General features: G+C 63.0%; 109 protein-coding genes and 1 pseudogene (2 of these 110 cut by a window edge). 55 read left to right on the top strand and 55 right to left on the bottom strand.

Annotated elements, in window-relative coordinates:
* The 10 genes from AB0N72_RS09670 to AB0N72_RS09715 form a co-directional block, all read right to left on the bottom strand.
* On the bottom strand, positions 1–402 hold the start of the coding sequence (locus tag AB0N72_RS09670; RefSeq protein WP_363932392.1) for an ABC transporter ATP-binding protein. 1,269 nt of this gene lie to the left of the window's left edge; the window shows 402 of its 1,671 coding nt (coding positions 1–402); its start codon is at positions 400–402; its stop codon lies beyond the left edge, outside the window.
* 1 nt (position 403) lies between these two features.
* Positions 404–1,258: an ABC transporter permease gene (locus AB0N72_RS09675; RefSeq protein ID WP_363932393.1), complete on the bottom strand. Its 855-nt coding sequence runs from the start codon at positions 1,256–1,258 to the stop codon at positions 404–406.
* Positions 1,255–2,208: an ABC transporter permease gene (locus AB0N72_RS09680; RefSeq protein ID WP_363932395.1), complete on the bottom strand. Its 954-nt coding sequence runs from the start codon at positions 2,206–2,208 to the stop codon at positions 1,255–1,257. The genes AB0N72_RS09675 and AB0N72_RS09680 overlap by 4 nt, the downstream gene beginning before the upstream one ends.
* Positions 2,205–3,857: an ABC transporter substrate-binding protein gene (locus AB0N72_RS09685; protein ID WP_363932397.1), complete on the bottom strand. Its 1,653-nt coding sequence runs from the start codon at positions 3,855–3,857 to the stop codon at positions 2,205–2,207. Before AB0N72_RS09685 ends, AB0N72_RS09680 begins: the two co-directional genes overlap by 4 nt.
* Before the next feature lie 56 nt (positions 3,858–3,913).
* Positions 3,914–5,311 (bottom strand): FAD-linked oxidase C-terminal domain-containing protein, encoded by a 1,398-nt coding sequence (locus AB0N72_RS09690; RefSeq protein ID WP_363932398.1) that lies wholly within the window; start codon positions 5,309–5,311, stop codon positions 3,914–3,916.
* A 291-nt stretch (positions 5,312–5,602) separates the two neighbouring features.
* Positions 5,603–6,301 carry a FadR/GntR family transcriptional regulator gene (locus AB0N72_RS09695; RefSeq protein ID WP_363932401.1) on the bottom strand — a complete coding sequence of 233 codons (699 nt, stop codon included), beginning with the start codon at positions 6,299–6,301 and terminating at the stop codon, positions 5,603–5,605.
* A gap of 10 nt (positions 6,302–6,311) precedes the next feature.
* A complete protein-coding gene (locus AB0N72_RS09700) occupies positions 6,312–7,439 on the bottom strand; it encodes a mandelate racemase/muconate lactonizing enzyme family protein (RefSeq protein ID WP_363932403.1) in 1,128 nt (375 codons plus the stop codon).
* 63 nt (positions 7,440–7,502) lie between these two features.
* A complete protein-coding gene (locus AB0N72_RS09705) occupies positions 7,503–8,393 on the bottom strand; it encodes an EamA family transporter (protein ID WP_363932405.1) in 891 nt (296 codons plus the stop codon).
* Positions 8,386–8,991 carry an XRE family transcriptional regulator gene (locus tag AB0N72_RS09710; protein WP_363932408.1) on the bottom strand — a complete coding sequence of 202 codons (606 nt, stop codon included), beginning with the start codon at positions 8,989–8,991 and terminating at the stop codon, positions 8,386–8,388. The genes AB0N72_RS09705 and AB0N72_RS09710 overlap by 8 nt, the downstream gene beginning before the upstream one ends.
* Positions 8,992–9,035: 44 nt before the next feature.
* The gene (locus AB0N72_RS09715; protein WP_363932410.1) at positions 9,036–9,740 is read right to left on the bottom strand and encodes a TetR/AcrR family transcriptional regulator; all 705 of its coding nucleotides are present in this window, start codon (positions 9,738–9,740) and stop codon (positions 9,036–9,038) included.
* 106 nt (positions 9,741–9,846) lie between these two features.
* Between AB0N72_RS09715 and AB0N72_RS09720 the strand changes: the two genes are divergently transcribed.
* The 3 genes from AB0N72_RS09720 to AB0N72_RS09730 all read left to right on the top strand — a co-directional run bounded on the left by AB0N72_RS09720 (position 9,847) and on the right by AB0N72_RS09730 (position 13,694).
* Complete coding sequence (locus AB0N72_RS09720) at positions 9,847–11,220, top strand: NAD(P)/FAD-dependent oxidoreductase (protein WP_363932647.1); 1,374 nt, start codon at positions 9,847–9,849, stop codon at positions 11,218–11,220.
* Between the two features lie 81 nt (positions 11,221–11,301).
* The gene (locus AB0N72_RS09725) at positions 11,302–12,168 is read left to right on the top strand and encodes a universal stress protein (protein WP_363932413.1); all 867 of its coding nucleotides are present in this window, start codon (positions 11,302–11,304) and stop codon (positions 12,166–12,168) included.
* 23 nt (positions 12,169–12,191) lie between these two features.
* Positions 12,192–13,694, top strand: a complete 1,503-nt coding sequence (locus tag AB0N72_RS09730) for an APC family permease (RefSeq protein ID WP_363932414.1) — start codon at positions 12,192–12,194, stop codon at positions 13,692–13,694.
* Between the two features lie 55 nt (positions 13,695–13,749).
* Here AB0N72_RS09730 and AB0N72_RS09735 read toward each other — a convergent pair whose 3' ends face one another.
* On the bottom strand, positions 13,750–14,319 hold the full coding sequence (locus tag AB0N72_RS09735; protein ID WP_363932416.1) for a hypothetical protein: 570 nt from the start codon (positions 14,317–14,319) through the stop codon (positions 13,750–13,752).
* A gap of 147 nt (positions 14,320–14,466) precedes the next feature.
* Here AB0N72_RS09735 and AB0N72_RS09740 point away from each other — a divergent pair, with 147 nt between their 5' ends.
* Complete coding sequence (locus AB0N72_RS09740) at positions 14,467–14,847, top strand: VOC family protein (protein ID WP_363932417.1); 381 nt, start codon at positions 14,467–14,469, stop codon at positions 14,845–14,847.
* A gap of 55 nt (positions 14,848–14,902) precedes the next feature.
* On the opposite strand, the gene AB0N72_RS09745 is transcribed toward AB0N72_RS09740, so the two are convergent.
* A complete protein-coding gene (locus AB0N72_RS09745) occupies positions 14,903–15,352 on the bottom strand; it encodes a DUF5997 family protein (RefSeq protein ID WP_363932418.1) in 450 nt (149 codons plus the stop codon).
* A gap of 33 nt (positions 15,353–15,385) precedes the next feature.
* Here AB0N72_RS09745 and AB0N72_RS09750 point away from each other — a divergent pair, with 33 nt between their 5' ends.
* Positions 15,386–16,111, top strand: coding sequence for a LysR family transcriptional regulator substrate-binding protein (locus tag AB0N72_RS09750; RefSeq protein WP_363932420.1), 726 nt, complete (start codon positions 15,386–15,388; stop codon positions 16,109–16,111).
* Here AB0N72_RS09750 and AB0N72_RS09755 read toward each other — a convergent pair whose 3' ends face one another.
* Positions 16,112–16,810 (bottom strand): GntR family transcriptional regulator, encoded by a 699-nt coding sequence (locus AB0N72_RS09755; protein WP_363932422.1) that lies wholly within the window; start codon positions 16,808–16,810, stop codon positions 16,112–16,114.
* A gap of 109 nt (positions 16,811–16,919) precedes the next feature.
* Here AB0N72_RS09755 and AB0N72_RS09760 point away from each other — a divergent pair, with 109 nt between their 5' ends.
* Genes AB0N72_RS09760 through AB0N72_RS09775 form a run of 4 tightly spaced genes read left to right on the top strand, consistent with a single transcriptional unit; the run spans position 16,920 to position 22,497 of the window.
* Positions 16,920–17,678, top strand: a complete 759-nt coding sequence (locus tag AB0N72_RS09760) for a 5-oxoprolinase subunit PxpA (protein WP_363932424.1) — start codon at positions 16,920–16,922, stop codon at positions 17,676–17,678.
* A gap of 45 nt (positions 17,679–17,723) precedes the next feature.
* On the top strand, positions 17,724–19,073 hold the full coding sequence (locus AB0N72_RS09765; RefSeq protein WP_363932425.1) for an MFS transporter: 1,350 nt from the start codon (positions 17,724–17,726) through the stop codon (positions 19,071–19,073).
* A gap of 6 nt (positions 19,074–19,079) precedes the next feature.
* Positions 19,080–20,726, top strand: coding sequence for a 5-oxoprolinase/urea amidolyase family protein (locus AB0N72_RS09770; RefSeq protein WP_363932427.1), 1,647 nt, complete (start codon positions 19,080–19,082; stop codon positions 20,724–20,726).
* Between the two features lie 7 nt (positions 20,727–20,733).
* On the top strand, positions 20,734–22,497 hold the full coding sequence (locus AB0N72_RS09775; RefSeq protein ID WP_363932428.1) for a biotin carboxylase N-terminal domain-containing protein: 1,764 nt from the start codon (positions 20,734–20,736) through the stop codon (positions 22,495–22,497).
* Positions 22,498–22,546: 49 nt separating this feature from the next.
* On the opposite strand, the gene AB0N72_RS09780 is transcribed toward AB0N72_RS09775, so the two are convergent.
* On the bottom strand, positions 22,547–23,794 hold the full coding sequence (locus AB0N72_RS09780; RefSeq protein ID WP_363932431.1) for a D-arabinono-1,4-lactone oxidase: 1,248 nt from the start codon (positions 23,792–23,794) through the stop codon (positions 22,547–22,549).
* Between the two features lie 128 nt (positions 23,795–23,922).
* On the opposite strand from AB0N72_RS09780, the gene AB0N72_RS09785 reads away from it, so the two are divergent.
* Positions 23,923–24,933 (top strand): LacI family DNA-binding transcriptional regulator, encoded by a 1,011-nt coding sequence (locus AB0N72_RS09785; RefSeq protein WP_363932433.1) that lies wholly within the window; start codon positions 23,923–23,925, stop codon positions 24,931–24,933.
* A 201-nt stretch (positions 24,934–25,134) separates the two neighbouring features.
* Here the strand turns inward: AB0N72_RS09785 and AB0N72_RS09790 are convergent, their stop codons facing one another.
* From AB0N72_RS09790 to AB0N72_RS09805, 4 genes are all read right to left on the bottom strand, one after another.
* Positions 25,135–25,728, bottom strand: a complete 594-nt coding sequence (locus AB0N72_RS09790) for a hypothetical protein (protein WP_363932436.1) — start codon at positions 25,726–25,728, stop codon at positions 25,135–25,137.
* 264 nt (positions 25,729–25,992) lie between these two features.
* A complete protein-coding gene (locus AB0N72_RS09795; protein WP_363932438.1) occupies positions 25,993–26,979 on the bottom strand; it encodes a bile acid:sodium symporter family protein in 987 nt (328 codons plus the stop codon).
* Between the two features lie 97 nt (positions 26,980–27,076).
* Positions 27,077–28,573, bottom strand: coding sequence for a SulP family inorganic anion transporter (locus tag AB0N72_RS09800; protein ID WP_363932649.1), 1,497 nt, complete (start codon positions 28,571–28,573; stop codon positions 27,077–27,079).
* Between the two features lie 24 nt (positions 28,574–28,597).
* Positions 28,598–29,704 (bottom strand): RelA/SpoT domain-containing protein, encoded by a 1,107-nt coding sequence (locus tag AB0N72_RS09805; protein ID WP_363932440.1) that lies wholly within the window; start codon positions 29,702–29,704, stop codon positions 28,598–28,600.
* Positions 29,705–29,813: 109 nt separating this feature from the next.
* Here AB0N72_RS09805 and AB0N72_RS09810 point away from each other — a divergent pair, with 109 nt between their 5' ends.
* Both AB0N72_RS09810 and AB0N72_RS09815 read left to right on the top strand, forming a co-directional pair.
* The gene (locus AB0N72_RS09810; protein WP_363932441.1) at positions 29,814–30,635 is read left to right on the top strand and encodes an alpha/beta hydrolase; all 822 of its coding nucleotides are present in this window, start codon (positions 29,814–29,816) and stop codon (positions 30,633–30,635) included.
* 40 nt (positions 30,636–30,675) lie between these two features.
* The gene (locus AB0N72_RS09815) at positions 30,676–31,611 is read left to right on the top strand and encodes a carbohydrate kinase (RefSeq protein ID WP_363932443.1); all 936 of its coding nucleotides are present in this window, start codon (positions 30,676–30,678) and stop codon (positions 31,609–31,611) included.
* A gap of 3 nt (positions 31,612–31,614) precedes the next feature.
* Here AB0N72_RS09815 and AB0N72_RS09820 read toward each other — a convergent pair whose 3' ends face one another.
* Positions 31,615–32,676 carry a glutathione S-transferase family protein gene (locus tag AB0N72_RS09820; RefSeq protein ID WP_363932446.1) on the bottom strand — a complete coding sequence of 354 codons (1,062 nt, stop codon included), beginning with the start codon at positions 32,674–32,676 and terminating at the stop codon, positions 31,615–31,617.
* Positions 32,677–32,760: 84 nt separating this feature from the next.
* On the opposite strand from AB0N72_RS09820, the gene AB0N72_RS09825 reads away from it, so the two are divergent.
* Positions 32,761–33,570, top strand: a complete 810-nt coding sequence (locus tag AB0N72_RS09825; RefSeq protein WP_363932448.1) for an HAD family hydrolase — start codon at positions 32,761–32,763, stop codon at positions 33,568–33,570.
* A gap of 82 nt (positions 33,571–33,652) precedes the next feature.
* On the opposite strand, the gene AB0N72_RS09830 is transcribed toward AB0N72_RS09825, so the two are convergent.
* The gene (locus AB0N72_RS09830) at positions 33,653–34,510 is read right to left on the bottom strand and encodes an NAD-dependent epimerase/dehydratase family protein (protein WP_363932451.1); all 858 of its coding nucleotides are present in this window, start codon (positions 34,508–34,510) and stop codon (positions 33,653–33,655) included.
* Between the two features lie 135 nt (positions 34,511–34,645).
* Here AB0N72_RS09830 and AB0N72_RS09835 point away from each other — a divergent pair, with 135 nt between their 5' ends.
* Together AB0N72_RS09835 and AB0N72_RS09840 are read left to right on the top strand one after the other, a co-directional pair.
* Positions 34,646–34,915 (top strand): hypothetical protein, encoded by a 270-nt coding sequence (locus tag AB0N72_RS09835; protein ID WP_363932454.1) that lies wholly within the window; start codon positions 34,646–34,648, stop codon positions 34,913–34,915.
* Between the two features lie 13 nt (positions 34,916–34,928).
* Positions 34,929–35,726 carry a glycerophosphodiester phosphodiesterase gene (locus AB0N72_RS09840; RefSeq protein ID WP_363932456.1) on the top strand — a complete coding sequence of 266 codons (798 nt, stop codon included), beginning with the start codon at positions 34,929–34,931 and terminating at the stop codon, positions 35,724–35,726.
* A 61-nt stretch (positions 35,727–35,787) separates the two neighbouring features.
* Here AB0N72_RS09840 and AB0N72_RS09845 read toward each other — a convergent pair whose 3' ends face one another.
* A complete protein-coding gene (locus AB0N72_RS09845; protein WP_363932651.1) occupies positions 35,788–37,551 on the bottom strand; it encodes a sugar-binding domain-containing protein in 1,764 nt (587 codons plus the stop codon).
* Positions 37,552–37,765: 214 nt separating this feature from the next.
* Here AB0N72_RS09845 and AB0N72_RS09850 point away from each other — a divergent pair, with 214 nt between their 5' ends.
* A complete protein-coding gene (locus AB0N72_RS09850) occupies positions 37,766–38,728 on the top strand; it encodes a D-2-hydroxyacid dehydrogenase family protein (protein WP_363932458.1) in 963 nt (320 codons plus the stop codon).
* Positions 38,729–38,834: 106 nt separating this feature from the next.
* Positions 38,835–39,977, top strand: coding sequence for a glycerate kinase (locus AB0N72_RS09855; protein ID WP_363932460.1), 1,143 nt, complete (start codon positions 38,835–38,837; stop codon positions 39,975–39,977).
* 12 nt (positions 39,978–39,989) lie between these two features.
* On the opposite strand, the gene AB0N72_RS09860 is transcribed toward AB0N72_RS09855, so the two are convergent.
* Complete coding sequence (locus tag AB0N72_RS09860) at positions 39,990–40,238, bottom strand: DUF2630 family protein (protein ID WP_363932463.1); 249 nt, start codon at positions 40,236–40,238, stop codon at positions 39,990–39,992.
* Between the two features lie 86 nt (positions 40,239–40,324).
* On the opposite strand from AB0N72_RS09860, the gene AB0N72_RS09865 reads away from it, so the two are divergent.
* Positions 40,325–40,768 carry a YdeI/OmpD-associated family protein gene (locus AB0N72_RS09865; RefSeq protein WP_363932465.1) on the top strand — a complete coding sequence of 148 codons (444 nt, stop codon included), beginning with the start codon at positions 40,325–40,327 and terminating at the stop codon, positions 40,766–40,768.
* Between the two features lie 4 nt (positions 40,769–40,772).
* On the opposite strand, the gene AB0N72_RS09870 is transcribed toward AB0N72_RS09865, so the two are convergent.
* The 5 genes from AB0N72_RS09870 to AB0N72_RS09890 form a co-directional block, all read right to left on the bottom strand.
* Positions 40,773–41,510, bottom strand: a complete 738-nt coding sequence (locus tag AB0N72_RS09870; protein WP_363932653.1) for an MBL fold metallo-hydrolase — start codon at positions 41,508–41,510, stop codon at positions 40,773–40,775.
* A gap of 426 nt (positions 41,511–41,936) precedes the next feature.
* On the bottom strand, positions 41,937–42,488 hold the full coding sequence (locus AB0N72_RS09875) for a dihydrofolate reductase family protein (RefSeq protein ID WP_363932466.1): 552 nt from the start codon (positions 42,486–42,488) through the stop codon (positions 41,937–41,939).
* An 11-nt stretch (positions 42,489–42,499) separates the two neighbouring features.
* Entirely contained in the window at positions 42,500–42,823 is a 324-nt protein-coding gene (locus AB0N72_RS09880) for a hypothetical protein (RefSeq protein WP_363932469.1), read from the bottom strand.
* 336 nt (positions 42,824–43,159) lie between these two features.
* The gene (locus tag AB0N72_RS09885; protein WP_363932656.1) at positions 43,160–43,411 is read right to left on the bottom strand and encodes a hypothetical protein; all 252 of its coding nucleotides are present in this window, start codon (positions 43,409–43,411) and stop codon (positions 43,160–43,162) included.
* Between the two features lie 24 nt (positions 43,412–43,435).
* Positions 43,436–43,690 carry a hypothetical protein gene (locus AB0N72_RS09890; protein WP_363932470.1) on the bottom strand — a complete coding sequence of 85 codons (255 nt, stop codon included), beginning with the start codon at positions 43,688–43,690 and terminating at the stop codon, positions 43,436–43,438.
* 878 nt (positions 43,691–44,568) lie between these two features.
* Between AB0N72_RS09890 and AB0N72_RS09895 the strand changes: the two genes are divergently transcribed.
* Positions 44,569–47,400 carry a hypothetical protein gene (locus AB0N72_RS09895; RefSeq protein WP_363932472.1) on the top strand — a complete coding sequence of 944 codons (2,832 nt, stop codon included), beginning with the start codon at positions 44,569–44,571 and terminating at the stop codon, positions 47,398–47,400.
* Positions 47,397–53,573, top strand: coding sequence for an RHS repeat-associated core domain-containing protein (locus AB0N72_RS09900; protein ID WP_363932474.1), 6,177 nt, complete (start codon positions 47,397–47,399; stop codon positions 53,571–53,573). Before AB0N72_RS09895 ends, AB0N72_RS09900 begins: the two co-directional genes overlap by 4 nt.
* A gap of 128 nt (positions 53,574–53,701) precedes the next feature.
* On the opposite strand, the gene AB0N72_RS09905 is transcribed toward AB0N72_RS09900, so the two are convergent.
* The 6 genes from AB0N72_RS09905 to AB0N72_RS09930 all read right to left on the bottom strand — a co-directional run bounded on the left by AB0N72_RS09905 (position 53,702) and on the right by AB0N72_RS09930 (position 57,260).
* A complete protein-coding gene (locus AB0N72_RS09905; protein WP_363932476.1) occupies positions 53,702–53,995 on the bottom strand; it encodes a hypothetical protein in 294 nt (97 codons plus the stop codon).
* A 66-nt stretch (positions 53,996–54,061) separates the two neighbouring features.
* Positions 54,062–54,457 carry a hypothetical protein gene (locus tag AB0N72_RS09910; RefSeq protein WP_363932477.1) on the bottom strand — a complete coding sequence of 132 codons (396 nt, stop codon included), beginning with the start codon at positions 54,455–54,457 and terminating at the stop codon, positions 54,062–54,064.
* Positions 54,458–54,602: 145 nt separating this feature from the next.
* The gene (locus tag AB0N72_RS09915) at positions 54,603–54,938 is read right to left on the bottom strand and encodes a hypothetical protein (protein WP_363932478.1); all 336 of its coding nucleotides are present in this window, start codon (positions 54,936–54,938) and stop codon (positions 54,603–54,605) included.
* 164 nt (positions 54,939–55,102) lie between these two features.
* Positions 55,103–55,570 carry a hypothetical protein gene (locus AB0N72_RS09920; protein ID WP_363932479.1) on the bottom strand — a complete coding sequence of 156 codons (468 nt, stop codon included), beginning with the start codon at positions 55,568–55,570 and terminating at the stop codon, positions 55,103–55,105.
* 5 nt (positions 55,571–55,575) lie between these two features.
* Positions 55,576–56,484, bottom strand: coding sequence for a nucleotide-binding protein (locus AB0N72_RS09925; RefSeq protein WP_364081259.1), 909 nt, complete (start codon positions 56,482–56,484; stop codon positions 55,576–55,578).
* A gap of 245 nt (positions 56,485–56,729) precedes the next feature.
* Positions 56,730–57,260: a hypothetical protein gene (locus AB0N72_RS09930; RefSeq protein WP_363932483.1), complete on the bottom strand. Its 531-nt coding sequence runs from the start codon at positions 57,258–57,260 to the stop codon at positions 56,730–56,732.
* A gap of 209 nt (positions 57,261–57,469) precedes the next feature.
* Here AB0N72_RS09930 and AB0N72_RS09935 point away from each other — a divergent pair, with 209 nt between their 5' ends.
* The 7 genes and pseudogenes from AB0N72_RS09935 (at position 57,470) to AB0N72_RS09965 (ending at position 62,778) form a co-directional block, all read left to right on the top strand.
* Positions 57,470–58,420 carry a pentapeptide repeat-containing protein gene (locus tag AB0N72_RS09935; protein ID WP_363932486.1) on the top strand — a complete coding sequence of 317 codons (951 nt, stop codon included), beginning with the start codon at positions 57,470–57,472 and terminating at the stop codon, positions 58,418–58,420.
* A 208-nt stretch (positions 58,421–58,628) separates the two neighbouring features.
* Positions 58,629–59,045: a hypothetical protein gene (locus AB0N72_RS09940; RefSeq protein WP_363932488.1), complete on the top strand. Its 417-nt coding sequence runs from the start codon at positions 58,629–58,631 to the stop codon at positions 59,043–59,045.
* A 194-nt stretch (positions 59,046–59,239) separates the two neighbouring features.
* The gene (locus tag AB0N72_RS09945) at positions 59,240–59,836 is read left to right on the top strand and encodes a recombinase family protein (RefSeq protein WP_363932490.1); all 597 of its coding nucleotides are present in this window, start codon (positions 59,240–59,242) and stop codon (positions 59,834–59,836) included.
* Between the two features lie 7 nt (positions 59,837–59,843).
* Positions 59,844–60,026, top strand: a pseudogene (locus AB0N72_RS09950) (helix-turn-helix domain-containing protein); the annotation flags it as partial.
* A 132-nt stretch (positions 60,027–60,158) separates the two neighbouring features.
* Positions 60,159–61,226 (top strand): Mu transposase C-terminal domain-containing protein, encoded by a 1,068-nt coding sequence (locus tag AB0N72_RS09955; protein WP_363932659.1) that lies wholly within the window; start codon positions 60,159–60,161, stop codon positions 61,224–61,226.
* 2 nt (positions 61,227–61,228) lie between these two features.
* Positions 61,229–62,038 carry an AAA family ATPase gene (locus AB0N72_RS09960; RefSeq protein WP_363932492.1) on the top strand — a complete coding sequence of 270 codons (810 nt, stop codon included), beginning with the start codon at positions 61,229–61,231 and terminating at the stop codon, positions 62,036–62,038.
* A 161-nt stretch (positions 62,039–62,199) separates the two neighbouring features.
* Positions 62,200–62,778 (top strand): recombinase family protein, encoded by a 579-nt coding sequence (locus AB0N72_RS09965; RefSeq protein WP_363932495.1) that lies wholly within the window; start codon positions 62,200–62,202, stop codon positions 62,776–62,778.
* Between the two features lie 292 nt (positions 62,779–63,070).
* Here the strand turns inward: AB0N72_RS09965 and AB0N72_RS09970 are convergent, their stop codons facing one another.
* The gene (locus tag AB0N72_RS09970) at positions 63,071–63,922 is read right to left on the bottom strand and encodes a hypothetical protein (RefSeq protein WP_363932496.1); all 852 of its coding nucleotides are present in this window, start codon (positions 63,920–63,922) and stop codon (positions 63,071–63,073) included.
* Positions 63,923–64,164: 242 nt separating this feature from the next.
* Between AB0N72_RS09970 and AB0N72_RS09975 the strand changes: the two genes are divergently transcribed.
* Positions 64,165–64,524, top strand: coding sequence for a hypothetical protein (locus AB0N72_RS09975; protein ID WP_363932498.1), 360 nt, complete (start codon positions 64,165–64,167; stop codon positions 64,522–64,524).
* A gap of 6 nt (positions 64,525–64,530) precedes the next feature.
* On the opposite strand, the gene AB0N72_RS09980 is transcribed toward AB0N72_RS09975, so the two are convergent.
* From AB0N72_RS09980 to AB0N72_RS09990, 3 genes are all read right to left on the bottom strand, one after another.
* Positions 64,531–64,812 (bottom strand): helix-turn-helix transcriptional regulator, encoded by a 282-nt coding sequence (locus AB0N72_RS09980; protein ID WP_363932499.1) that lies wholly within the window; start codon positions 64,810–64,812, stop codon positions 64,531–64,533.
* Positions 64,813–64,899: 87 nt separating this feature from the next.
* Positions 64,900–65,832 (bottom strand): restriction endonuclease, encoded by a 933-nt coding sequence (locus AB0N72_RS09985; protein ID WP_363932502.1) that lies wholly within the window; start codon positions 65,830–65,832, stop codon positions 64,900–64,902.
* A 102-nt stretch (positions 65,833–65,934) separates the two neighbouring features.
* Complete coding sequence (locus tag AB0N72_RS09990) at positions 65,935–66,507, bottom strand: hypothetical protein (protein WP_363932505.1); 573 nt, start codon at positions 66,505–66,507, stop codon at positions 65,935–65,937.
* Positions 66,508–67,156: 649 nt separating this feature from the next.
* Between AB0N72_RS09990 and AB0N72_RS09995 the strand changes: the two genes are divergently transcribed.
* The 5 genes from AB0N72_RS09995 (at position 67,157) to AB0N72_RS10015 (ending at position 69,745) form a co-directional block, all read left to right on the top strand.
* Positions 67,157–67,783 (top strand): hypothetical protein, encoded by a 627-nt coding sequence (locus AB0N72_RS09995; RefSeq protein WP_363932507.1) that lies wholly within the window; start codon positions 67,157–67,159, stop codon positions 67,781–67,783.
* A gap of 40 nt (positions 67,784–67,823) precedes the next feature.
* On the top strand, positions 67,824–68,381 hold the full coding sequence (locus AB0N72_RS10000) for an RNA 2'-phosphotransferase (RefSeq protein ID WP_363932508.1): 558 nt from the start codon (positions 67,824–67,826) through the stop codon (positions 68,379–68,381).
* Positions 68,374–68,778 carry a hypothetical protein gene (locus AB0N72_RS10005; protein ID WP_363932509.1) on the top strand — a complete coding sequence of 135 codons (405 nt, stop codon included), beginning with the start codon at positions 68,374–68,376 and terminating at the stop codon, positions 68,776–68,778. Before AB0N72_RS10000 ends, AB0N72_RS10005 begins: the two co-directional genes overlap by 8 nt.
* 165 nt (positions 68,779–68,943) lie before the next feature.
* Entirely contained in the window at positions 68,944–69,183 is a 240-nt protein-coding gene (locus tag AB0N72_RS10010; protein ID WP_363932512.1) for a hypothetical protein, read from the top strand.
* 70 nt (positions 69,184–69,253) lie between these two features.
* Positions 69,254–69,745 (top strand): NUDIX hydrolase, encoded by a 492-nt coding sequence (locus tag AB0N72_RS10015; protein ID WP_363932514.1) that lies wholly within the window; start codon positions 69,254–69,256, stop codon positions 69,743–69,745.
* A 100-nt stretch (positions 69,746–69,845) separates the two neighbouring features.
* Here AB0N72_RS10015 and AB0N72_RS10020 read toward each other — a convergent pair whose 3' ends face one another.
* The 5 genes from AB0N72_RS10020 to AB0N72_RS10040 form a co-directional block, all read right to left on the bottom strand.
* On the bottom strand, positions 69,846–70,412 hold the full coding sequence (locus AB0N72_RS10020) for a type 1 glutamine amidotransferase domain-containing protein (protein ID WP_281451263.1): 567 nt from the start codon (positions 70,410–70,412) through the stop codon (positions 69,846–69,848).
* A gap of 147 nt (positions 70,413–70,559) precedes the next feature.
* A complete protein-coding gene (locus tag AB0N72_RS10025) occupies positions 70,560–73,016 on the bottom strand; it encodes a M50 family metallopeptidase (RefSeq protein ID WP_363932516.1) in 2,457 nt (818 codons plus the stop codon).
* 6 nt (positions 73,017–73,022) lie between these two features.
* Positions 73,023–73,721 (bottom strand): peptidoglycan-binding protein, encoded by a 699-nt coding sequence (locus AB0N72_RS10030; protein WP_363932518.1) that lies wholly within the window; start codon positions 73,719–73,721, stop codon positions 73,023–73,025.
* A 164-nt stretch (positions 73,722–73,885) separates the two neighbouring features.
* Positions 73,886–75,238 (bottom strand): solute carrier family 23 protein, encoded by a 1,353-nt coding sequence (locus AB0N72_RS10035; RefSeq protein ID WP_363932521.1) that lies wholly within the window; start codon positions 75,236–75,238, stop codon positions 73,886–73,888.
* Positions 75,239–75,320: 82 nt separating this feature from the next.
* Positions 75,321–77,795 carry an OpgC domain-containing protein gene (locus AB0N72_RS10040; protein ID WP_363932524.1) on the bottom strand — a complete coding sequence of 825 codons (2,475 nt, stop codon included), beginning with the start codon at positions 77,793–77,795 and terminating at the stop codon, positions 75,321–75,323.
* Positions 77,796–78,001: 206 nt separating this feature from the next.
* Between AB0N72_RS10040 and AB0N72_RS10045 the strand changes: the two genes are divergently transcribed.
* On the top strand, positions 78,002–78,607 hold the full coding sequence (locus AB0N72_RS10045) for a malonic semialdehyde reductase (protein WP_363932525.1): 606 nt from the start codon (positions 78,002–78,004) through the stop codon (positions 78,605–78,607).
* A gap of 108 nt (positions 78,608–78,715) precedes the next feature.
* Complete coding sequence (locus AB0N72_RS10050; protein WP_363932527.1) at positions 78,716–79,216, top strand: 2'-5' RNA ligase family protein; 501 nt, start codon at positions 78,716–78,718, stop codon at positions 79,214–79,216.
* A 64-nt stretch (positions 79,217–79,280) separates the two neighbouring features.
* Here AB0N72_RS10050 and pgm read toward each other — a convergent pair whose 3' ends face one another.
* Positions 79,281–80,942, bottom strand: coding sequence for a phosphoglucomutase (alpha-D-glucose-1,6-bisphosphate-dependent) (gene pgm, locus AB0N72_RS10055; RefSeq protein WP_363932529.1), 1,662 nt, complete (start codon positions 80,940–80,942; stop codon positions 79,281–79,283).
* 243 nt (positions 80,943–81,185) lie between these two features.
* Here pgm and AB0N72_RS10060 point away from each other — a divergent pair, with 243 nt between their 5' ends.
* Positions 81,186–81,821 (top strand): DUF4190 domain-containing protein, encoded by a 636-nt coding sequence (locus AB0N72_RS10060; RefSeq protein WP_363932531.1) that lies wholly within the window; start codon positions 81,186–81,188, stop codon positions 81,819–81,821.
* 172 nt (positions 81,822–81,993) lie between these two features.
* Here the strand turns inward: AB0N72_RS10060 and AB0N72_RS10065 are convergent, their stop codons facing one another.
* Genes AB0N72_RS10065 through AB0N72_RS10075 form a run of 3 tightly spaced genes read right to left on the bottom strand, consistent with a single transcriptional unit; the run spans position 81,994 to position 85,719 of the window.
* On the bottom strand, positions 81,994–83,493 hold the full coding sequence (locus AB0N72_RS10065; RefSeq protein ID WP_363932533.1) for a peptide MFS transporter: 1,500 nt from the start codon (positions 83,491–83,493) through the stop codon (positions 81,994–81,996).
* A 41-nt stretch (positions 83,494–83,534) separates the two neighbouring features.
* Positions 83,535–84,983, bottom strand: coding sequence for an amidase (locus tag AB0N72_RS10070; protein WP_363932536.1), 1,449 nt, complete (start codon positions 84,981–84,983; stop codon positions 83,535–83,537).
* Positions 84,976–85,719 carry a peptidase E gene (locus tag AB0N72_RS10075; RefSeq protein WP_363932538.1) on the bottom strand — a complete coding sequence of 248 codons (744 nt, stop codon included), beginning with the start codon at positions 85,717–85,719 and terminating at the stop codon, positions 84,976–84,978. The genes AB0N72_RS10070 and AB0N72_RS10075 overlap by 8 nt, the downstream gene beginning before the upstream one ends.
* A 153-nt stretch (positions 85,720–85,872) precedes the next feature.
* Between AB0N72_RS10075 and AB0N72_RS10080 the strand changes: the two genes are divergently transcribed.
* The 3 genes from AB0N72_RS10080 (at position 85,873) to AB0N72_RS10090 (ending at position 87,504) form a co-directional block, all read left to right on the top strand.
* A complete protein-coding gene (locus AB0N72_RS10080) occupies positions 85,873–86,199 on the top strand; it encodes a rhodanese-like domain-containing protein (protein WP_363932540.1) in 327 nt (108 codons plus the stop codon).
* A 35-nt stretch (positions 86,200–86,234) separates the two neighbouring features.
* The gene (pheA, locus tag AB0N72_RS10085) at positions 86,235–87,164 is read left to right on the top strand and encodes a prephenate dehydratase (RefSeq protein WP_363932541.1); all 930 of its coding nucleotides are present in this window, start codon (positions 86,235–86,237) and stop codon (positions 87,162–87,164) included.
* Positions 87,165–87,273: 109 nt separating this feature from the next.
* Positions 87,274–87,504 carry a hypothetical protein gene (locus tag AB0N72_RS10090; RefSeq protein WP_363932543.1) on the top strand — a complete coding sequence of 77 codons (231 nt, stop codon included), beginning with the start codon at positions 87,274–87,276 and terminating at the stop codon, positions 87,502–87,504.
* Here AB0N72_RS10090 and AB0N72_RS10095 read toward each other — a convergent pair.
* Positions 87,501–88,562: a diacylglycerol kinase family protein gene (locus AB0N72_RS10095; RefSeq protein ID WP_363932546.1), complete on the bottom strand. Its 1,062-nt coding sequence runs from the start codon at positions 88,560–88,562 to the stop codon at positions 87,501–87,503. The genes AB0N72_RS10090 and AB0N72_RS10095 overlap by 4 nt on opposite strands.
* A gap of 32 nt (positions 88,563–88,594) precedes the next feature.
* On the opposite strand from AB0N72_RS10095, the gene serS reads away from it, so the two are divergent.
* Entirely contained in the window at positions 88,595–89,875 is a 1,281-nt protein-coding gene (gene serS, locus AB0N72_RS10100) for a serine--tRNA ligase (RefSeq protein WP_363932549.1), read from the top strand.
* Between the two features lie 66 nt (positions 89,876–89,941).
* Here serS and AB0N72_RS10105 read toward each other — a convergent pair whose 3' ends face one another.
* A complete protein-coding gene (locus AB0N72_RS10105) occupies positions 89,942–90,688 on the bottom strand; it encodes a class I SAM-dependent methyltransferase (protein ID WP_363932550.1) in 747 nt (248 codons plus the stop codon).
* Between the two features lie 178 nt (positions 90,689–90,866).
* Here AB0N72_RS10105 and helR point away from each other — a divergent pair, with 178 nt between their 5' ends.
* Together helR and AB0N72_RS10115 are read left to right on the top strand one after the other, a co-directional pair.
* A complete protein-coding gene (helR, locus tag AB0N72_RS10110) occupies positions 90,867–93,050 on the top strand; it encodes an RNA polymerase recycling motor ATPase HelR (protein WP_363932552.1) in 2,184 nt (727 codons plus the stop codon).
* Positions 93,051–93,124: 74 nt separating this feature from the next.
* Complete coding sequence (locus AB0N72_RS10115; protein ID WP_363932554.1) at positions 93,125–93,970, top strand: HAD family hydrolase; 846 nt, start codon at positions 93,125–93,127, stop codon at positions 93,968–93,970.
* 40 nt (positions 93,971–94,010) lie between these two features.
* On the opposite strand, the gene AB0N72_RS10120 is transcribed toward AB0N72_RS10115, so the two are convergent.
* Positions 94,011–94,751, bottom strand: coding sequence for a GAF and ANTAR domain-containing protein (locus tag AB0N72_RS10120; RefSeq protein ID WP_363932555.1), 741 nt, complete (start codon positions 94,749–94,751; stop codon positions 94,011–94,013).
* Between the two features lie 141 nt (positions 94,752–94,892).
* Between AB0N72_RS10120 and AB0N72_RS10125 the strand changes: the two genes are divergently transcribed.
* Positions 94,893–95,663, top strand: coding sequence for a sigma-70 family RNA polymerase sigma factor (locus tag AB0N72_RS10125; protein ID WP_363932558.1), 771 nt, complete (start codon positions 94,893–94,895; stop codon positions 95,661–95,663).
* Positions 95,664–95,685: 22 nt separating this feature from the next.
* Here AB0N72_RS10125 and AB0N72_RS10130 read toward each other — a convergent pair whose 3' ends face one another.
* The gene (locus AB0N72_RS10130; RefSeq protein WP_363932561.1) at positions 95,686–96,648 is read right to left on the bottom strand and encodes a glycosyltransferase family 9 protein; all 963 of its coding nucleotides are present in this window, start codon (positions 96,646–96,648) and stop codon (positions 95,686–95,688) included.
* Between the two features lie 86 nt (positions 96,649–96,734).
* Here AB0N72_RS10130 and AB0N72_RS10135 point away from each other — a divergent pair, with 86 nt between their 5' ends.
* Genes AB0N72_RS10135 through AB0N72_RS10165 form a run of 7 tightly spaced genes read left to right on the top strand, consistent with a single transcriptional unit; the run spans position 96,735 to position 103,490 of the window.
* Positions 96,735–97,286 carry an HAD family hydrolase gene (locus tag AB0N72_RS10135; protein WP_363932563.1) on the top strand — a complete coding sequence of 184 codons (552 nt, stop codon included), beginning with the start codon at positions 96,735–96,737 and terminating at the stop codon, positions 97,284–97,286.
* Entirely contained in the window at positions 97,283–98,371 is a 1,089-nt protein-coding gene (locus AB0N72_RS10140) for a glycosyltransferase family 9 protein (protein WP_363932566.1), read from the top strand. The genes AB0N72_RS10135 and AB0N72_RS10140 overlap by 4 nt, the downstream gene beginning before the upstream one ends.
* Positions 98,368–99,420: a glycosyltransferase gene (locus AB0N72_RS10145; protein ID WP_363932568.1), complete on the top strand. Its 1,053-nt coding sequence runs from the start codon at positions 98,368–98,370 to the stop codon at positions 99,418–99,420. The genes AB0N72_RS10140 and AB0N72_RS10145 overlap by 4 nt, the downstream gene beginning before the upstream one ends.
* On the top strand, positions 99,417–100,685 hold the full coding sequence (locus AB0N72_RS10150; protein ID WP_363932570.1) for a glycosyltransferase: 1,269 nt from the start codon (positions 99,417–99,419) through the stop codon (positions 100,683–100,685). Before AB0N72_RS10145 ends, AB0N72_RS10150 begins: the two co-directional genes overlap by 4 nt.
* Positions 100,686–100,708: 23 nt before the next feature.
* Positions 100,709–101,341, top strand: coding sequence for an SIS domain-containing protein (locus tag AB0N72_RS10155; protein ID WP_363932661.1), 633 nt, complete (start codon positions 100,709–100,711; stop codon positions 101,339–101,341).
* The gene (locus tag AB0N72_RS10160; protein ID WP_363932572.1) at positions 101,338–102,765 is read left to right on the top strand and encodes a PfkB family carbohydrate kinase; all 1,428 of its coding nucleotides are present in this window, start codon (positions 101,338–101,340) and stop codon (positions 102,763–102,765) included. The genes AB0N72_RS10155 and AB0N72_RS10160 overlap by 4 nt, the downstream gene beginning before the upstream one ends.
* 29 nt (positions 102,766–102,794) lie before the next feature.
* The gene (locus tag AB0N72_RS10165; RefSeq protein ID WP_363932575.1) at positions 102,795–103,490 is read left to right on the top strand and encodes an SDR family oxidoreductase; all 696 of its coding nucleotides are present in this window, start codon (positions 102,795–102,797) and stop codon (positions 103,488–103,490) included.
* Here the strand turns inward: AB0N72_RS10165 and AB0N72_RS10170 are convergent.
* Positions 103,459–104,631, bottom strand: a complete 1,173-nt coding sequence (locus AB0N72_RS10170) for a glycosyltransferase family 9 protein (RefSeq protein WP_363932578.1) — start codon at positions 104,629–104,631, stop codon at positions 103,459–103,461. The genes AB0N72_RS10165 and AB0N72_RS10170 overlap by 32 nt on opposite strands.
* Before the next feature lie 91 nt (positions 104,632–104,722).
* Between AB0N72_RS10170 and rfaE2 the strand changes: the two genes are divergently transcribed.
* Together rfaE2 and AB0N72_RS10180 are read left to right on the top strand one after the other, a co-directional pair.
* On the top strand, positions 104,723–106,264 hold the full coding sequence (rfaE2, locus tag AB0N72_RS10175; RefSeq protein WP_363932580.1) for a D-glycero-beta-D-manno-heptose 1-phosphate adenylyltransferase: 1,542 nt from the start codon (positions 104,723–104,725) through the stop codon (positions 106,262–106,264).
* Positions 106,265–106,275: 11 nt separating this feature from the next.
* The gene (locus AB0N72_RS10180; RefSeq protein ID WP_363932581.1) at positions 106,276–107,310 is read left to right on the top strand and encodes an NAD-dependent epimerase/dehydratase family protein; all 1,035 of its coding nucleotides are present in this window, start codon (positions 106,276–106,278) and stop codon (positions 107,308–107,310) included.
* A gap of 8 nt (positions 107,311–107,318) precedes the next feature.
* Here AB0N72_RS10180 and AB0N72_RS10185 read toward each other — a convergent pair whose 3' ends face one another.
* Complete coding sequence (locus AB0N72_RS10185) at positions 107,319–108,401, bottom strand: aromatic acid exporter family protein (protein WP_363932582.1); 1,083 nt, start codon at positions 108,399–108,401, stop codon at positions 107,319–107,321.
* Positions 108,402–108,584: 183 nt separating this feature from the next.
* On the opposite strand from AB0N72_RS10185, the gene AB0N72_RS10190 reads away from it, so the two are divergent.
* From AB0N72_RS10190 to AB0N72_RS10200, 3 genes are read left to right on the top strand one after another with little or no spacing between them, the layout of a single operon-like run.
* Complete coding sequence (locus AB0N72_RS10190; RefSeq protein ID WP_363932585.1) at positions 108,585–109,574, top strand: hypothetical protein; 990 nt, start codon at positions 108,585–108,587, stop codon at positions 109,572–109,574.
* A complete protein-coding gene (locus AB0N72_RS10195; protein WP_363932587.1) occupies positions 109,571–110,002 on the top strand; it encodes a phage holin family protein in 432 nt (143 codons plus the stop codon). The genes AB0N72_RS10190 and AB0N72_RS10195 overlap by 4 nt, the downstream gene beginning before the upstream one ends.
* Positions 109,999–110,595: a DUF3618 domain-containing protein gene (locus AB0N72_RS10200; protein WP_363932588.1), complete on the top strand. Its 597-nt coding sequence runs from the start codon at positions 109,999–110,001 to the stop codon at positions 110,593–110,595. Before AB0N72_RS10195 ends, AB0N72_RS10200 begins: the two co-directional genes overlap by 4 nt.
* A 100-nt stretch (positions 110,596–110,695) precedes the next feature.
* Here the strand turns inward: AB0N72_RS10200 and AB0N72_RS10205 are convergent, their stop codons facing one another.
* The 3 genes from AB0N72_RS10205 to AB0N72_RS10215 all read right to left on the bottom strand — a co-directional run.
* Positions 110,696–111,295, bottom strand: a complete 600-nt coding sequence (locus AB0N72_RS10205; RefSeq protein ID WP_363932589.1) for a hypothetical protein — start codon at positions 111,293–111,295, stop codon at positions 110,696–110,698.
* A gap of 105 nt (positions 111,296–111,400) precedes the next feature.
* Positions 111,401–112,036: a hypothetical protein gene (locus AB0N72_RS10210; protein WP_363932591.1), complete on the bottom strand. Its 636-nt coding sequence runs from the start codon at positions 112,034–112,036 to the stop codon at positions 111,401–111,403.
* On the bottom strand, positions 112,023–112,066 hold the 3' portion of the coding sequence (locus tag AB0N72_RS10215; protein WP_363932593.1) for a hypothetical protein. It continues 592 nt past the right edge of the window; the window shows 44 of its 636 coding nt (coding positions 593–636); its start codon lies beyond the right edge, outside the window; the stop codon is at positions 112,023–112,025. Before AB0N72_RS10215 ends, AB0N72_RS10210 begins: the two co-directional genes overlap by 14 nt.

Raw genomic sequence — 112,066 nt, forward strand, 5'->3', positions numbered from 1 at the left:
CACCTGCTCCAGCACCTGGAGGATTTTGCGGCGTCGCACATCGGGATCTGCCTCCCCGAGCAGCGCGGCCGCCTCGTGCGCCTGGGCGCCAATGGTCCGGACCGGATTGAGCGCCGATGCCGGGTCCTGCGGGATAAATCCGAGTTCCCGGCCCCTGTACGGCCGGAACTGCTTTTCCGGCAGGGACTGGAGATCCTTGCCGTTCAGCTCCACTGTGCCGGTGGTGGTTGAACCGTGGGGGAGCAGCCGGAGAACGGCTTTCGCGATGGTCGACTTGCCCGAACCGGACTCGCCGATCAGCGCGAGGCTCTCGCCTTTGGCGAGTGAAAACGACACATCATGGACGACGGCGGCACGATCGTACGCGATCGACAAACCTTGCACTGTTAATAGGGAGCTCATGTCACTTCGCCTTTCGCAGCCAGCGGCTGATGCGGTTGACGGACAAGACAGTTATGACGATGACCAGAGCCGGCGCGTAGACGAGCCACGGTGCCGTGACGTAGGTCTTGCCGGAGGCCACCAGCAAGCCCCAGTCGGAGGCAGGGGGCGGATCGCCGTAGCCGAGGAAGGCCAGTGATGCGATGACCAGGATGGACGTGCCGAATTGGAGCACGGCCAGGACAAGCACAGAGCGGTACGCGTTGGGGAGGATATGTCCCAGCAAAGCGTGGAGGCGGTTGCCGCCTTCCAGATAGGACGTTTCGACGTACGTGGCACCGCGGACGCGCATCACCTCGGCACGCATCAGCCGGGCAAAAACGGCGACGGCGGACACACCGGTTGCAATGGCGGCGTTGATGGTCTGGAAACCCAAGGAGCTGACGATGACCACCGCCAGGAGGAAGCCGGGAATGGCCAGAAGAACATCGACGAAGCGGCCCAGGATGGAATCGGTCCAGCCGCCGCGGAAACCAGCGGCCAGTCCGATGACGCTGCCCACCAGCAGGCCAATCAGGACGGCCACCAAGGCACTCGTCACCGAGGAAGCCGTGCCGTAGACGACGCGCGCGTACTGGTCCCGGCCAAGGTAGTCGGTCCCGAACCAGTGTGCTGCGCTGGGAGCGGCCAGCTTGCTCGCGGTATCGCCGGTAACCGGACTGTAGTGGGTGAAGATGCCAGGAGCGAGGGACCAGAGGATCACGAGGAGAACCACCGCGAACGACAGGATCACCGTGACGGGCGGAAGGCCGTCCGTCAGTTTCCGCTGGGTGGGTTCCGACTGGTTCAGCTGAGGATCGCTGAGGAGGGTGGTCATGCGCTTACCTTCTCCCGGAGTTTGACGCGCGGATCCAGCAAGGGTGAGGCAAGGTCCGCCAGGAGGTTGACCGCCACGAACACCACGGCTGAAAGGGATACGACCGCTTGAAGCACCGGTTGGTCCTCACCCGTCACCGCCTTCTGCACAACGGTTCCGATGCCGTCCCGGCCGAAGATGGTTTCCGTGATGACCGAGCCACCCAGGAGTTCACCTACGATCAGGGCCACCATCGCGACGGACGGAAGAGCCGACGGTTTAACCAGGTGCTTCGCGAAAAGGCTGGCTTCTGTCAGTCCACGGGAGCGGGCCACCACGGCGTACTCCTGCCGGGATTCGTGATCCAGGCTGGCGATCAGCACCTCGGCCAGGGGCGCCGAGACGGGGATTGCCAGGGTGATGGCGGCGAAGAGCGTAGCCACCGGACTGTTGGGGTCCGTGGTGGTGAACGAGTGGAGCCGGAAAGCGAAGAACTCGATCAGGATGAGGCCGATCACGAAGTTCGGCACGGACAGGAAGAACGACGGGATGGAGCGGACAATTGCCGCCCACTTCCCTGGAAGATACTGGGCACCGTAGGCGATGGCGACGGCGAAAACCACCGAAATCACCAGGGCGCTCGTTGCCAGAGTGAGGGTGGAGGGCAGGGCATCCCCGACGATCTGCGTCACAGGCAGGTTGGACTGCAGCGAAAACCCGAGTTCACCTGTCAGGAACCGGCCAAGCGACAGGAGGAGCTGGACCGCCACCGGTTGATCGAGCCCATAGAAGGCCACGATCCGCTGGATGTCCTCCTCGCTGAGTCCGTGCTGGGGGTCGCGGAGCGTGTTGGTGATGGCGTCACCGGGAAGCACGCTGATGACCAGGAACGTCAGGACATAGGCGAGGAGGACAACGATGACTGCCTGACCCACCCGGGTAAGGGCAAAGCGCTTGTAATCGCCGGTCACTGTGAAATCCAGGCGGTGTAGAAGTTCGCGTAAGCCAGGCCGTTGTACTGGACGTCCTTGATCTTCGGGCTGATCAGGTACAGGCGCTGGACGAGCTGGTTAAGAGGGACGAAGTAGCCCTGGTCCAGGACGTACTTCTGCAGTTCGTCAGCAACCTTCTCACGGGAAGCCCTGTCCGAGGCGGTGGCGATCGCCGTCGAGAGGTCGTTCAGCTTCTGGTCGGAGGTTCCGACGCTGAACCAGTCCTCGCCCTTGTTCTGGCTCGTCAGGACACCGGCGACGGTTCCGACGTCGACGAAGCTGCGCGAGGTCTGGAACAGCGGCGGCTTGCTGGCCTGGATGGCTGCGTACCCGGCAACGTCCACCACCTTGAGGTTGACCTTGATGCCCACCTTCTTAAGCTGCTGGGCGATGAGCTCGTCTTCGGCCTTGGTGGAGGGAACGTACGGGTTTGGTGTGAGCGTGAACTCGAGGGTCTTGCCGTCCTTGGTGCGGTAGCCATCCGAACCCTTGGTCCAGCCAGCGTCGTCCAGGACCTTGTTGGCCTTCTCGGGATCGAATTTGAAGGAGTCGCTGAACTCGCCGGCTTCGGGGACGTTGCCTTGGATGAACGTGGTGGCTGCGTTCCAGTCGTCGGTGTAGACGGTCTTGCGGATCTCTTCGCGGTCGATGCCGTGCTGGATGGCCTGGCGGACCGCGAGCTCGTTGGTGGGGAAGGCCGTGGTGTTTACCTGGAAACCGTCAACGAAGCCCAGATAGCGGGGGGTCCCTACAGTGAAGCCCTGGGCCTTGAGCGACTCGATCTCCTGCGGCTCAACGTTGAAGGCGACATCCGCCTGGCCGGAAACCACTGTGGATGTCCGCACCGAGGTGTCCTTGATGACCTTGTACGTGATGGTGTCCAAGCGGGCCGGACCAGTGTGGCCGAGCGCGGCCGGACCCCAGTTGTAGTCTTTGCGCTTTTCCAGAACGTAGCTGTCGCCCTGCTTCCAGGACTTGACCACGAAAGGACCGCTGCCGATTTCCTGGCTCAGGTCCGCCTGGGCTTCGACCGGCAACGCCAGGGTCTTCGGCGAGAGCAGGATGCAGCCGTGGTAGGCCAGCGTGGCAATGAAGCCGAGGGCCGGAGAGGAGAAGCTGACCTTGACCGTCTTGGGGTCGGTGGCTTCGGCGGAGGCGAAGTTAGTGGACGGGAACAATCCGACCTTGCTGATGCCGCGGGCGGAGTCACCCTTGGCCCAGGCGTTCAGGTTGGCAACCACGGCCGCAGCGTCCAGCGGGCTTCCGTCGGAGAAGGTCACGCCCTCCTTCAGGTGCAGGACAAAGTCTTTTGCCCCGTTGAGTTCTTCCCACTTCTCGGCGACCCAGGGGCTGAGTTCACCCTTTTCGTTGACGTACACCAGCTTGTCCGTAATTTGGCCCCAGAGGTTGCCCTCGTAGCTGGAGATGGCGGTCTTGCTGGGGACCCAGCCGGTGTCGTAGCCCTGGATCAGGAAGGTGATGTTGCCACCCTCCACCGGGGAACCGCCGTTGGCGCCCGTGCTGGCGGTAGGCCCGCCGCAGGCCGTGATCAATGCGGAGGTGGACAGGGCGCCGAGGCCTGCAAGGAAGGCGCGCCTGCGGAATTCAGGGGTGGTGAAGGTGTTCATGGGTTCTCCTGGGATGCGTTGGGGATGGCCGTTGGGGGCCGGGTTTTGCTGGTTGCCTAGATGGCCTTGCCGGGGTTCAGCAGGTGCTGGGGGTCGATCGCGGCCTTGATGGCGTGCTGCAGTTCGCGGCTGCGCTGGGACAGTTCCAGGGCGGCCCATTCTTTCTTGATGGTGCCCACGCCGTGTTCACCGGTGACCGTTCCGCCAAGCGAAAGCGCTACCTTCACGAGTTCAGTGGCTGCCTCCTGCAGGGCGGCAGGAGGGTGCGGGCCGTCGTCGGGCGTCCTGTCCAAGGTGATGAGGGGATGAAGGTTCCCGTCCCCTGCGTGCGACACCGCCGAAATGTCGACGCCGTAGCGGGCTTCCAGCGCGGGGAACGCAGCGTAGACCTTGCCGAGCTGGGACTTCGGGACGGCGATGTCCTCGCCGATGTACCACTTGTCCTGCGGGAGGCCGCGGCCGCTGCGGCGCAGTTCCCAAAGCCGCACGCCGTCGTCGTCCGCTTCCACGGTGACCCGCCCACCGACGGCACTGAGGGCCGTGGCCAAGGCAGCGGCCTGATCGCCGATGCCGAAGCCGTCCAGTTCGATCAGGATCAGTGCGGCGCCGCGGTCACGGAGCGCCGTTCCGGAGTGGGCGTCGATGTTCTGCAGGCTCGGGGTATCGAAAAACTCGACGGCGGCCGGGCGTACGGGTGAGAGCGTGATGGCTGCAAGGCCCTCCGTTCCCTGGGCCGTGCTGTCGAAGAAGGCGCTGACGGTCTTGCGGGCGACGGGGATGGGGCGGAGTCTTACTGTCGCGCTCACGACGACGCCGAGGATGCCTTCCGAGCCGACGAACAGCGATGTCAGGTCCAAACCGGTGACGCCTTTGATGGAGCGGTGACCCACGGTGATGAGGCTTCCGTCGGCGAGCACGACGTCGAGGGACAGGATCGATTCCCGGGTCACCCCGTACTTGGCGCACCTGAGTCCGCCAGCGTTGGTGGCGATATTTCCGCCGATTGATGAAATGTCGAAACTTGCCGGATCCGGTGCATAGAAAAGACCGTAGGGTTCGAGGTGTTTATTGAGTTCGGCATTGATGACGCCCGGTTCAACTACGGCGACTTCGTCCAGCGGAGAAATTTCGACAATCCGGTTAAGCCTTTCCGTGGAAATGACCACTTGGTTTACCGTGGCAGTCGCCCCTCCCGAGAGGCCGCTGCCGGCACCGCGGGGGACCACCGTAATGCCCAGTTCCGCTGCGAGCTTCACGGCCTCCTGGACTTCGGTTGTCGTCGCGGGAAGAACGACGGCGGGACCTTCCGTTTGCGTTGCGGAGAGGGCTTTGGCGGTGGCCGCGTCGTGGCTGTAGCGGGTGGTCCTCGGGCTGGGGGCGATGGCCTCGATGCTGTCTGGCAGCTGCTCAAGATAGGCGTGGATGGTTGATGCTTCGGTTTGCTGTGTTGTCATGCCGGAGTGCTTTCTGTCCGGGTGCATGACAAGACAGGAATCCCTGCAACGAAGCACCCAAAGGCTTTTGATGGATATCCCGGTTGATGAAAATAACTGGGTCCTCAAAAGTTAGCGGTCCTCGGAATTCGGATGCCAGTTTCGTGAAACTTCAATCAATAGTTCTCAATGGGGCGACGTGGGGATTCCAATTCCGTTAAACAGCGTCGCCAGAGGGCGAAATGTTTCCTCGCGGGAACACGTAAAACGTCATGTGACAATCCCTTACCTAGTTGGGACGGCACCCAAGGGTCAGCCGCGCGCGGAAGCCGCGAACCGCCGTCGTGAGTTGTTGAGGTGGAGGCGCATGGCTGCCGCGGCAGCTACGGGGTCGCCCTCGGCGATTGCTGCGTAGATGGAGGAATGCTCGTGAATCACCTGGTCGAAGCGTTCAGGGGTTTCCTGGTCATCCCCGGTGACGAGGCGGGGGCGTGGCATGGTGATCATGGTCTGGCCGAGGGCGGAAATGCAGTCCGTATAGAAGGGATTGCCGGAGGCCGCAGCAACAGCCCTGTGGAATTCGAAGTCGGCCTTCATGGAATGTGCCGGATGCGCGACGTTCGCGGTGAACTGCTCCAACGCGCCGTGGACGGCTTTGAGTTGCCTCTCGCTGTGGTTTTTGGCCGCAAGTGCCGCTGCTTCGACTTCGACGCCGATCCGGAAGTCGAGCATTTGCAGCCGTTCCTCCATGCTGGACACCGGCCGGGTTCCGGGCGCCGTGGTAGGGCCCTCCGCCGGCGGGGTCAGCGCAAAACTGCCCCGCCCGCGTTCTGTTTCCACAAGGCCTTCGGCCTGCAAGCGGGTCAGTGCGGAACGGACTACGGTCCGGCTCACGCCGTATTCGCCGATAAGTGTGTTTTCGCTGGGAAGCTTCTCACCCGGTTGGATGACGCCGTCGACGATGCGGTTGCGGAGGTCGGCGGCGAGATCCGCGGTCAGGTTTCGGCTCATGAGTTCCAGATTACGCGCCGAACTCCACGGATTCGGTGGTCCACGCACGTGCCTGATCACTCAGGGTCACACCGAGTCCGGGGCGGTCCGGGACGATCATGCGGCCGTTCTTGGTCTCCAAACGCTCCTCGAACAGTGGGTCCAGCCAGTCGAAGTGCTCCACCCACGGTTCGCGGGGATAGGCCGCAGCCAAGTGCAGGTGGATTTCCATGGCGAAGTGCGGGGCCAGGCCCAGGCCCCGTTCATCTGCCAACGCGGCCAGCCTCAGGAACTGGGTGATACCGCCGACGCGCGGGGCGTCCGGCTGGATGATGTCGCAGCTGTTGGCGTTGATGAGGCCCTTGTGTTCCGCCACGGACGCAAGCATCTCGCCGGTTGCGATGGGCGTGTCCAGGACCTGGGCCAAGTGGGCGTGGCCCTCGAAGTCGTAGGCGTCCAGCGGCTCTTCGATCCAGATGAGGTTGAATTCCTCCAATTGGCGGCCCATCCGCAGCGCTGCTGCGCGGTCCCATTGCTGGTTGGCGTCCACCATGAGCGGAACGTCCCAGCCGATGTACTCGCGGACTCCGGCCACCCGGCGGAGATCCTCCTTGGAATCGGGGAGCCCCACCTTGATCTTGATTCCGCCGATGCCTTCTTCAAGGGATTGCGTGGCGCGCGCCTTGACCTCCTCAAGAGTGGCGCTGAGGAAGCCGCCGGAGGTGTTGTAGGTCTGGACGGAATCGCGGTACGCCCCCAGGAGCTTCGCCAGGGGGAGGCCTGCGCGTTTGGCTTTGAGGTCGTACAGCGCGATGTCGACGGCGGCAAGGGCTTGAGTGGCCACGCCGGAACGGCCCACTGAAGCGCCGGCCCACAGAAGTTTGGTGTAGATCTTGCCGATGTCGTTGGGGTCCTCGCCGATGATGCCCTCCGCCACTTCCTTGGCGTGGGCGTACTGGGCAGGCCCGCCCGCGCGCTTGGAGTAGCTGAAGCCGATGCCGCTGTGGCCTTGTTCCGTAGTGATCTCGGCGAACAGGAAGACCACCTCGGTCATGGGTTTCTGCCGGCCGGTGAACACTTTGGCGTCACTGATGGGCACGGCGAGTGGCAGGCGCGCCGTGGACAGTTTGACGTGGCGGATGAGGTCGACGGTGCTCACAGGGTCTCCTAAGGGGGCAGGGCATCATTGCCTAACACTTAGGATACAAGCTCTACACTTGTGTTACAAGATGGTCGCTGGCGCAGCGGGCTCGGGAACCCTTTTCCCGCCCTGTTGGGCGGCGGTCCCGGCGATGACAACCAGCGCAATCCCAACAAGCTGCAGGATCGTGGGTTGCTGGGCGAGCACCAGCAGGCCAATCAGGATGCCGAATGCCGGTTCGATCGACAGCAACGTGCCGAACGCCGTATGCGTCATTCGACGCAGGGCCAGCATCTCCAAGCCGAATGCGATCACAGGAGTGATCAGTGCAATGCCTGCCGCCGCGGGGAGTACCCACCACTCAAGGTCACTGCCCAAAACCTGCGGCAACCCGAACGGGAGCGTGGCCAGGGCTGCGACCGGGATCGTCAAGGACAGCCCACTGATGCCGGAGAAGCGGTCCCCGATGTGCTGGGTCAGAACGTTGTAGAGACCCCAGCAGGTGCCTGCTGCAAGAGCGAATCCCACCCCGGCGAGGTCGATGCTGCCGCTCCAGGGCTCCGTCAGAAGCACAACGCCGATGAACGCCAGGAGTGGCCAGACCAGCGCCTTCCGGCGATGGCTCATCACGCCGGCCACGGTGAGGGGGCCCAGGAATTCAATGGCGACGGCGGTCCCCAACGGGATGCGTTCGACGGCGGCGAGGAAGAAGGTGGTCATGAAGCCGGTCACTACTCCCAGGGCGATCAACGCCGGCAGGTCGCGGCGGCGCAGGGAGCGGATGGCGGGCCGGCTGATCAGCCAGAGGAACACCACGCCGAAGCACATGCGCAACCAGGCTGTGCCTGCTGCACCTACTTCTCCGATCACTGAAACGGAAAGGGCATTGGAGAGTTGCACGGCCAACATCGCAGCGACGGCCATCGACCACGGCGGCATCCCGCCGAGGGTCCTGCTTGTGGTCTCAGGCATTTGAAGTCTCCGTTCGATGGGTAATGCCTACTCCCGGTTCAAACACGGCAAGGGAGAACCGGGCAGGCTGCCCGCCCGGGTTGGCATAGGAGTGGGCAACGTCGCTGCGGAATGTCAGGGCATCGCCGGTGCTCAGCTCGTAGCGGTTGGCCTCGACCTCCACCGTGATGGAGCCTTCCTGTACCTGGAGCAATTCGCGGGTACCGGAGCTGTGCGCCTCACTTTCGTGCAGCTCGCCGGGCGCCAGCGTCCAGTCCCAAAGCTCGACGACGTCGGGAGACTCGGTGCCAGCGACCAGCACGCCCCGGCCACCCAAGGGGCCGCTCCAGAGCACAGCACCCTCTCCGCTGCGAGTGAGTTTGGCTGTGCGGGGCGTGGGTGGTTCCACCAGCGCTGGCAGGCCGACGCCGAGCGCATCGCTCAGTTTGAGAAGCGTTCCAACGCTGGGGTTTACACCGCCCTGCTCGACATTGACGAGCATTCGGCGGCTCACGCCCGCGAGTTCGGCCAGCTGGTCCAGTGTCCAGCCCCTGCCCTTGCGCTCCTGTTTTACGCGCTCACCAATGGCGCGCGCCAACGCCTCCGCACTATCTTCCATAAGTGCATCATAGTGCACTTATTTGGCATGGTTGTTCCGGATGGCTAGCGCCGCAGCGCCCCGAACCCCGTAATCAACGCCTCAAGCCCCAGGCTGAAGGCAATATCGGTAGGCCGCTCATGCCCTTCAAGGGCCAGCCGGTCCACGGCCGCGGTGAAGTTGGGTACCTGATCGGCGAGGTTGCCGGCGTCGAAAATGTCCTCGGGTGCGGTGACGTCGTAGGCGGCGCCGAACACAAAGGCTTCAAGGGCCACGATCGCGGAAATGATCCGTTCTTCCGGGAAGCCGGCTTCCCGGAATCCTGCGGTCACGGCCTCGTACATGGCCAGAGTCTTCGGGGCGTTGGCTACGGGGAGCACCGCAATGATGGGAATCAACGGGGTGTGCTCGGAGAATACGTCACGGTAGGACCATGCCCAGCGGCGCACGGCAGCATCCCACGGTTCTGCCCCAAACGCCGAAACGTCCACCATTGCGGCGAGATGGTCCATGAGCAGTACCAGTACGTCGTCTTTCGATGACACGTGGTTGTACAGGGCAGATGGAGCTACCCCCAGCGTGCGGGCCAACGCCGCCATGGTGAGCCCGTCGTAACCCTTGTTGCTGATCAAGGTGAGGGCCGCCGTCGTGATGCCGTGCTGGTCCAGGACCGCCGCCGTGGGTCGGCCGACGCGCCGCCGGGAGGTCGCGGATGGGACGGGGGTGGGTGCGGGCATCGGAAGCCTTTCTGCTGCCTGTGTCCCCAGCATTATTCCACCGGGTCTTCACAGTCGCGCAGTCAACCGCTACTATGGAGATAAATGAATGGCATTCATTTATTGGTCAGCCACCAAGGACGGCCACGGAGAGGACATCATGCAGAATCTTGATCGCGACGTTGTGATCGTCGGTGCCGGACCGTCAGGGTTGACGGCGGCACGCGAATTGAAGAAGGCCGGACTCAGCGTCGCAGTGCTCGAAGCGCGCGACCGCGTGGGCGGCCGCACATGGACCGACACCATCGACGGTGCCATGCTGGAGATCGGCGGCCAGTGGGTTTCACCGGACCAGACGGCCCTCATGGAACTGCTGGACGAGCTCGGCCTGAAAATGTACCCGCGCTACCGCGATGGCGAGTCCGTCTACATCGGCGCAGACGGCAAGCGCACCCAGTACACCGGCGACACCTTCCCGGTAAACGAGACCACCAAGGCCGAGATGGACAAGCTCGTGGCAATCCTGGACGAACTTGCCGCGGAAATTGGCCCCACCGAGCCGTGGGCACACCCCAAGGCACGCGAGCTGGACACCATCTCCTTCCACCACTGGCTCCGCCAGAACTCCAATGATGAGGAAGCCTGCAACAACATCGGGCTCTTCATCGCCGGCGGCATGCTCACCAAGCCCGCCCACGCATTCTCCGCACTGCAGGCAGTCCTGATGGCCGCTTCCGCAGGGTCCTTCACCCACCTGACGGATGAGGACTTCATCCTGGACAAGCGCGTTATCGGCGGAATGCAGCAGGTTTCCCTGCTGCAGGCAGCAGAGTTGGGTGCCGACGTCGTGCTCAACAGCCCGGTCCGCACCATCAACTGGGACGAGAACAACGTCACCGTTGTCTCTGACGGGGCAACAGTCAACGCCCGCTACGTGATCATGGCCGTGCCGCCGAACCTCTACTCACGCGTCTCGTTCAACCCGCCGCTGCCCCGCCGCCAGCACCAGATGCACCAGCACCAATCTTTGGGCCTGGTCATCAAGGTCCACGCCGTTTACGAGACCCCGTTCTGGCGCGAAGACGGACTGTCCGGCACGGGCTTCAGTGCAGGCGCGCTGGTCCAGGAGGTCTACGACAACACCAACCACGGCGACACCCGGGGCACCCTGGTGGGCTTCGTCTCCGACGAAAAGGCCGACGCCGTGTTCGAGCTCAGCGCCGAAGACCGCAAGAAGGCAATCCTCGAGTCCATCGCCGGTTTCCTCGGCGAAAAGGCCCTCACCCCGGAGGTCTACTACGAGTCCGACTGGGGCTCCGAGGAATGGACCCGCGGCGCCTACGCCTCGAGCTACGACCTCGGCGGCCTGCACCGGTACGGCAAGGACCAGCACGCCAACGTGGGCCCGATCTACTGGTCCTCCTCGGACCTCGCCGCCGAAGGCTACCAGCACGTCGATGGCGCGGTCCGCATGGGCCAGGCCACCGCGGCACGGATCGTCGAAGCCAACAAGCTGGCATCAGTAGCGGTCTAATCACTGTGGAAACCACACCGGCAGGCCGGGGGAGCACCATTCCCCGGCCTGCCGGCTGCACTGTTTAAGAAAGGGACCACCATGCGCTACGTAGTTGGTTACACCGCCAACGCGAGGGGGCACGACGCCGTTCACCTTGCCGTCGCAATGGCCCGGAACCAGGACGTCAGCCTGGATCTCGTCCTGGTGATCCCTGAGGACTCCCCGTTCAACGCGGTGTACCCGCCTGAGGCCGGTTACACCGACATCCTCAACGAACAAGCCCAGCGCTGGCTGGATGAGGGCCTCGCTTTGGTCCCGTCCGACGTCACCGCCCGCGCACACATCCGCCGCGGTGACTCCGAGGCCCAAACCTTGATCGACGCCGCTGTGGAGATGGACGCCGCAGCCCTGGTCATCGGAGCCACGAACGGTGGCCTGTTCAAGCGGTTCACCATCGGCTCGGTGGCGGGCTCTTTGCTGCACTCCTCGCCGGTGCCGGTGGCTCTTGCTCCACACGGCTACCAGCGGAAGGACGCCATCACCCGGCTCAGTTGCGGCTTCGGCACACGCCCCGGCGCTGATGAACTGCTCGACGTCGCCGTCGAGTCCGCGCGCGACCGGCACCTGCCGCTTCGGCTCGTTTCGCTGTTGGCGCTCGACGGCGGTAACTCGCTGACGGTTGCCGACGCCGCCTGGATGCATGCCGCCGACCGTCTTGCCGCCGTCGGAAACTCATCCCCGGACGCGCCGTTGTCCGAACCGGAAATCGTCGTGGCGCAGGGGCGGACCATCGAAGAGGCCGTGGAGAGGCTCGACTGGGAAGACGGTGAAATCCTGCTGATTGGCTCAAGCCGCCTGGCCCAGCACCGGGCCACGTTCCTTGGCAGCACCGCCAACCGGATCCTGCGGGCCCTGCCCGTTCCCATGATCGTGGTCCCCCGCGATTACACGCGTCAAAGCTCCTAGCAATCGCCTGAGAGGCAATACCCATGTCAACTGCACCAAAGACGGTCCAGTCGAAAGAATCAACCCTGAGTGAAAAGGGACTGAAGGCCGGATCGGTGGGCCTCATCGGCGCCGTCGTCATTGGCGTTTCCTGCATCGCTCCCGCCTACACCCTGACCGCGGCCCTGGGGCCCACCGTCTCCGAAGTGGGCGTGCATCTTCCGGCCATCTTCCTGGTGGGCTTCATCCCCATGTTGCTGGTGGCGCTCGGCTACCGCGAACTCAACAACGCAATGCCCGACGCCGGAACCTCCTTCACGTGGGCGACCCGCGCCTTTGGTCCGTGGATCGGTTGGATGGGTGGTTGGGGTTTGATTGCCGCCACGATCATCGTGTTGTCCAACCTGGCGGCGGTGGCGGTGGACTTTTTCTACCTGATGCTCGGCCAGATTTTCAGCAATCCATCGCTTGCTGACCTCAGTAAGATCCTGCCGCTGAACATCGCTACCACGCTGGTGTTCATCGCGTGCGCATGCTGGATTTCTTACCGCGGCATGGAAACCACCAAGGGCGTGCAGTACGTGCTGGTGGCCTTCCAGTTGTTGGTTCTGGGCTGGTTCGCGGTCTCAGCATTCGCGCATGTTGCCAACGGCACGGCTTTCGACGCCACCGCCATTTCACCCGACTGGTTCAACCCGTTCGCCGTCGATTCGTTCTCCTCTTTTGCCGCGGGTGTGTCGCTCTCGATCTTCATTTACTGGGGTTGGGACGTCACCCTGACCATGAACGAGGAAACGAAGAATCCCGAGAAGACCCCTGGCCGCGCCGCAACCATCACCGTGCTGGTCATCGTGATCATCTACATGACGGTTGCTCTGGCTACCTTGTCATTTGCAGGCGTTGGCAAGACTGGATTGGGTGCAGGCAACCCGGAAAACCAGTCCAGTATCTTCGCAGTTTTGGCCGGGCCGGTGATGGGCCCGTTCGCGATCCTCATGTCCTTGGCCATCCTGAGCAGCTCCGCGGCGTCCTTGCAGTCGACCTTCGTCTCACCCGCCCGGACCATGCTGGCCATGGGCCACTACCGCGCCATTTCCCCGCGGTTCGGACGGATCAGCCCCACGTTCAAGTCGCCGAGCTTCGCCACCATCGCCGCGGCCATTGCGGCAGCCGCTTTCTACGTCATCACGCGCACGGTCTCCGAGAACGCGCTGTGGGACACCATCACTGCCCTTGGCATGATGATCTGCTTCTACTACGGCATCACTGCGCTGGCCTGTGTTTGGTTCTTCCGCGCCTCAGCGTTCAGTGGTGTCCGGGCCTTCTTCTTCAAGTTCCTGGCGCCCCTGCTCGGTGGCGTGATCCTGCTGGTGATGTTCGTGAAGACGGCCATGGACTCGATGGATCCCGAGTATGGTTCAGGCTCGTCCGTGGGCGGGGTTGGACTGGTGTTCGTGCTGGGAATGGGTGTGATCCTGCTGGGCGTGGTGATGATGCTGGTGATGTACCGTCTGCGGCCCGAGTTCTTCAAGGGCAAGGTCCTGTAGCTCTCTGCCTGCCGAGATGGCACTTAATGACAATGTTGCTCGCCGGGATTGTCATCTAATGCCATGTCGGTGAAGCAATTGCGGGCGTCGGTACACCCGCTGCCCGCTCCGCTGCCGTGAGGGCTTCCGCAAGATGCTCGACGGCGGCCCGATAGTCAGTCCCGGCCGTCACCTTGCAGTACTCGGCCTCCCGCATGGCCCGGGTGAGCGCGGCCGTTTCCTGCGCCCGCACATCAGTCATGGCTGGGAAGTCGATGGCGCGGCCGGGATCCAGTTCGTAGCGGCTCCATTGGGCCAGGATGCTTTGGTGGCGGGCGGCATCGGCCGCAAACCCTGCCCGACGGCGGGGCTCAGCTGCGTGGGCACGTTCCACCTTGCGGGCGGCCGCCAAGGTTGCTGCCGCCGTCGTTCCTGCCAAAAAGGCCATCATCAAGCCGGCGGGCGGCCACTGCACAGCGGGAACCAGAACGGCGGGCACTATGACCACCAGCCCCGCAAACAGGTCCCAAAAAAGCCCGTCGGGCTCCGGGCCGCGTCCATGGGTCAGTTTTCGGTGCAGGACGTATGTTGTTGCGGCGGTTGCGAGAACCAAGGCAACGCCCCACAGGAGCATCATGGCGGGCATCGGACCACCTCCAGGCGATTTCGCTGCTTTCAATTCAGTATGCGCCGGGGAATGCATGGACGCGAGGGGTCTTCGTGTCTGTTGTTCCAGCGGGCTCAGGGCCCGGTGGAACACTTCCTGTCGCACCCGGGCCGTAGCCTAATCACTATGAGACTGAAAATGTGCAGCATCCACGTCAAGGACCCCGCAGCAGCTCACGCGTTCTATACGGAGACGCTGGGATTCGAGACCCTGATGGCCATGCCTGAGTACAACCTTTTCATCATCAAGGACCCCGGTGCGGACAACAATTCAACCGGTTTGCTCCTGGAACCCAGCGACAATCCGATCGGTGCCAATTACATGAATGCCGTCTATGAGGCCGGCATGCCCGCGGTTGTCCTGGGTGTTCCGGACGTTCAGGCTGAGTACCAGCGTTTGCTGGCCGCCGGCGTGACGTTCAAGGGCGAGCCGGCCGAGGACCCGTCGGGAGTCAGCGCAGTATTTGACGACGGTTGCGGAAACTACGTTCAGCTGCACCAGGACTGACGCACTTAAATAGCTGTGGCCGGGACCCAGGGTCCCGGCCACAGCTCAATGAAAGCTACGCGTGATCGCGCTTGGAAGTCTTCGGCGCATCGCGCTTCGCGGCGGCGTTGTCCCGGGCTTCCTTGGTGGCGGCCTTCCTGGCAGCCTCTTCCTTCACGCGCTGCGCCTCGGAGCGGACGGCAGCGTGGGTGGCGCGCTCGGTGACCAGCCACTGCGGGGGAGACTGCAGCAGTTCGGTGATCTCCGCCGTCGTGAGTGCTTCCTCGACGCCGCCGCGGGCCAAACCGCTGATGGAGATGTTGAGTTTCTGTGCCACGACGGGGCGCGGGTGCGGGCCGTTGCGGCGCAGTTCGGCGAGCCACTCCGGCGGGTTGGCCTGGAGTTCGGCGAATTCTTCGCGGGAGATGGACGAATCCTGGAACTCCTGGGGTGTCGCGGGCAGGTAGATGCCGAGTTTCTTGGCAACTGTTGCCGGCTTCATGGACTGGGAGTTCGAGGACGTCATGCTTCAAGGGTATCTGGCCGGTACTGTGAGTGTGTGCCAGACGCAGAAGATTCCGCCGAAACAACCGAACCCCTAGCCGGTCTCCGCTTCGCCTATGTTGCAGGCGTGACGCCGGGAAAATGGATCCGGCGGTGGGAAGAGCGCATGCCCAACTTCCCCTTGCACTCGTTCATGTCCGACGACGACGCGCAGCTTTCGGTGCTGCGCGACGGTTCCGCCGACCTCAGCTTTGTCCGGTTGCCCGTGGACCGCGAAGGCTTGAACGTCATTCCTCTGTACGAAGAGCAACCCGTGGTGGTTGCCCCCAAGGGCCACGAAATCTCCGTGTTCGAGGAAGTGGCACTGGAGGACCTGGCCGAGGAGAACTTCCTAGACGTAGAGGAAATGGGCGGCCCGGACATGGCCCTCCAAGTGGTCGCTTCCGGCGCCGGACTGGTGATCATGCCGATGTCGGTCGCCAGGCATCTGAACGCCAAGGACACTGTCATGCGGCGTTTGACCGGTGCTCCCACGACGCAGATTGGTTTGGCTTGGCTCGTGGGAACTGATTCCCCGGTGATCGAGGAATTTATTGGGATCGTACGCGGCAGGACGGCACAGAGCTCACGTCAGCCGTCCGCCCAGCAGGAGAAGCCCAAGAAAGCGCCGAAACCCGATCGCCGTGGTGGCGGCCCCAAGAAACCTGCCGTGGCGCAGCGCTATGCACCGAATCCGGACAAGGGACGGGGCAAGGGGTCCCGCAAGAAGGGCAAGCGCTGATTACTCGCCGTGGATTGCGGCCTGCTGCTGCTCTGAACGGTTGAGGTAGGCGAGGAGAAGGTCTCCGGCGCGTTCCAGCTGGCCCGCTTCCAGGGCTGAGCAGATTTGCTCGTTTTCCTCGAGCCAGTCGCTGTAGAAGTGCGCGTTCAGGGTGGCTTTGTGGAAGTAGAGCCGCATCTCAGCCAGGATCTGGGCCATGATCGTGTTCAGCCGGTTGCTTTCGGCCAGGGCCACAATAGCGCCGTGGAAATGCTGGTTGGCGCTCCCGAGTCCTTCATTGTCATCGGCGGCCGCCGCTCGCTTTCCCTCGTCGACGGCGGCCCTGACGGCGGCTATGCGTTCGGGCGAACCGCCGGCGCGGATGGAGCTGACCTCGATGGCGCGTCGGACAGTGTAGACGTCGTGGATGTCGCCGGCTTCCAAAGTGGCTACGAAGACACCTTTGTTGGGCTGGCGGAGGAGCAGGCGTTCAGCGGCGAGCTCTGCGAAGGCTTCGCGGACGGTGTTCCTGGAGACTCCCAAATCCTCGGCGATGGTGGCCTCGGTGAGCTTGGCCCCGGGAACCAGGAAGCCTTCAGCCAGTTGGTAGCGCAGTTCCTCAGCTACGCGCTCGGCCACGGAGGGAACCCTGAGCCGCATACGGGCGCGTGCGCCGTCGAGGCCAGCGTGTTCGCTTGATTCCTGATCTGCACCGGCCATGCATCCAAAATTACACGATCGCCCAAAATTAGGATCGCTGGATTGTTGAACAATCCAGCAGATTGGTGCATGCTGGATGTAACGCGCATCACGAGGCAGGGATCACATCATGGCAATCATCGACCTGAACAGCGACGTCGGCGAGTCCTTCGGCCGCTGGACACTTGGCGACGACGCTGCCATGTTTGAGTCCGTCTCCAGTGCCAACGTTGCTTGTGGATTCCACGCCGGCGACCCCAGCGTCATCCGAAGCACTTGCGCGAAGGCGGCCAAGGCCGGCGTCGTTATTGGTGCGCATGTCGGCTACCGCGACCTCGCGGGATTCGGCCGTCGCTTCATGGATATCGATCCCGTGGAGTTGGCGGACGACGTCGTTTACCAGATCGGTGCACTCCAGGCGCTGGCTGCTGTCTCTGGCGCCCGCGTCCAGTACGTGAAACCCCATGGCGGCCTCTACAACGCGATCGTCAAGCACACCGCACAGGCTCGCGCCGTGGTGGACGCCGTGAAGTCGGTTGACCCCAACCTTCCGATCCTCGGCCTGCCTGGCTCTGAAGTCCTGCGTCTGGCTGAGGAAGCAGGCCTTCGAGGCGTGTCCGAAGCCTTCGCAGACCGTGCCTATAACCCGGACGGAACGCTCGTGTCCCGTTCGCAGCCGGGGGCCGTCCTGCACGATCCCGCCGAGGTAGCTGAACATGTTCTGCGGATGGCCACCGAGCGATCCATCAAGGCAATAGACGGCTCCTCCCTCAATATCCGCGCAGAAAGCATCTGCGTGCACGGTGACTCACCCGGAGCTGTTGCAATGGCTACCGCAGTGAAGTCCGCACTGGGCGAGGCCGGCGTTACTGTCGGCTCGTTCCTCTAGCCCACCCGCGCTCCCGCACCATCCCTCATCCCCCCGGAGGACATCATGACCAGCACCAACAATGCAGCCAAGGCAGTGACAAGGAAGCCACCGCCAGGCGCGCTCAAGGCCTACGTCGCGAGCCTGACCGGCACCTCGCTGGAGTACTACGACTTCGCGATCTACTCGGTGGCATCGGCCCTCGTGTTCCCGAAGATCTTCTTCCCGGGCAACGACGAATTCGTCGCCCTCTTGCTCTCATTCTCGGCTTTCGCTGTCGGCTACCTGGCCCGCCCGATCGGTGGCGTCATCTTCGGCCGCCTCGGCGACAAGATCGGCCGCAAGTATGTCCTCGTTTTCACCCTGGTCCTCATCGGTGTGGCCACTGTGCTCATCGGAGCGTTGCCTGACTACTCCGTCATCGGCGTCGCGGCGCCCACCATCCTCGTCCTCCTGAGGCTCGCCCAAGGCATCGGCGTGGGTGGCGAGTGGGGTGGAGCGGTCCTGCTCTCCAGCGAATTCGGCGATCCCAACAAGCGTGGATTCTGGTCCTCCGCAGCGCAGATCGGCCCGCCGGCAGGTAACCTCATGGCGAACGGCGTCCTTGCCATACTGGCCGCATCGCTAAGCAACGAAGCATTCCTCTCCTGGGGATGGCGCGTAGCCTTCCTTGCCTCCGCACTCCTTGTGGTCTTCGGCCTGATCATCCGCCTCAAGCTCGAAGAAACGCCCGTCTTCAAGGCCATCCAGGCCCAAGGCGACCGCCCCAAGGCACCCATCAAGGAAGTCTTCACCCAGCAACCCAAGGCCCTGGTGGCAGCAGCCCTGTCCCGTGTTTGCCCCGATATCCTCTACGCGCTCTTCACGGTTTTCGTCGCCGTGTACGCCACCAAGGAACTGGGCATGACCACCGGCAACGTGCTGTCCGCCATTTTGATCGGCTCAGCCTTCCAGCTCTTCCTGATCCCGTTGGCCGGCGCGCTGACGGACCGCTTCAACCGTCGTTGGGTCTATGGCATTGCTGCCGCGGCGACTGCAGCCTTCATTCCGCTGTTCTTCATGATGATCCAGGGAAAGTCCGTCCTGATGCTGACCATTGGCACAGTCATCGGCCTGGCCCTGCACGCCTTCATGTACGGGCCGCAGGCAGCATTTATCACTGAGCAGTTCCCGGCGAGACTCCGTTATGCGGGCAGCTCGCTGGCGTACACGCTGGCGGGTGTGATCGGTGGAGCCGTAGCGCCGATCATCTTCACAGCGCTTTACGGTGCCGCGAACCACGGTTGGTACCTGATTGCTGTTTACATCCTGGTGGCAGCCGTCGTCACGATCGTCGGCATGCTGCTGGGTCGCGATCCGCAGCCCGAAGAGGAAGAGCGCCTGCTTCAGGCGGCGCACTCCCAGCCGGCGGCGTAGCAAACCATGGAAACCGCTATGCAAACCACCACTGCCAAAAGGGTCCGTTCCGTCAGGCCCGTGGGTACCCGTGCCGTCCTGGCCGAGTTGGATGGACTGCAGGACGTGCTCGCCTTGCAGGACATGTTGTACAGGTCCCCCTTGCCGGGGCAGGTGGACGTCCTTGCTGCGGCGGAGACTGTGATGGTGGTGGGTGAGTCTGCCGCGGCAACCCGCGCCATCGGAGCCCGGCTCATGGAGCTGGAACTTACGGCCCCGGTGGTCACTGACTCCGGCTTGGTGGTCATCGACACCGTTTACGACGGCGATGACCTCGCCGACGTCGCGGAGCTGACCGGACTCAGCGTCGAGGGCGTTGTCGCCGCGCACACGGGCCAGACCTGGACCGTTGCTTTCGCGGGCTTCGCGCCTGGCTTTGGTTACATGGTGGGTGAAAACGAGGTCCTCACGGTTCCCCGTCGATCGTCGCCGCGGACGGCAGTTCCCGCCGGGTCCGTTGCCTTGGGCGGTCAGTACTCCGCTGTCTACCCGCGCCGTTCCCCGGGCGGTTGGCAGTTGATCGGCAGGACAGGGGCACGGATGTGGGATCTGGATCGTCCCCAGCCGGCGCTTGTGAGGCCCGGGGACCGGGTGCAGTACCGGGCGGTGCGGGAGGTGGTCACGTCAGCGGCCCACAACTCCGAGGCCGAGTCAGACCACCACACGGGCCCTGGCCTGCGCATCCTTACCCCCGGAGCCCAGAGCCTCATCCAGGATCTCGGCCGGCGCGGATACGGCCCGCTTGGTGTCTCGGCTGCGGGCGCCTTGGACCGGGCTTCGCTGCGCCGGGCCAATCGCCTGGTGGGCAATGCCGCCTCAGCCGCAGCCATCGAGTCTGTCGGCGGTGGGCTGACAGTGGAAGCCGTCGGCGACCAAGTCCTTGCCGTCACAGGTGCGCCCACCAGCCTGAGTATCCAGTCGCCGTCGCGGGTTGAATCCGACGACGACGGCGTCGGCCAGCCGGGTGCCCAGCGGAACGTCTCCATGGCCGAGCCGTTCGCACTGCTCGACGGCGAAGTCCTCACCTTGGGAGCTCCCGAGTCGGGCTTCCGGAACTATGTGGCAATCCGCGGCGGAGTGGACGTGCCCGAGGTTCTTGGAAGCCGGTCGTCTGACACCATGTCCGGTATTGGGCCGGCGCCGCTGGTTGTCGGCCAAGAGATTGCCGCCGGCGACGCAACTGAATCAACCGCCGTCGGCAGTCCTGAGCTGCAACCTGAATTTCCCGGTGAAGGCGTCACGGTGCTCGATGTCGTCCCCGGCCCACGCGCCGATTGGTTCGACCAGGCTGCCCTCGACGCACTGACAGGCCAGGACTGGCTCGTCACGCCGCAGTCGAACCGGGTAGGGATGCGGTTGGACGGGACTCCGCTGAAGCGAACCCGCGAAGGTGAGCTTCCCAGTGAGGGGACCATGGCCGGGGCCCTCCAGATCCCGCCCGCCGGCCTGCCCGTCCTGTTCCTCGCCGACCATCCCATCACAGGTGGATACCCGGTGATCGGCGTGGTGCGCGACGAACAACTGGACTTGGCCGCCCAGGTCCCCATCGGCGGCCGGATCCGTTTCCGTCTTGTCTCCGAAACCCCAGACTTCACCACCACCCCAGAAAAGTGAGAATTTGATGCGCAAGGTCCTGATCGCGAACCGCGGCGAAATCGCCGTCCGAGTCGCCCGAGCCTGCGATGACGCCGGCATCTCATCAGTTGCCGTCTACGCCGACATTGACGCCGATGCCATGCACGTTGGAGCGGCCGACGAAGCCTACAGTCTGGATGGAAACAGCCCCGCTGATACGTACCTGAACATCGGGAAGCTCTTGGACGTAGCCGCCCGCTCCGGTGCTGATGCCGTTCACCCGGGGTATGGATTCCTCTCCGAGAACGCGGACTTCGCCCAGGCAATTCTCGACGCCGGACTTGAGTGGATCGGTCCCTCGCCGGAGTCGATCCGCCAGTTGGGCAACAAGATCACCGCCCGTGAGATTGCGGTGCGGGCGGGAGCTCCCCTGGTGGCTGGCAGCGACGGGCCCGTATCCTCGGCTGCGGAAGCACGGGCATTTGCCGAAGAACACGGGCTGCCGATGGCCATCAAGGCCGCGTTCGGCGGGGGTGGACGCGGGCTCAAAGTGGTCCGGGAACTGGCGGAAGTGGAGGAAGCCTTTGACTCGGCCGTCCGCGAAGCGGTAGCCGCCTTCGGCCGGGGTGAGTGCTTCGTTGAGCAGTATTTGGACCGGCCGCGCCACGTGGAAGCCCAGATCGTCGCAGACAAACACGGCAATGTCGTCGTGGTGGGGACCCGTGACTGCTCGCTTCAGCGGCGTCACCAAAAGCTCGTGGAAGAGGCGCCGGCACCGTTCCTCAGCGATACGCAGAGGCAAAAGATCTACGACGGCTCCAAGGCAATTATTCGCGAAGCCGGATATTACGGCGCAGGGACGGTGGAATTCCTGGTTTCAGCAGACGGAGCGGTGGCTTTCCTCGAGGTCAACACGCGTCTTCAGGTGGAGCATCCCATCACCGAGGAAACCGCCGGCATTGATCTGGTTCAGGAGCAGTTCCGCGTCGCCGCAGGTTTGCCGCTGAGCGTCACCGAGGACCCCATTGCGAACGGGCATTCCTTCGAGTTCAGAATTAATGCCGAAGATGTGGGCCGTGGATTCCTGCCCTCACCGGGCACAGTTGGGCTTTTTGAAGTGCCTACGGGGCCGGGGGTCCGTGTGGACACCGGAGTGCGGGCAGGATCGAGCGTTCCGCCACAGTTCGACTCCCTGCTGGCCAAGCTGATCGTCTCGGGAGCGGACCGCCAGCAAGCCTTGCGCCGTGCACGGAGAGCCCTGGACGAGTTCAACATCACCGGCCTCGCTACGGTTCTGCCCTTCCACCGTGCAGTCCTTCAAGCGGACGACTTCACCTCAGAGGCGGGACTCCGTGTCCACACGCGTTGGATCGAGACCGACTTCGCGGACCAGATTCCTGTGGACCCCGATTACAGCGCGGTGGCTCCGGGCGGAGAACGCCGGACCATCACCGTGGACGTGGATGGCAAGCGGCTTGCCGTGGGTTTGCCTGCGGATCTGTTGGATGGCTGGGCGCGCTCGGGACAGGGACTTCCGGCAGTTGCGGGATTGGCCGGTACGCCGGGTTCTGCACCCGGTTCCGGTGATTCACTTGCCGAATCCGCCCTCGTCTCCAGCATGGCCGGCACAGTGGTGAAGTGGCTGGTGGAACCCGGAGCAACCGTGGCCGCCGGTGACCCGTTGGTTGTCCTCGAGGCCATGAAAATGGAAACCCAGGTACCGGCGCACCGTACCGGCACTTTGTCGGAGGTGCTTTCGGGTCCGGGCGGCGTGGTCACCGCAGGGGCTGTGCTGGCCCACATCGAGTAGGACGTTGCCAGCCCGCTGCCAAGTCGCCGCGCAGCGGGCATCCCGCGAACTAGGAAGCCACGCTCACACCCAGCACGCTGTCCAGCAGGGCGTTGCGGAACTTGCCCGTTGGATCATTGGCCTGAACCAGGTCCTTGAAATCCTCGAACCGCTGGTACAGGGCAGGGAAGTCATATTGGCTCGGTGTGAAGAGCTTGCCCCAGTGCGGGCGCGCTCCAAACGGCCTCAGCGCTTCCTCGAGTTCGGGGAGCACTGCTTCCACCTCGGACTGAAGCGGCTTCCACGTGAAGTGCAGGGCCACGCTTTGCTGCTGGTAGAACGGGCTCAGCCAGAAGTCGTCGGCAGCGATCGTACGTATTTCCGAGATGAACATCAGCGGGGCCAGCTTCTCCGCGAGGCCACGGACGGCTTGCAATGCAGTGGGTGCTTGATCCAGGGGCAGCAGGAACTCGCTCTGCAGTTCTTCACCGTTGCTCGGTGTGAATTCGTGGCGGAAGTGCGGCAACCGGTCCAGCCACTTGCCAGCGACGTCCAGCTGCTCGGTGCAGTTCTCAGCCGACATGTCCGGCAGCGGATGCAGCGCGGTGGTCGCCGGAGTTGTGCCGAAAAGGTCAGGCAACGGAGCCTCGGTATCGAGGGCCTTGAGCCAGACCTGAGGGATGGACTCTCCCGTGTAGTTCGTGAAGAAGCTGACGCTGTAGGCGCTCGATGCGATGGCCTGGAAGTTCTCCAGAGCACCTTCCCACGACAGGTTGGTGAGCACCCGCTGGCGGACCTCATAGCTCGGCCTGACCGCAAGCTCCAGTCCAGTCACGATGCCAAGGGCTCCCACGCCCACCACGCTGGCGAGGAATTCGTCGTCGTCAGCCGTAAGGGTGACCAGCTCGCCTGAGGCGCGCACAAGGTCCACACCCACGACGGCGGCGGCCAGGGAGGGGTTGTTGACTCCACTGCCGTGCGTGCCGGTTTGGATGGCACCTGCCACTGAAATGTGCGGGAGGGATGCGAGGTTGTGGATGGCGTAGCCCTGCTCCTCCAGGGCGCGGCCCAAGGCCCCATAGCTGATGCCGCCGCTGACCTTCACGGTGCCCTTGTCCTTGTTGAGGACAATTTCCTGGGGGAGGGCATCCAGAAGAATGTGGGTGCCTTGGGTGTCCGCAACAGTGTTGAAGGAATGGCGGGAGCCAAGAGCCTTGACCTGCGTCGCGTTGGCCACGAGCTCACATAGCTCTTCCACCGAGGTGGGCCGCTGGACATCCGCGGACGAGTATTCGAGGTTTCCTGCCCAGTTCTTCATTGAGTAAATCTTCCCTTTTTGATACGTGCCGGCTTCCGCAATTGTTAACGTTCACAACTATTGAGTCAAGGGGAGTCCACGCCGGTGAAGATAGAGTGCAGGAAATCGCCGTCTGTCAGGAGTCGCCCGTGAGCAAGGGGTCCAAGCCCACCATTCGCGATGTCGCAACGGCCGCTGGGGTGTCACTGACCACTGTCTCGTACGTTCTTTCCGGACGTCACGGCGGTACCACCCGGATCAGCCAGCCCACCCAGGACCGGGTGCTGTCAGCTGTGAAGGAGTTGGGCTACGTACCCAACCAGGCTGCGCGTGGGATGCGGCGCGGTAAAACTGACGTGGTCGCCGTCGCGATTGGGAACCTTGAGTGGCCGTGGGACCGGGCGCTGGCCACAGCGGCGGCCAATATCCTTCCTGACCACGGCTACCAGCCAGTGATCCTCTTGGGTGAGGACTGGCGGAAGTTTACGTTGTCCGGTGGTGCCGACGGGGTCATTATTGGCTATTTCCCCGAGGCAAAAACGCAGGATGAAACTGTCACCGAACTGGCTCGGCGCGGCGTGGCCCAAGTGGTGATTTCCGAAACCATGATTCCCGCCGGCTTTGATGTCCTTGCTCCCCAGACCGAGGCCGGGCTGGCCGACGGCATGGCGTTGCTCACGGCGTCGCACCGAAGGATCGCGTGCATTCGCAGGACCGATCCGGGCGGCCGGCCGAAGAACCGCTTCGCCGCCTACGTCCGTGGGCTTGAAAAGGCGGGGATTACGCTCGACGAGTCCGTGGTGCGGACGTCGCACCATCGCCCCGCGGCGGCGTACCAGGCGGCGCTTGAACTGATGCGGTTGCCGGACCGCCCCACGGCCATCCTCTGCACCGATGACATGGAAGCCCTGCAGGCCGTACGAGCTGCGTTCCGGTTAGGGCTCCGAGTGCCCGAGGACATCGAGATCGTTGGAGTCGGCAACTCCACCGAGGGACAGGAGTACGATCCCACCCTGACTACTGTGGGACCCGAGCCAATTTTCGAGCAAGTGGTCGGGATGCTGCTCGACCGCCTGACGGGAACTGCACCGGCCGACGGCGTCCGGGTCGCCTCGCCGTGGAAGCTGCATCAGCGCGGGACGACTGCGGCGCGCCACTGAGTTGGTTGCACGGAGGATTTCGGATAGGCGATCCGGACGGTGACAGAAAGGTTTCCTTTACAAAGGAGGGCGGGCTCGACGCTACCGCCCACGCGCATCCAGCCTGATGGACGGAACTGACCATCAGTTTGAGCGGGAGGTCCCTGGCGGGTGAGATGTATCTGTCGGACTTCAGCGGTGGGAGTCGGCCCACCCCTAGGGCTAGCGGCCTCTGGTGTGGGCGAACAGTTGGCGCAGGGTGAAGAAGCAACCCAGGGCGCTGAACAGCAATGCAAGCAGGAAATCGACCGCGTACTCGTTGACCAGGTCCCGGTTGGTGGAAAGGTTGTATAGGAGCAGGTCCCAAGTTCCGGCGTCGGCCAGCATCGTTAGCGGAGAACCGCCGCCAAGGAATTTTGCTGCGTCCAGCAGCATGCCGGCCCAGAAGGAAAGCAGGACGGTCCCGAGCGTTATGGCTGCGACCACCCACGCGCCGCGGCGGCTGATTTTTGCACCGGTCCCCAAGACATACAGACGGGCCGCCGCAGTAGCGGCGATGAAGGCAACAATGGATGCCATCCAGCCCATGTTCCACAGCACCAGCCATGCGGCAGCGCCAAGGGGAACAACTGCCAGCGCGAAGAGTGCACCACGGAGCACATTTTCACGGGCTGCATGGACCGGTACTGCGGCTTGGAACTGGCTGGCCGGGGGAGCCCATGCCCCGGGTGACCGCAGCCCGAACTGGGGTTCGGCTGGAGCGCCGGCCTCACGTTCCCCGGCCTGTGATGCATCGGATTCTGCGCGCTCTGGCATGGTTCCCCCACTATGTGTGATGTACAAATCCCGCCTAGTATCACACGGCTCGACCAAGGTCCTGGCACGAATGACGAAGCGGGTGCAGCTCGCCTCGTCATTGCCTTTTAGGAACTTTTCAGGTCGCAGGCGTTGGGCATGTTCATGCTGACGCCAAATATTTGAGCCACAGGTAATTTCCCCCGACAGTTTGTGCCTGATCCTCAGGTGAGGCCTACACTCCCGTACGCCCAGCATGCCAGCGAGCTGAAGGCGAGCCGATAGCTAGTCCTTCAGAGGCTTCCGCGCCAGCCAGGCTGCAACGATCGCGCCGGAAACGTTGTGCCACAGCGAGAAAACGGCGGACGGCAATGCGGCCAGCGCACCGAAATGCGCAGTGGCCAGGGTCGCTGCGAGTCCGGAGTTTTGCATGCCCACCTCGAACGCCAGGGCCCGGCGGGCCTTGTCATCCAAGCGGCCGAGCTTGCCGGCCAGGTAGCCGAGGCCCAGACCGAAGCCGTTGTGGAGGACAACTGCCAGGAACACGATGCCTCCAGCGGCCACGATCTTGCTTGCGCTACCGGCAACCACGATGGCAACAATCAACGAAATTACGACGGCGGACGCCCAAGGAAGTGCCGGAAGCACCTTCGCGACGAGCTTCGAGAGGAACAGCCGGGCGAGAAGGCCGGCGATGACCGGCAAAAGGACAGTCTTAACGATGTCCAGCACCATGGCACCGGCGTCGATGTGGAGGAACGAACCGGCCAGGAACAGCGTGAGGGCGGGTGTCACGAGGGGCGCGATCAACGTGGAAACGGAGGCGACGGCAACAGACAGGGCAACATCGCCCTTGGCCAGGAACGCCATGACATTCGATGCCGTACCGGACGGCGCACAACCAACAAGGATCAAGCCCACTGCCAGTTCGGGCGGAAGCTGCAGCAGCACAGCGATCAGCCAACCGGCACCTGGCATGATGACGTAGTGCGCCACGATGCCCAATGCCACTGCCCAAGGCCGCCTGGCTACCGACGCGAAGTCCGGCGGCGTCAAGGTGAGGCCCATGCAGAACATGATGACGCCCAGCAGGTAAGGAACCGCCACACCCATCGGCTTGAAAAGATCGGGAATCAGGAAGCCGAGGACACCGGCAAGAACCACCAGGAGCGGGAACACCGTGACGGCGATTCGGGCGATCTTGGCCTCGGCGGCGAGGGCAGGATTTGCCGGGGCCGCGGTTTCTGACTGGGAATTGGTTGCCTCAAGCATTCACCCATGCTCACACCTGCCCCATGCGCGGAGCGACTTCGTTACATCCCGCGGAACGTATATGTCAGACGTCCGTCATCCTGGTTGGGTGGGGAGGTCAGGAGTTAAGCTTCCCGGCCAGCCGTTCCCGCATTCGCACACTTGCTTCGTTGAGACCGATGAACTCGACCTCACGCCCATGGTTACGGTACTTCTCACTCACGGAATCAAGCACGGACACTGAAGACGCATCCCAGATATGCGAACCGTGGAGGTCGATGATCACTCGATCTATGCCGTCTGAGGAATCTTTCGCATAGTCGAACTGGGTGTAGAGATCGTTGGACGAAGCAAAGAACAATTCACCATCCACTGTGTACGTGGCCACTCTTTCACCGTTCAGGTCCAGCTCGGTCCGCTCAACAGTCGCGAAGTGGGCCACCCGGCGCGCAAACAGAACCATCGCGGTCAAGACGCCGACGCCGACACCCACCGCCAGATTGTGCGTCGCCACTACAGCGGCAACAGTCAAGACCATCACGACGGTCTCGGACTTGGGCAGCCGCCCCAGAGTTGAGGGCCGGACGGAATGCCAGTCGAAAGTGATCAGCGAAACGAAGATCATCACGGCCACCAGTGCAGCCATCGGAATCATGCCCACCACATCGCCGAGCACAACCACGAGGATCAACAGGAACACACCAGCCAGGAAAGTCGAGAGCCGACTCCGCGCACCCGAGCCCTTCACATTGATCATCGTCTGGCCGATCACAGCACAACCACCCAGGCCGCCGAGGAAGCCCGTGACAATGTTTGCTGCGCCCTGGCCCCACGAAACGCGCGTCTTGTTGGAGCGGGTGTCCGTGATGTCGTCTACCAATTTGGCGGTCATGAGCGACTCCAGCAGGCCTACCAAAGCCATTGACAGGGCAAAGGGAGCGATGATCTGGAACGTCTCGAGGCTGAGGGGAACGTTGGGGAGGAAGAAGCCCGGAAGGCTGTGCGGGAGTTCGCCCTTGTCGCTTACCGTGGGGACGTCGATTCCTCCAAGCACCGTGACCAAAGTGATCAGCACAATGGCCACCAGCGGAGCGGGAATGGCTGTAGTCAGGCGTGGCAAGCCGAACACAATGACCAGGCCAACAATGACAATCAGATAGACCATCCACGGCACATTGAACAGCTCGGGCATCTGGGACATGAACACCAAAATGGCCAGGGCGTTGACGAACCCGATCATGACTGAGCGCGGGATGAAACGCATTAACCGGGTGACCCCCAGCATTGCCAGGATGATTTGGAAGACACCAGCAAGGATGATCGTGGCGATCAAGTAGTCGAGCCCATGCTCCTTCATGACAGGGGCGATCACCAGAGCCACAGCACCAGTAGCGGCGGAAATCATGGCGGGACGGCCACCTATCAGCGCCGTCACGACACCCATGGTGAAGGAAGCGAACAAGCCAATCCGCGGATCAACGCCGGCGATCACGGAGAAGGCGATGGCCTCGGGAATCAGGGCCAACGCCACCACGAGTCCTGCCAGGGACTCCGTCAGGAGGCGGCGGGGCGAGCGGAGGGTGGCCCTCAGCGACATGAGTTGCTCAGGGGTCACGGTTTGCGCGGAGGTCATGGTTCCTTAAAGTGCAGTCTGGCGGTAACGCTCAATCTGCTTAAGGCGCCGCTGGAGGCTGTCGCGCCGCGGGTGCGGAACGACGTCGGGCGCCTCAGCGGTGAGATCAATGTGTTCGGTTCCGTACTGCCACAGCAGGAGGTCGTCCAGGAGGCGGTCGGGGCCGGGGGAGTACCGGTGGTCCAGGGCTTTGCGGACCTCGGTGATCCGGTTGGCGCTGAGAAGCCCTGCAAGTTCCACGGTCTTGGTGAGGCCGTGGGCGGCAAGCAGCTCGGCAGCCCATCCCCAGTCATCGTCAACTTTACGGTCAACGTGCGGCAGGAGGGTGCGCCAGACGTCCCGGACGCGGTTGGGCGTCAGCGGCGATGCGCCCTCGCCGTCGAGGTCCCAGTAACTCCGCACTTCCTCATACCGTTCGTGAAGGTCCGCGAACGCGCTCTCCACTGTTTCCAGCATGGCTGCCGTAGCCGTGAACTGGCGGTCGAAGTGCGGCGTCCAGGCACGTGGGTCTTCGGCCTTGAACCGGATGTCGTGCTCGATCTCGCTCCAGGCGTGGGCGAACACGGTGCGGATCTGGCACTCGAAGAAGTAACTGCCGTTGGCGGGCATGTCCGGATTGAAAACGTGCTGGTACTCCTTCACCGTTTCATTCTGGATGGTGCGCAGGATGAGGTGCCGGCTGGAGTATCCGTAGGTTCCGGACTCGATTGAACCGATGTCCTTCTCGCGGTCGCCCCGGCAATCGAAGAGCTGGCGCTGCCGCTTGATGATATTGGCAACCGCGGCGTTTTCGGCCGGCAGCTTGGTGATGACGCGGATACCCACCATGTCGTTCAAGGTGCGGAAGGGGTCCGGGAACTTGAGGACACGCGGGCCGCCCGGCTCAAGGGGATCATCCGTGCGGGAGATCTTTTCACGGAACGACTCCACCGTTTTGGTCCGGCCCGTGACAAACAACGGAGTCACCTCGGCGTCATTCAACATGTCCCTCAAAGTGAGCAGGACATCGCGCGTGACCCGCTTCAGGGCAGGGCGAACGCGCTCATACAGTGCCACATTCGCGTCCACTGCATCCCGCTGGGCCTGGTCCAGGCTGTCCCAATTGCTTGCCATGTCCCCAGCTTACGGGGAGGGTGCGACACTAACCCGGCCATCCGCCGTCGGGGTGCCTCTAGCCAAACCCCGGAACCGTCACGATAGGCTCAGTACAAAGGAGGGCGCAATGTTGCGGCACAAGTACAGCTACGGCGAACACCCCAGTCAGTGGGGCGAACTCTTCATACCTGAACCGAATAACGGAAACCATCGCGGCGCATCAGCTGTCGCCGGTGGAATCGCCGTTGTTATCCACGGCGGCTACTGGCGCTCCCAGTACGGCGCAGAGCTTGGCGAGCCCCTGGCCCGGGACCTTGCAGCGCACGGCATTACTGCCTGGAATCTTGAATACCGGCGGGCCGGCAACGGCGGTGGTTGGCCCCATACTTTCGAGGACATCCTGGCGGGCATCGACCATCTGTCGCAGATAGCCCCGGACCATGACCTCCAACTCGGCAAAGTCGTGGCGCTTGGCCACTCAGCCGGCGGACACCTGGCGGTTTGGGCTGCGGGCCGGCACCGGCTCTCCGACATCGGAGCCTCTGACGCCGACCGTCAGCTCCAGCGTGCAGCGGAGGCCAACGCGGTGCACCTGACCGGCGTAGTGAGCCAGTCGGGCCTGCTGAACCTGGCAGCCGCGGAGAAACTCAATCTCAGCAACGGCGCCGTTTGCAACCTCATGGGCGGCGACTCAGCTAGATTCCCCAAACGGCATAAATACGCCGATCCCATGAGTTTGCTGCCCATCAACGTTCCCGTATATGCCGTGCACGCCACGGAAGACGAGGACGTCCCTGCGAGCCAGTCCGAGGCCTATGTTGCCGCGGCCACGGCGGCGGGAAGTTCGGCCCAGTTGCTGCGGGTTCCGGGCGATCACTTCGACCTCATCGACCCCAAGGCCGTGGCGTACAAAAAGTGCCGCGAATTGGTGCAACGGCTGCTCACGTAATTGTTGTGCCGCGGCGGTTCTCCTCTGGCAGAGTTGACCCATGCTGACAGTCATAGGCGAGGCCCTGGTAGACGTTGTCCAACGCTCCTCTGGAATTGAGGCGCACGTTGGCGGCAGTCCGCTCAATGTTGCCGTTGGACTGGCCCGGTTGGACCACCCCGTGCAGTTCATCGGGCGTTACGGCAGGGACGCCTACGGCGACTCCGTTGCTGCCCACTTGAGGTCGAGTTCCGTGATGGTCCCGCTGCCGCCGGACGAGAAGCCAACCAGCGTGGCAACCGCCCAGATCGACGACGACGGCGCCGCCACCTATGCGTTCGACCTCGCCTGGGAACTGCCTGGACTCGCCGGACGGTTGCCGCTGATGCTGCAGGGTGCCACGTTGCTGCATACGGGTTCCATTGCGACCTTCCTGGAGCCGGGCGCCGCGGAGGTTCTTGCCGCCGTCGAGCAGGCCCACCCCGGCAGCACCATCAGCTTTGACCCCAACTGCCGTCCGAGCATCATCACGGATGTTGAGTACGCGCGGGCGCAAGCCGAGCGCTTCGTGGCACTGGCCGACGTCGTGAAGGCCTCGGACGAGGACCTTGAGTGGCTGTACCCGGGCGTGGACCCGAGCGAATCCGCGCGTCGCTGGCTGTCCTTGGGCGGCGAAGAAGGTCCAGCCTTGGTAGTGGTGACGCGGGGTGCACGTGGCCCTTGGGGCATTACCCGGGCAGGGGAAACACAGGTTCAGGCTCCCTCAGTGGACGTTGTGGACACCGTGGGCGCGGGGGATTCGTTCATGGCAGGGTTGCTGTCCGCCATTGTGGATCACGGGCTGGACGGCGCACAGAACCGTGAGGAACTGCGCGCCATGCCCGCAGAAACGCTTGCTGCGATCATGGACCATGCAACCCGCGCGGCCGCCATCACGGTGTCGCGGGCAGGAGCCAATCCGCCCACCCGGGCCGAACTGAACCACGGGCCGGCGTAGCCGCTAGCCGGCCCCGTGCCCGGGTGCCACTTCCTCACCGGCCTTGACTGGTCCGGGCGGGGTGCCCTCTCCGAAGGGGCGGCCGCCCAGGGCTTCCCGGCCGTGGCGTGTGAGCCAGCCCGATAAGTCCGGGCCTGCAGGGACGATCTGCGTGGGATTAATGTCCTCGTGCACGATGTAGTAGTGCTGCTTGATCTGCACGAAATCGATGGTGTCCCCAAAGCCGGGTGTCTGGAACAGGTCCCGGGCGTAGCCCCACAGCGCCGGCATTTCGCTGAGCTTGTTGCGGTTGCACTTGAAGTGGCCGTGATAGACGGCGTCAAAGCGGGCAAGGGTGGTGAACAGCCGGACATCGGCCTCGGTGATGGAATCGCCCACGAGGTAGCGCTGCGTCGACAACCGTTCCTCCAGCCAGTCCATGGCCGTCCACAGGCGGGTGTAGGCGGCGTCGTATGCTTCCTGTGAGCCGGCGAAACCGCATCGGTAGACGCCGTTGTTGACCTCGGTGAAGACGCGCTTGTTGACCTGGTCGATTTCTTCCCGCAGGTGCTCCGGGTACAGCTGGGGCGCCCCGGGGCGGTGGAACTCCGTCCACTCCGTGGAGAAGTCCAAAGTAATTTGCGGGTAGTTGTTGGTCACTACCTGTCCACTGGGAACGTCGACGATCGCGGGGACCGTGATGCCGCGGGGGTAGTCGGGGAAGCGGCGGAAGAAGGCTTCCTGCAGCCGCTCGATGCCCAGCACAGGGTCTTTTCCGTCCGGGTCCAGATCAAAAGTCCAGGACCGGGCGTCGTGGGTGGGGCCGGGTTGTCCCAGGCTGATCACGTCTTCGAGACCCAGGAGCCGCCGAACGATCACTGAGCGGTTGGCCCAGGGGCAGGCGCGCGCGGCAATCAAGCGGTAGCGGCCTGGCTCCACGGGCCATCCACGTTCCCCGTTCGGTCCGGCAGCACCATCGCGGGTGATGCGGTCCTCGATGTAGTTGGTGTCCCGGGTGAACTCACCGCCTGTGACGTATGCTCCCCGGGTGCTGTGTTCTTCGACTTCGCTGGTCTTCTCACTCATCAACCCAGCCTATGCTCTTGGTTTCGGAAATGTGGGGGGCCGATCGGGCGCGGACGCCTGTTCGCTCCAACGTAGACTGGCATGATGCGGCTCGTAGCAAGCGATATTGACGGAACCATCCTCGGCCACGACGGAAAAATCAGCGATCGGACCATCAAGGCCTTCCAGGCGTGCCGCGACGCAGGGGTGGAACTGGTGTTCGTTACGGGCCGTCCGCCGCGGTGGCTCTACCCCCTCCAGGAGCAGCTGGGACACAGCGGAATCGTGATCTGTTCCAACGGTGCCGTGGTGTGGGACCTGGAAACTGGGAAAGCCCTGTCATCGTGCGTCCTTGAGCCCGAATCTGTCTTTGAAGCGCGTCGGATCATCAAGTCACTCAGGCCGGATGCGCTGTTCGCGGTGGAGACCCTCACGGGCTTCCAGCTGGAGCCGGGCTTCATTGAAAACGAAACCAGCGAGCTCCTTGCCGAGTTCACGCCCAAGCCGCTGGATGAGACGCTCACGGCGGATGACGCCGTCGTAAAGTTCCTGGCGATTACCCGCAAAGGTACGCCGGACGAGTTCCTCGCCGAGGTGCAGCCGGCTGTTGCCCACCTTGTCTCCACCACCCATTCGGCACCCCGGACGGCGATGCTGGAAATGTCCGTTCCGGGCATCAATAAAGCCGTGACGCTGGCCAAATACGCAGAATCGCTGGGGATTGAAGCAGCCGATGTTGTGGCGTTCGGGGACATGCCCAACGATATCGAGATGCTCCGCTGGGCCGGTCACGGTTACGCGATGGCCAGCGGACACCCGGAGGCCATCCTCGCCGCCGGCCAGCAGGCCCCGCACTTTGACGACGACGGCGTGGCCCAGGTTCTTGAGGCGAAGCTGACGGAGCAGCGGGTCTAGTTTCGGTCGAGGCGGGGAATCCAGCAGCGCACGGTATCCCGTCATTGCCGGAACTGGGCTCCGAACCGCCAAGGCGCCCACCTCATGGGTGCCGGACACCCTCGCCGGCCAGGATCGCCCGGTAGCCCTCTTTGTAGCCGGGGTAGGTGAAGACGAAGCCCGTGGACCTCAGTCGTCGGTTGGAACAGCGCTTGTCTCCCGCGCCGCCGTCGTTCGCTGGTCCTTCGGGTGGTTCCGGGAGCCGCAACTCGGCGGCGAGGAAGCGGAGCACGTCGCCATATTCTGCCGGATCGTTGTCCACGCCCAGATATACGTCCTCTGGCTGCTGTTCCATGCTGGCGAGGTGGACGATCGTGGCGGCAGCGTCGTCACGGTGGATGCGGTTGGTGTGCTTGGGCTGTGCTGGAATGGCAGCCTTGCCGGACCGCACCTGGTCGATCAGACGGGTTCGGCCCGGTCCGTAGATGCCGCCAAGCCGCAGGGAGATGGCCCGGGTGCCAGCCCCGGCCGTCCGGGCGAAGAGCAGTTCTTCGGCTTCCACCAGGACTTTTCCGCTGAACCTCGTGGGCTCGGTGGGCGTCGACTCGTCCACAACAGCTCCTCCGGAGTCCTTGTACACTGCGGTGGATGAGACGAACAGGATGCGCTTGGGCTCGATCGACTGCCGTTCCAGCGCGTCCAGCACGTTCCTGACACCATTCAGGTAGGCCGCCCTGTACGCCTCTTCGGTGGAGGCATCGGCCGCGACCGCCACCACCACAATGTCCACATCCGTGGGCAGTTCCGGCAGTTCTTCGGACAGGTCCGCGCGGATGCCCTGAATCTCCGGCGGAAGCTTTTCGGGGGAGCGGCGCAGGCCCACTACCCGGTGTCCCGCTGCCACGAAACGCAGCCCGGCTTCGGTTCCAAGGTCGCCGCAGCCGGCGATCAACACAGTCATGTCCCTAGTTTGTCAGTCCCCGGGTGTCACCGAGTTCCCAGCCTCCATACAACCAGCGTTCAACTTGCCGCCGTAGGCTTCCAGCCAAGGCCCGTTCGCACGGCTATCTGTTCGGTTGAGTATGCAGGGGGAATCATGGCTAAGCGTCGGATTAACGACTTCAATACCGCGCCTTTGCGGCGCATTGAACCCGATCACCACTGGCGCTCGCTGCGCCAAGGGGACCGCGTAAGCCTCAAGCTGACGCCCGGTTACGAATCGGCCGGTGTGGTGGACGCCGTCACCGGCGACGCCACCGCGGTTTGGGTGGAGCTCGACGGCGGTCGCGGACGGACGCTGGTCCACGTCAGCGACGGCGTGGAGATCGTTCCGCAAACGACGGCGGTGCTCCAGCAGGAGGGCTAGGCCCGTCTGTGCGATGGGCTACGCTACGGGAGTGACGCTGCCCTATTTCCTTCGCAAAGACGGTTCGGTAGGTCCCTTGGCCCTGGCTCACCGCGGTTTTTCCCGGGAGGGACTGGAGAATTCCATGGCTGCCTTCAAGGCTGCAGTGGAGCTCGGGACGGTGCATCTGGAAACCGATGTGCACACCACCGCGGATGGCGTGCTGCTGGTCTTCCACGACCCATCCCTGGACCGCGTCACCGACTCTAACGGGAAGATTTCAGAGCTGCCCGCAGCCGAAGTGGCAAAGGCCCGCATCGGTGGTGTGGAGCCGGTACCCACCTTTGATGAGCTGGTCTCGGCCCTGCCGCATGCCCGCTTGAACCTGGATGTGAAGGACTGGAACTCCGTCCCTTCCCTTGCTTCGGCGATCGAGACGCACGGGATCCACGAGCGCGTCCTGGTGACCAGTTTCTCGGACAGGCGCCGCCGTGCCGTCCTGGCAAAGTTGTCCCGGCCAGTGGCTTCCTCCGCCGGTAGCTCATTGACCGCGCTGTTCGTCCTCCTTGGCCCCGTTCTGCCGGCATCGTGGACGCGAAAGCTGCTCTCCGGCGTCGACGTTTTCCAAGTCCCTGTCCGTTACGGCCGCCTGCCGGTGGTCACCGCTGGGTTTGTTCGGCGGGCACACCGCGTGGGCCGGCAGGTGCACGTATGGACCATCAATGATTCCGCGGAGATGGAGCGTCTCCTGGACCTCGGCGTGGACGGGATCGTGTCCGACCGCCTGGACCTTCTGAAGGAAGTCCTGATCCGTCGCGGCCAATGGGTGTGACCGAGCGTCGGTGGACTACAGGCGCTCGCTCACATCCCTAGGGCTTCCCCGGGACGCTCGCTCACTTCCCGCGGGTTTCGATGGCTGCCGGGCGCGCTTGGCTGGCCCGGATCCTTTCCAGATCGAACTTGCTGCTGCGGTCGAAGTTGAAGATGCCGTTCTTCTCCTGGAAAACATCCGTTAGCTGGGTATAGCAATAGCCGAACATGTCAGGGTTTTCCAGCAGTACCGAGCAGAGTCCGTCGAAGCGGGTGTAGAACTCTTCGACGCTGCTGACCCGCTGGCCGTAGCCCCATGAGCTCTCGACGTCGGTGCCCGCCGCCTCAGCTGCCAGCCGGGCCTCGGTCTCGTTCCACCAGATTCCGCCGAATTCCGAGACGAAGTAGGGTTGGCCGGCGTAGGGCACTGAGTACTCCTCGCCGTCGGCCTTCCTGTTGATGTAGGGCTTTCCGTCCGCAAGCCCCTGCTGTTCCAGGCGGAACCGGTCCGGGTCCTGTTCGTAGGAGTGGGAGTCGTATATGTCGGTTTCCCGGATGCGGTGGGAGTAACCGGAAGCGTCAATGACAGGCCGTGTGGGATCGGCGAGCTTGGTGGCAAGGAACATGGCCTGGGTGACGTCGTCCAGCACGGTGAGGCGGTCGTGCAGGACCTGATGGGTCTCGTTGAGGGGGCACCAGCCGATGATGGATGGGTGATTGAAGTCGCGTTGGAGGACCTCCAACCATTGGGCCACGAAGCTGGCTGTGGGTTTCTGGTTGTGGCCGATGGTGCCTGCGCCTGAGACGCCCCAATCGCCGAATTCTCCCCACACCAGGTAGCCCAGGCGGTCCGCGTGATACAGGAAGCGCTCCTCAAAGACCTTCTCGTGAAGGCGCGCTCCGTTGAATCCTGCGGCCTTGGACAATTCGATGTCCTTGATCAAGGCGGCGTCGTCCGGTGATGTCATGAGGGACTCCGGCCAGTAGCCCTGATCCAGAACCAGCCGTTGGAAGACCGCCTCGCCGTTGATCCGGACAACCTTTCCGTCCAAGGCCACGGAACGTATGGCGGCATAGCTGCTGACCTGGTCCACTACTTCGCCGTCACCGTCCAGCACGCTGACTTCAAGGTCATAGAGGAACGGGTCCTCTGGCGACCACGGCCGGAGGGAGTCTGCGGGAACGGTAAGCCGGATCGACGGCGTAAGGTCCAGATCCGCTCTGGTTTCAGCCACCACCCGCACATCGTCACTGCTCAGTGCGGCAGTGACCACATGGCCGTCCCGGTTGCGGTTGATGGGAACTTCCAGCGTGATGCTCGCATCCGCCAGGTTGGGGGTCATGCGAAGGCGTTTGATGTAGACCTCGGGAACTGCCTCGATCCACACGGTCTGCCAGATGCCCGTTGTCCGCGTGTACTGGCAATGCGTGTTGTTGTACCAGGTGGCCTGCTTGCCCCGGGCTTGCATTTCATGCCGTGAATCCCGCGCCCGCACAACAATGACCGCGTCTGTTCCTGGCTCGGCAACGCCCCCAAGATCGGCCGTGAATGGCGTGAAGCCGCCCCGGTGCCGCGCGACTTCGACCCCGTTGACCCAGACGGTGGCGTCGTGGTCCACGGCCCCGAAATGAAGCAGCACGTTGTGCCCCGCCCAGTCGTCCGGGATGGTCACCGCCCGGCGGTACCAAACGGCTTCCATGAAATCCACGTGCTCAATGCCGGACAGCGCCGATTCCGGCGCGAATGGGACCAGAATCTTGCTGTTGAGTTCGCGGTTGGCGAGCCCTCGCTCCCAACCGGAGTCGCCGGCGTCGATCTCAAAACCCCATGTGCCGTTGAGGTTCATCCATTTGTCCCGGCGAAGCTGGGGGCGGGGATGTTCCGGCTTGGGGATCACTGAATCGGTCAAGGTGGCTCCTTCGGAGTGGCGGCGACGTTTCTTTTACAACGTTAGAATCTTTGCGTTCCCAATGCGAGGGCTACACGGACAGCGTCCATGAAAGAAGCTTGGCGTGAGAGGCTGGTGCTACGCGTCCAGCATGCGAGCTGAGGAGATTCCCGTGTCCGAGTACCGTTTGGCCATTCTTGACGATTACCAGCAGGTTGCCGGGGATTACGCCCCATGGGATTCACTGCTCGACGTCGGCGTAAAGGTCAGCGTTTTCAGCGCGCCTTTCGTCTCGGAGGAGCAGGCCGTGGCCGCGTTGGCGCCGTTCGACATCATCGTGGCGATGCGCGAGCGGACACGCTTTCCGCAGACTGCCCTGGATGCGTTGCCCAACCTGAAGCTGCTGGTCACAACGGGTATGGCCAACGCCGCGATCGATCTGGAGGCTGCGGCAGAACGGGGCATCGTGGTTTGCGGGACGGGCGGATCACCGGCCGCGGCGCCGGAGCTGACCTGGGCCCTGCTGCTCGCTTTCGCACGGAACCTGCCTGTGGAGGAGAACTCGCTGCGGGCTGGCGAATGGCAGGCCGGGGTCGGATTCGAACTTGAAGGCAAGACGCTGGGAATCGTGGGGCTGGGCAAAATCGGCAAGCGCATTGCCGGGTACGCCAAAGCGTTCGGGATGGACGTGCTCGCGTGGAGCCAGAACCTCACGGCCGAAGCTGCCGGGTCCGCTGGCGCCCGGCTCGTCAGCAAGGAGGAGTTGTTCAGCGAGTCGGACATCGTGACCTTGCATCTGCGGCTCTCCGAACGGACCGAAGGCATTGTTGGCTCTGAGGAACTGCGGCTCCTGGGTCCGGACGGAGTGCTGGTCAACACTGCCCGTGGCCCGTTGGTTGATGAGGCGGCCCTGATCCGGGCCTTGGAGGAGGGCTGGATCCGCGGAGCGGCCCTGGACGTCTTTGAGGACGAACCCCTGCCTGCCGGGCATGCCCTGCTCCACTCCCCGCGGACAGTCCTCACGCCCCACGTGGGTTACGTGACGCACGAGAGCTATCGGAAGTTCTACGGCGAGGCGTTCGAGGACGTGAAGGCTTGGCTCGCTGGGGACCCCGTCCGTGTCTTGAACGGTTGATCCCCGGGTCTTCGCACCCGTTTCACTCGGATCGCGCTTTCGCGCTTGAATGGCAGTGTTACAGGCTCGGGAAGCGCTTTCCCATGAAAGCTGGCAAGATGGACCCATGCGTATCCTCATCGCCCCGGACAAGTTCAAGGGATCCCTGACCGCCGCCGAAGCCGCGTCAGCCATGGCCGAAGGCGCCCTGCGCGTCTACCCCGACGCCGTGACCACCCAATTCCCCGTGGCCGACGGCGGCGAAGGCACCCTTGATGCAGCCATTGCCGCGGGCTATGAGGAGCGGAACAACGCCGTGGTTGGACCTATCCTCAAGCCCGTGGGGGCCTCCTGGGCACTTCGCAAAGACTCGTTTGGTGGTGTGACCGCCGTCATCGAAACGGCCATGGCCTCGGGTTTGGCGCACATGGAACCTACCCCGGAGAACTCGCTGCGCGCACACAGTTATGGTTGTGGGCAGCTCATCGCCGCGGCTTTGGACGCCGGCGCTACCGAGATCGTGCTCGGTGTGGGCGGCTCAGCGATGTCCGACGGCGGCAGCGGCGCCTTGCGTGCACTGGGGCTCAAGCCCCTTGATGCGGCAGGGAATGTGGTGCCGCTGGGCGGTGGTTCCCTGGCCGACGTCGCCGCTTTGGATGTTTCAGCGCTGGATCCACGGCTTTCGGCCGTGAAGTTCCGCATCGCCGTCGACGTCCAAAACCCGCTGTATGGCCCGGAAGGCGCCGCGCACGTTTTTGGTCCCCAAAAGGGCGCAGATGAGGATGCCGTTGAACAGCTCGACGCCGGCCTCCGCAACTGGGCTTCCCTGCTCCGGGAAGCAGCCGGCCGCGACGTGAACGTTCCGGGGGCTGGAGCGGCCGGCGGGTTCCCGGCGTCGTTCCTCGCCTTCACTGATGCCGCGCTGGAAGGCGGCTTCGCGCTGGTGGCGGGGCTGACGGGGCTCGCTTCGCACCTGGGTGAGGCCGATTTGGTGATCACCGGCGAAGGGTCCATGGATGAGCAGTCGCTCACTGGCAAGGCGCCCATTGCGCTGGCCGACGCCGCGAGCGTGCACGGGATTCCGGTCATCGCCGTCGCTGGACGCATCACCGTAACACCCGAAGAGCTGGCGAAGCACGGGATCGTGGCGGCCGCGCAGTTGCTGGACGTTGCGCAGCGGAAGGACGGCGTACCGGACGTGGCCGACGCCGTCGCCAACGCCGCCAAGTACTTGGCGTGGGCTACCAGCCAGGTGCTTGAGGGCGCCTGATGGCAGGCAGTTCTACTGCCTGTAGCCTTCCACCTCGCTGATGGGGCGCGCCTCGGCGTCGTCGGGGTTCTCCCCGGCCTCCTTCTTGGCGCGGCGCTGGCGCAACAGGTCCCAGCACTGGTCCAACTGGGCTTCCAAATGGGCCAGGCGCGCACGGCTGCTTTCCTCGTCCGTGCCTCCGCTCGCTGCAGAGGCGTCACGGAGGTGGTGCTCTTCTTCCACCAGTGCCTGGATTCGTTCCAGAAGATCCTGCTCGTCCATGTCTGTTCTCCTTGGGTTGGGCGTTATGTGAAACCTAGTACTACTGATGGAGTGCGTCCACTGATGGGCGACGGCATACTGGGGTCATGCACTTCACAACCACCATCGTGGGCGATGGCAACAAGGCCGGTATTGAAATCCCCTCCAGTGTTGTGGAGGCGTTGGGTGCCGGGAGGAAGCCGCCCGTGGTGGTCACCATAAATGGCCGGAGCTATCGCAGCAGCATCGCAGTCATGGGCGGGAAGTACATGGTTGGCGTCAGTGCGGCGAACCGGCAACTCACTGGCGCTGCCGCGGGTGACACGGTCGAAGTCGGCCTTGAGGTCGATAACGAGCCGCGGGTGGTGGAAGTCCCCGCCGACCTGGCTGCGGCCCTGGATGGCGAGCCTGATGCGAAGGCCTTCTACGCAACGCTCAATTACAGTGCGCAGCGGCGTTACGTTGAGCCGATTGCAGATGCCAAGACTGAAGAGACGCGCGCGCGTCGCATCGCCAAGGTTGTCACGGATCTGAAGGCCGGGAAAAAGTAGCATCTCAGGCCGGGCCGTTTGCCCTGGCGATGGCTACTGCCTCCTCGATGCCCCGGGTCCATGGCTCACCGTGCCCGGGGAGCACCAGCGTTGCCCGGGTTTTCGCGAGCTGTTTGAGCGACGCGAGATTCAGGGCGCTGTCCGCCGTCGCAGCTCCGGCAACTATTCTGGGTCCGGTCCTCTGGGTGTAGGGGTCCAGGGTAACCAGCGCATCGCCACTGAAGAGGATGCCGCGCTCGCGAAGAAAAAGCCCGCAATGGCCACTGGTGTGGCCGGGGGAGAAAATGATTTCCGGGCTCCCGGGAACCGGGAGCGCGCCCGTCCCCGGGAAGTGGCGGATCTCCTCAACCCCCTTAACGTTGAGTGCACCCGCACGGGTCATGGCGGCCATGACAGGTAGTCCTCGCGGATGGGTCAATGCGAAGATGAAGCGGGAACGCTCGTGCTTGTAGCGGTAAGGGTGCTTGGCGATATACGAGTCCTCCGCATGGACCCAGACCGGTGTTCCTAGCTCTTGGTGCAGGCGCCGGGCGAGGCCCAGGTGGTCAAAGTGCGCGTGGGTGAGGACCAGGGCGCGAATATCCTGGAGACTGTGGCCGAGGCTTTTGAGTGAGTCTTCAAGGGGCCCCCACATGGCGGGCAAACCTGAGTCCACCAGGGTGAGTCCGTCGCGGCCCTCCACGACGTAGAAGTTTACGTAAGCGTCGGAGAAGCGATGGACGCCGTCAGCCACCTCGGTCATTGCCACGGATTCTCCCCTTGCCCTTGCCGTCAGTCCAGGCTCATATCCGTACTACCATAAGCATGCTTACTAATTGTGGGCAAGGCTGGCTTGGTGGCGGGATGCTGGTGTTCGGGAAAGAATTCCAAAGAAAGTGATGTAGACCACGACACGTTCTCCTGGGTCGCGCCACTACTAAGTAGTGACAGGCTGCAGAGCGCATTTCGGATGTAGAACAGCAGCCACGGCCTATGAGGACTTGAGACCCCCCTCCTCGGCCGGTCACCGCGCAATAACCCCGGCCGCTGGTTTGTCTGTGGTCCGGAGGTGCGCTCGTCCGCTTACGCGAGCGGACAGTGTGGCCGGCCCGAAAGTAGACCCCCCCTCGGGCCGGTCACACCCCCTCGCGCCTGAGCGCGCCCCGGGTGAGTCCCGCCGTCGGGCCCTTCAGTCCTTGCGCAAGCTGTAGGTGCTGACCACGTTGCCTTTGCCGGTGGCGTACTGATCCTCCAGGACCAGCCGGTGCAGGGGATCGCCGTCCTCGAAGAGCCGTCGGCCGGTTCCGGCGATCACGGGGTGGGTCATCAGTGTCAGCTCATCCAGGATGCCCGCAAACAGAAGTTGACGGACCACCGAGATGCTGCCGCACACGGCGATTTCGCCGCCGTCGCGGTTCTTGAGATCAGTGATGAAGTCTTCCAGCGGGCCGTTGACCAGGTGCGAGTTCTCCCACTCCAGGGGCTCCGTCAGGGTCCGGGAGGCGACGAATTTCTCGACGGGATTAATGAAGGCGGCAAAATCATCGTCCTGGGTGGCGTTAGGCCAGTAACCCGCCCACTCCTGATAGCTGACGCGGCCAAGCACCACGGTATCCACGGTGTTGATCATCTTGGTTAGGCCCTTGCCCAGGTCCTCGTCGAAGCTGTCGAACTGGAACTTGAACGGATCCTGGACTACGCCATCCACGGAGTGGAACAGTCCGGCGGTTACCTTGCGCATGGGTTCTCCTTCTAGGCTGCGGCCGTAGCCAGGCGACGACGGGACGGCAGTTCGGTCACGTTGCTCGCCTCGGCGTTCAGGCGGATGGGGACTTCATAGAGCTCTGCGTAGACCTGCAGTTCACCCAGGGCGTCGGTGTCAACGGTGGCTTCGGAAAGGTCCATCTCGACGTTCAGGCCGCCACCAAGGCTCTTGGTGCGCTGCACCACCGGGTAGAGACCCTGGAGGCTCGAGGTGGTGACGCGGCCGGTTGCTGCAATCTGGATCTGTTCACCGTCAACGTCGACTCGAACAACTACGGAGAGCTTCTCGGTGGTCAATGTGTTGCCTTTCATCAGGTTGCTGCCACGCTGCAGCGTCCCCCAGCGTATGTGCCAGGTGTGACCTGCGCAACATTACAACGGCGGGGCTGGCGCTGGCGCGGTTCGGCGTCGCGGACCTGTTTAGCGGGATGAACGAGTCAAACGGCCACCAGCCGGGCCACGGTGGGCGAGGCATGGATGTGTGTTTATGAACGCGAACGCCAATGTGCCGGAAGGACGGGATTTGGTCAGTCCTCGACGCTCCTGAATGAGTGCTCAAAGCCATCTGCGCGCCATGGTGCAACCTTGGGGCTGTCCCTTGACTGAAATCGCTAAAGGGGGGAGCGTGCCACCAACAGTGTCCAAATTTCAAGGAAGTGGGACTGCAACTGCGTAGCGTTTAGGGCAGTTCACCGGGTTTTTGCTGCGGGTGGGTCTTACGGGGAATCGGGTAGATGGTTCCTCGGCCTGCGAGGAACCGTGTGAGTGTGTGGGTTGTGTCCACAGCGAGAACGGTCTGGGATGACTCCAAACAGCCGGGTGCTGAGCCTTGCCGTGGCCCGACCCGACTTTGTTCCGAAGTTCACTCAGGTTCTGCACCAGTGACATCTGGTTGGCGATGAGTCTTTTGAGTACTCCGTCTGTCTAACCGAGCGGCTTGTCGACGCTTTGGTCAGTGAGATGCGGGCGTAGGAACTTCCACCAGTCGCTTAACTCCGGGGTAGATTTCGTGGGCGTGACACCTAGTTTCGTTGGGAGTTCCTTGAAGGTCGCTTCAACGAGGGCTTGATAACTCTTGAGGCGATCTTTCCTGAAGCTTGGCATCGCTGCATCATCTTCGTCCGCGATCCACGTGTTGATTTTGTCGAAGGCGCCGGTTTGCTTTCGATCAATAAGCACGCCTAGGGCGATGTCGTGGCCACGGTGCGCATCGGGGGGGAGGGGTGCTCGCAATGACGTTGGAGATGCCGAAGTCTGCATCCCTGCCAGCAGCTCATCGGTTTGAGCCTCTGCAATCTCCGCCTGGATGGCCCTTAAATCGTTCCTTTAAGCGCGCCGACCGGAATGGTCGGCCATACCCGGTGAGGTGGTGAGCGGTGCCTTCAGGCTTTCTTCGGGAGCGCTGCCCTGCTGCCCGGGTGGGGATGGGTGCTTGGCACCAACGAGCGGCTCAAATCTCTGGAAATCACGCTGTCTCAGGTCTGAGTGGGCCTGAGGCTCCGTGCTGAACCCAGAGCTTCTCCGAACTCTCTGGCAAGACGAGAGTCCTTCGAAGTGACCATGCGCGGTTGCGGACCTATTTGACGCGGACGGAGGCAGTGAACGTCCTTTTCTGTTGGTTGTGCTAGATGTCCTTGGCAGCGTCCGCCACAGGGGAGTGGGCGCTCGAATGTTGGGGTTGGCTTGAGCACGTTGGAGAACGTGAGGGGCGCTCAGGGCACGTGAAGAAGAGCGGGCAGCGTATGTCTGTGGGAGATGGGGGTATCTCTTCCTTCTGAGGGCTTGTCCTGCCCGAGCTTTTGTTACGTCAAAATGACGCATTATCGCGTCTGGAAAATTGCCGCTTTGACTGCTTACGAAACCTTCACGGGTTGCATTCGATCGAGAAGAGGCAACGAAGGCGCATATCATAAGGCACCTTTCTGTGTGTTGACTGGATTTCTCTTGGTGAAACCCTTAGCTGCGGTTTAGTCTGCTCTTGCCAGTCGAATTTGGGGGTTTCGAGACTGCTCCATCTCCCTCTGTCGAGTTCTGTTACTCCAGAAGGAGTCCCGTTAGTGCGCAAGTCCTCTGCCCTGCTTCGCCGTGCCTGCGTGCCGGTGATTAGCTTTGGCCTTCTGACCTTGGGTTTGTCTGTTCCGGTAGCCCACGCGGACACGGAACCTCCTGCCGCCCCGGTTCAGGAGGCGAAATCTGAGTCTGCAGCTGTTACCGAGGCCGCCGAAACGTCCAAGGATGTCGTGGTGGATGCTGCCACGACCCCAACGGATATGACGGTCGCGCACCCGGATGGCACGTTGACGACCACGATGAGCACGGAACCGGTTCGCATGCAGACCAGCGCGGGCTGGTCTGACATTTCCACGGATCTGGTTCGTACGACGGTGGACGGGGTCAGTGTCCTCAAACCTGAGAACGTGCCGGTGGACATCACTGTGGGCACGGGTGGCACGGACAAGATCGCCAGCCTGAATGACAAGAACGGTCACTCCGTTACGCAGTCCTGGCCGTTCGGGACATTGCCCGAACCTGTCGTTGAGGGCAACTCCGCGACGTTCAGGCAGGTCCTGCCGGGCGTGGATTTGATCCAGCTCGCACACAAGACCGGCATCTCCCAGGTATTGAAGATCGAGTCCGCTGAGGCTGCAAAGGATCCGCGGGTTGCTCAGATGCGGATTTTCCTTGATTCGCAGAACACCGTCGTGGAACAGAACGCCGAGGGGGAGCTGACCGCTAAGGGCACTGACTCCGGGGTAGTGGAGCTGAGCAACAGCGGCGGCACATGGTGGGACTCCTCAGCGCAGGGAGCTACCGCGACGAACCCCGGCGGGCAGGGCATCGCACGACCGTTCAGTCTGAGTCTGGGTACCGAGGACGGGAAGCAGTCCCAGGTCTTCGGCATGGATGAGATCCTCGATACCGCTGACCTGACATTCCCGCTGTACGTGGACCCGGACTGGCACGCGACCAGGACCAACTACGTCTTTGTTGACTCGGCCTACCCCGGCACGTCTTACTGGAACGGTTACCTGACCAACGGCGAAGGCAACGTCGGGTACCTGCCCAACTACTGGGCACCCGATGGTGTCAGCCACCTGGCGCGTACGTATTTCCAGTTCAACACCTCCTTCCTGGTAGGCCGCGACATCCTCGCCGCACGGTTGGGCACGGTCGAGACATGGTCTTCGTCCTGCACCCCGACCAACGTCGCGTCGTGGATCACGGGTGATATCGGACCGGCGACGAACTGGAATGTGCAGCCGGGCCTGATCATGCGCACCGACATGGGTGCTGTCGCGAAGGGCTACAACGCTTCGTGCCCTGCCGGGACGGTGGGTTTTGACCTGATGGCCGCCAAATCGATCCTGTTGAACAAGTCGGTCTGGAACATCATGCTCGCCGCCGGCAACGAGTCGGATCCTTTGGGGTGGAAGAAGTTCCAGAACAGCGCCACCCTGACTGTCACGCATAACCTTCCCCCGAACACCCCCGTGATCGGCACGATCACCGGCGGCAAATGGGCTGGTACGCCGTGGGACTACGCACACGGCGCTTATTTCGTCACGCGCAACTCCCGCCCGGTTTTCCGGGTTTCCGACAGTGACCCGGACGGGGCCGAGGGTGGACCCACGTCGGTGTACATGGAGGTTTACACCGCAGCCGGCGGCCTGGTCAGTGGCAGCGGCCCGATTTCGGGAGCAGCTGCCGGTGACGTGTACGACTGGCAGATCCCGTCGAATCTTGCCAATGGAAAGTACTATCTGCAGTCCCAGTCCAAAGACTCATGGAACGCGTATTCGGGAACCATGAGGTTTGACTTCGAGGTTGATACGACCCCGCCGGCTGCCCCGGCGATTACGGAAACATCGGCGAAGTTGACCACAGGTGCTACCCACGCGGACAACGATGGTGTCATCGGTGAGACCATCTATGACTTCCACTTGCAGCTCCCGGCAGGGTCTGATCCGGCAGAAGGTTTCGTCTTCTCCATCACCTCCGGTTCGTGGGGGGCATCTTCTTATCCGCAGAGTATCCGTTGCGGGGATCCGCGCATCCAGGAATACGTGGCGGTTTGCCCGGCCGGGGGGATGAGCGCCGATATCCGGATTGCCGCGTTGGATGACACCACGGTCTTGACGGTGTGGGCTTTCGACAGTGCCGGGAACGTCAGCAGCGTCCCGCTGCACAACGCCACAGGCGTCTCCTACGCCTTTACCGTTGGGGCTGGCTCTGTCCGTCCGACGGCGTTGGCGCCTTTGACGTTGAACGGCCAAACCGCATGGGCGACGCCCCAAGACGGGTCGGCGAACACCTGTGACCAGTTCCCGTTCGGTGACAACTCGCTCTATGGGGCGCCGCAGATGCTGACCTTCCCGAACGGCACCTCGACGGCGCAAACAGCCGGTCAGGCGATTGACCCGTCCAATAGTTTCAGCGTCGCGGGCTGGTTCTGTCCCACCTCGGCCACGGGCACCACTGTGCAGGACTTGATTGTCCAGTGGGCCAGTACCGGGCCGGCGGCGGCGTTGCGGGCACGCACGGACGGGAAACCTGAGCTGGTGGCCTGGGCGAGTGTCAGTGGCACTGAGTCCGTTGTTGGGCAGGGCCTCGATTCGGGGCAGTGGGCCTATGTTTCTGCGATCTACGACGAGATCAACGCCCAGCTGCGGATCACCAAGACCACCACCGACAGCACCGGCACGTGGGTTAGGGCAGCGTCCCCGGTCTCCCATAAAACTGCTGGCCCGAGTGACCCGGTCAAACTCGGTGGCAGCTTCATCGGCAACATTTACAAACCCATGCTGACCCAGGGCGTCCTGAAACCAGGCACGTTCAGGGACGCAAACCTGTACTCCTTCACGAGCACTTCGAAAGGCCTGCTGAAGTGAAAATCTTCTCTTCGTTGACCCGCTCCAAAACACGGGCCACCATCACTGGTGTCGTTTCTGCCGCGGTCATCGCCTCCGGCGCCGGCTTCGTGTACGTCACGGCCCCGTGGGAGTCCCCGGACCACATCAACACGGTAAAACCCGTCCCTGTGAAGGAATGGGTCCCGGGCTCGGACACGGCCGGTGAGCACCAGATCGTGGATAATCCCGAAGCCAACGGAACAGGCAAAACAATCCAGGGCACCGGCACCGGTGTTGCGCCCACGGTTGATCCCTCCCTGTTCCCGGCGGACGTTTCCGGGCAGGCCGGGACACGTTCGGTGCCTGTGAAGCCTATTGCCCTGGCCCCCGCCGCTGTGCCTATGGATGCTGTTGCGGGCAACAACGACAAGGGTTCTGGTGACTTCACCGCTCTTCCCGGTGCGTCTTCCGGGTCCTGGGGGGCGGGTGGGCAGACCGGGTCATTCACGTGGAGCTACCCCTTCTCGCTGCGTGAAGCCCCCGCAGGTGCGACCCCTGCGCTGGGGATCTCCTATGACTCCTCCCGCGTTGATGGTCAGACAAGCTCCACGAACAACCAAACCTCCCCGGTAGGGGATGGGTGGGCCCTGACCGGTGGCGGCCAGATTACCCAGAAATTCGGCTCCTGCATGGACCAGGGCGTCGCGAACTCCTACGACCTGTGTGGAAACCCGGGTGGGCAGCAGTTCACTATTTCCTTCGGCAGCCGTTCGGGCGTGATCATCCGTGACGCCACCACTGGTGTGTACAAGCTGCAAAACGATGACAACACCAAACTCGAGTACCTCCCCGGCGCCGCCAACGGCACCTTCGATGGCGGGTACTGGAGACTCACCGACACCAACGGCACCCAGTACTGGTTCGGCGTGAACCGCATCCCCGGCTGGTCAGCCGGCAAGGACAATTACTCGACTGACATCGTCCCCGTCTACGGTCTCCAGGGCCAGCCCTGCTACAACAGCGCCGGATTCAGCAGTTCGGTCTGCATGCAGGCCTACGCCTGGAACCTGGACTACGTCGTGGACTTGAACGGCAACTCCCAGGGCTTCTTCTACACCCAGGACACAAATTTCTATAAATCCCAGGCCGGAACTGGGCCGCTGAGGGCGTACCACCGTGCCAGCCGCCTGGCCCGCGTTGACTACGGCATGCGTGCCGGCACTGAGCTGTCCACGCAGGCGCCGATCCATGTGAATTTCGGCTACACCGGCCGCTGCCAAGGCGTCACCGGCTGCCCCACACCCAACGGCGACGTCCCGGCGGAATTCCTCTGCGCCTCCTCCGGCACTTGCAACACCTATTCCCCAACGTTCTTTACCTTCTACCGTTTGCAAACGGTGATCAGCCAGTCCCTGTCGGTCAACCCGGCCGGTTATGGCAACACGGACTTCTGGACCTTCTTCCACGCCATGCCGGACCCGGGTGATGGCACCAAACCCGCTCTCTGGCTCGGCTCGGTGATCCACCAAGGCTCCAACGAAACTTCCTCCACGGGTGGCTGGATTACCGACCCTGCCATTGAATTCTCCGGCCAGACCTTGCACAACCGCGTCTGGGCCGTCGATGGGCTGGCACCCTTTGACCGGTACCGTCTCTCGACAATCAAAACCGCCACCGGGGCCAGTATCCAGGTCACCTACAAGGCAGCCGAGTGCTCCCAAACCAACCTCCCGGCCGCAGCGGAAACCAACGACAAACGCTGCTACCCGCAACGCTGGACCCCCACCACACCCATCGCGCAAAAACCCCGGATCGACCACTTCAACATCTACCCGGTGGAAAAGGTCGTCAGCAAGGCAGGCCCCGGCAGTGAAGGCAGCGTCGACACGGTCACCTCCTACACCTATGTCGGCACCCCGGCATGGAAGTACGCGGCACCGAAGTATGTGTCCGGCACTGCAGGGCAGAACATCACTTGGTCCTCCCTCGCCGGCTGGTCACAGGTGAAGACCACGGTAGGGACGGCAGCGTCCAACCCCACTACGGTCGCCACGTACCTGCGAGGACTGAACGGTACCCCGTCCAACACCACCGGTGGGCTCCGCACGGACTCGGTCACACTTTCGGACAACAACACGGTGATCCCGGACTCGATCTGGTTCGCCGGACGGGAAGTGGAGAAGCAAAGCTACGCCGGCGAGACCGGGGCGCTGCTGGGGACAACCATCACCGTTCCGTGGAACTCAGCACCCACCGCAACCGGAAGTGTTGCCACCGGTGCTGCTGAAGCACGCCACATTGGTACGGCGTCAGTGACAAAGAAGATCACGACGAGCAAGTCCGCATCCATGAGAGTCTCCCAGACAAGCATGGCCTATGACGCTTACGGTCGGACGATCAGGACCTCCACCCTCGGTGAAATCGGCGTTGCGGACGATGACAGCTGTGTTGTTACCGCTTATGCGGACAACCCCGGCCTGAACATTCTGTCCCTGCCGGCAACGGTGAGTACCTACGCCGGCGAATGCACCGGCACAGGGCCCAACGGCAACCTCCTCAAGGCCTCCCGGACCCTCTACGACGCCTCAACCTCGGCGATCCCCGGATCGGCTGGCTACACGGCCCCGAGCAAGGGAAACACCGCCCGTTCCGACACAGCCACCGCCGTCTCCGGCACGGCCGTAACGACCTGGGCCCAGGGCCCGACACTGACGGTCGATGCGCTCGGTCGGGTCGTCAAGTCCAGCGATACCAGCACGGGCACCGCCCGGGACACGACCACGAGCTATGCACCGGCCAGTGGTCTTGCTACTACTGTCACGGTGACGAACCCGGTGGGATGGGTTTCTACGACCACGCTCGATTCGATGCGTGGGCAGCCTTTGACCAAGACCGACCCGAACGGGAAGGTCACCTCTTACCGGTATGACAATGCAGGACGAGTGACCGGCCAGTGGGATCCCATGCGGCCGGCGGCTACCAATGGGACCCCGACCGTGGAGACCAGCTACTCCATGTCCTCAACCAACCCGTCGTGGGTGAAGACCGTCACGATCGCCGGCAACGGGGTACCTGTTACGTCCTACACCATCTATGACGGGCTCGGACGCGTCCGCCAAACCCAGGACCAGTCACCTACTGGCGCTAAAATCCTCACGGACACCTGGTACGACTCCCGCGGGGCGAAGAGCACCGTCAACAACAAGTACTTCACCTCCGGCGCCCCGGACGGGGTCCTCGTGATCCCGCAGCTCGCGGTGCCGTCGTCAACACAGTACGAATACGACGCAGCGGGCAGGTCCACCAAGGTCCGGGCCATGACCGGGGACACCCAGGAACTCTGGGCCACGCAGATCAGCTACACGGGCATGGACACCACCACGGTGACAGGCCCGGGCAGCGAGGCTGCGGTCACCACGATCGTGAACCTGGACGGCAACACCGAACAGCGGTCGCTGTTCCACGGAACGACTGCCACAGGTGCTGCTGATACCTCCACCTATATTTATGACCGCTTCGGTCAGCTGACAAGGATGGGGGACGGCACCAACCTCTGGAGCTGGACGTACGACGCCGCTGGCCGGGAGCTGAGCGCCACCGACCCTGATTCAGGCACCAGCACTACGGTCTATGACGCCTCCGGCCGGATTGCATCCGGCACGGATGCCATGGGCACCGTCACGGGGTACGTTTATGACACCTTGGACCGGACCACGGCAAAGACGGTGACGGTTTCCGGTGGGGTCGCAAAGACCTTGGAAACCCACACCTATGACCAGGAAGTCAAGGGGCAGCCGAGCAGCAGCACCAGGAACAACGGCGCCGCCTACGACCAGCCCGTCACGACCGCGTTCAGCGGCTACAACAACGCATACCAGCCATCCACGACAACGACCACCCTCCCGGCAGGGCTGACCGGGTTCGCCGGTTCCTACACCACGACCCGGTCCTACTCGACCTCGGGCAAGCTGAAGAGCGCGGCCAGCCCCGCCATCGGCGGGTTGCCGGCCGAAGAGGTCAGGTACGGTTATGACGAGCTTGAGAACCCGTCCTCGACGTGGAACACCACCGGGGACCAGTTCGGCGGCACCGCCCAGTACGACAACCTCGGGTTCCTGACCACCTTCCTGCAGTCCGACGCCTATGCCGGTGACGGTTCCAGCACCTCGAACACCACCGGTACGAACAACGTCTACTTCGGCTGGGATGCGGCAACGGGCCGGTTGAACGGCCAATGGACGACGAACAACACCCGCGGCACGATCTCGGACCTGGGCAAAACCACCTACACCTACAGCGCCTCGGGCAAGCTCACCGCACGGGAACTGACGTTCAGCAGCCGCCCGGGTGTGGCCTCGGACTACCAGTGCTACGACTACGACTACGCCTCACGCCTGGAAGCCGTGTGGACGCCCGTGTCCAAGTCCTGCGCCACGGTTCCGACCACGGCCTCGACGACGGTGGCTGGTCTGGGTGGCCCTGCAGCGTACGCGCAAACCTATGGCTACACCACTGCCGGTGACCGGTCACAGGTCAAACGCTTCGACGCCACGGGGGCGTTGGCTGTCACCGAACAGTACAACTACTCCGCGCCCGGCACCGCTGGCCCGCACCAGGTTAAGTCGATCGTCTCGACCCCCGGAACCGGGGGAGCGGCAACGACCCAGACCTTCACCTGGGACGCCGCCGGCAAGATGACAGGCCGGGCAGGCCAAACCCTGACCTACACACCCGACGACAAGCTGGCTACCACGACAGGGACCAGCACCGTGCCGGCGAACCCGAACCCGGGCGCAGCAAACGGAACCCCGGCCGGCCCCACCACCGGGGCAGGCAGCCTCGGGACCAGGTTCTACGACGGGGAAGGCAGCCTCGTCGGTATCGTCGACGGGACCGGAACCACCGTCACCCTCGGCTCTGTCACGGCGCACTCCACCCCCGGTGGCGTGAAAACAGCGACCTGCACCTACGGCTTCGCAGGTAAGACGGTCGCCCAGCGCACAGCCGCCGCAGGCGTGGTCAAGCTGTCCTTCATTATCGGGGATGCCGTCAACACGGCACAGACCATGACCCAGCCGACTGTCGGCGCCGGTCCCATTACCGCCGTTCAGCGATACACCGACCCCTACGGTCTCGCACGCAGCGCGAACCTCACCGGCACCGGCAACAACACCTACACCGCCGCCGGAGCAGGAACAGCAGGAGTCGGCTCCAACGCCGCGAACCCGAACGGGTTCAGTGCAGCCAACGGCTTCATCGCAGGACTCGATGACACCGTCAGCTCGTTGACCCACCTCGGTGCCCGCGACATGGACGCTGTCACCGGTGCGTTCACCACCCCCGACCCGGTACTGCACACAGACCAGAGCGAGGGATTCACCCCCTACTCCTACTCATGGGGCGACCCCATCAACCGCTCCGACCCCTCCGGACTCGATCCCGGCGCCGACCTCCTCTTGTGGGGTGGGTTTGCACTTGCCGCGGCTATTAGTGCGGCGCTACCGACTATCAAGTGGCCCACGTTCACGCTGCCCACAATCCGAATGCCTTGGGACCACTCGGCTGATTCCTCAGCGTCCAGTGCTCCCGCGCCAGCTCCGGCGACTGTGGGTTCCTTCGATTACTCGAACTATGGGCGCGCGGGAGGTTCCACGGTCTCCCGCCCCGCCGTCCAACCAATTGCTGGGGGAATCGGCGGAGGGTACGTGGCATCCTCCCTCGGAGGCACCAGGTTTACGACCCCGGCCCTTCGGCCAGGGGGCACCACCTTCACCTCGCCAGGGGTTCGCCAAGGCGGCCAATCCACAGGAGACACCCGGGGAGTGGACACAGGCGCAGCCCTGGCTGCGGCAAACGCCGTCATGCACGCCGCCAGCGTGGCGGCAACCCAGAAAATTGCCCTGGAAGCCCAAGGGCGAAACGCTCTCGGGCAGTTCACTACAGGCGAGTCCGCCGACACAGCACGGGGCCGGGAGACTCACAATAACTATGAGGCAGCGCTAGGCCCTGCCTACAAGTACAACAGGCAGATCCCGGGTACAAAGCTCCGTCCTGACGCCATTGACTGGACGAATAGGATAGTTAGGGAGCTCAAACCAGATACGGCGTCGACACTTGCAAAGGGGCGAACGCAGTTGGAGAAGTACAAACAGGCGTTGGAGGAATTTACGAAACTCCCCTGGACTTCTTACCTGGACGTTTACAAGAAATGACTCCGGCCGAGTTTCGCAAGCTGGTTCGAAGCATATTGGCGGAGTCAGGGTGTTCCAGACATGGTTCTAGCTGGGTGCTGATGGGACCTAGTGTCTCTTGGGTTTACACTCTGGAACTTCGTCAAGGGTCAAGGTTTTCTTTGATCTGCGGCGTTGACATACATGCACTCCGAGGGGATGAGCTTCCAAAGAGCGCGAACCAGTGCTTGATGGTTTTTGACGCTGAAGGCCTTTCCGCGGCCGTTGACGGACTTCAGGTACGCCGGGCGTTCAGCTTGGATTATCAGATGGACAATCAAACTCGCGAGCTTGAAGTTGGGCGGGTACTGGGCGCCATCTTGGAGTATTCGCGGGAAAAACTGACGATCGATGACCTTCGCGCGGGCTTTTTGGGCGGAGATCTTGTCGACGGATTTGTACACTATCGGGCTCGGGAGGTCCTCGAAGCGAGGACGGACTAAGCAGCCCCTGTCATTGCCGATGCCAGCTCAGCTTAGTTCAGCTGGCATCGGCAACCCGATTAGACCCAAAAAGCGCTCCAGGGTCTCTTCAACGAAGACATCCTCAGGCTCTTCAACCGATTCTTCTGCTATGAACGGAAGAATATCTGCCAGTGCGATGCTTCGCCCTAGGGACTTGTTGACCCATTGCTGGAAGGCTTCTGCTTCCCGGTCTATGTCCACTGGATCGCTGGCTGCGGGATCCTCGAAGTAGTCTCGAGGCTGAAACCCAAGGTAGAACCGACCATTCCCCGAGTATTTTGGATGAAAGTCGACGGCTACGAAGTCGCTGTCGTGAAGCTCAAGGACCAGCGCGGGATCAGAGCCTGCTGCGCGGTCGATGGCACCGAGGTCTGTATAGACGAACCGTCCAAAATTGCCCATGCATTCAATTTAAGTCACGGGCTGATCGACCGTCATCCGCAGGTTGCCCGTTCAACGATGCCCATGTTTGTCCTTTACGGCGAAAGGACAAACCGTATCAAGACATTCAGGCAATGGTGAACAACGGCTCATCAAAGGTCACTACTCATTCTTCGAACGAAATTTGGCTCCAGCCAGCCGCCTCGCGCCAACCATCCCTGCCAAAAGACCACGCCGTGATGAGGTCATGAGCAGCCCGGATGTCAGCGACCACGGTGCCGAAGTGCCGGTCTGGGCCACCGTCACGGAATTCCACTACAAACTCCCCAGCATCGTTGCGGATGGACTGGATATATGTCTGTCGGGTTGTGTCAGCCATGCGCTCGATAACCAGGAATTCCGCACGTCCCTGTTCGATGTCCTCGAGCAGAAAAAACAGTGCGTCCTCGGAAGGATCCTCCCATGTCTCGCGCGACCCGTTCATTGCCTTCAACAGCGCCACCGCAGCTCACCCTTCTCTTATCTCGGGTAGTGTCCCCCTCAGGAAAGTGTACGGGTATCTCGAAATCAGCAGTCACAGGCTTCCTGCGAACTCGCACCTCTCCAACGCTCGGTAGAGGATCCTTCACCGGGCGATGGATAAGCCGACCCTGCCGTGTTTCCGGACTATGCTGCGAACTGTTCACCACAGATCAAACAGAACACGCGTTCTGTGGAAGCTTCGGGGACCTTAAGTGGCTCATTGGGATGGCAGGGGGGCTCGACTATGACCATGTCGTCGGGCTCGATGAGTGGATCCGGTGTCTCGATATCCAGGCTGAAGGATGAGTTCGGCTCAAATTTCATGCCTTTGATGCCCTTGAACGCGTCCGTGAGGGCGTCCTGCATTGCCTGATCGATCGCCCCGCCGGCACTGCCGAAGCCGTACTCAAGCTGCGCCGGCGTCCACCAGGAGTCGAGACCTGCGGGTACACCGCATAGTGGACAAAAGTATTGGGTGGCCGGCTCGGCGTCGTTATCGCCCTCGGCGTGGCTGAACCACTTGAACTCCTTTTCGCAGGTCGGGCACTCGCGGCGCAGGAAGCTGTCACTGTCGAGTGGCAGGCTCACGGGAACTCGGATCTCTTCATCCATCGTCATTATCCATTCAGATCGAGGAACACGTCTTGGGTTACCTGCTCGCCGCTGTCGGTACGGGCTGTGATGGAGACGTCGAAGGCGTTGTCCTGTCGCGGACCGCCCATCATGCGCCCCGTGTTGAAGACGTCCACGGTGACAGAGCGGCCACCACCCGGGATCTTCGCGATGGGACCGACATCGGTCGAGCGCAGATCAAGGGCTGCGTTCTCAGGCACGGTCACGGCGACGTCGTAGGCGGTCTCTGTTCCTCGGTTAATCACCTGAAGCTTGTCGATACGGTTGCCGCCTTTATTGAAGTACTTGAGGTCGAAGTCGATGACCTTCCTCGCCGAAGCGCTGCTCGGCAAGCGACGCCCGAGTGGGAGACCGTCGCCTGGCGGAGGGGGCGCGGTGAAGTCGCCCGTGGTATGCCAGTCCGTACCGTTAAGGTCGACAGCGCAGCCTGCCGTTCGGAGCCGATTCGCCAGCGCCTGACGACTCTCTGGAGCATTTGAGAGTCGGATCGCGTGGCGTCCAGCAACATCACTGAACGGACGGACTTCGCCTACTTCCACAAGCACGGTTCGTCTGGCGTCCCGCCCCAGCGCCATGCCAGCTTCGAACAGCACGTTGGGGCGGGCCTGCGGTGCGGGATGTGTTTCCTGGTCGTTTTCGCCGTGACCGTAGCGGGGCAGTAAGTATGCCACCTCGTCGGGTGTCATAAGGACAACGACAGCAGTCGCATGATCGAAGGCCGCATCGAGCACCTGCCCGATGTAGGGCGAGCCCTCGCCGGTAAGTTCAACGGCAGTTGTCCACTCCATCGGTGCCAAGTTAATGCTGCGCAGGAAGTCAAACATCGACTTGCGGAGCGGCTCATTGCGTCCGTGTACGACAAAGACGGAGCGACTGTCACTCGGGCTGTTCAATGAGGTTCTCCTCGTGAGTATCCGGCTCACCCTCGGTGGGAGGAGCTTCACCACTCACGATAGACGGTGCCCCCGACAAAACGCCCGTAAGCCGGTCCCACACCGTACGCTCACGGCCGTGGAAACGACTCAAGTGGCACGGGCAGTGTTCATGTGCGTTTGCCCCGCACGATGAAAATGTACGCGAGGGTGCCCTATACGTTCAGCTGAACACCGAGGTAAGCCGAGGAAAGTTCGGTACAGGTTCATCCGTTTTGGACGCGCCCGTGAAGGTCATCTTCTTCCTTGCGCCATTGTGCGAAATGCGGCAGCCTTATGGGCTGCCGTCGTTCTTGAACTTGCCAAGCACCCAAACTGTGGAGGGCGTGTTCGATGTACGTGTGGGCAAGGTCCCACCAGTATCTGTCAAAGGGACGCATGGGCCTGCTTTCGGCCTCGGGATCCACGGCAATTGCGGCCGGGGGGCCGAAGCAGTTTGCAAGAGCCTGGCGGACACTGATGCGCAGGTGCTTGGCCCCTGGGGGCAGTGTCGGCTCCCAACGTTGGTATTCCCCTTCGAAAGCACGCATGACGTCACCAATCTCAGAAGGAGAGGGAAGTCGCGTATCTGCATGTTCGAGCAGGAGACGTACAGGTTGCAGCGCCTCAATCGCCTTATCGACAGCACGAACCTGCGCGTCCTGGGACAGTCGGCGTCGCTGATGCAGCTCACCACGGACCAGTGCAACGGTCGACAGGAGAACAGCTGCAACAGCTACCCAGAATTCCGGATCCATGGTGAGACTGTACTTGCTGGGCCTAGGGATCTGCGCGTCTAAAGGCCGATGCGTTTTGATGGTCGGCCCTTCCAGTCAAACTCTCAAACCGCTGTTGCATCAAAGGATCCTTTGATAAGAATGGCGGACCTTACTGCCGCTGTCCCAGGGCCGGTCTTCAAATATCGGACGAGGGGACGGGCAGGAATACGCTTGTTTATACAATGACTATGAAAGCATTTCAACAACGCTGGAAAACAGCAGACGGCCGCGCTTTGGCGGGGGAGGTTCTCCGGTTCCTTCATGGCACACGGAACGATATGCCTACAGGTGTTGGCGAGCACGGTGGGCGGCATGACCTGAGAGGCTTGGCACTGCCCGCGCCCGCGTTCGGGCCGGCTGTGGTCTCCGGTGGTAACACTGCGACTTTTATGTCCGGCTTGCACGAATTTCGTGAAGTTCGCTGGCAGGATCTCGACCTGAGCTACGCCGTATTATCCAGTCTTCGTTTCTTCGGCTCAGTGATCACCGGCTGTCTTTTTGACAAGGCGATTTGTGTTGACTGGCGGCTGTGGGATAGCGAAGTCACGGATAGCTCGTTTGCCAAAGCCGGGCTGCGCGACGCAGCGCTGGGGACCTGGTACGAAGGGGGTACGGGCAATGCATGGCGGAACATCAATTTTGACGGGGCAGACCTGCGGGGGTTACTAGCGTCTGGATGTTTGATGGAGCGCTGCTCCTTCAAGGGCACCAAGTTGAAAGGTGCTGAGTTTCTTCAGGCGACAATTCGGTATGGTCAGTTCACCGGCGTGCTCCAGGATGTTCTCTTTGACGGGCGGCAGATCCCGGGGCATGCCGAACCCGGTGTCTTTCTGGACACGGACTTCAGCGGTGCTACTTTCCGTGAGGTTGAGTTCCGCGGGTGCCATTTCCAGGGCGTCAAGCTGCCGGAAGGTATCGATCTCATCCCCGATTTCCCGAGGGTTGCACGGCGTGTACTTGAACTGCTGGGGAATGATGAGTCCGTGGAAGCTCGTGTGGTCAGGGCCGTGTTCGGCCTCTCATTGAAGTCACCCGGTGATGATACGTCCGTGGGGATATTCAACCGAGCCGACTATTTCAGTTGGGGCGGTGAGCCACTTGCAGACCTTGCTGAGAGACTAATCCGCCAAGCGCGTTAGGGAGCATACACCGAATGGTGCGAGCGTACGGTGCTTTGTGGCGCCTTTTCTGACCTGGCCATTTGCGGGACCGGCGCCCGTAAGCCGGTGGTGTCCGGTCGTCCAAGCCCCATTAGGGGCTCGCTATACGTGTGCTCTGTTTTGCACCCAGCGTTACAGTTGACCGGGCCACGCCATTCACCGGACATGGCAGGTAGGGAGGTCGACGTTGGGAACGTACTTTGAGCACGAAGTTCTTAGGGGCTTCTACCTGGAAGACAGCTGGGTATTGGACATCAATGCAAGCCGAGGACAGCTTGTCATCACCGCGGAGTTCGTACTGACCGAGGAACACCCCTCTTACACCCCGGCACACCCCGGAGAGCAATACTGCTACCGCAAGGGCGTGCTCGTGTTCGACGGTGTAACTGATTTGACCTGGACGGGACAGCTCAGCTCCCGGCCTTCGCGTGACCCTGGCGGGTCAGTTGACTATGGCAATATCGACTCCCTCATCATCGAGGGAGACCACTACACCGTTGAAGGGGACCTCGGTAAAATCGATCTCCACGCTGCATCAATCCGCGTGGCACTGGTATCGGACGGCACGATCCTCACTTCGCACGGCGCTGCTGCTGACCTCTAACCCGCGTTAATCGAAATGGCACAGTTTTAATGAACCGTCTTGGAAATCTACAGGTTTCCGAGACACCCGCCCGGCGTCGAAATTGTCAGTGAATCGCCGCGCCGTTTCGATCAGGTTAATGTCTTGGAAAGTCGTCTCGATGAATACCGTCTTAGCCAAGTGCTTTCACGGACTTTCTGAGGCACAATGGCCAAGTGAGGCATCTTGGGTATACGCGCGTGAGCACTTCGAGTCAGGATGCTCAGCTGCAGCTCGATGCATTGGTCGCTGCCGGAGTCCAGAAGCGCGATGTTTTCGCCGATGTCACATCCGGGAGCAAGTCCGCCACCGAGCGGCCCGGGATGAAGAAACTGCTCGCCTACGCAGAGGAAGGCGATACCGTCGTGGTGTGGCGGGTGGACCGCTTGGGTCGGTCACTGATTGATGTCCTCAACACGGTGAACCTGCTCCGGGAACGTGGGATCCATGTGCGGTCCATTTCTGATGGAATCGATCCGGCGACTTCGACGGGTCGATTGATGCTGAACATGCTGGCCACCCTTGCCGAGTACGAACGTGAGCTGATCGTTGAGCGGGTCAACGCCGGCATCCTGGCTGCAAGGCAGAAGGGCACGCGCTTCGGCAGACCAGCCTCCGATCCGATCGTCATTGCAGACAAACTCGCCGTCGTCCAAGATGCGAGGGCCAAGGGGCGCACGGCCGAGGACGCGGCGCGTCTGGTGGGCTGGAGCCGCGCGACCTTGTATCGGCATCAGCAGGCCCTAGCCGCCCGTAAGAGTACGGGCACGTAGGCGCACGGTGAACGGCGATGAACGCTGGAAGATCCTACGACTTCACGTCGAGGACCAGGTTCCACTCGCCGTTCTCGCCCGTGACACGGGGATCAGCGCCCGGACGCTCCAACGCTGGCACCAGCTTTACAAGGCTGGTGGCCTCCAGGCACTGGACCGAAATAGGCGCTCCGACACAGGCAAGCGGCACACGGACGCGGCTGCTGTGGCGGTCATCGAAAGACTTGCCCTAACGAAGCCCCGACCGAGTCTTGCCACTTTGCACCGCTTGACTGTTTCTGAAGCAGGCCAAAAGGGCTTTCACGCGCCTAGCTACGCCACAGTGCGTGAGATCGTCCAAGCGCTCGACCCGGCCCTGGTAACCCTCGCCCTCGAAGGTCCTGCCTCCTATCGAGACCAGCACGAACTCATCTTCCGTCGCCGCGCCGACCGGCCTAACCAGATCTGGCAAGCCGACCACACCGAACTCGACATCCTCATCACCGGAACGAACGGGAAGCCGGACCGGCCATGGCTAACAACCGTGATGGACGATCATTCCAGAGCCCTGTGCGGGTACATGGTGTTCACCGGCGCACCATCGGCCATGAACACGGCCCTCGCCCTCCGACAGGCCATCTGGCGAAAGAGCGACTCGACCTGGGCGATGTGCGGCATTCCCGACGTTCTGCACGTCGACCATGGCTCTGATTTCACCAGCCACCATCTTGAACGCACGGCGATCGAGCTCCGTATCCGCCTTATCTACTCAACGATTGGCCGACCCCAAGGACGTGGAAAGATTGAACGCTTCTTCGGCACCATCAACACAGAACTCCTCGCCTCACTCCCCGGGCACCTCGGCCATGGAAGCCGGAACCCCCAACCAGCCCTTGATCTTGCCGCCCTCGACCGGGCCATTGGGTCCTTCATCACCACCTACAACGAACGACCCCACCAGGAACTCGGCCGTTCTCCGAGGGACACCTGGATTGCAGACGGCTGGTTACCACGAATGCCCGACAGCCTCGAAGCCCTCGACGGGCTCCTACTCACGGTACCGAAACACCGTAAGGTCCAGCGCGACGGAATCCACTTCCAGGGCCAGCGCTACCTTGCTCCGACTCTGGCGCCCTTCGTCGGACACACGGTCACGATCCGCTATGACCCCCGAGACATCTCCGAAATCCGCGTCTACGACCACAACACCTTCATCTGCGTCGCCATTGACGAAAACCACCCCAACCTCAGGCTCAGCCTCCGCGACATCGAATCCGCCCGCAGAGCCCGCCGACGCGAGCTGCGCCGGACCATCAACGAACGCATACCCACCCACGCACCCCGCGAGGAACCACGACAAAGCACACCAACACCAACCAGACGCCGGCTTCGCACCTATGAAGAGGACTGATCATGAACAAGGACTTCATCGTTACCAAGGAGCACCGGCGGTTCACGGAATTCGCCAACGCCGTACGCAAAGAGCAAACCATCGGGATCTGCCACGGCGAGGCCGGAGTAGGCAAGACCCAGTCAGCGCGCCGCTACGCCAACTGGGACACGCTAGAGCCCTACATCACAGAATGGGGCCCGCGGGGCGACCATGACGCCAAACACTACGCCCTCGCCAACCGCTCCCGCACGGTCTTCTACACACCCGAAGTGCTACCCAGGCCCAAAGACCTTATACGCGACGTCGAGCACCTACAAATCAGGATCGGCATCTGCGCAGACGAACACCAACGCCTCACCGGAAAGGTCACCGGAGTCCACGTCGGCAACACCAACAAATGGGTCGAACTGCTGATCATCGACGAAGCCGAACGACTCACCCCGAACGTCCTCGAACAACTCAGAGACAAACACGACCGCACCAATATCGCGATCATCCTTATCGGCATGCCCGGAATTGACCAACGCTTTCGCCACTACCCCCAGCTATACAGCCGTCTTGGGTTCTCTCACCGCTACCGGCCCCTCGGACGTGAGGAACTCCTTTTCGTTCTGGACCGCCACTGGAAACGACTCGGAAAGACACTGGACCCCGAAGACTTCACCGATGCCCAAGCCATCGCAGCAATCGAACGAATAACCCGCGGCAACTTCCGACTCCTGGAGCGACTCTTCCCCCAGATCACCCGTGTCCTGAAAATCAACCAACTCGAAACCATCACAGACGACGTCATCGAAGCAGCCGCCAGCGTCCTCGTAATAGGCAACTAACGACACTTATCGATCAAAAAAGACTGCCATTTATCGGCAAACTCCACAGGGATGACGATTTCAAATCGTGGATTTCCCACACCTCACACGTCCTAACAAAGTGTCTCACTGAGGTATTCTCGGAATCATTAAAATTGGTCCTTTGATAAGACGGAGAAGTGATGGCACGCCTCGGATACGCCCGCGTCAGTTTGGCTGACCAGAACAGCGATCTGCAGGTCCGTGAACTGGAAGCGGCTGGGTGCGAACGAATCTATAAAGACCAAGGGATAAGCGGGACCAGGGTAAGCCGTCCGGAGTTGGACCGAATGCTGGACCGTCTCGGTCCAGGGGATGAAGTCGTGGTGTGGAAGCTGGACCGTTTGGGCCGTAACACTCGCCACTTACTCGAGCTCTTGGATGACTTCAAGGTGCAAGGCATCAAATTCCGTTCCCTAAGAGACGGCATCGCCACCGACCCGGCCAGCGAGGTCGGGGGAGCGATGGCCCAGGCGATGGTCACCATCATTTCCGCGTTCGCCCAGCTTGAACGAGATCAGCTTTCCGAACGCACCAAAGCCGGCATGGCGACAGCAGCTGCAAACGGAAGAAAAGCAGGACGCCGGGAAATCACGACAGACCACGAGAAGGTCAAGAGGGCCCATGAACTGAAAGCCCGCGGCCTCAAGCCGACGGACATCGGAAAGATCATCGGAGCCAGCCGGGCCACCGTCTACCGCTACCTAAGCATGGACTTCTGAGGGCCACAAAGCAGAAAAAACAGGAAGGTGAGCCACCATCGCCCGATGAGGAAGACGCCCGAGAAAGTCCTAGCGCCGGGTAACCCGGCCGAGGGGTGTTCAACAGCCATCGCTTAAGGGTTCGCCGGCCTATATGAGTTCTTGCCAGCCCCGGAAATCCCGGAGGATGACCCGCGTTAGTGGTTATTGTGCTGCATGATTGACAAGGATCGCCGAGGAGGCCACGAACGCCACGGCGGTCCCGGGCGCCATCCCTAAGGCTTGGTGGAGAATTTACTAGCCGTGAACCACATCAGTAAAAAGGCCCAAATTCGTCCTGCAGCCACTGCTGGTAGGAGGCCCTTTGGGCCTCTTGTATCTCCTCTTGTCTAACGTATTCGATTGTGAGGTCTAGATGGAGAAGGGGGAATGTCCAACCCTGGGCAACGATTTCCCCGGCCTTTGTTCGGGCAAGCTTGAATTCCTCGCGGTCGGCAGGTTCAACAACTTTGGCGTCCTTGTTGAAGAGCTCGTTCAGTATCTTGCGATTCAGGTTCCAACAAACGTCCCACCTCGATGAGTTGTCGAACCTGATGCCTTTCCAGATGTCGTCAACGACTCTGATTCCGTCAGGGGTCAGCAGCCCGGAGGTCTTCATAGCGAGGACGAGATCTGTTACCGGTTGATGAGAGCTGAGGTATTCGAGGTGTCCACCAGTCCAAGAGAACTTTCCTGGTTCCACTTCCTCATAATCGACATAGAGTGCGGTGTCGCGCTCTCGCTGAAGGTCGTTGCGGAAAATCCAGTCAGCGCCTGCGGGGCCGTCCAAGTAGTGGCTTGCCCGCATGATCTCAATGTATCGGGCCGTTTCTCCGAAATGGTCTGGGTTGCCCGAGTGAACACGGGCATAAATGCTTCGGGCTAGATGATCGTAGAAGTAACCGCAGGCCGCGTTTAGCATCTCCTGAGAGTGCGGAATCCGGGCCATGTCGAGGAGTATGAGTACTTTCGCTGCCTCCTCAGTACAGATGACATTCAAGGCGGCTGCCCCGCTGACCTCCTTGGCCCTCTCCAACCTCTCAACAGATTCAGCCAGAGCGGCAATACGCTCACCAAGGAGCACCAATCCCTCGCCTATGACGTCCAAGCGATCAGAAGCGCTCATGTTGACGATTGCTTGGAGCCTGCGGGGCTTGACCTTTATGTCGGATCGTTGGGGGCGTTTAGCGCACATGCTCACACTTTAGTTCTAGAGGCAAGGTTCAGGCTCGAGGGGCTCAGCTCAGGCTGAGTGTTCCACATCAAAGGAAGTGGAACGGCGATTTGAGTTTTTTCGAAACCGTTCCAGTGCTACATCATTGGAGTTATCTATCAGGAAATCTCGCGGCCAATGAAGGAACCCAACCAATGACCAAAACCAACCACCCAACTGATTCGGTTCTGCTCTCCGCGGATGACCACCTTTCTAGGCCCGAGGCCAACGAATATGCATTGCGCTGTCCCGAATGCAGCGAGGCCACCGGCCTGCACATCGACGGAGTTGTAGTTGAGAATGCGGGAGGCCAACGTCTCCATGTGGGCACAGACGGCGAGGACAATGGGGCTCGCTTGGACATCCAGTTGGAGAATGATGTGCCCCATGATGGGCGCCGCCACCAAGTGTCGCTGGCCGGATGGTGTGAACACTGTAGAAACCGCTTCAATCTCAAGTTCAAACAGCACAAGGGGGTCACCTACTACTCGAAAACCCTGGCGGGCCAGGTCTAAGTAGCCTTAGCGCTTCCTGGGGTCCCTGACCCAGATCAGTTTAATGAACTCGATGTCGGCATAGTCATATTCCTCCCGGATCTGTCGGGTGATACCTATTTGCCATCCCAGCGCTTCTTCTATGAGTTCCATCGAGTCATCGGGCATCCATTGTTCTCCGGACTCCAGCAGGGCCAGAGGTTCGAGGAAAATGCCGGTCTCCTTTGACAATTGAAGCTGAGACCAGCCCAGTTCTTCTCGCGCTTCGATCACAATTCGACCGACTGCTGCGATGATCTCGTCCGCCATGAGAACTCCTTGGGCCCGACAGCGCCTCTCGCACCGTAGTATCACCAGCCTGTCACACGCCTCCGACCATCAGGTGTTTGTTAGCTGTCAGAGTTGTCCAAGAATGGTCCACGCAGAGAGCTGGATGTCACCGGTCTCGGCGGCGTGCCGTTTTTTGCGTGTGATCAGTTCATCGAGAGCTAATCTGCGGTCCAGTACGGCCATAAGGTCGCCTCCGTCCATGAGGAGTACAGAGTGCCTGCCCGTCCTGGCAACAAGATCAGGGACTGACTTTTGAAACCCTGACATGGAGATAAACAGGCCCAGGGTGTTATCCAGGCGGCGGGTAACCTTGCCCGCGAACTCTGTAACATCACCTGCCGCGATGGGCTTCGCCTGCCATTTTGCCTCCAGAATGTAGTCAGTCCCTGCCAAGGTGAAAGAGCCATCGATCTGCTCTCCGTACGCTGTAAAGGGCCGGCGTGATTCGAGGTTAAAGACCTCGAACAGTTCATTGAGAATGCCCTCTAGGGCATAGCCGCGAGGTTGCGCTGACATCTTCTCCGATTCGAGGAACTTCACCTTGAGATCGTCGATCATCTGGTTAGTATGTCGACGGAAGTCGTCGATGTTCTTCTGGGTCTGGAGCCGACGCTGGAACTCTGTAATTTCTTGCTGTTCTTTGCGATATGGCTCCACCATTGGGCGGAAGACGTCTATCGCCTCGCGTGCTAGCAGGTACTTCCTGGCGCCGTCCTCCAGATGCTTCAGCGATATCGGATCTGGCATATCCGCAGCAGTAAGGATCAACTGAACCAACACATCGCGGTACTTGTGCTGGTCCTGGGCCAAGTCATGCACCAATGCTGTCGCCAAGTCCCGCTTAGACATTGTTTTGTCTTGCCATGGGTAGCGGAAGACCAGCGACCGATCGCCAGTTGCAACAACGAGGAAGTCACGGAGCTCGTTTCTGTACCAGTACGCCGTCGACAAAACACGAACCAACGGACTAATAAGGGCGGGATTCACCTGTTGGACCATCAGCCCAGTGTAGTTTCGAACTCCGGCATAGTCTGGCCATCGCCCGGCTCACTTCCAAGGAGGTGGAGTGGCCGTCACCTGTGGGACAGTGCCAACTCGTCGCTAGGGGATCTCCTGTGCGTCTTCGGGAAGCCAGGCTATCTCTCGCCGAGCTGCTTCACCAAGGACTTTCGTCATCTCCTCATATCCATCGTTGAGGTCAACCAACTTTGCGAGCGCAACCCTTTCAAGATGGTCGCCAGCCAGTCCCGCCAGCTCCTTTGTCGGATAGGTTAGAGCATTCGTCATCCCGATAAATTTGTCGACCGCGGCACAAACGTCAGGGTCGAGAATCCTGCTCGTCAGACGACGAACTTCGACCAGGTTCTGATACGAGTCCTCACTCAGTCCGTCGGGTAACAGGGTGGCTTTCCCTTTCCGAGCCTGCATGTGGTCGAAGTGAAGGGTTTTACCCGTGAAGCGAGCCATTGACTGTACCGCATCCTGTAGCGAGAGCAACGTTTCGCGCTGAATAGTATGTCGGTTGTCGTCGAGCTTGGACTTGCGCTCTGAAATCCTTAGCCCCAGTTCGCGACGTAGGGCACGCTCATCCTTGCGACGCTCATTGCGACCGGCGAGCATGTAGCCGCCTAGTGACGCGAGCAGAGTGGAAGCGGCGACGACAATCTGATTCACGAGCGTCGGGTCCAAATGCTCTCCAGTTCACGTATCTGTCCTACTAGATAACTACCGTTCACCATCATCCATCGAACGGTCGGGGAAGGTTCAACGTAGGCTTAGCCGCCTCGGTCGAAGTCGATGAAGCCGTCGCGATGGAAATTGTCTGGAGGACAATTGTAGATATGACAGCGTCCGCTAATCGGAAGAGCGAAACAACAAGCTCTCCAACGGCGTGACACACATGCCTTACCCCTGAGTGCCTGGGTGGATGGATTTAGCAGCTTCTGCCAGGACGCCATGGCGGAGCTGAAGACGTTCGTCGGGAAAGTCTGAACCATGCCGAAAGTTGTTTCCGTAAATGAGATTTGTTGCAACGTTTTGAGACTACTTATGGGACTTTCATGTTTCGCGGGACACTGCGGATTCGGATCGGTGGGGGAGCGTGTCCCAGGGGAGCCGTCCCACTTCAAAGGAAGTGGGACGGCTAAGCGTGTAGCGTTTGGGGCACCTTCACCGGGCATTTTTTCGGGGGGTCTTACAGGATTCAAGTAGCCCTGGAACGGCACGGACGCCGATGCGCGGTAGATATGACGGGTGGGGGACCGGCTCACGGGCGGACAGGTGGGCCGTCCGTGGCCCCTTGGTGATCGGGGACAATATCTCCATGTCGCAGAAAGTTGAGATGCACCGAGAGATGGCGTGGCCGTTCTCGGATGCCCGCTTCCCCGAAGGCCTGGGTGCCGTGGTCATGAAGTCCGTCCTTTCTGGTGAGCGACCCGTTCTTCAAGTCCTTCACAACCCTGACAACGGGTGGGGCTTTGCCGATGGAGTGGATGACCCGAACACTCCTGGTGGGGCAGTTGCTGCACACATCAGTCACATCACACGGCTGGACCCGACGCTTGCTGAGACGGCGAAGTTGCCGCCTGGAACGCTGGCTAACCGTTTGGAAGTCGGAGGAGAGTGGCACATTCGAAGCTTCACGTGGGAAGAGGAACCGACGTTGCCAGATTCCCAAGACAACAGCCTCGAGGGAGCAAATGGCACTGCAGCGAACTTCGAAAACCTATCACCTGGTGTTCGTGTCGTTCACAATGCTCTGGAGCTTGCGATGGAACCCGAGCTGTGGACCGTTGACCTGCGCGATGGTTCGCAGATCACAGTCCTCACCCACGGTTACAGCGTTGAGGGAAATGAAGGCGTTTTCTCCTTGCTGTTCAAAGGAGAACCACCTTTCGAGCTGGATACACTTCGGATCCCCTTAGCACTCATGCACGAAAACTACTCGTGAAGCACACCGACAACTCCTATCTGAAGAAAGAATGAGGCACATGACCGACTACCCGAAGCTCAGCCGGGCCGTATCGCATGCTTTGCGTCACGAGCCCTGGCTTTACGAACTAGAACTGGACGGGGAAGGGTGGACGCCTGTGGAGGACCTTCTTCAGGCGCTCCGGGGAGAGTCCCCGGATTGGGTGAACCTTGATGTCACCGATCTCGAGGGTATGCTCCTGTCCTCGCCTAAGCGACGCCATGAACTGGACGGGGGCCGCATTCGGGCTCTCTACGGTCACAGTGTACCGACCCGCATCCTGAAGCCACAAGAAAGTCCACCCCAAAAACTGTTTCATGGAACATCCAGGGAAAGCCTTGAAGCTATTCAGTCAGAGGGTCTGCGACCAATGGGACGCCAGTACGTCCACCTATCCGAGAACATTGAAATGGCCAAGCAGGTAGGACAACGAAAGGACACTGCCCCGGTTGTCCTTCGCATTGACAGCGCGGCCGCTCACGGAGAGAACGTCAGCTTCTACCGTGGCGGTGAGAAAGTATGGCTGGCGGACAGCGTTCCTGCCGCGTTCATATCGGTCATTCCGGAAGATGAGTGAGTTCATCCGCGGCTTTCGTGAGGTCGCAGGCGAAAAGGGAGCCAGAAGGAACTGGTCACCGGCCGGATATATCAATGCGTGGAAATCTTTCGTGGCGGGTTGCGAAGAAGGCTACCAGTGGAGCATCTACGAGTATGAGAACGAACTCGAAATCAGGGATGTGATCGCCAAGGTCCTCTCAGCCTCGGAACTGACTGCGTACCCTGAACTGGCTATTTTCGCGGATGCAATCGCCGATATTGACGGACGTTTCGCCGCGGTTCTACGCTCTGGGCCATCAGTCTTACCAGAGACCGCTTTCTGGTGGAACCGTAATTTGCCCGGACACGCCGGCCCGGATCTGGTCGCAGACGCCGAAGCGCATTACGCGGTCCATCTCCGACTGGTAGAGCCCTAGCGGCTTTCACGTGCACGAGGCGCGTTACTCCGACGCTCTGGCTCCGGGCTGTTCCACTGGAGGATCAGCTAACGTGCAGTACCTTTATCCGGCCCTCTGGCTCTTAAACTGGTCAAAAGTCGACGCAAAGAACCGCCTTGCACCCCTCGACTTACCGTCCAAGCCATGACTTATGTTGCCTATCGGCAACAGGCGCCAATTATGACGATTGAAAGTCGTCGCCAGATTGACCATAAAGAGGCAGGCGGCGGGTATGTGGAAAATTGGATCTCGGCCGAGTTCGCCTTTTCTCTTTCCGCAAATGACCCCTCCGGCCTCATTGCAGTCTGCCGCGACCATAGAGGACCTTGGCAGCAACCACGTCAATGGTTGCTGACGGATGGAAGTCCTGGATCGACGCGCTGATGAAAGAAGAAGACCTATGAATGAGGCTCACTGGGACCGGCTGGAGGCGACCAGGGCGTACGCAGGTCGCGTGAAGTTGACCGACTACCTCGTTCGCCTGCCCAGCGGCGAGTTGGGCCATTACGAAGTTGACGAGAGCATACCCTTTGCCGTGGCCGTGCTGATCGAGCAAGACGATGAAATACTTTTGACCCGTCAGTACCGCTTCCCTCTAAACGCCTGGATTTTTGACCTACCGGGAGGTGCTGGCGAGGAAGGAGAACTGCCTGAGATTGCCGCGCGCCGTGAAGTGCAGGAAGAGCTCGGACTAAGCATTGATTCCATGGTGGCCCTTCAACACTTCTTCCCAAATCCTGGACGGTCAGCCTGGCCGGTTTATTTGTTTCTCGCCAAAGTCGCCGAGGAAGGTCTGGCTGCTCTGGACGACCCTTGGGAACGGGTAGCAGGTCGGCGCGTTAAGAAGTCCCATGTCAGGGAAATGATCGCGGCGGGCGAGCTTGTTGATCCGTCTCTTCTCATAGCTTGGCAGAGCGCTACGGCGAAGGGCCTTCTCGGTATTTAGCGACAGAGCCGTCCCGCCTACCAGCAAAACGCAAGTGCCGCCGTCGTACTTCTTGTGAAAGTACGACGGCGGCACTCGCCTTTGGTGCCCCGGGGGACCGCTATGCGGTCTGGCCGGCGTGCTGGCCTTCCGAGATCTCTTCAACAACCTTGGCGTTGAAGGCGGGGAGGTCGTCCGGGTTGCGGCTGGTGACCAGGCCCTGGTCGACGACGACTTCCTCGTCCGTCCAGTTGGCGCCCGCGTTCTTCAGGTCCGTTTGGAGTGTGTGGTACGAGGTGACGTTCCGGCCCTTGATCACGCCGGCTTCGATGAGGATCCACGGCCCGTGGCAGATCGATGCCACCGGCTTGTGCTGCTCAAAGAAGGCGCGTGTGAAGTTTTGGGCATCCTTGTCGACGCGGAGGTGATCGGCGTTGACGACGCCGCCGGGAAGGACCAGTGCGTCGAAGTCCGACGCGTTGGCGTCCGCGACTGCGAGGTCGACGTCGAAGGTGTCACCCTTCTCCACGCCGTTGAAGCCCTGGAGCTTGCCCTTTTCGGGAGCGATCAGTGTGGGTTCGCCACCCGCGTCCTTCACGGCCTGCCAGGGGCTGGTGAGCTCCACCTGCTCCACGCCGTCCGTCAACAGGAATGCGACCTTCTTGCCTGTGATGTTGTGTTCTGACATTGTTCCTCCTCTTGTTCGGCTGCCTTTTGGGCGTGTGCCGCTGCTGCGAGAGTTGTTTGTCTGACCCGTTCCAGCCTAGGGAATGTCGAGTTAGTAAGCAAGCTGACTAATGACATGGGGCTCCGTGGCGAAACCCGGAACTCTTTCCTATCCGCCCGTGCCGGGGGTCGTCGTCGGACCTGCAGTCCCAGCGGGCGCAGGAGCGTAAGTCGGCGCCGGCTCCGTCACTGGACCCGCCGGCGTCGTGGGTTCCGGTGCTGGGGCACCCGCAGGAGCTGAAACCGTGGGCGCGGGGACGGCGGGGTCAGCAGGGGCCGATGCCGTGGGAACCGCGGGAGCGGGTGCCGGAGCTTGTGGCGGCTCCGACTGTGCTGGTGCAACCCCGGGTGTTGTTGTGCCATTTGGACTCGGGGTGCTGCTGGGGCTGGTTGTCGGCGCCGTGTGGGTAGCGCTGGGGTCGGCTCGGATGATCTGGACGATCTGCTCTTTATAGCCGGACAGTCGGGCTTGGATCTCGGACAACGGCACGTTTTGGAGATTCCGCCCAAATTCTGCGATCTCTTTCCATAGCGCTTCCAGCTTGGACATTCCCTCGGCGGTGAGGGGGCCGTCCAGTGTCACCACCAATTGGCTTGCCAGGGCGTAAGTGACGCAGGAGATGCAGTTGTAATTGGCAGCTGCGGACAGGTTCCGGGGCACCACCACATCGGCCTGCCCAACAATCAACACCACCTGGAAGCCTACCGCCACCGCAGCGCAGCCGCTGCAGCTTGCGAAAGCGTACGCTTCGTTCGTTGTGTCCACCGGTTGAGTTCCGTCCGCCCAGACCAGGGCGAATGCGACGTCGTACACCACCGAACCGTCGGTGGTGTTGACGGCGAGGGCTTGGTTGCCGTCGCCGTCTGGCGCTGGCGGCTTGTCGAACGGGAACACCCACGACGGCGGCGCTTGCGGCTCGCTGCCGTGTTCCGCCGCGGCGGGCGTGCTTTTCGTCCCAGGCCGGGGGATCAGTACGAGGCTCAGCTGCGGGTTGTCCCGCGTCGGAAGAGCCTGGCCCTCAGGCCATAGCGCCGTGGTCTGGCCTGGCCGCCCCTCGGTGAGGCCGGTTGCCGAAGTACTCTCCAGTACCGGCGCTGCGTCAAGCAAGGTCCCGCGTTCATAGGGTTGCACGGGAGCGTAAGTGCCGGGGGTGGGCCACCAAGCCCAGGTAATGCCCGCCAGCAAGGCCGCGATCACAGCAATCGCGACGCCCCGCTGGTGCGCCTTGCCTTGGGTTCTCTCCCACAGGCCTTTGAGGAACTGGGAGGCCATCCGCGTCAGCATGAGCAGGATGGCGAGGACCGGCAGGGCGACAGCAAGCAACGCAAGGAGTCGGCTGCCCGCGCCGGCAAGGTCGCCCGTGGCGGCAGTCTCCGTCAGCGCCCCATATTGTGCTGCCGCACTTGACCATGCGGTGCCAAGGAGTCGCGGCAACGATACAACCATCAACAACATGCTGAGCAGTAGAAGCGGGACGGTTACCAGCACCCAGACGGTGACCAATGCACGCGCCCACGGCTTGAGCGCCCGGGCCTCAGCGTTGTTGCGATGCCACGGCAGGAGGGCCAGCAGAGTGGGCTTGATGCGCTGGAAAAGGTCGGGGACACCCGTGGCGTCGGCCAGGATGTGGTAACCGTCGAACCTCAACAGCGGAAGGAGCTGACGCACCATCTGCAGAACCTGGGTGGCCACCACCAGCAGCCACCCGTCGTCGTGCGTCAGTAGCCAAACGGCCATGATAACGACGGCGGCAATCGCGTTAAAGTACAGCCCACCCAAGTCTGTCCGCAGCCGCCCCACACGGCCGAGGCGGTAGGAATCGGTGACGTCGGTGAAGAAAGCGGGCCACACCAGATACAAGCCGGCGCCCATTTTTCCGGGAATTGCCCCGCCCCGCGTCGCCGCTGCAGCATGTCCGAACTCGTGGAAACCCGCGGACAGGACTGTAATGCAGAAAACCAACAGAAGCAGGCCCGGGTTGGCAAAAGCGCTGTGCGTGGCGGAGGCGAGGCCTTTGACCATCAACACCCACCAGCACGCAGCCGCGAACGCCGTGATGACCACGGCAACGATGATGGGATTGAACAGGATGGCGAACGGAGTGGTCAGCTTCCGGGTCAGCCCCGGATCCGTCACCGTGAAGCGGAAGCGCATGCCCAGGAGCGGGTCTGCCCGCTTCACTTCCGGTTGGGATCCATCCGCCAAGCGCAACAGGCCCAAGGGCAGCAGTTGCGACCGGACCAACGCAGCCACATTCCCGGCGCTGACCTGCCTGCCGAAAGCAGGGGTCACATGACGGGCGATGTCATCCAGGCTCCGGGTGCCATCGGCAGCCTCCAGCACCAGGAACAGCAGCCGCGTCAGTTGGAGAGCCTGGCCGTCGCCACGGCGGACCAGCGAGGGCGGTTCCCGGTAACCCGAACCCTTGGCCTCGCCCAACAACTGCACGCCATCGGCCTGGACCGGAAACTCCGGGAGGCCGTCCTTGGTAGTGGAAAAGCGCTCGGGCAGCGTTGAACCAGGCGGACCGTCCGGAGTGAAGGAACCGCCGCTCGCCGTTGTCACGGTGGCCTACTGCTTCAAGTCGGACTGCTGGTCCGCGCTCGCGGTTGCTTCGCCGGTGATGTTCTGGTTGATGATCGCATCCTGCTGCGATACCGCGGTGGCGCTGCTGTCGATCGAGCCGATGTTCGCCGCGACGGCTGCGTCGATCGGGGCGGCCACATTCGCGTTGGCGGCTACTGCTCCGTTGATGGGGGCTGCGATATCCGCGTCGGCGTCCAGGTCGACGTTGACATTCAGGAGATCGCCATCCAAAGCCGCGGCGGGATCCACGGGGAGGGCGCCCACGCCCGTTGGGCTGGCGTCCGGCAATGCGCCGCCGGTGGCCGGCGCAGTGGCGCCCCCGGTTAGGCCGCCTGTTGTGCCGTCGTCGATGGTGTCATTGCCCTGGTCAATGGTGCTGTCCTGTCCGGACTCGGCCGTTGCGTCGGCGGTGATGTCCTGGTTGATGAGGGCGCCCTGATCGGACAGTGCCTGCGCTTCAGAACCGGAGGAAAGAATGTTGGCGGACGCTGCGGCATCGATAGGAGCAGCCACATTGGCGTTGGCCGCGACGGCAAGGTCGATGGGGGCGGCCGCGTCAATGGCGAGGTCCAGGTCTGCGTTCAGATCCAGCACGGATGCCACTTCCTTGTCCGGGAGGGCGGTGCCCTGCTGCTGGAGCAGTTCTTCATCGGACAGCGGGGGAAGATCGTGTTCGTTGCTCACGTTCAGGCTCCTATCCTGCACCGGCCAGCCACCCCTGATGGGTGGGCTTCACACTGGTGCGCCTCATGCGACTAGATAGTAAGCATAATGATGATTTTGTGGAAGTTATGTTTCGCCGGGCTCGCCAGCCCGGCGAGTCCACGCAGCGGGCAGGTGCCGCGTCCCTATTTCTTCTTCCCGCTCCGCTTCGCCGCAGCATTCATCGCCGACTTCACAGCTGGCGGCAGCCCCGCCGTCTCGGTTTCGGGCTCAGCGACGGTCCCGCGCCAACGGGCCAGCCCCTTCATGCCGTGGTAAATCACCAGGGCGGCAGCGGAACCAAGAGCAATGCCCGTGAACTTCAGCTCGCCAATTGTCCACGTGTAGTCCGCGATGCCGATAATCAGCGCTACAGCGGCCGTGGTCAGGTTGATCGGGTTGGAGAAATTCACCTTGTTCTGCACCCAGATCTTCACACCGAGGACGCCGATCATTCCGTACAGCATGGTTGCGGCGCCGCCCAGCACTCCCGGCGGGACGGTGGCAATCAGTTCGCCGAATTTCGGGGAGAAGCTCAGCAGGATGGCGAAGACACCCGCAACCCAGTAGGCCGCCGTCGAGTAGACCTTGGTGGCCGCCATGACGCCGATGTTTTCCGCGTACGTGGTGGTACCGGAACCGCCGCCGAATCCGGCAAGTACGGTCGCGGCGCCGTCGGCCATCAGCGCGCGGCCGGAGACGCCGTCGAGGTTTTGGCCCGTCATCGCGGCAACCGACTTCACGTGCCCCACGTTCTCAGCCACCAGCACCAGCACCACCGGCACAAACAGGCCCACAACGCCGATGTGGAATTCGGGCGTCTGGAACAGCGGCAGGCCAACCCATGCGGCGGCGTCCATCTTCTCGTAGGAAACCTCGCCCCGCATCATGGCCACGAGATAGCCCACAACAACACCCACCAGGATGCTGAGCCGCCCCAGGATGCCACGGAACAGGACCGAAACCAGGATGATTGTCACCAGCGTGACCAAGGCGGTGACGGGCGCGGCGTCGAAGTTGTTCTTCGCGGCCGGTGCCAGGTTCAAGCCAATCAGCGCAACGATCGCGCCAGTCACGATTGGCGGCATCAGGCGGTTGATCCATTCGGCGCCGAACTTCTGGACGATCGCACCAATAAGCGCCAGTACGACGCCGGCAAGCACCACGCCGCCCAAGGCGCCGGCAACGCCGTACTGCTGCTGCGACGCCAGGATCGGGGCGATGAACGCAAAACTGGAACCCAGGTAGCTGGGCACCCGGCCCTTGGTGATCACCAGGAATAGCAGGGTGCCGATCCCGGAGAAGAACAGGGTGGTGGCCGGCGGCATGCCCGTGATGATGGGGACCAGGAACGTCGCACCGAACATTGCGACAACGTGCTGCATTCCAATGCCAATGGTGAGGGGCCAGGCGAGCCGCTCGTCGGGAGCCACCACGTGGCCGGGGCGGATGGACTTGCCGTTGCCGTGGAGCTTCCATTTGGTGCCGAGCATGCTCATGGCGGGGCCTTCCTCAGAAGAGTATTGGGATTCGGTGCAACATTACCGCCAAAGTGGACCCGAAGGCCGCGCGAAAGCTGTCCTACCGTGGAACAAGCCGGAAGAGGAACTTCGTTTTCACCATGACCCAGAGGACGGCGAGCAGAGCAACATACACGGCCGTGTTCAGCCAAAGGTTCCCGTCCCGCAGGACAGGAATGTTGGCGATGGCCACGATGAAGAACACATGCATGATGAACACGTAGAGAGTGGCTTGACCCAGGGGAACGAAGAACCAGCCCACAGCCCGTGAGAGCGGCTTCCAGAACGCACTGAGGAGCGCGTACAGGGCAATCGTGATGACGAGGACATTCAGTACGCGCCCGGGACCCAGGTAAGTGCGGCCGAAGAAGGTGTCGTAGACGTACCTGAAAGTGGCGTCGGGGATGAGGGCGAGCCGCACGTCCAGTTGGTTGGTCAGGTAAGGCCCGCTCCACGAGAAGATCGCGCAGGCTGCGGCCAGGAAAACGCAGGCTCCCAGGAGAACGCGATGACGTGGATGCGCAAACCAATCGATGATCCGTTGCCGGTGGAAACCCGCTGTCAGGCCGAGCACGAACAGGACCTGCCACACGAGCAGCGGAAAGGAGTCCTCGAACTGGGAAGGAAGCAACCGGAAACGGAAGACAGACCCGGCGATGTACAGGGCGCCGCTGATGGTGAGCACCAACCACGTGAGCCCACGGGAAAGTGCTACCAGGATCAAGGGGCTGATCAACAACAAAACTACGTAAAGGCCCATGATGTTGAACTGCCATGGGCCAACCTGCAACAGGAGCAAGGCAGGGATCAGGCCCTGCGGCACCGGGAACTGCAGCAACCCCTCCATTCCGGCGTAGAGGTCGTAGGTTGTTCCTGCGGCTGAATGCCCTGCCGCGCCCGTGCCTTGATCTGTAAACGTGGTCACCGCCGCGGCGTTGATGAACGGGAGCAGGCTCAGTACGTAGACAATCAGGACCACTGCAAGGGCAGTGAAATAGAGTTTCCAGGCGCGCTTTGTAGTCCCATCCACTACGTCGCCGAGCTCCGTGGCAATGCGTGGCCCGTAGACCATGCCCAGCACCACACCGGAGAGCATCACAAAGAGCTCCGCGCCGGAGACCACGCCGATGGTCTCCTGGCTCAGCAACTGGAACACAGAGTTGATGCCAACGTGGTTGACCACTACGAAGACAATCGCCAATCCGCGGAGCATGTCGATCCGGGCGTCCCTCTTGCCGGATCCGTCGTAGGACCACCTGTTGGGTGCGGCGCGTGATGAGAGGAACCAGAGCGCCGCGACAGCCACCAGGACAGTTGCTGCAGTTGCCCATGCGGCCCAACCGCTGATGACGGTGCCCGACTTCGCCTGCGGTGCCTCGAGGCCGGGAACGTCCTTCAGTCCTTTCTCCGTGACAGGACCCACGGTCAGCCCCGAAGCGTCCAAAGAGGTGCGAAAGGGGCCGGCCAATGATGCGGCAGCGGTGGCGCGCCAATCAATGGAAACCTTGCTCTGGTCCCGTGCATCCGTGGTCTCATTCCAGACCACGGCCCGGACGGCCCCGTTCTCGGGCTGCGCCACGGAGGCGAAAACCTGGTGCCACCACGTTTGCTTGACATCAATTTCCGTGGCGCCGCCAGCCCCGGGGGAGTAGAACGCCCCCGTTTCAATCAGGAGTGGCTTGTTCCGGGCTTCAACATACGTGCCATAGAAATTGTCCGTACCAGTCCCTCCACTGGATGCGTGCAAGGAGTTATTGAACTCGCCCGCTGCGGGGAGGGTGTTCTCGGCTGCACCCGCTCCTGTCGTGTCGTGATAAACGGACAGGCCGATCCAGTCCACAACGTCATCGCCCGGGTAGTACGGGTCGAACGCGGAGTCGTCCAGGTCCCAGACGCCGTTCCGGTTGGTGTCCAGCGACGCCAGGGGCACGCCCTTGGGTGGTGTGGGAGTGGCCGCTTGGAACGGGTAGTCCTTCTCCGCCGTCGGCGACCACACCATCACCGGATCCGAAAGGCTGCTCCGAAGCGCCGCAGCCACGCGGCCGAAGGCCGCCCGGTATGCTTCGGGCTCCTGCCCCCAGCCCACCCACGGGGCGTTCATGTCCGGTGCGAAACGCACGAACACCTTCCCCCTGAAGCCGGCCGCCGCCGTCGTGATTTGACGCGCGAACGTGGCCGCGACGTCGTCGTTGATGTCCTGAAGGCCGACGCCGGGACGCACGGTCAGGAGCGCATGGGAGCCTTGCTCGGCCACTTGGGCGAAGTAGGACTTGAGGTATTGCCGGCCACCTTCGTCCAAAGGCAGGGAGACGTTCTGTCCGTAGAGTGCCGCGGGCGCACCGAGTCGCTGGGCATAATCGGCCGCCGAGTCCTTGTCCCAGTCCAGCAGCGCACCGAAGAACCGCTTGTCGGGTTCGTCGCCGGGAGCTTGCCCAGCCGAGCCCCAAGCCTGCGTTGACGGAAGGAAGAACGCGAGAAAAAGCAGGAGCAGAACTACCAGGGCCCGCTTGGGGGCCTTTAGGGGAAAGGTAGGCATCAGGCCCCTTCTGGTGTCGTCATTCCCACGGCTGCGGAGTCTTCCCCCAACGGGCGTCAGCTCACAAGCATGATGCTACCCACTTTCCCGCTGTGCCCAACGTCACGGGCCGTCATGGGAAGAGGACAGGGGAAGTTGAAGTTGCAACCATGGAAAGCAGAAGTGCCCGGCCGGCTCAGTGTCAGGGCCCAGCGAAAGGTTCACGAATGACGATCGCCCACGAAGAAGCAGTCATTGACGCCGCAGCAGTCGACGCCATTTTTGCCGAAGCCCGCACCGCCAACAGCTTCGCCGGTGAGGTCACCGACGAGCAAGCACGCGCCATCTACGAGCTCACCAAGTTCGGCCCCACCGCCTTCAACTCGCAGCCGTTGCGCGTGACCTACGTCCGCTCCGATGAGGCCCGCGCCAAGCTGGTGGACCACCTTTCCCGCGGCAACCAGGCCAAGACCGCCTCGGCTCCGCTCGTCGCCATCCTGTCCTACGACACCGACTGGCAGGGCCAGTGGGACAACTTCCTGCCTGGCTACAACGCCCCGAAGGCAATGTACGACGCGGATCCTGCCTTCGCCGCTGCGACCGGCAACAACAACGCCCACCTGCAGGCCGGCTACTTTATCCTTGCCGTGCGCTCGCTCGGTTTCGCGGCAGGCCCGATGACCGGTGCCGACTTCGCCGCGATCGACGCCGACTTCTTCCCCGCAGGGGACCAGAAGAGCTTCCTCGTGGTCAACATCGGCCAGCCCGGGCCGGACGCCTGGGGCGAAGCCAAGCCCAAGTTCGCTTACGAGGACGTTGTGCGCACCGTCTAATGCTGCCGTTCCCAGCAACGCTCCTGCACTTCGGTGCAGGAGCGTTGTGGTTTAAGCGGGTGGGATGTGAGAGAGCGTCGCTTTGCGGCCGGTGGCACACTATTGCCTATGCGGAACCTCATTTGGGTCGCCTTCACCGAGCCCGTCACGCCCGGGCTGGTTTTTCCGCGCAGCGACTGGCCGCTGCACATCACCCTGTTAAGGTTCGACGTCGGCCCGGAGGTGGGTGCCGACGTCGCCGATGTCCTTGCGGACCTCGCTGAAGCACCCATCAAGGGGGCGCTCGGAACCACACTGAGGGTGGGCGAAGAAGCTGGCTTCGGGCACATGGGATCGATCCCGGTGAGCCTGATCGAGCACGAGCCCATACTTCAGGGATTGCATGAAGAGATCGTTGAAGCCGCGAACAGCGTGGGCGGCCGGATTGCCACCCCGAACTACGTCCTGGATCATTATCGGCCGCACATCTCCCACCACGACGGCAAGCGCCCAAAGTCCGGAGACGTCGTCGTGCTTGACCGCGTGGCCCTGGTGGACATGGCTCCCGACGGCGACCACACCATCCGCCGTGTCCTAAGGCTCTGGACCCACGACGCCCAAAGCGGCTGAAGACACAGAAATGCGCTGGGGACATCCAAATTTGGGCGTCCTCAGCGCATTTGCGTGGCTGCAGCTACGCGATGACCCCGTCCACCAGCGCCTTGGCCTCCTGCTGAACCTGGGCCAGGTGGTCGGCGCCCTTGAAGGACTCGGCGTAGATCTTGTAGACGTCCTCCGTGCCGGACGGGCGGGCCGCGAACCAGGCGTTTTCGGTGACAACCTTCAGGCCACCAATCGAAGCGCCGTTGCCCGGAGCCTCGGTCAGTTTGGCGGTGATTTCCTCGCCGGCAAGGGAAGTAGCGGTGACGTCGGCCGCGGAGAGCTTGCCCAGCTTGGACTTCTGTTCCCGAGTGGCGGCGGCGTCGATGCGGGCGTAGACGGGCGCGCCGAACTGGTCCGTCAGGCCCTTGTACAGCTGTGATGGAGACTTGCCGGTCACGGCCGTGATCTCCGAAGCCAGCAGGGCCAGCAGGATGCCGTCCTTGTCAGTGGTCCAGACGCTGCCGTCGAGCTTGTTGAACGAGGCACCGGCCGATTCCTCGCCGCCAAATGCGCCCTCGCCGGAGAGCAGGCCTGGCACGAACCACTTGAAGCCCACGGGAACCTCAACCAGCTTGCGGCCAAGTCCGGCGGCCACGCGGTCGATGATCGAGGAAGAAACCAGCGTCTTCCCAACCACGGACTCCGGGTTCCAGCCGCTCCGGTTCCGGTACAGGTAGTCGATGGCGACGGCGAGGTAGTGGTTGGGATTCATGAGGCCGCCGTCGGGTGTAACAATGCCGTGGCGGTCGGCGTCGGCGTCGTTACCGGTGGCGACGTCATAAGCGGCGCCGCCGGAACCACCCGCGGACATGCGCTTGATCAAGGACGCCATGGCCGACGGCGAGGAGCAGTCCATGCGGATCTTCTCATCCCAGTCGAGGGTCATGAAGGCCCACTGCGGATCGACTGTCGGGTTCACCACGGTGAGGTTGAGCTGGTGGCGCTCGCCGATTTCGCCCCAGTAGTCCACCGAGGCGCCACCCATCGGGTCGGCGCCGATGCGGACACCGGCGTTGCGGATGGCGTCCAGGTTCAGGACGGAGGGGAGATCGTCAACGTAGCTGCTGAGGAAGTCGAACTTGCCGGTGGTGTCAGCGGCCAGGGCATCGTTCAGCGGAATGCGCTTCACGCCGCGCAGGCCGTTCTCCAACAGCTGGTTTGCGCGATCGGCGATCCAACCGGTGGCGTCCGTGTCTGCCGGGCCACCGTGGGGCGGGTTGTACTTGAAGCCACCGTCAGCGGGCGGGTTATGGCTCGGAGTAACAACGATGCCGTCAGCCTGGGGAGTTCCGGGAGCGGCTTCGCGGTTGTACTTGAGGATCGCGTGGCTAAGTGCCGGCGTGGGCGTGTAGCCGTGGCGCGCGTCAACAAGCACGGTGACGCCGTTGGCTGCCAGTACTTCCAATGCGGAGTTCTGGGCGGGTTCGCTCAGAGCGTGGGTGTCCCGGCCGATGAACAGGGGCCCGGTGATTCCTTGGCGGCCACGGTATTCAACAATTGCCTGGGTGATCGCAAGGATGTGCGGCTCGTTGAAGGAGGCCTTCAAACTGGATCCGCGGTGTCCCGACGTTCCAAACGCCACGCGCTGCGCGGGATCGCCCAAGTCCGGAGCTACGTCGAAATACGCGTCCAGCAGGGCTGTGATGTCAACAAGGTCCTGGGGAAGGGCAACTGTGCCCGCTCGGCTAGCCATGAGGTCCAGCATGCCAGACAAGGAGGTCCGCTGACACGAAATGTCCGTGATCCGGCCCCTGTGACGCCGAATGGCGGACTTCCATGCCCGATATCGCTAAAAGATTCACTTCACGTTTACCATCAGTGACCTTAGTGACGGGAGGCTGTTTGCAACGGCTGGCCGCCACAATGCGCTCTACCTTATATGCGGCCCCTGACGGCGGTAGTGTTGGGATTAAAGACCAAATTCAGGGGGATTCCCATGTCAGACCAGCCATCCAAGGACCACGAGGACAAGCCGGCAGGCTACGAGCCGCCGCAGTACGTTCCGCCGGCCCAGTTCAGCGCTCCCGAGCAGGGCGGTTCCGTCCCGCCCCCGCCGGCTTTCGGCCAGCCTACCCAGCAGCCCGAGCACGGTGCCAACGCCACCCAGCCGCTCCCGCCCTACGAGCAGGCCTCCTACGGCCAGTCGAACGCTTACAGCCAGCAGCCCACCCAGGATGCATACACTCCGGGTGACTACAGCCAGCAGCCCGCCTCGCCTTACGGCCAGCCGCCGAGCCCGTACCAGCAGCAGGCTTTCGGCCAGCAGCCGTACGGCCAGCCGCAGTCCCCGTATGGCCAGCCCGCCTACTACGCCATGCCTGCGCAGCCCAAGGGCTTGAGCATCGCGAGCATGGTGTGCGGTATTGCCATCTATGTGGGCTTCGGATTCGTTATCCTCCCGCAGATAGCGGCCGTGATTTTGGGCCACCTCGCGTTGAAGCGTGAACCCGCGGGCAAGGGCATGGCGATCGCCGGCCTGGTGATGGGCTACCTGGGGATCGCGCTGACCATAATTGTCGGCATCATCTTCATCGCAGCCATCGGCGCCTCGCGCAGCAGCTACAACTACTAAAAAACGCTCGACGACGCCCCTTGCGTCAGGTGGGATGCCCGCCTGACGCAAGGGGCGCCGTCGTTTGTTAACGCCGGCTGTGCCACCCAAATTCGCGGCGGATAGAGAAACGGACCAGCGCTGCCCGGATGTGGGCGGCGCTGGTCCGTTTGCGTGTCGCTGGGCGAAAGTCCTAGCGCACGCCGCCCATGAGCTTCTTGATGGCAGGCGAGGCTGCAGCCAAGCCAACGGCCAGGACCACTGCGACGCCGCCGATGCCCAGGAAGTACGGGAGTTCGTCGTCGGGGTTGTAGAGCCCGGCGAGGATGCCCGCCAGGGTGGTGCCCAGCGACACCGACAGGAAGAACAGTGCCACCATCTGCGTGTGGAAGGCCTGCGGAGCGAGCTTGGTGCTCACGGACAGGCCGATGGGGGACAGGAACAGCTCGGCCAGGGTGAACATGAACAGAATGCCCACCAGTGCCAGAAGCGGGGTCTTGCCGTCGCCGGCAAGCGGAATGAACGCCAGGAACGCCAGCCCCATGATGAACAGGCCGGCGGAGAACTTCAGGGGAGAACTCGGCTGCCGGGAACCCAGCTTGGTCCACAATGCGGCCATGACTCCGGCAAAGATGATGATGAACACGGGGTTGATGGACTGGACCCAAGCGGCCGGCATCTCCCAGCCGAACAGGTTGCGGTCCAGCTTCTCCTGCGAGTACACCGCGATGAACGTGAACTGCTGCTGGAACAGGGCCCAGAACGCGGCAGATGCGATGTACAGCGGGATGAACGCAACTACGCGCTTGCGCTCGACGCCGGTGACCAGCGGGCTGCGGAAGATGAGGAACAGGTAGATCACCGAGGCCGCAATGGCGGCGTACGCCATGCTGCGGGCAAGGTTGTTGGCGTTGACGAGCCCGGTGCCGAGCAGGACGCCGATGACGATCAGGATGCCCAGGAAAATGAGTCCATAGCGGGTCCGGTCCTTTGCCGGGAGCGGGTTGGGAACGCGGTGTGCTTCCTCCGGGAGCCTCTTGCGGCCGAGGGAGTAGATGACCAAACCGATGGCCATGCCGACCGCCGCCGCGCCGAAGCCAACATGGAAGCCGAAGCTCGTCTGCAGGAAACCGGTGACCAGCGGGCCGATGAGTCCGCCGATGTTGATGCCCATGTAGAAGATGGAGAAGCCGGCGTCGCGGCGCTCATCCTTTTCGCCGTACAAGCTGCCCACCAGCGCCGTGGCGTTGGCCTTCAGGCCGCCGGAACCGACGCCCACCAGCACCAGGCCGGCAATCAGGCCGGGAATTCCGGGAAGGAGTGCCAAGGCGATGTGGCCGGCCATGATCATGATGGCTGAGCCGAAGAGGACTTTTTCGGAGCCGAAGAGACGGTCGGCGAGCCAGGCGCCGAGGATGGTGGACAGGTAAACGCCGCCACCGTACGCCCCCACCAAACCAGCGGCGAGCCCTTGGTCAATGGCCAGCCCGCCCTGTTCGGCCGTGAAGTACATGTAGTAGAGCAGAATGCCCTGCATGCCGTAGAAGGAGAATCGCTCCCACATTTCCACCGAGAAGAGGCTGGCCAGCATCTTTGGGTGGCCGAAAAATGACGTATCGCCCGTTGGTTTTACGGACTCAGCCGTGGTTTGGGGTGTGCTCATTTTCTTAATGCTGGCACTGACTGCGGGCATTGTCACATCGATGAATGCCCCAGGCAACCACCTTCCATATGCTAGACAGGCGGTTTTGAGTGCTGCAGGGTGCAGGCAAGTTGCAGGAGTTTCAGCTCAGAGCCCGCTGGGCCGATGAGCTGGATTCCCATGGGCAGGCCGGCCGCCGTCGTGTGAACGGGAATGCTGATGGCCGGCAGCCCGCACACATTCACCATGGACGACCACGGAGCGTACTGGCATTGCCGTTTGTAGTCCTCATCCGCGTCGCCGGCCCATTCGCTGGGCCACGGATCGCCGCTGTGCCCTCCGCCGGTGAACCACCCGATGGGCCGCGGGGTTTGCGCCAGGGTGGGCATCAGGATGAGGTCCCATTCCGCGTACTGTGCAACGGTGTCGTGCTCGAATTGACGCAGGAAACCCAAAGCCTCGCTGACCTTCAGGGCGCTCCTTTGCTGCGCCCGGCGCCTGAACGTCCTGGTCAGGGGCGTCAGCAACGGCTCCCGCTGGGGCGCGATCCGCGCACTTCCGACCCCGGCAGTCCAGGCCGCGGTGAACGCGTCCGGATAGCGGTTGTCATAGCGGATTTCAGCTTCGCCCACGCCATGGCCGGCCTCTTCCAGCAGCTTTATTCCTACGTTCAGGGCGTCGCGTGCTTCTTGCTCGATCTCAAAGGGATACACGCCGGCCCAGGGGCTGTCCAGGCTGACGCCGATTCTCAGGGTTTCCGGCGCCTGCCCAACATTGGCGAGGAATCCGCCGTCGGGCACTTGATCCCGGGGGACCAGCGCGTCCAGCAGCAGTGCCGCATCCGCGGAGTTCCGGGCGAGCGGTCCGGCGACCACCAACCTGGCGGCGTCGCCTGCGCTTTCACCGGCAGGCACCAAATCCCGGCCCGGCTTCAGTCCCACCAGTCCACACGCGCCGGCAGGTATCCGGATGGACCCGCCGCCGTCGGTCCCCGGCGCGAAGGGGACCAGTCCCGCGGCCACTGCCGCAGCGCTGCCGCCGGACGAGCCGCCGGAGCTGCGTCCCGGTGAGTGCGGATTGCGCGACGGCGGTGCAACGCGGTTTTCGCTGTAGGCGGTGAGTCCGAACTCCGGAACCTGGGTCTTACCCAGTGAGATAACGCCGTGGGCCTTCAGTGTTGCTGCGAGGGCCCCGTCCTCCGGGGCCGGTTTGTGTTCCAGCGCCGCGCTGCCGTGGGTAGTGGGGACACCTGCTACGTCGGTGAGGTCCTTGAAGGCAGTCGGCAGGCCGTGCAGCAGCGGAAGTTCTTCCAGGCGCCCCTCGCGGGCCAGCCGCGCATGGAGGGCATCGGCTGCTTGGGCATCGAGTACGGCTTGCTCGGCGGTAACGGTTATGAAGGCGCCTAGTTGGGCGTTCCGTTCCCCGATCACGGACAGGAAATGCAGTGCTGCTTCGCGCGCGGACAGCTGCCCGGAAGCCAAGGCGTCGCGGAGTTGGACGGCGGTCAGCCGGGCAAGCTCCTGCGTTGACGGATCACCCAAGGAACCGCGACTCCAACCGTTCCTCGACAGCCACAGCATCGACGCTCTCGCCGGCACCCGCAGTCACGCGGAAGGCGGCCTTGTTCTTGATTTCGGACACTACCTCCACAAGTTCCGTGCCCCGGTAAACCAGCCCCACGCCGTCGTCCGTGCAGTGCGTCTCGCCCAGCGTGCCGTTGGCTACCAGCTTGTGGATAGCGGGCGCGCGGCGGACCTCGGAATCGTAGTGGACCCCGTTTCCGTAGGGGAGAAAGCCCAGCGCGTTGGTGACAGGCTGCAGCTCGGGACCGAACGAGTCGGTCACGCCGCCCTGGTACCAACAGATGGATCCCGCGGAAACCCCGGCGAGTACCACGCCGCTTTCCCACGCCTTGCGCAGGATCCGGTCCAGCCCGTGGGCGCGCCAAACAGCCAGCAGGTTCACCACTGAACCGCCATTGACCCACACCACGTCCTGCTCCAGAAGGTGTGACTCGGGATCGTCGATGTTGGGCATGGTGAAGAGATTGAGGTGGCTGAAGTCGAACCCTGCGATGCGGGCCGCCTGGTCCATCTCCGCCGCCCACCACCGTTGGTCACCGGAGGCGGTCCCAATGTGCGTCACCCTTGGCGCCCGGCCAGTTGCACCGGAGAGTTCCACGGCATAGTGCATCAAGTGGTTGAACTCGATCCTGGTCCTTGCACCCGGCTTGTAGCCGCCGGATGTGGCCAGGATCGTGGGTTGCCCAGCAGCCATGGTTCGCTCCTAGTAGCCGGTTTCGGGGGTGTGTTTGGAACCCAGTCTTAACGCCAAAGGCACTGCACGCAAGCGAACCCTCCCTGCACGTTACTGCGACAAGTTCCGGCGACTAGGCTGGATGCTGACCTTAATTGATGGGAAGGATCCACTATGAGCGACTTCGATACCGTGCCTGTGGGCGATATTCCGGCCGATGCCAGCATCCTTGACGTGCGCGAAGACTACGAGTGGGTGGCAGGCCACGCAGAAGGAGCACGGCACATCCCCCTGGACCAACTCCCGGCACGCCTGGAAGAACTTGATCCGGACGAGGACTTCTTCGTTATCTGCCGCACGGGTGGCCGCTCGTTCCGCGCAGTCCAGTGGCTGGTGGGTCAGGGTTACTCCGCGGTGAACGTGGCAGGGGGCATGGACATGTGGTTCGAAGCCGGCAAGCCCATGGTTTCCGACAACGGCCTCAAGCCGGTCGTCCTGTAACGTCCAACTTATATATAACCGGCAAGGAATACTCAATGTCCGCAGCTTCCTATACCTTTCTTGGACCTGAAGGCACGTTCACCGAAGCGGCCCTCCTCCAGGTCCCGGGCGCTGCCGACGCCAAACGCATTCCCTGCAGCAACGTCAATACAGCTCTGGAACGGGTCCGTCTCGGCGAGGCGGATGCCGCGATGGTTCCCATCGAAAACTCGGTGGAGGGCGGGGTTACTGCCACGCTGGATGCGATCGCCACAGGCCAAGAGCTCCGGATTATCCGCGAGGCCCTTGTTCCCATCACCTTCGTGTTGGTGGCGAGGCCCGGCGTCGGGCTTTCCGACATCAAACGCATCTCGACCCACGGTCATGCCTGGGCCCAATGCAGGCTGTGGGTGGATGCGAATCTTCCTGAAGCGGACTACGTGCCGGGGTCGTCCACGGCGGCAGCGGCAATGGGACTCCTGGACGAGGATGCCCACTACGACGCCGCTATCTGTGGTCCACTGGTGGCCGCCGGGCAGCCTGGGCTCAACGTCCTGGCCGAGGACATTGGGGACAACCCGGAGGCCGTTACGCGGTTCATCCTGGTAAGCCGGCCGGGCACGTTGCCGGAAAGGACCGGTGCGGACAAGACCACGGTTGTTGTGCCGCTGCCGGAGGACCACCCGGGTGCGCTCATGGAGATCCTGGACCAGTTCGCGTCCCGCGGCGTGAACCTCAGCCGGATCGAATCGCGGCCCACCGGACAGTACCTCGGCCACTATTTCTTCAGCATCGACGCCGATGGCCACGCCTCGGACTCCCGCGTGGCTGACGCGCTGGCCGGCTTGCACCGGATCAGCCCCGCAACACGTTTCCTTGGCTCTTACGCGCGCGCCGACAAGCAACCGGCGGTGGTTGCCCCGCACACGTCCGACGCCGCCTTCGCCTCGGCCCATGCGTGGGTGGACTCGATCCTGAAGGGCTGACATGCGTTGTCCACACCGGGCAGCGGAGCTACTTTCCCCTTGATGCTTCTGTGCGTATGCTTGCTTGATCCACAAACGATGGATGAATGCATCAACGAAAGGAGCGGTCATGTCTGTCCACCGGGATGACAAAGACGGCCAGGGCATGATCGTCAATCCGAAGCCCACCGGCGAAAACCAGGACGACTGGAATGGCGATGAAGCCGATCGGGCGGACCGGCTCCGCTTTGAAGAAGAACAAGCCATGATCAAGGAGCAGGCCGAGGCCCGCGCGGCCGCGAAGGCTGCAACCGAGCAAGCTGAAGAGAACGCTGCGAAGCCGGACGTCGGCTCGGTTTAAGCGATTTTTGCCTTCGGTACCCGCACCAACAGGGACCCTGGCTCCACCTGGACAGTGACCGTAGTCGCCTCGCCCGAGGGATCGCCGTCGAGCTGCGTCGCCATGGGCTCCTGGCTCCGGATAACGACTTTTCCGGACCGGTAGAAGCTCATCATGGGCAGGTTCCTGTTGTGTTTGAACAGGATCTTTGCGTACATGGCCATCCACCCGAAGGCGCTGCGGGGGCTCATCACCACGATGTCCAGCATTCCGTCGTCGATCATTGCCTGCGGGATGAAGTCGATGCCACCGGGGATCAAACCACAGTTGGCAAACAGGACGCTGCGGATCTTGCGGGTCTGCTCGGGCTGGTCGTCCATGGTGATCGTGACGCGTTTACGCCTGCCGGGCAAGTGGCGGACGCCGGCCTCGGTGTAGGCGAGCCAGCCCACGCTCTTCTTGAGGTCCTCCTTCGTGTCACCAACAACCTCGGCGTCCAGGCCCATGCCCGCGATGACCAGGAAGGTGTGTTCCTCGATGGTTCCCGTGGTGTCGTTCTCGATCCCCATGGTGGCGGTATCGATGTAGCGCTGGTGGCCGAACAATGCCGTCTGGATACAGTCGGCCAGGTTTGTGACGTCCAGGTCCACGTTGCGTGCCAACAGGTTTCCCGTGCCTAGCGGGACCAAGCCCATGGCTACGTTCTTGTGCGCCAGCGACTCCGCCACGACGCGCACGGTACCGTCGCCGCCGCACGCAAGAACGACGTCGGCCCCGTACGCCAATGCCTGGCGGGACTGGCCGTAACCGGGGTCCTCAAGGGTGGTTTCGAAGAATTTCGGGGCGTCCCAGCCCGCGAGGTCGCAGGCGTCGATGATTGCCTGGCGTGCCACCGCCGCGTTGTTCTTCACGGGATTGAGGATTACCGCAACCTTCTGGTCCCCCGGTCCGGGCTTGTGGGAGTCCTCCCGCACTGCGCTCCTGATGTGCCGGGCTTTCAATCTGCGCACACCCCACCAGCTCGAGACGGCAAAAGCCACGCCCCCAGCGAGAATCACATACAGGATCCAGTCGTTCATGGTGCTCCAACACTATTCGATACTCTTGTGTGGTGATCGACGTAAAAGACCTCAGCGAAAATCCGGACAAGTTCCGTGCCAGCCAGCGCGCCCGTGGCGCCGACGAGTCCGTTGTGGACGCGATCATCTCCGCCGACTCCGACCGCCGTGCTGCGCTGATCCGCCACGAAACCCTGCGTGCCGAGCAGAATGCGTTCGGCAAGAAGGTGGCCCAGGCCAAGGGGGAGGAGAAGCAGGCCCTGCTGGCCGAGGTCAAGGAACTGGCCAACTCGGTGAAGGCCGCGTCCGCTGAGGCCGCAGCTGCCCAGGCTAAGCAGGATGAGCTGCTGCGCGTCATTCCCAACCTTGTCGTGGATGGCGTTCCCGAGGGCGGCGAGGACGACTACGTGGTGGTCAAGACCGTTGGTACTCCCCGCGAGTTCACGGACTTCGAGCCCAGGGACCACTTGGAAATCGGTGAACTGATCGGCGCAATCGACATGGAGCGCGGCGCCAAGGTTTCCGGTTCACGGTTCTACTTCCTCCGGGGCGTCGGTGCCCGACTGGAGATGGCGCTGCTGCAGATGGCCATGGACCAGGCAATCGAGGCTGGCTTCGTCCCCATGATTACGCCTACTTTGGTGCGTCCCGAGACCATGCAGGGCACCGGTTTCGATGTAAAGCACGACGCCGAGATCTACCGTCTCGCTGAAGACGACCTTTACCTTGTGGGAACCTCGGAGGTGGCCCTCGCCGGCTACCACGCAGACGAAATCCTTGACCTTTCCGCCGGTCCCATCCGCTACGCCGGACAGAGCTCCTGCTACCGCCGCGAGGCCGGATCCCATGGCAAGGACACCCGTGGCATCATCCGTGTGCACCAGTTCAACAAGGTGGAGATGTTCATCTACACCACGGTTGAAGAGGCCGCGGCCGAACACGAGCGCCTGCTGGCCTGGGAAGAGGAGATGCTGGGCAAGTGCGAGCTTCCCTACCGCGTCATCGACACTGCTGCCGGCGATCTGGGCATGTCCGCCGCCCGCAAGTTCGACTGTGAAGCCTGGGTCCCGACGCAGAACGCGTACCGCGAGCTCACGTCAACGTCCAACTGCACCACCTTCCAGGCGCGGCGCCTCAACATCCGCGAACGAGTGGTCAACGAAGAAGGTGTTGCCAAGGGAACCCGTGCAGTAGCAACGCTGAACGGCACCCTGGCCACCACGCGCTGGATCGTGGCGATCCTGGAGCACCACCAGAACCCGGATGGCTCCGTCAATGTCCCCAAGGCGCTGCAGAAGTACCTTGGCGGCCTTGAGGTTCTGCCGGTTCTCTAGTTTCCGCAACGCGGGTCATTCCCGTCCTTGCTCGTGATTCACGGGCAAGGGCGGGATTTTTGTTGCTCAGGCCGGCTTGCGGGCCAGGACTATCAGTTCGCCCTGTCCGTTGCCGACGCTCTCCCCGGACCAGCCTCCAAAAATGTCGTCAACCCAGAAGCCCGCAGTGCTGAGATCATGGCGCAGTTGCTCCTCGCTGCGGAAGGCCAGCACGGAGGTTTCCGTCTGCACAGGGCCACCCTGCAGGGATCTGTGCTCGGTCAAAGCAACCAGACCATCGACGTCAGGATCAAGGGAACTTTCCTTCCAGCTGTCCACGTCGGAGCCATCGGGAAGAGTGTGGGTGGTGCTCGTGTTCTCCGGGGTCCAGCGCTCCCAAGCCCGGGCTGAGGGGTCGCGGGAATCGAAGGACAGGCGACCTCCGGGTGCCAGCGCGCGGTGCACGTCGGCAAGCGTGCGGGACCATTCGCCGTCGTCGTAAATTGCTTGGGCGACGTGCGCCGTCATGACTGCGACGTCAAAGACGTGGTCTTTCGGGATGTGGGCTGAGGTGCCCTCAATCCAAATGACATTTTCCGCGCCAGGTTTTTTGCGGGCGGCCGATAGGGAGTCGGGATTTGGGTCGATGCCCACCACGGTATGTCCATGGGCGGCTACTGCCAGGCTGATCCTGCCCGTCCCACACCCAAGATCCAATACACGCTGGTTCGCATGTTCGTTTACAAAGGCCAGGAAGAAATCGTCATCAGCTGCCCATTGATTTTCCAGGTCGTAAAGCGCGGCGAGTTGGGCGGGGCTCAATGCTGATGGCATCCGCCCACCCTACCCGCTTTTCGGAGTATCGCCGACGGATAAAACGGGCGCAAAAAAGGAAGGGAATTATCCCTTCCATATTCAATTTATAACCCGGATGGGGGCTTGCGGCAAGGCCCCCCTTGTACCGAACAATTGATCCTCGAACCCCATAACCAACGTAAAAGGGAGTCGTGGGATGCCTGAAAACAACCGTCTTGGAACCAGTGCCTTTGCCTTGCCTGAGCATCTCGAACGCAAAGCCGACCAGCAGTTAATCGCCGCTGATGAACGGCAGTTCGATGCCATTGCGACCAGCCTGGCCGAGTCAATCGCGGAGATGTCCAGCCACCTTGAGTTCACGCGCAAGCAACCTGGAGGCCGGGGGCAGGCCGCTTTGGACCGCGACCAGGAGATTCACCGGCTTACTGCGCGGCTGCGTACCCTCCGCCGTTTTGGCCTGGATCTGTGCCTCGGGCGTATGGTGGCCGCGGGAAATCCGGAACCGGTTTACGTGGGCAGGCTGGGACTCACGGACAGCCACGGGAAGCGGCTCCTGATCGATTGGCGATCGCCCGCTGCCGAGCCCTTCTTCGGAGCGACACATGCCAACCCCATGGGATTGGTGAGCCGGCGGAGGTATCGCTGGACCCGTGGCCGCGTGACCGACTACTGGGACGAAGTCTTCACCGCTGACGGGTTGGAAGGGAACGCAGCGCTTGATGACCAGTCCGCCTTTATCGCGAGCCTGGGAAGCAGCCGCTCGCCCCGGATGAGGGATGTCCTGGGAACCATCCAGGCCGATCAAGACCGGATTATCCGTGCCGGCTCGCGTGGGGCATTGGTGGTCGACGGCGGCCCCGGTACGGGTAAGACTGTGGTCGCTTTGCACCGCACGGCCTATCTGCTCTGTTCGGATCCCCGGCTCAGCCACCGCGGCAACCACAGGAAAAGTGACGTGTTGTTCGTCGGGCCGCATCAGCCCTATTTGAACTACGTGGCCGATGTCCTTCCAAGCCTGGGCGAGGAAGGAGTGCAGACATGCACGCTCCGGGACCTCGTCCCGGAAGGTGCCGGGGCCGCCGTCGAACGTGATCCTGAGGTGACCCGCCTCAAATCGTCCGTTGAGATGGTTAAAGCCATTGAACGCGCTGTGAGGTTCTACGAAGAGCCGCCCGCAGAGGGTATGGAAGTGGAGACGCCGTATGCCGATATCTGGCTGGCCAGCGATGATTGGGCCGAGGCGTTCGACGCGGCGGAGCCGGGAGCTCCACACAACGAGGCCAGGGATGACGTCTGGGATGCGTTGCTTGCCATCCTGGCGGACAAGCTGGATGAACACGATGTTCCGGAGGGCTTGCGGCGCAGGGCGTTGAGCCAGAGTGCGGAGCTGCAGTCGGCGTTCAACAGGGCGTGGCCGCTGCTTGATTACGCAGCATTGGTGGCGGACTTGTGGCGGGTTCCCGCCTATCTGCGCTTGTGCGCCCCACACTTGCAGCCCGAGGAGAGGGGCAGGCTTCACCGGGACAACCCCGAGGCGTGGACCACGGCGGACCTGCCCCTCCTGGATGCGGCCAGGTTGCGCCTCGGCGATCCTGAGGCGTCGATGCGAAGGAGGAAGCGGGCAGCGACCTTGGCTGCAGAGCGCGAACTCATGGACCGCGTGGTGGATGACCTCATTGCAGCCGATGACTCCGAAAACCTGGAAATGTACATGCTGCGCGGTGATGACATGCGGGACAAACTCGTGGACGAAGACGCGGTGGAGCAGGCGGATCCGGATGTCCTGGCCGGGCCGTTTGCACATATCGTGGTGGACGAAGCCCAGGAGCTGACGGACGCGGAGTGGCGGATGTTGCTGCTTCGGTGCCCGTCGCGGAGCTTCACTGTGGTGGGGGACCGCGCCCAGGCCCGGCATGGGTTCACGGAATCGTGGGAAGAACGCCTCCGCCGGGTGGGCATGGACAACATTTCGGTGGCTGGCCTCAGCATCAACTACCGCACGCCCGAAGAGGTCATGGTGGAAGCGGAACCGGTGATCCGTGCAGCCCTCCCGGACGCGAACGTGCCAACCTCGGTCCGCAGCAGTGGGATTCCCGTGATCCATGGTGCAGGGCGTGATATGGAATCGATCCTGGACACGTGGTTGGCTGCGAACAATGAAGGCACGGCGTGTGTCGTCAGCCAGCCGGTAATGGACGTGAGTTCGGAGCTGGACCGGGTCAGCTGGCTTACTCCTGAGTTGTCCAAGGGCCTGGAGTTCGATCTGGTGGTCCTCATTGACCCCGGGAGTTTCGGCGAAGGGATTGAAGGTGCCGTGGACCGGTATGTGGCAATGACGCGGGCGACGCAGCAGCTCGCCATCCTCCGAAGCGCTTCGTGAATTCATGCGCCGTTAATCGTCCGCTGTGGCGCCCGTCCTAGTTGAGTGTCGGAGGTGTCTGGTCTACTGGAAGCATGACTATTTTGACTGATACTCCAGTTGCTGGCATCGATGACCAGCCCAATGAAAACAACAAGCTCATGATCGCCCTGGACGTCGATGGCACGTTGGTTGACCACGATGGCCACATGACTCCCGAGGTTCGCTCCGCTGCCCAGGCAGTGGTGGCCAAGGGACACGACGTCATGATCGCCACCGGACGATCCCTCAACGCCACCCTCCCCATCATCGAAAAGATCGGGCTGGAACGTGGGTACGCCGTGTGCTGCAACGGCGGCGTTACCCTCCGCCTGGACCCCGCCGTGGAGACCGGGTACGAGATCATCCACAAGGCAACGTTCGATCCCGCCCCTGCCTTGAAGGCCCTGCGGGAACGGCTGCCCAACGCCAAGTACGCCCTGGAGGACGAGGACGGCAACTTCCTCTCCACGGAGCGCTTCCAGGACGCCAGCTTCGGCGTGGAGTCCATCGGCGTCGATTTCCAGACGATGCTTGATGCCACCGCCGTCCGCGTAGTGGTCTTCAGCAGCGAGAACACTTCCGAAGAGTTCAATGAGGCCATCCGGCACATCGGACTGTCGGGGGTGACCTACTCGGTGGGGTGGACAGCGTGGTTGGACATCGCCGCCGAGGGAGTCACCAAGGCCAGCGCCCTGGAGGCCCTCCGGCGGAAGCTCGGCACGAACCAGGCCAACACAGTGGCGGTAGGGGATGGCCGCAACGACATCGAGATGCTCACGTGGGCCGGCCGCGGCATCGCCATGGGCCAGGCGCCCGATGAGGTACTCGCCGTTGCGGATGAGGTCACCGCGTCAGTGCTCGACGACGGCGCCGCCTTGGTTTTGCGCGGTCTGCTGTAACTGCCGCCCGGCACAGCCGGTGGCGCCGATCGTGTCCGGCCTACTTAAAGTACGTCTGGACGTTCCCGCCGCCGGCTGATTCGACGATGGCCTGCGCCACCACCCGGAGTTTGACGTTCCGGTTGCTGGAGGCTTTCTTGATGAGTTCGATTGCGTCCTCCTGCGTGCAGCGGTTCTGGGCGATGATGATGCCCGTTGCCACGTCAATCACCGTGCGCGATTCCATGGCGGCCCGCAGGTTGGCGGCGGTCTGGCTGTGCTCTGCGATCCTTACGGCCAGCCGGAGGCCCTTGGATGCCTGCTCCACGTAATCGTTGGCGCGTTGCACGGCAGCTTGATCGAACGCGTTGGGGTGCTCTGAGTAAAGGTTGAGGCCGGCCCTCGTGGCGTCATCGCTGAGTGGGAACGGCACGGCCAGGGCGGAGCGTATTCCGTGCTCGGTAACAACCTTGTTGTACTCGGGCCAGGTGTTGTCCTTTTCGAAGTCGGGGACGTAAACCTGCGTCACCTCCCGGCATGCGCGGAGGCAGGGCCCGTCGGCGAAGTCGTACTGGATTTCGTCCAGCATCCGGGCGCGCTCGCCGCTGCTTGCAACGGTGCCGGCGGACCGGCGTCGCATCAGGGTGATGCCGCAGTAGACCTCGTTGCCGGGCGAGCTGAACATTGCCGCCGAGTGCTTGGCCAGCTCCTCCAGGAACGCTTCAACGTCCGGGGTATCGAGCAGCAGGTCCTGGACCTCAGCCACCACTGTAGTCGGACCGGCGACTTGCGGGTCTTCCATGAGGAACTCCGATCCCTGATTGTGGCTACCCTTTGAGACTAACCCCGCGAACCCGTTGAAAGCTAATAGTAAGTGTGCTTCTCTTTTTAAGGAGTCTTGCCGTGGGCTCTCCCCTCACCAGCCGGTTAAGGATTGAAGCCCATGCGTCAAACCCGACCCCTCAATGTGCATGCCCAAACCTACGCGCCGGAAGGCAGCATACGGCAGAGCTTCCAGGACAGCCTTGTCCTGGACCATCTCAATCTGGCAAAGTCCATTGCGGCCCGATATTCCGCCCACACCCACGACCTCGACGACGTCCGGCAGGTCGCGTACATGGGCCTCATCAAGGCCTCCCGCGGCTACGACGAGTCCAGGGGCGTCAGTTTCCCCGCCTACGCCGCGCCCACCATTGCCGGCGAAGTCAAGCGTTACCTTCGTGATCATTGCTGGGTGGTCCGACCACCGAGGACCATTCAGGACGTTCGCCGCCAAGTGCTGGCACGGACGGAGGAAATGACCCAGACGCTGCAGCGGACACCATCACCGGAAGAGGTAGCCGACGACCTCCGGCTGGAACCCTGCCAGGTCCGCGAGGCCCTCATGGCGGGAACCAGCAAACGCCCCGATTCCCTGGATGCGCCGGCCGCGGAAGGCCGTGACGGCCTCCAAGGATCCCTGTCCGCCTTTGGCTGCCCCACTGACCGGCTTGAGGATGTGCTTGCGCTGAGAAACGCCATCCGTGGCCTGAGCGCGGAGGACCGCCACCTGCTCTACCGGCGCTATTACCGTGAGGAGACGCAGTCCACCATCGCCGAGGCCCTGGGGGTCTCGCAGATGCAGGTGTCCCGCAAGCTTTCCAAGATCCTGGTGTCCCTCCAAACGCAGTTGCTGGACGACGAAGCCCGTCAGCAGGACGGGACGGCCCCGTGAAAACCAGCCCCGTGAAAGCCGGCTAGCAGCCCAGCCGCTCCACAGCGTCCAGCACGTCGCGGACGCTGACAGCCATCAGCGCCGGATCAGGCTCGGCTGAGAACACATCACCACGGCGAAGTTCGACGGCGGTCAGCACCACATGCGGTCCGGGCGGCGGTCCCCATTCCTCCGCAGGAGCAGGACCGAACAGGACAACGGATGGGCGCCTGTAGGCCGATGCCAAGTGTGCTGCGCCCGTATCCGCGGAGATCACCAACCGAGCCCCGGCGATGGTCGCCGCGAATTCGGCGAGGCTTTGACGCCCGGCCAGCAGGCCGTCGTCGAGGTTTGCTCCTTTGAGTTTGGCCAACGCCGCAGTCTCCTCGGCCCGGGCCCGCTCCGACGTGCCTCCGGTCAGCACCACCTGATGCCCGGCGGCGGCCAGTTCCACGGCAACGTCCGCGAACCGTTCCACGGGCCACAACCTGCTGCCGTAGGCTGCTCCCACGTGGATCACAGTGGCGCCCGGACGCGGCGACGGAACGGTGGGGACGTTGAGGCGGTAGTCGAGGGGATCGGCGTCGATGCCGTGCCAGGTGAGCAGGCGGGTCCAGCGTTCGCGCTCAGGAATACCGGTGATCCACGATGGTCCGTCAATTCCCTCGGAGGCATGCGCAATAACGCGCTTGGCGCCCAATTCCTGGATCCGCAGCCGGCTCTCGGCACCATTCCCGTGCAGGTTGACCGCCACATCCACCGCCCCGTGGGGGACCGTCAGGGGATCATCAAGCCCCGGCGTGGGCAGATGGCCAATGCCGCCAACCAGCTCCAAGGCCTCAGCAATCCATGCCGGTCCGGCATAGACGATCCGGTGTTCCGGAAACGCCCCCCGCAAGCCGCGCAGCGCCGGAACCGCGACCAGGAGGTCGCCAAGTTTCAACGCGCGCAGGGCGAGCAGCAGGGGTTGGTCCTGGTTCCCGTTTCTGTCCAAAGCTGTGTCCATAGTGGCCTCCCGCTGAGAGTCTAGCGGTACGAAACTTCTCGCTGGCGCGTTGTTTAGCGTCCGGAGAACTGGGGAACGTTGCGGGTATGGGAGGAACCGGAACGTTGAAGGCGGTCCTGTTTGACCGCGATGGAACACTCGTCGTTGACGTGCCATACAACGGCGATCCGCAGCTGGTGCGGCCCATGGATGGCGCCTTGGCTGCGCTGCAGAAAGTCCGCGGCGCCGGGTTGGCCACAGGAGTGGTGAGCAACCAGTCGGGCGTGGCGCGTGGGCTGTTGACCCTTGACCAGGTGACGTCTGTGAACCGCAAGGTGGAGCAGGTACTGGGGCCGTTCGACGTGTGGGAAATCTGTCCGCACGGACCCGGGGACGGCTGCGAATGCCGCAAGCCCGCTCCCGGAATGATCCTGGCCGCATGCAGGAGGCTGGGCATCACCCCGGACGAAACCGCGTTCATCGGAGACATTGGCGCCGACATTGAGGCGGCGACGGCGGCCGGCTCGCGTGCGGTGCTGGTGCCGACTCCCGTGACCCGGCAGGAAGAAATCGACGCCGCCGAATGGGTGGCCCTGGATCTCGGCCAGGCCGTGGAGATGCTGCTCGAGAACACCGCGGAACAGGATGTCCCTGCATGAGCCGCGTCCTTGTAGCCCGCCTGGACAGCATGGGCGACGTCCTCCTGTCAGGACCCGCCCTGCGTGCCGTGGCGAACGGAAACCGGCCCGACGGCAGCCGCCCCAACGACGTCGTGCTCCTCTGCGGTCCTGAAGGAGCAGCTGCCGCCGGGCTGCTGCCGGGCGTGACCCAGGTGCACACGTGGGCTTCGCCGTGGATCGTGAATCCTGCTCCACCCGCCACGGAGGAAATGACCAACGCACTGATCGATTTCGTGCGCAGTTCCCGCATCCAGGAAGCCGTGATCCTCACGTCCTTCCACCAGTCACCGCTTCCGTTGGCACTGCTGTTGCGTCTCGCCGGGGTCAAGAAGATCACGGGCGCATCCACGGACTACGCCGGCTCGCTCCTGGACGTCAGGCTTAAACCAGGGGAGGACTTCCCGGAGGACCAGCCCGAAGTGGTGCGGGCCCTCACCATTGCCCAAGCCGGTGGCTATGTCCTGCCCAATGGCGACGACGGCAAGCTGCACATCACTCCGGGCGAGGATCCTGAGGGCGTGGCGGAGGAACTCGGCCAAGAGGGCCCATACATCGTGGTCCACCCCGGCGCTGCGGCACCAGCCAGGGCCTGGCCGGCGCTGCATCATGCGGCAACCGTCGAACTCCTGGAGGCTTACGGACACCGGGTGGTGGTCACGGGCGGCCCGGGCGAAACATCGCTCACCGCAACGGTGGCCGGCCCCTCGGCAAGGAACCTCGGAGGTGGAACCAACCTCCGGACGCTCGCAGCGGTGCTTGCCGGGGCCGCCGTCGTGGTTACCGGCAATACCGGGCCCGCCCATCTGGCGGCAGCGGTTGGGACTCCGGTGGTGTGCTTGTTCGCCCCGGTGGTTCCGGCAATCCGCTGGGCCCCTTACGGCGTTCCCCTGGAGCTGCTGGGTGACCAGGAAGCGGCGTGCAAAAACTCCCGCGCCCGCGTTTGCCCCGTGCCCGGGCACCCCTGCCTGAGTTCGGTGACCCCGGAACAGGTGGTGGAAGCGGTGGAACGGCTCCTCGGAGGCGTTTCCTCCCTGACCACCCGACGAAAGGTATGGAAACCATGAGGATCCTGGTGTGGCACGTCCACGGCGGGTGGATGGAAGCGTTCGTCCGCGGCCGCCATGAGTACCTCCTTCCGACAACGCCCGACGGCGGCGCCTGGGGTTTGGGGCGAGGTGGCCGTGACTGGCCTGCAGCTGCGCAGGAAGTGGATCTGGACAGCATCGACCCCGACAGCATCGACGCAGTAGTGCTGCAACGGCCCGAGGAGATCGCCGCGGTGGCCCGGACATTGGGACGGCGCCCCGGCGTCGACCTTCCGGCTGTGTATTTGGAACACAACACCCCCAAGGGCGACGTTCCGTTCACGCTCCATCCCTTGGCGGACCAGAACACCATTCCTGTGGTCCACGTGACCCACTTCAACCAGCTTTTCTGGGATACGGGCACCGCAAGCACCACCGTCATCGAGCACGGCATCCCGGACCCCGGACGGCTCTACACCGGTGAGCTGGAGGAGATGGGAGTGGTGGTCAACGAACCCGTCCGTCGCGGCCGGGTCACCGGAACGGACCTGCTGCCGGGATTCGCCGGAGTTGGACCCTTGCGTGTGTTCGGCATGGGTACCGAAGCACTGCCGCAAGCCCTGAACCTGAAGGGGCTCGGCCTCAGCGACGAAAGGCTCAGGATTGCCGGTGATGTTCCGGCACCGCAGCTCCACACGGAACTGGCGCGCTGCCGGCTTTACCTGCACCCGCTGCGGTGGACCTCGTTGGGGCTGGCACTGCTGGAGGCCATGCACCTTGGCATGCCCGTCCTGGCCCTTGCCACTACGGAGGCGGCCCGCGCGATACCGCACGGCGCAGGCCTGGTCTCCAACGACGTCGCCGAGCTCCAAAGGTTCGCCAAGCGGCTGCTGGATGACCCCGACGACGCGTACGCCATGGGCATTACCGCGCGGCAGGCCGCACTGGAACGCTACGGGCTCCGGGCGTTCCACAGGGCCTGGGACGAACTCCTCGCCGAACTGCCGGCGGGCCGCCATGGCCACACCAGCCACGCCCACACCAGCCACACCCGCGCCAGCCATGACACAGAGAGGACGCACCCATGAAAATCTCCATGGTCTCCGAACACGCCAGTCCGCTGGCTGCCCTGGGAGGTGTTGACGCCGGAGGACAGAATGTCCACGTGGCTGCGTTGTCCTCGGCCCTGGCTGACCGTGGCCATCACGTCACGGTGTACACAAGGCGTGATGACCCCGGGCTGCCCGCAAAGGTGCAGGTCGGCCCAGGGCTCACTGTGGTCCATGTGGACGCAGGGCCTGCCAGGAGGGTCCCCAAAGATGAGCTGCTGCCCTTCATGGGGGAACTGGCCGATGGTATTTGCGCGGATTGGGCCGGGCAACTGCCGGATGTGGTCCATGCGCACTTCTGGATGTCAGGCCTGGCGGCAATTCAAGCGTCGCGCCGGGCAGGCGCCGCCGATCCCGTACCGGTAGTCCAGACGTTCCACGCACTGGGCTCCGTCAAGCGCAGGCATCAAGGATCCGCCGACACCAGTCCGCCAGCCCGGGAGTGGCTGGAACCCTGGGTGGGCCGCACCGCTGACTGGGTGATCGCTACGTGCCCGGATGAGGTCTTCGAACTGAAAGCCCTGGGCATCAGCAGGTCGAAGATTTCCATAGCCCCGTGCGGCGTGGACCTGAACCTCTTTCCCGGAACGTCCGACGCCGAGCCCAAGTCCCGCACGCATCGGATCCTGAGCGTCGGGCGCCTGGTGCAACGCAAGGGCGTGGACCTGATCATCCAGGCACTGCCACTCCTGGGGGAGGCGGGCTTCAATGACGTGGAGCTGCTGATTGTCGGCGGTTCCGGCGATGCCCTGAACCTCGAAGAGGATCCCGAAGCCCAGCGGCTCAGGTCCCTGGCCAAAGAGCTCGGCGTCGAGGACAAGGTGACCATGCGGGGACAAGTCCCGCGCGATTCCATGCCCGGCATTTTCCGCAGTGCGGACGCCGTGGTCTGCACCCCTTGGTATGAACCGTTCGGGATCGTGCCCCTTGAAGCGATGGCCTGCGGAGTGCCAGTGGTGGCCGCGGCGGTAGGTGGTCTGCGGGAGACCGTGGTGGACCAGAAAACCGGGCTGCATGTCCCGCCCCGGGACCCGGAAGCGCTCGCGGAAGCACTCGGAAAACTCCTTGGCGATCCGGAACTCCGCGCCGACATGGGCCGGGCCGGTGCGCGCCGTGCGCGCTCCCGCTACTCCTGGGAACGCATCGCGGCGGAGACCGAAAAAGCGTACAGGTCCGTTCTTGCCGCCGGATTGTCGCGGCAGGCTGATGACGGTTTGGAACCATTGGAAGGAACGGCGCTGTGACTATTGAAAGCCGCGTAATTGCAGTGCCCACCCGTTGGGCGCCCGCGGGGAACCGCCCAAGCCACGACGCCGAGGTCACCACGCACCTGGACAATGTCCTGCCTGCATTGGAGTCGCTGCGCGCGCAATCCCATCGCCTGGCCGAATGGGGAACTGAATTGGCCACCCGGCTGCTGTCCGGGCAACGCCTGCTGGCTGCCGGCAACGGTGGGTCAGCCGCGGAAGCCCAGCACCTGACCGCCGAACTCGTAGGCCGGTTCGATGAAGAACGCGCCCCATTTTCCGCGATTTCTCTCCATGCCGAGTCCTCTGCCGTCACCGCATTGTCCAACGACTACGGCTACGACGAAGTCTTCGCCCGGCAAGTAAGGGCACACGGCCGGGCGGGCGACGTGCTCATCCTCCTTTCCACCAGCGGACGCAGTCCCAATCTCCTCAAAGCCGTGCGAGCCGCGGAGGAGCGCGGCATCACCACATGGGCGCTCACCGGCTCCGGCCCCAACCCGCTTGCGGAGGCGTGCGATCAGGCCATCACCGTTGACGCCATTCCCGCCAACGCCCAGGAGGGGCACCTCATCGCCGTCCACGCGGTGTGCCGGGCCTTTGACGCCGAGGTTGCCAGGCGGGCCGGGCGGGGTTCGGGTGGCCAACCATGAGGATCACGGTCGTTGGCGACCTTCTCCTGGACGTCGACATCAACGGTGCCGCCACCCGGCTCAGCCCCGACGCGCCGGTGCCGGTAGTAGACGTTGCCGACGTCCGGCGTCGGGCAGGCGGCGCAGGGTTGGTCGCTACCTTGCTGGCGCGCGACGGACATGACGTCACGCTGGTCACCGCGGTATCGGACGACGACGGCGCCAGCCACCTCAGGCGTGCATTGGCCGGAATGTCGGTGCTCACCGGTGCCCCGCTGGCTACTACGCCCACCAAGACTCGTGTCCGGATCGGGAGCCACCCGATGGTCCGTTTCGACCAAGGATGCTCCGCGGCCCCCGTCCCCTCCTGCACGGGGGAAATGCTGGCGGCCATAGCATCGGCGGACGCCATAGTGGTGGCTGACTACGGCCGGGGCATCACTGCCAACCAGGACATCCGGCAGGCGATCAGCGAGGCCAGCGGGCACGTTCCCGTGGTGTGGGATCCGCATCCCGCGGGCTCCGAGCCCGTGGCAGGGGTGGCCGTTGTGACGCCCAACCTGGCCGAGGCACTGGCGTCGGCGAAAGCGCGCGGGCTGGAGGGATCCACTGCAGGGGCCGAGGAAGCCGGCCGGTACCTGCTGGACACGTGGGGCAGCCGCTCCGTGTTGGTGACCAAGGGCGAAGGCGGCGCGCTCCTGCTGCCCGCGGATGGTTCGTCGCAGGGCATTCCTGCGCCGAAGACCAACGTTACGGATCCCTGCGGTGCAGGAGACCGCCTTGCCGGAAGCCTGGCCGTCCACCTGGGCATGGGCTTGGACCTGGAACAGGCAGCCGCCCGGGCGGTGGAGGACGCGTCCGCCTTCCTGGCTGCTGGCGGAGCGGCAGCACTTGCCGCTGTGGAGGACGAACCGGCAGCCCACGCAGCACCAGAGGTTGGTGCCGTCGTCGAACTTAAGGGCCTGGAACTGGTGGATACCGCCGACCTCAGCCCGGACGGTGTCCGCCTGGCCCGCTCCGTCCGCGAGTCCGGTGGCACAGTCGTGGCCACTGGCGGCTGTTTCGACCTTCTGCACGCAGGCCACGCCCGAACCTTGGCAGCTGCCCGGAGCCTCGGCGACTGCCTGATCGTGTGCCTGAACTCGGACGAGTCAGTCCGGCGGCTCAAAGGCGCACACCGGCCCATCGTCAGCGTGGAAGACCGCGCGGAGTTGCTCCTGGCGCTCGAATGCGTGGACGCGGTGGTGGTCTTTGGCGAGGACACCCCCGAGGAGTGCCTGCGCGGAATCCGGCCCGATATCTGGGTCAAGGGTGGCGACTACACCCCCGAAGAATTGCCGGAAGCCCGCCTCCTGGCGGGGTGGGGAGGGCGCTGCGTCACGATGCCCTTCCATCCGGCACGCTCCACCAGCGGCCTGGCTGCAGCACTGGCCAAGGTCAGCTGACCATCAGCAGGATCAACGAAAGGAACCGCATGAACACGCAAACACCTGGACGCGTCATTGTCACCGGAGGCGGGTCCGGCCTTGGCGCTGCGATCGTGGAGGCCATCCGCGACGCCGGTGGCACGCCATTCGTTTTCGACCGGGACGTCAGCAACGTCTCGGGGGCCAAAGCCCTGGAAGTGGACGTTTCCAACCGCGAAGCGGTGGAAGCGGCCGTCAAGGAAGCCGCTGAAACCCTGGGCGGCCTGGACGGAGTGGTTACTGCCGCAGGTATCGATCGCTGCGGCAAGCTGGGCGACGTTGCTGCTGAAGAGTGGGAAAAGGTCATTGGGGTGAACCTGCTGGGCACGGTCTCCACGATTCGTGCGGCACTGCCGTACCTCAAGGGATCCCGTGGCCGGGCCATCACCATCGCCTCCACGCTTGGCCTCCGGGCCCTCCCGGACGCCACGGCCTACTGTGCCTCGAAGTTCGGCGTGATCGGATTCAGCCGTGCGCTCGCGGCCGAAACCGGCGGAGTCATCGGCGTGACCACCATCATCCCGGGCGGGATGAAGACCCACTTCTTCGACGACCGCGACGAACAGTACAAGCCGCAGGACGATTCCAAGCTCAACGATCCCGCCAATGTGGCGCAGGCCGTGGTGTTCGCCCTCTCGCAGCCATTCGGCAGCGAGGTCCGCGAACTCCTCATCACCCCCGCAGAAGAAGGCTCGTGGCCGTAAGGTCCAGCACGTCCTGAACAACGTCGGCCACGGCGATGCCCCTGATGAGGGTGTCGTCGTGGCCGCAGTGCGGGGCCGTCCAACCAACCTGGGTGATGTCCGCTCCGCAGCGGGGGCACTGCGTCAACCAGGACATGTGGACGCGGTGCATTCCGCGGCCGCGGGGTCCTGCGTTGAACACGTTGCCCACCCAGAAGATGCCCACCGTGGGCGTCCCCAGGGCATGCGCCAGATGCCGTGGGCCGCTGTCGCTGGCGAGCATCACGGTGGCTTCGGCCAAGAGCGCGGCCAGGTCTCCCAGTTCAAGCTCGCCGGCCACCGACCGCACGGCCTGCCGTTGGGACTGCGGCAGTTGGCCCCCGGCCCGCTCAGCGACTTCCTGCGCCAATGCCTTTTCCCACCTGTCGCCGACTATCAGCACTTGCGCCCCTTCTGCGGCCACTGCCGCCGCAGCTTCGGCAAAGTACGACGCCGGCCACCGCCTCCGCGGATCGGTGGCCCCCGGGTGTACCACCACCATTGAGGACCGCTGCGGATCCCTCAAACCCGCGATGTTCTGCTGATGCTCGGGCTTGGGCAGCAGGGGAGGGGGAATGATGCTGGGAGCCCCGGCCAAAGCTGCCACCTCCAACCAGCGGTCGGGCTCGTTCTGGTAGTAGACGTAGTCCAGGTTCCGTTCCAATGGTTCGGCGTCCTTGGTGCGGGTTCCTGCAGTGTGCCGTGCGCTCAGTCGAAGCAGGAAAGGGTTGGAGAACCGGCCGCCGCCATGCATCTGCAGCGCAATATCGAACTGCCTTGCCTGCATCGTTTCGAAGAAGGCTTCCTGGGCGGCAACGTCCTCGGCGTCGTCCTCGAAGCGCTCGCCGTTGCGTGGACCGTCGTGGACGCCGCGCGCCACCGGAAGAAGTTCGACGTCGTCCACCGGCCCGTGGGTAGCCCCCGCCAGCGCCGCGTGTACTGGTGTGCCCAGCACGGTAACGGTGGCCTGGGGATAGGCGTCCTTCAACGCATACAGCGCGGGGTACGTGTAGACGAGGTCGCCCAAGCCGCCACCCCTGAGCACCGCGATCCGCTGCACGTCGGTGAACTTTTCCAGTACTGGGCCTACGCCGGACGCCATGTCCACCAACGGATTGTCCATGGATTCTTTTCCTTCCTGTGCGCGCGTGTGAAGCTCGGTCCGCGGGGTACCTGAGGGGAACAGGAATTGTTGCCCAACCGGAAGGTACCCCATGGCACGCCTATCCAATCAAGAAGGTCTGGCTGACTGGTTGCCGGGCCGCTTGGCCGAGGAACGCCCTGTTGTGACGGTCATCGGCGATTCCATCCTGGACGGCTGGTGGGACGGAACCATTGAGCGGTTCTGCCGCGAAGCCCCAGCCCCCGTAGTCCAGGTCCAGCGCCGGGACTTTGCTCCTGGAGGCGCTGCCAACACCGCCATGAACCTCGCGGCGTTGGGGGCGGATGTCCGCTTTGTTTCGTTGATCGGTGAAGATCAGGCGGGCAGCACGCTGACCGAAACGCTGGAAGCGGCAGGGGTGGACGTTTCCCACGTGGTCCCGCACCCCGCAATGACCACCACCACCAAGTTCCGCATCAGCAGCGGCGGCCAAGTGATGTTGCGCTTGGACGACGCCGCCACGGAGGTGCCGGCCCAGGGACTCGAGAACATGGCCGCGACTCTGCCGGCAGCCCTTCGCGGGTCCTCGGCGGTGGTGCTCTGTGACTACGGAGCAGGCGCCCTGGAGGGCCCGGTGCGCAGCGCAATCCTGGACCACTTGGGCCCCGATGCCCAGGGTGCGGTCCCCTCAGCCCGCCAGGACACACTGGTGGTCGTGGACGCGCACCACCCCGGGCGTTGGGCCGAACTCAAGCCTGACCTTGCCACCCCCAACGCCCAGGAAGCAGCCAGGCTGATCGGCACGGAGTTCCCGGGCGGTGCTGCCCGGTACCCCTTCGTGGAAGCCCACGCGGACCAGCTGCTTCGCGCCTCAGGTGCGGCCGCCGTCGTCGTGACCTTGGACCGGGAAGGCACGCTGACAATCCGTCCGGACAGCACCACAACGGAACCGGCAACCCACAGGACGTGGGCCCGGCCGCAGGCCGAAAAGCAGGCCTCCGGAGCCGGCGATACCTTCGTTGCCGCCCTGACCCTAGCACGGGCGGCAGGTTTGCCCCTGACCACCAGCGTGGACTTGGCGCAAGCCGCCGCCGACGTCGTGGTCCACCGGCCCGGAACCTCCGTCTGCACCACTGAGGAACTGGCCCAACACCTCAGGGGTTTCGCCGATACAGCACTGACGGACACCGAGCTGGCCAGGCACATCCAGGAGCATCGCAGCGAAGGGCGCAGGATCGTGCTCACCAATGGCTGCTTCGATGTCCTGCATCGCGGCCACACCCGCTACCTGAACCAGGCCAAGCAATTGGGCGATGTCCTGGTGGTTGCCCTCAACAGCGATTCTTCAGTGCGGCAGCTCAAGGGCCCGGACCGTCCGGTCAACCACGAGGCCGACCGTGCCGCAGTCATCGCCGCATTGAGCTGTGTTGACCACGTGACAATCTTTGACACGCCTACGCCCATACCGCTCATCGAGCTCCTGCAGCCTGACGTCTATGCCAAAGGCGGCGACTACACGCCGGAAATGCTCCAGGAAACGGAAGCGGTTGAACGCTACGGCGGCACCGTGACCATCCTGGATTACGTTCCCGAGCATTCCACCACCGCGGTGCTGGAGCGCATCCGGTCAACCGGCGAAAACCCGCCGGCCTGAGGAGGGACGCCATGCGCATCGCGATCATCGGTGCCACCGGGCACGGCGGCACCGAACTGCTCAAACGGCTCCAGAGGGCACGTTCGGAAGAGGGGGCGGAGCTGGAACTCGTGGGCGTCGTGCGCCGCGAGCCGGATCCGGATGCCGCCCCCTATCACGGCGTGGAGTGGCACACCCTGGACATCGGCGACGCCGCGGACCAGCCCGCCCTTGAAGCAGCCCTCGCGGGAGCCGACGCGGTGGTGCACCTGGCGTGGCTCATCCAACCCAACCACAACCGGGAACTGCTCCGGCGGACCAACGTGGACGGGACGGCCAACGTCCTGGCCGCCGCCCGCAAAGCCGGAGTGGAGCACATAGTCTGCGCCTCCTCCGTGGGTGCGTACTCGCCGGCGCCCAAGGACCAGCGGACCAAGGAAGGCTGGCCCGCGGGCGGTATCCGGAGCTCGCACTACAGTTCGGACAAAGCGGAACAGGAACGGCTCCTGGACAACTTCGCCAAAGAGAATCCGGACATTGTGGTGGCCCGGTTGCGCCCGGCATTGATGTTCAGTTCCGGGGGTGGAAGCGAGGTGGGACGCTATTTCCTGGGCCGGGTCCTGCCCCGGCTGGTACCCCGCAAACCGTGGCTTCCGGTCCTGGCGATTCCCCGGGAGTTGGTGTTCCAGGCAGTGCACACAGCCGACGTCGCGGACGCGTATTGGCGGGTCCTGCAGCACAAGGCCGAGGGCGCCTTCAACATCGCCGCCGAGCCGGTCATCGACCCCAACGCGCTCGCTTGGATTTTCAGGGCCAAGCGGCTGCTGCCGTTCCCCCTCGCGGTGCTTCGCGCCGTCGTCGATGTCACATGGCGCTTGCGCCTCCAGGTGACGGACGCCGGATGGGTGGACATGGCGGCCAACGCGCCCATCATGGATTCGTCCCGCGCGCACAGCCTGCTGGGATGGTCCCCGAAGCACTCGTCCCTGGAATCCCTGGCGGAGATGCTGGAGGGAATCGGTGCGGGAAAGGGCCGCAGGGGCTCACCCCCGCTCAGGCCGCGCTGACCAGGGGATTATTCGGAGGACAGCACCACTGTCAGGATGCGGCGCAGGCTCATGGCTACCGACGCCGGGGCGTTCACGGGTGCCTGCTGCGCGGCGGCTTCGGCCACCGCATCACCCAGTGCGGTGATGCTGTCTTTGGCAGCTGCCAGGCGGTTGGCAAGTTCACCTGACTCCGCGTCGCGCCAATGATCCACCACGGACGCCGCCGAATCCAGCGCTTCGGAGAGCGGCCCCACCGTCGCGTCCGGTATGTCGGTCCCTGCGCCTTCCTCCCAGATCGCGCTGGCCAGGACGTCGGTGATGTCCTGGACATGGAAAGTGAGCCGTTCAAGGGTCCGCAAACCTGCGAGGTCGGCTGGCAGGCGGGCGGCACGACGGCGGGACCTGGGATTCGCTTTGGCGCTCAGCTCCGCTTGATGCACGGCAGTGCGGACCGCTGCCGCCGTCAGGGACAGTTCGTCGCTGCGGCTGGCCCAGGCTTCGTGGTTGGGCGGCCAGGATTCTTCCATGGCCTTCGCCATGTCCTTGAGTTGGCGGGACAGTGCGTTTTGGTGGCCCGTGATGGCGGGATCAATGTCGTCCAGGTGCAGGGGAGGGAAGACCAGCCAGTTAACGGCGAAGCCCACGGTGACTCCCAGGGCCATCTGGAGAACGTAGGCGAACGAAAATCCCTCCGCATTGGAGTCGCCCAGCACCAGCACGAACAGTGCTGCCATGGGGATCCAATCGGATGCTGTCCCCAGCCGGGGAAGGCCGCCGATGAGTACCCCGAGCCCCACCACCACGGCCACGGCCAGGGCTGTTGGCGCGGCGACTGTGGTGACGGCAAAGGCCATGCCGATGCCCAGGACCAGACCCCCAAGGCTCTGGAGCCCATGTTTGGCCGAGTCGGCCACGGTGGGATGCATGCTCACCAGTGCACCGAGCGGCGCGTAGTACGGATACTCGGCGGCAGGGCCAGGCATGAAGGGTGCAAGATACCAGGCCACGCCTGCTGCGACGGCCGTTTTGGCGGCGAAGAGAAGGCGGTGGCGGGTCACGGTTTTTCGAAGCGCGGGAATCAGCCGTCGCCTTGTGGGCAGTTGGCTCATACGACCAACGTTTGCAGGAATGCCGTGCCGTGTCGAGCCGCGGGCCCGAAAAGTGGGCCACACCATCTTTTCAAAAAAGGGGTGATTAGAACCGGAACAAGCGGGTACTCACCATTTGATAGTAACGATACTTACTATCCCGGCTGCTGTCCGCAGCCTGCCAACTGTGGAAAGAGAGCGACAATGACTGAGAGCCAATCGCCGCAGGACGGAAGCTTCGCGGCGCCAACCACTGGTGCCCATGCAGGCACCGAACCCTTCGCCGGGAACTACCTCGACTCGGATGTTGAAACCCAGACGGCCGGAACCACCGGAATCAGCGGAACTCCCGCGGGTTCAGGGACAGGCTCAGCCAATTCCGGCAAGGTGGACACTGCCAAGGAAGAAGCTGCGGGTGTGGCTGGAGCCGTGTCGGAGGCTGCCGGTGGTGTTGTTGACACCGCAAAGTCCGAAGCCGGCCATGTTGCCCGTGAAGTAAAGGTCAATGCCCGTCAACTCCTCACCCAGACCAAGGGTGAATTGGCCGACCAGGCCCAGGCCCAGCAGCAGCGCGTTGCCGAAGGCCTGCGATCCATCTCCGACGAGCTGTCCACCATGGCCAACTCGACCGACAACGGTGGCGTCGCCACGGACCTGGTGCAGCAGGCCGCCCAGCGTTCCTCCGCCGTCGCCCAGTGGCTGGAAGGCCGGGATCCCGGCTCGCTGCTGGACGAAGTCAAGGGTTTTGCACGCCGCAAGCCGGGAACTTTCCTGCTGATCGCAGCAGGCGCCGGCATCCTCGCCGGCCGCCTGGGCCGTGGCATGGCTGACAACTCACCCATGTCCGGTGGATCGGCAAGCGGGACCGCGGACGTCACCGCGGAAACACCCCGCGCCGCCTATTACCCCACGCAGGGCTACCCCGCCCAGGGCGGAGCGGTAACTCCTCCGGCCGTTGACCTGCCCGGTCCCACCGCCACCACCGCAGGGTACGGCTCTGCCACGACTACCGGATACGACGCCGGCACTACCGGTTACGACGCCGGTACCACCGGCGGCTACGACGGTTCGACCCTTCCTTACCCGGAGACCGACGCCGGTGGCGTCAAAGCGCAGGGCGATCCGCTGGCAGGACCGCTTGATCCTGACGGCCTTGAGCGCCCGGACGACCCCCAGTACGGGGGTCACCGATGAGTAGTCCCGCCGATCTGCCTCCCACCACAGCCCACGAGAAGGCAGAAAACCTTCCCCTTGGCGAACTGCTGAGCGACGTCACGCGGGACATCTCAACGTTGATGCGCCAGGAAGTGGAACTGGCCAAGGTAGAGATCAAAGACTCGGCAACCAAGGCCGGCAAGGGTGCAGGGATGCTCGCCGGAGCTGCTTGGGCCGGCCACCTGGCCGTTGTCTTCCTGTCCATCGCTCTTTGGTGGGCGCTGGGCCAGCTCATTGGTCTCGGATGGTCTGCGGTTGTTGTCGCAGTCATCTGGGGAATCGTCGCCGCAGTTCTGGCGTCCAAGGGCCGCAAGGAACTCAACGCCATCAAGGGCCTGCCCCGGACCGCCGAGACAGTCAAGGAAATACCCCCCGCTTTGAAACCAAACACTGAGGAGACACGATGACGCAGAACCCCGACGCCCTGCGCGCCGATATCGAAGAAACTCGCCGGCGGCTCAGTACCAACGTTGATGCCGTGGCTGACAAGGTCACACCGTCACACATCGTCAACCGCCGGGTGGACAAGATCAAGACAGCCGTCTTCGGCGCCCGCGACGACGTTCATGACCGGGCAGGCGACATGGCCAACCGCACAGGGGACGCCGTCTCCGGCGTCGCAAGCAACGTCTCTGGCGCCGTCTCGGACCTCGGTGACGCGCCGCAGGTGTTGAAGAGCAAGGCCCAGGGCAGCCCCATCGCCGCCGGCCTCATTGCCTTCGGCGCCGGTCTCCTGGTGTCCGCGCTTTTCCCGCCTTCGGAGAAGGAACGCGAGGCAGCCCACGCCCTTAAGGATGCGGCCCAGCCGTTGACCGAGGAATTGAGCCACGCTGCGCAGGAAGTGGCAGAGCACCTCAAGGAGCCGGCACAGGAAGCAGTCCAGAGCGTCAAGGACAGCGCCACTGAGGCCGCTGCCAACGTCAAGGACGAAGGCCAGGCTGCTGCCGCCGACGTCCAGGACCGCGCCAGCACGGCCAAGGACAACATCAGCAACCAGTAGCACCGTCCACTGACCCAACTGAGTCGCAGAAGATGCCGTTTTGAGCGGTTATAACGGCATCAACTGCGACCCAGTTGGGTTTGCTGTGTCCCGAGTGGGTTCAGCGGACTTCGAGAATCATTTGCAGCAGGCGCGCAGCCGCCGGGCGTGCAGCGTGCTCCTCGGCCCACTGCGCGCGGGCCAGTGTTTTGCTCACGGCCTGCGTAGTGATCCCCAGTTCCTGGGCAACAGCTTTTTGCTGGCCGCGGACTCCTGGCGTGAGCAGGTCGAGCACCCGCCACTCCGCGGCACTGCGGTGCTGGACGATATGCCCGATCAGGCGCAGCACGGCTTCGGCTTCCGAAGCCAGCGCTGCCAAAGGCCCATCCACCGCCACCGGAATGCGCTCCTTGCTGGAGCGCAGCCTGTCCACGGCACGCCTCGCATATACAAGTCCGTGGCCCGAAGCGTCCTTCACCAGGTTGGGCAGTGGCTCGTTGATCGGCCCCACGCCGATCCCGACGTACCACTGGCCGGACCGGAGCGCGATCAGAGCGGTCTCTACGGCCTGATGGCTCGATTCCACGATGCCCTGTACCTCATCTTCAACTGACCGGTCGAAATCCAGCCGGGCGGGAATGTGCCGCAGGTCCTTGAGCAACTGCGGCACAAGATCGCCGTCACGCCGGCTGTCGCGTTGGTTGATGGTGAGAGTGAACATAGTGGATCACATGCTACCGGCTGGTAGCCGCTCTGCAAGGGCACATTTCGCCTGTTACATACTGCGTACCGGCCTTCGAACCGGGGCCCGCAAGGGCACTACGGCTTAGTCCAGCGTTGTGGTCCCCGTCAGTACGACGGCGGGCAGCGCACCTGCCGCCTCCCGGCCGGCACCGCCTGTGCCTGAACTGCGCATGGCTCCCTGAATGGCCTTGACCAAGGGCGCGGGGTCCTCGTCAGCGGCAAAGACCCAGAACGTTTCGCGGGCCTGGAACACCACCGCATTCCGCCCGCCGGCCCCCAGGGAAACCTTGCTCTTCGCCACCAGGCGCCGGTCCGGATCACTGTTGTCGGACGTGGTGACGGCCTTCAACGTCCCCGGTGCCACCTCGCTCCACGGAAACACCAGGAGGGTGTGCTGCTGCGAGTATTTGGCCACGATTCCCCCGTCAAAGACCAGGATTTTCCGGAAACTGCCCAGAAGGGTCATGGACCACAGGACCAGGGCAGTCAGGGTGCTGGCGGCAATGAACAGCAAGGGATCACTGAAATGTCCGGGCACCCTGGTGGAGCGGAGCGGACTGACAAACTCGGCGATGGTTCCAAAGACAAAGCCAACCGCCAGGCAGGGAATCAGCGCCTTCCAATGGATGCGTCGTGAAGAAGCAACATACCGGAGTTGCCCCAGCCCAGGACCGAGCCGGCGCTCAACCCGGTGAACCAGCCAGTTACGGCCGCGCATCCGGGCGTTGGCCGTAGAGGTTGGGCAGGC

Origin of the sequence: Paenarthrobacter sp. NPDC089307 (assembly GCF_040685055.1) — a bacterium.
Lineage (GTDB): Bacteria > Actinomycetota > Actinomycetes > Actinomycetales > Micrococcaceae > Arthrobacter.

What these genes read in the sequence shown, in the direction of transcription:
- AB0N72_RS10185 (WP_363932582.1), bottom strand. Translation starts at nt 108,401, where the DNA reads ATGAGCCAACTGCCCACAAGGCGACGGCTGATTCCCGCGCTTCGAAAA.
- AB0N72_RS09965 (WP_363932495.1), top strand. Translation starts at nt 62,200, where the DNA reads ATGGCACGCCTCGGATACGCCCGCGTCAGTTTGGCTGACCAGAACAGC.
- AB0N72_RS10095 (WP_363932546.1), bottom strand. Translation starts at nt 88,562, where the DNA reads ATGAACGACTGGATCCTGTATGTGATTCTCGCTGGGGGCGTGGCTTTT.
- AB0N72_RS10145 (WP_363932568.1), top strand. Translation starts at nt 98,368, where the DNA reads ATGAGGATCCTGGTGTGGCACGTCCACGGCGGGTGGATGGAAGCGTTC.
- AB0N72_RS09760 (WP_363932424.1), top strand. Translation starts at nt 16,920, where the DNA reads ATGGCAATCATCGACCTGAACAGCGACGTCGGCGAGTCCTTCGGCCGC.
- AB0N72_RS09770 (WP_363932427.1), top strand. Translation starts at nt 19,080, where the DNA reads ATGGAAACCGCTATGCAAACCACCACTGCCAAAAGGGTCCGTTCCGTC.
- AB0N72_RS09745 (WP_363932418.1), bottom strand. Translation starts at nt 15,352, where the DNA reads ATGACGTCCTCGAACTCCCAGTCCATGAAGCCGGCAACAGTTGCCAAG.
- AB0N72_RS10075 (WP_363932538.1), bottom strand. Translation starts at nt 85,719, where the DNA reads ATGGCTGCTGGGCAACCCACGATCCTGGCCACATCCGGCGGCTACAAG.
- AB0N72_RS09910 (WP_363932477.1), bottom strand. Translation starts at nt 54,457, where the DNA reads ATGGGCAATTTTGGACGGTTCGTCTATACAGACCTCGGTGCCATCGAC.
- AB0N72_RS10105 (WP_363932550.1), bottom strand. Translation starts at nt 90,688, where the DNA reads ATGCCATCAGCATTGAGCCCCGCCCAACTCGCCGCGCTTTACGACCTG.
- AB0N72_RS10205 (WP_363932589.1), bottom strand. Translation starts at nt 111,295, where the DNA reads ATGTTCACTCTCACCATCAACCAACGCGACAGCCGGCGTGACGGCGAT.
- AB0N72_RS09930 (WP_363932483.1), bottom strand. Translation starts at nt 57,260, where the DNA reads ATGGATCCGGAATTCTGGGTAGCTGTTGCAGCTGTTCTCCTGTCGACC.
- AB0N72_RS09995 (WP_363932507.1), top strand. Translation starts at nt 67,157, where the DNA reads ATGTCGCAGAAAGTTGAGATGCACCGAGAGATGGCGTGGCCGTTCTCG.
- AB0N72_RS09855 (WP_363932460.1), top strand. Translation starts at nt 38,835, where the DNA reads ATGCGTATCCTCATCGCCCCGGACAAGTTCAAGGGATCCCTGACCGCC.
- AB0N72_RS09715 (WP_363932410.1), bottom strand. Translation starts at nt 9,740, where the DNA reads ATGCTGGGGACACAGGCAGCAGAAAGGCTTCCGATGCCCGCACCCACC.
- AB0N72_RS09870 (WP_363932653.1), bottom strand. Translation starts at nt 41,510, where the DNA reads ATGACCGAGGTGGCTGACGGCGTCCATCGCTTCTCCGACGCTTACGTA.
- AB0N72_RS09830 (WP_363932451.1), bottom strand. Translation starts at nt 34,510, where the DNA reads ATGACTGTGTTGATCGCCGGCTGCGGCGACCTTGGAACCGAAGCCGGG.
- AB0N72_RS09725 (WP_363932413.1), top strand. Translation starts at nt 11,302, where the DNA reads ATGCGCTACGTAGTTGGTTACACCGCCAACGCGAGGGGGCACGACGCC.
- AB0N72_RS09735 (WP_363932416.1), bottom strand. Translation starts at nt 14,319, where the DNA reads ATGCCCGCCATGATGCTCCTGTGGGGCGTTGCCTTGGTTCTCGCAACC.
- AB0N72_RS09780 (WP_363932431.1), bottom strand. Translation starts at nt 23,794, where the DNA reads ATGAAGAACTGGGCAGGAAACCTCGAATACTCGTCCGCGGATGTCCAG.
- AB0N72_RS09755 (WP_363932422.1), bottom strand. Translation starts at nt 16,810, where the DNA reads ATGGCCGGTGCAGATCAGGAATCAAGCGAACACGCTGGCCTCGACGGC.
- AB0N72_RS09740 (WP_363932417.1), top strand. Translation starts at nt 14,467, where the DNA reads ATGAGACTGAAAATGTGCAGCATCCACGTCAAGGACCCCGCAGCAGCT.
- AB0N72_RS10135 (WP_363932563.1), top strand. Translation starts at nt 96,735, where the DNA reads ATGGGAGGAACCGGAACGTTGAAGGCGGTCCTGTTTGACCGCGATGGA.
- AB0N72_RS10000 (WP_363932508.1), top strand. Translation starts at nt 67,824, where the DNA reads ATGACCGACTACCCGAAGCTCAGCCGGGCCGTATCGCATGCTTTGCGT.
- AB0N72_RS09975 (WP_363932498.1), top strand. Translation starts at nt 64,165, where the DNA reads ATGACCAAAACCAACCACCCAACTGATTCGGTTCTGCTCTCCGCGGAT.
- AB0N72_RS09675 (WP_363932393.1), bottom strand. Translation starts at nt 1,258, where the DNA reads ATGACCACCCTCCTCAGCGATCCTCAGCTGAACCAGTCGGAACCCACC.
- AB0N72_RS09695 (WP_363932401.1), bottom strand. Translation starts at nt 6,301, where the DNA reads ATGAGCCGAAACCTGACCGCGGATCTCGCCGCCGACCTCCGCAACCGC.
- AB0N72_RS09865 (WP_363932465.1), top strand. Translation starts at nt 40,325, where the DNA reads ATGCACTTCACAACCACCATCGTGGGCGATGGCAACAAGGCCGGTATT.
- AB0N72_RS09820 (WP_363932446.1), bottom strand. Translation starts at nt 32,676, where the DNA reads ATGAGTGAGAAGACCAGCGAAGTCGAAGAACACAGCACCCGGGGAGCA.
- AB0N72_RS10200 (WP_363932588.1), top strand. Translation starts at nt 109,999, where the DNA reads ATGACGCAGAACCCCGACGCCCTGCGCGCCGATATCGAAGAAACTCGC.
- rfaE2 (WP_363932580.1), top strand. Translation starts at nt 104,723, where the DNA reads ATGGCACGCCTATCCAATCAAGAAGGTCTGGCTGACTGGTTGCCGGGC.
- AB0N72_RS09860 (WP_363932463.1), bottom strand. Translation starts at nt 40,238, where the DNA reads ATGGACGAGCAGGATCTTCTGGAACGAATCCAGGCACTGGTGGAAGAA.
- AB0N72_RS09730 (WP_363932414.1), top strand. Translation starts at nt 12,192, where the DNA reads ATGTCAACTGCACCAAAGACGGTCCAGTCGAAAGAATCAACCCTGAGT.
- AB0N72_RS09705 (WP_363932405.1), bottom strand. Translation starts at nt 8,393, where the DNA reads ATGCCTGAGACCACAAGCAGGACCCTCGGCGGGATGCCGCCGTGGTCG.
- AB0N72_RS10130 (WP_363932561.1), bottom strand. Translation starts at nt 96,648, where the DNA reads ATGGACACAGCTTTGGACAGAAACGGGAACCAGGACCAACCCCTGCTG.
- AB0N72_RS10035 (WP_363932521.1), bottom strand. Translation starts at nt 75,238, where the DNA reads ATGAGCATGCTCGGCACCAAATGGAAGCTCCACGGCAACGGCAAGTCC.
- AB0N72_RS10120 (WP_363932555.1), bottom strand. Translation starts at nt 94,751, where the DNA reads ATGGAAGACCCGCAAGTCGCCGGTCCGACTACAGTGGTGGCTGAGGTC.
- AB0N72_RS09710 (WP_363932408.1), bottom strand. Translation starts at nt 8,991, where the DNA reads ATGGAAGATAGTGCGGAGGCGTTGGCGCGCGCCATTGGTGAGCGCGTA.
- AB0N72_RS10180 (WP_363932581.1), top strand. Translation starts at nt 106,276, where the DNA reads ATGCGCATCGCGATCATCGGTGCCACCGGGCACGGCGGCACCGAACTG.
- AB0N72_RS09775 (WP_363932428.1), top strand. Translation starts at nt 20,734, where the DNA reads ATGCGCAAGGTCCTGATCGCGAACCGCGGCGAAATCGCCGTCCGAGTC.
- AB0N72_RS10115 (WP_363932554.1), top strand. Translation starts at nt 93,125, where the DNA reads ATGACTATTTTGACTGATACTCCAGTTGCTGGCATCGATGACCAGCCC.
- AB0N72_RS09835 (WP_363932454.1), top strand. Translation starts at nt 34,646, where the DNA reads ATGGCTAAGCGTCGGATTAACGACTTCAATACCGCGCCTTTGCGGCGC.
- AB0N72_RS10040 (WP_363932524.1), bottom strand. Translation starts at nt 77,795, where the DNA reads ATGCCTACCTTTCCCCTAAAGGCCCCCAAGCGGGCCCTGGTAGTTCTG.
- AB0N72_RS09935 (WP_363932486.1), top strand. Translation starts at nt 57,470, where the DNA reads ATGAAAGCATTTCAACAACGCTGGAAAACAGCAGACGGCCGCGCTTTG.
- AB0N72_RS10150 (WP_363932570.1), top strand. Translation starts at nt 99,417, where the DNA reads ATGAAAATCTCCATGGTCTCCGAACACGCCAGTCCGCTGGCTGCCCTG.
- AB0N72_RS09810 (WP_363932441.1), top strand. Translation starts at nt 29,814, where the DNA reads ATGTTGCGGCACAAGTACAGCTACGGCGAACACCCCAGTCAGTGGGGC.
- AB0N72_RS10050 (WP_363932527.1), top strand. Translation starts at nt 78,716, where the DNA reads ATGCGGAACCTCATTTGGGTCGCCTTCACCGAGCCCGTCACGCCCGGG.
- AB0N72_RS09845 (WP_363932651.1), bottom strand. Translation starts at nt 37,551, where the DNA reads ATGAACCTCAACGGCACATGGGGTTTTGAGATCGACGCCGGCGACTCC.
- AB0N72_RS10090 (WP_363932543.1), top strand. Translation starts at nt 87,274, where the DNA reads ATGTCTGTCCACCGGGATGACAAAGACGGCCAGGGCATGATCGTCAAT.
- AB0N72_RS10165 (WP_363932575.1), top strand. Translation starts at nt 102,795, where the DNA reads ATGAACACGCAAACACCTGGACGCGTCATTGTCACCGGAGGCGGGTCC.
- AB0N72_RS10210 (WP_363932591.1), bottom strand. Translation starts at nt 112,036, where the DNA reads ATGCGCGGCCGTAACTGGCTGGTTCACCGGGTTGAGCGCCGGCTCGGT.
- AB0N72_RS09970 (WP_363932496.1), bottom strand. Translation starts at nt 63,922, where the DNA reads ATGAGCGCTTCTGATCGCTTGGACGTCATAGGCGAGGGATTGGTGCTC.
- AB0N72_RS10170 (WP_363932578.1), bottom strand. Translation starts at nt 104,631, where the DNA reads ATGGACAATCCGTTGGTGGACATGGCGTCCGGCGTAGGCCCAGTACTG.
- AB0N72_RS10065 (WP_363932533.1), bottom strand. Translation starts at nt 83,493, where the DNA reads ATGCCCGCAGTCAGTGCCAGCATTAAGAAAATGAGCACACCCCAAACC.
- AB0N72_RS10160 (WP_363932572.1), top strand. Translation starts at nt 101,338, where the DNA reads ATGAGGATCACGGTCGTTGGCGACCTTCTCCTGGACGTCGACATCAAC.
- pheA (WP_363932541.1), top strand. Translation starts at nt 86,235, where the DNA reads ATGTCCGCAGCTTCCTATACCTTTCTTGGACCTGAAGGCACGTTCACC.
- AB0N72_RS09790 (WP_363932436.1), bottom strand. Translation starts at nt 25,728, where the DNA reads ATGCCAGAGCGCGCAGAATCCGATGCATCACAGGCCGGGGAACGTGAG.
- AB0N72_RS10045 (WP_363932525.1), top strand. Translation starts at nt 78,002, where the DNA reads ATGACGATCGCCCACGAAGAAGCAGTCATTGACGCCGCAGCAGTCGAC.
- AB0N72_RS09875 (WP_363932466.1), bottom strand. Translation starts at nt 42,488, where the DNA reads ATGCGCAAGGTAACCGCCGGACTGTTCCACTCCGTGGATGGCGTAGTC.
- AB0N72_RS10060 (WP_363932531.1), top strand. Translation starts at nt 81,186, where the DNA reads ATGTCAGACCAGCCATCCAAGGACCACGAGGACAAGCCGGCAGGCTAC.
- AB0N72_RS09795 (WP_363932438.1), bottom strand. Translation starts at nt 26,979, where the DNA reads ATGCTTGAGGCAACCAATTCCCAGTCAGAAACCGCGGCCCCGGCAAAT.
- AB0N72_RS10140 (WP_363932566.1), top strand. Translation starts at nt 97,283, where the DNA reads ATGAGCCGCGTCCTTGTAGCCCGCCTGGACAGCATGGGCGACGTCCTC.
- AB0N72_RS09840 (WP_363932456.1), top strand. Translation starts at nt 34,929, where the DNA reads ATGGGCTACGCTACGGGAGTGACGCTGCCCTATTTCCTTCGCAAAGAC.
- AB0N72_RS09720 (WP_363932647.1), top strand. Translation starts at nt 9,847, where the DNA reads ATGCAGAATCTTGATCGCGACGTTGTGATCGTCGGTGCCGGACCGTCA.
- AB0N72_RS09815 (WP_363932443.1), top strand. Translation starts at nt 30,676, where the DNA reads ATGCTGACAGTCATAGGCGAGGCCCTGGTAGACGTTGTCCAACGCTCC.
- AB0N72_RS09685 (WP_363932397.1), bottom strand. Translation starts at nt 3,857, where the DNA reads ATGAACACCTTCACCACCCCTGAATTCCGCAGGCGCGCCTTCCTTGCA.
- AB0N72_RS10190 (WP_363932585.1), top strand. Translation starts at nt 108,585, where the DNA reads ATGACTGAGAGCCAATCGCCGCAGGACGGAAGCTTCGCGGCGCCAACC.
- pgm (WP_363932529.1), bottom strand. Translation starts at nt 80,942, where the DNA reads ATGGCTAGCCGAGCGGGCACAGTTGCCCTTCCCCAGGACCTTGTTGAC.
- AB0N72_RS09805 (WP_363932440.1), bottom strand. Translation starts at nt 29,704, where the DNA reads ATGGCAAGCAATTGGGACAGCCTGGACCAGGCCCAGCGGGATGCAGTG.
- AB0N72_RS09960 (WP_363932492.1), top strand. Translation starts at nt 61,229, where the DNA reads ATGAACAAGGACTTCATCGTTACCAAGGAGCACCGGCGGTTCACGGAA.
- AB0N72_RS09985 (WP_363932502.1), bottom strand. Translation starts at nt 65,832, where the DNA reads ATGGTCCAACAGGTGAATCCCGCCCTTATTAGTCCGTTGGTTCGTGTT.
- AB0N72_RS09880 (WP_363932469.1), bottom strand. Translation starts at nt 42,823, where the DNA reads ATGAAAGGCAACACATTGACCACCGAGAAGCTCTCCGTAGTTGTTCGA.
- AB0N72_RS10010 (WP_363932512.1), top strand. Translation starts at nt 68,944, where the DNA reads ATGACTTATGTTGCCTATCGGCAACAGGCGCCAATTATGACGATTGAA.
- AB0N72_RS10020 (WP_281451263.1), bottom strand. Translation starts at nt 70,412, where the DNA reads ATGTCAGAACACAACATCACAGGCAAGAAGGTCGCATTCCTGTTGACG.
- AB0N72_RS09825 (WP_363932448.1), top strand. Translation starts at nt 32,761, where the DNA reads ATGCGGCTCGTAGCAAGCGATATTGACGGAACCATCCTCGGCCACGAC.
- AB0N72_RS09765 (WP_363932425.1), top strand. Translation starts at nt 17,724, where the DNA reads ATGACCAGCACCAACAATGCAGCCAAGGCAGTGACAAGGAAGCCACCG.
- helR (WP_363932552.1), top strand. Translation starts at nt 90,867, where the DNA reads ATGCCTGAAAACAACCGTCTTGGAACCAGTGCCTTTGCCTTGCCTGAG.
- AB0N72_RS09690 (WP_363932398.1), bottom strand. Translation starts at nt 5,311, where the DNA reads ATGACAACACAGCAAACCGAAGCATCAACCATCCACGCCTATCTTGAG.
- AB0N72_RS10125 (WP_363932558.1), top strand. Translation starts at nt 94,893, where the DNA reads ATGCGTCAAACCCGACCCCTCAATGTGCATGCCCAAACCTACGCGCCG.
- AB0N72_RS09980 (WP_363932499.1), bottom strand. Translation starts at nt 64,812, where the DNA reads ATGGCGGACGAGATCATCGCAGCAGTCGGTCGAATTGTGATCGAAGCG.
- AB0N72_RS10005 (WP_363932509.1), top strand. Translation starts at nt 68,374, where the DNA reads ATGAGTGAGTTCATCCGCGGCTTTCGTGAGGTCGCAGGCGAAAAGGGA.
- AB0N72_RS09920 (WP_363932479.1), bottom strand. Translation starts at nt 55,570, where the DNA reads ATGGATGAAGAGATCCGAGTTCCCGTGAGCCTGCCACTCGACAGTGAC.
- AB0N72_RS10080 (WP_363932540.1), top strand. Translation starts at nt 85,873, where the DNA reads ATGAGCGACTTCGATACCGTGCCTGTGGGCGATATTCCGGCCGATGCC.
- AB0N72_RS10195 (WP_363932587.1), top strand. Translation starts at nt 109,571, where the DNA reads ATGAGTAGTCCCGCCGATCTGCCTCCCACCACAGCCCACGAGAAGGCA.